This is a genomic window from Streptomyces sp. NBC_00887, from assembly GCF_045207585.1.
In genome coordinates, this window is the sequence record NZ_CP108788.1 from 2,174,173 (window position 1) to 2,289,515 (window position 115,343).

Annotated in this window: 95 protein-coding genes (2 of these 95 only partly in view); 53 read left to right on the plus strand and 42 right to left on the minus strand. The window is 70.3% G+C overall.

From position 1 onward, the window contains the following. Positions 1 to 1,222 carry the 3' portion of a hypothetical protein gene (locus OG844_RS09920; protein ID WP_406389523.1) on the plus strand. 248 nt of this gene lie to the left of the window's left edge, so the window shows 1,222 of its 1,470 coding nt (coding positions 249-1,470); its start codon lies beyond the left edge, outside the window; its stop codon occupies positions 1,220 to 1,222. Between the two features lie 73 nt (positions 1,223 to 1,295). Here OG844_RS09920 and OG844_RS09925 read toward each other — a convergent pair whose 3' ends face one another. Further along, entirely contained in the window at positions 1,296 to 1,652 is a 357-nt protein-coding gene (locus OG844_RS09925; protein ID WP_056784314.1) for an iron-sulfur cluster assembly accessory protein, read from the minus strand. Positions 1,653 to 1,882: 230 nt separating this feature from the next. Here OG844_RS09925 and nadA point away from each other — a divergent pair, with 230 nt between their 5' ends. Next, positions 1,883 to 3,070, plus strand: a complete 1,188-nt coding sequence (gene nadA / locus OG844_RS09930) for a quinolinate synthase NadA (protein ID WP_383173422.1) — start codon at positions 1,883 to 1,885, stop codon at positions 3,068 to 3,070. A gap of 142 nt (positions 3,071 to 3,212) precedes the next feature. On the opposite strand, the gene OG844_RS09935 is transcribed toward nadA, so the two are convergent. The 5 genes from OG844_RS09935 to OG844_RS09955 all read right to left on the minus strand — a co-directional run bounded on the left by OG844_RS09935 (position 3,213) and on the right by OG844_RS09955 (position 9,795). After that, entirely contained in the window at positions 3,213 to 6,368 is a 3,156-nt protein-coding gene (locus tag OG844_RS09935) for an efflux RND transporter permease subunit (protein WP_406389524.1), read from the minus strand. Between the two features lie 176 nt (positions 6,369 to 6,544). Then, positions 6,545 to 7,237 (minus strand): response regulator, encoded by a 693-nt coding sequence (locus OG844_RS09940; RefSeq protein WP_406389525.1) that lies wholly within the window; start codon positions 7,235 to 7,237, stop codon positions 6,545 to 6,547. Then, entirely contained in the window at positions 7,234 to 8,520 is a 1,287-nt protein-coding gene (locus tag OG844_RS09945) for a histidine kinase (protein ID WP_406389526.1), read from the minus strand. The genes OG844_RS09940 and OG844_RS09945 overlap by 4 nt, the downstream gene beginning before the upstream one ends. A 203-nt stretch (positions 8,521 to 8,723) precedes the next feature. Beyond that, a complete protein-coding gene (gene pspAA / locus OG844_RS09950) occupies positions 8,724 to 9,002 on the minus strand; it encodes a PspA-associated protein PspAA (protein WP_406389527.1) in 279 nt (92 codons plus the stop codon). Positions 9,003 to 9,012: 10 nt separating this feature from the next. Next, complete coding sequence (locus OG844_RS09955) at positions 9,013 to 9,795, minus strand: PspA/IM30 family protein (RefSeq protein ID WP_351173641.1); 783 nt, start codon at positions 9,793 to 9,795, stop codon at positions 9,013 to 9,015. Positions 9,796 to 10,091: 296 nt separating this feature from the next. Here OG844_RS09955 and OG844_RS09960 point away from each other — a divergent pair, with 296 nt between their 5' ends. The 3 genes from OG844_RS09960 to OG844_RS09970 all read left to right on the plus strand — a co-directional run bounded on the left by OG844_RS09960 (position 10,092) and on the right by OG844_RS09970 (position 12,656). Continuing rightward, on the plus strand, positions 10,092 to 10,691 hold the full coding sequence (locus OG844_RS09960) for a DUF3043 domain-containing protein (RefSeq protein WP_383173436.1): 600 nt from the start codon (positions 10,092 to 10,094) through the stop codon (positions 10,689 to 10,691). Between the two features lie 59 nt (positions 10,692 to 10,750). Beyond that, positions 10,751 to 11,485 (plus strand): class I SAM-dependent methyltransferase, encoded by a 735-nt coding sequence (locus OG844_RS09965; RefSeq protein ID WP_406396068.1) that lies wholly within the window; start codon positions 10,751 to 10,753, stop codon positions 11,483 to 11,485. 97 nt (positions 11,486 to 11,582) lie between these two features. Further along, positions 11,583 to 12,656: a S1C family serine protease gene (locus OG844_RS09970; protein WP_406389528.1), complete on the plus strand. Its 1,074-nt coding sequence runs from the start codon at positions 11,583 to 11,585 to the stop codon at positions 12,654 to 12,656. A gap of 73 nt (positions 12,657 to 12,729) precedes the next feature. Here the strand turns inward: OG844_RS09970 and OG844_RS09975 are convergent, their stop codons facing one another. Further along, complete coding sequence (locus tag OG844_RS09975) at positions 12,730 to 12,933, minus strand: hypothetical protein (RefSeq protein ID WP_327119322.1); 204 nt, start codon at positions 12,931 to 12,933, stop codon at positions 12,730 to 12,732. Between the two features lie 87 nt (positions 12,934 to 13,020). Between OG844_RS09975 and OG844_RS09980 the strand changes: the two genes are divergently transcribed. Together OG844_RS09980 and cobT are read left to right on the plus strand one after the other, a co-directional pair. Further along, on the plus strand, positions 13,021 to 14,223 hold the full coding sequence (locus OG844_RS09980; RefSeq protein WP_406389529.1) for a bifunctional adenosylcobinamide kinase/adenosylcobinamide-phosphate guanylyltransferase: 1,203 nt from the start codon (positions 13,021 to 13,023) through the stop codon (positions 14,221 to 14,223). A gap of 136 nt (positions 14,224 to 14,359) precedes the next feature. Beyond that, positions 14,360 to 15,490: a nicotinate-nucleotide--dimethylbenzimidazole phosphoribosyltransferase gene (gene cobT / locus OG844_RS09985; RefSeq protein WP_406389530.1), complete on the plus strand. Its 1,131-nt coding sequence runs from the start codon at positions 14,360 to 14,362 to the stop codon at positions 15,488 to 15,490. Between the two features lie 3 nt (positions 15,491 to 15,493). Here the strand turns inward: cobT and OG844_RS09990 are convergent, their stop codons facing one another. Next, positions 15,494 to 16,261: a hypothetical protein gene (locus tag OG844_RS09990; protein WP_406389531.1), complete on the minus strand. Its 768-nt coding sequence runs from the start codon at positions 16,259 to 16,261 to the stop codon at positions 15,494 to 15,496. Positions 16,262 to 16,348: 87 nt separating this feature from the next. Between OG844_RS09990 and cobS the strand changes: the two genes are divergently transcribed. Further along, entirely contained in the window at positions 16,349 to 17,128 is a 780-nt protein-coding gene (gene cobS, locus OG844_RS09995; RefSeq protein WP_406389532.1) for an adenosylcobinamide-GDP ribazoletransferase, read from the plus strand. 6 nt (positions 17,129 to 17,134) lie between these two features. On the opposite strand, the gene OG844_RS10000 is transcribed toward cobS, so the two are convergent. Then, complete coding sequence (locus OG844_RS10000; RefSeq protein WP_406396070.1) at positions 17,135 to 17,950, minus strand: endo alpha-1,4 polygalactosaminidase; 816 nt, start codon at positions 17,948 to 17,950, stop codon at positions 17,135 to 17,137. A gap of 238 nt (positions 17,951 to 18,188) precedes the next feature. Here OG844_RS10000 and OG844_RS10005 point away from each other — a divergent pair, with 238 nt between their 5' ends. The 7 genes from OG844_RS10005 to OG844_RS10035 all read left to right on the plus strand — a co-directional run bounded on the left by OG844_RS10005 (position 18,189) and on the right by OG844_RS10035 (position 28,677). Further along, positions 18,189 to 19,730 carry a leucyl aminopeptidase gene (locus OG844_RS10005; protein WP_406389533.1) on the plus strand — a complete coding sequence of 514 codons (1,542 nt, stop codon included), beginning with the start codon at positions 18,189 to 18,191 and terminating at the stop codon, positions 19,728 to 19,730. Between the two features lie 325 nt (positions 19,731 to 20,055). Next, positions 20,056 to 21,444 (plus strand): dihydrolipoyl dehydrogenase, encoded by a 1,389-nt coding sequence (lpdA, locus tag OG844_RS10010; RefSeq protein ID WP_406389534.1) that lies wholly within the window; start codon positions 20,056 to 20,058, stop codon positions 21,442 to 21,444. A gap of 59 nt (positions 21,445 to 21,503) precedes the next feature. Next, on the plus strand, positions 21,504 to 23,315 hold the full coding sequence (gene sucB, locus OG844_RS10015) for a 2-oxoglutarate dehydrogenase, E2 component, dihydrolipoamide succinyltransferase (RefSeq protein WP_406389535.1): 1,812 nt from the start codon (positions 21,504 to 21,506) through the stop codon (positions 23,313 to 23,315). 148 nt (positions 23,316 to 23,463) lie between these two features. Further along, the gene (locus OG844_RS10020) at positions 23,464 to 24,087 is read left to right on the plus strand and encodes a GntR family transcriptional regulator (protein WP_329211843.1); all 624 of its coding nucleotides are present in this window, start codon (positions 23,464 to 23,466) and stop codon (positions 24,085 to 24,087) included. A gap of 290 nt (positions 24,088 to 24,377) precedes the next feature. Beyond that, positions 24,378 to 27,047 carry a pyruvate dehydrogenase (acetyl-transferring), homodimeric type gene (gene aceE / locus OG844_RS10025; protein ID WP_406389536.1) on the plus strand — a complete coding sequence of 890 codons (2,670 nt, stop codon included), beginning with the start codon at positions 24,378 to 24,380 and terminating at the stop codon, positions 27,045 to 27,047. A 78-nt stretch (positions 27,048 to 27,125) separates the two neighbouring features. Further along, complete coding sequence (locus tag OG844_RS10030) at positions 27,126 to 28,094, plus strand: helix-turn-helix transcriptional regulator (RefSeq protein ID WP_406389537.1); 969 nt, start codon at positions 27,126 to 27,128, stop codon at positions 28,092 to 28,094. A 61-nt stretch (positions 28,095 to 28,155) separates the two neighbouring features. Further along, positions 28,156 to 28,677: a DUF4240 domain-containing protein gene (locus tag OG844_RS10035; RefSeq protein WP_406389538.1), complete on the plus strand. Its 522-nt coding sequence runs from the start codon at positions 28,156 to 28,158 to the stop codon at positions 28,675 to 28,677. Between the two features lie 17 nt (positions 28,678 to 28,694). Here OG844_RS10035 and OG844_RS10040 read toward each other — a convergent pair whose 3' ends face one another. Continuing rightward, positions 28,695 to 29,222, minus strand: a complete 528-nt coding sequence (locus OG844_RS10040) for a GNAT family N-acetyltransferase (protein ID WP_406389539.1) — start codon at positions 29,220 to 29,222, stop codon at positions 28,695 to 28,697. Positions 29,223 to 29,284: 62 nt separating this feature from the next. On the opposite strand from OG844_RS10040, the gene OG844_RS10045 reads away from it, so the two are divergent. Both OG844_RS10045 and OG844_RS10050 read left to right on the plus strand, forming a co-directional pair. After that, complete coding sequence (locus tag OG844_RS10045; protein ID WP_406389540.1) at positions 29,285 to 30,184, plus strand: TIGR01777 family oxidoreductase; 900 nt, start codon at positions 29,285 to 29,287, stop codon at positions 30,182 to 30,184. A 278-nt stretch (positions 30,185 to 30,462) separates the two neighbouring features. After that, positions 30,463 to 31,776: an NAD(P)/FAD-dependent oxidoreductase gene (locus tag OG844_RS10050; RefSeq protein ID WP_406389541.1), complete on the plus strand. Its 1,314-nt coding sequence runs from the start codon at positions 30,463 to 30,465 to the stop codon at positions 31,774 to 31,776. A gap of 6 nt (positions 31,777 to 31,782) precedes the next feature. On the opposite strand, the gene OG844_RS10055 is transcribed toward OG844_RS10050, so the two are convergent. Further along, positions 31,783 to 33,456 (minus strand): regulator, encoded by a 1,674-nt coding sequence (locus OG844_RS10055; RefSeq protein ID WP_406389542.1) that lies wholly within the window; start codon positions 33,454 to 33,456, stop codon positions 31,783 to 31,785. 278 nt (positions 33,457 to 33,734) lie between these two features. Here OG844_RS10055 and lipB point away from each other — a divergent pair, with 278 nt between their 5' ends. The 4 genes from lipB (at position 33,735) to OG844_RS10075 (ending at position 36,871) form a co-directional block, all read left to right on the plus strand. Next, entirely contained in the window at positions 33,735 to 34,553 is an 819-nt protein-coding gene (gene lipB, locus OG844_RS10060; RefSeq protein ID WP_406389543.1) for a lipoyl(octanoyl) transferase LipB, read from the plus strand. A gap of 122 nt (positions 34,554 to 34,675) precedes the next feature. Next, entirely contained in the window at positions 34,676 to 35,629 is a 954-nt protein-coding gene (gene lipA / locus OG844_RS10065; protein ID WP_406389544.1) for a lipoyl synthase, read from the plus strand. Between the two features lie 300 nt (positions 35,630 to 35,929). Next, the gene (locus OG844_RS10070; RefSeq protein WP_329211826.1) at positions 35,930 to 36,130 is read left to right on the plus strand and encodes a hypothetical protein; all 201 of its coding nucleotides are present in this window, start codon (positions 35,930 to 35,932) and stop codon (positions 36,128 to 36,130) included. Positions 36,131 to 36,160: 30 nt separating this feature from the next. Further along, the gene (locus tag OG844_RS10075; RefSeq protein ID WP_406389545.1) at positions 36,161 to 36,871 is read left to right on the plus strand and encodes a DUF4191 domain-containing protein; all 711 of its coding nucleotides are present in this window, start codon (positions 36,161 to 36,163) and stop codon (positions 36,869 to 36,871) included. An 83-nt stretch (positions 36,872 to 36,954) separates the two neighbouring features. Here the strand turns inward: OG844_RS10075 and OG844_RS10080 are convergent, their stop codons facing one another. Further along, positions 36,955 to 37,422, minus strand: a complete 468-nt coding sequence (locus OG844_RS10080; protein WP_384609859.1) for an RDD family protein — start codon at positions 37,420 to 37,422, stop codon at positions 36,955 to 36,957. A 223-nt stretch (positions 37,423 to 37,645) separates the two neighbouring features. On the opposite strand from OG844_RS10080, the gene glnA reads away from it, so the two are divergent. Then, positions 37,646 to 39,055, plus strand: a complete 1,410-nt coding sequence (glnA, locus tag OG844_RS10085) for a type I glutamate--ammonia ligase (RefSeq protein ID WP_351173582.1) — start codon at positions 37,646 to 37,648, stop codon at positions 39,053 to 39,055. A gap of 881 nt (positions 39,056 to 39,936) precedes the next feature. After that, a complete protein-coding gene (locus OG844_RS10090) occupies positions 39,937 to 40,437 on the plus strand; it encodes a hypothetical protein (RefSeq protein ID WP_406389546.1) in 501 nt (166 codons plus the stop codon). Positions 40,438 to 40,784: 347 nt separating this feature from the next. Here the strand turns inward: OG844_RS10090 and OG844_RS10095 are convergent, their stop codons facing one another. The 5 genes from OG844_RS10095 to OG844_RS10115 all read right to left on the minus strand — a co-directional run bounded on the left by OG844_RS10095 (position 40,785) and on the right by OG844_RS10115 (position 45,656). After that, positions 40,785 to 42,593: a choline/carnitine O-acyltransferase gene (locus tag OG844_RS10095; protein ID WP_406389547.1), complete on the minus strand. Its 1,809-nt coding sequence runs from the start codon at positions 42,591 to 42,593 to the stop codon at positions 40,785 to 40,787. A gap of 39 nt (positions 42,594 to 42,632) precedes the next feature. Then, the gene (locus OG844_RS10100) at positions 42,633 to 43,433 is read right to left on the minus strand and encodes a class I SAM-dependent methyltransferase (RefSeq protein WP_406389548.1); all 801 of its coding nucleotides are present in this window, start codon (positions 43,431 to 43,433) and stop codon (positions 42,633 to 42,635) included. Positions 43,434 to 43,491: 58 nt separating this feature from the next. Continuing rightward, positions 43,492 to 44,355 carry an arpA protein gene (locus tag OG844_RS10105; protein WP_406389549.1) on the minus strand — a complete coding sequence of 288 codons (864 nt, stop codon included), beginning with the start codon at positions 44,353 to 44,355 and terminating at the stop codon, positions 43,492 to 43,494. A gap of 106 nt (positions 44,356 to 44,461) precedes the next feature. Next, positions 44,462 to 45,268, minus strand: a complete 807-nt coding sequence (locus tag OG844_RS10110) for a hypothetical protein (RefSeq protein ID WP_406389550.1) — start codon at positions 45,266 to 45,268, stop codon at positions 44,462 to 44,464. A gap of 118 nt (positions 45,269 to 45,386) precedes the next feature. Then, complete coding sequence (locus OG844_RS10115) at positions 45,387 to 45,656, minus strand: hypothetical protein (RefSeq protein ID WP_351176071.1); 270 nt, start codon at positions 45,654 to 45,656, stop codon at positions 45,387 to 45,389. Between the two features lie 119 nt (positions 45,657 to 45,775). Between OG844_RS10115 and OG844_RS10120 the strand changes: the two genes are divergently transcribed. Continuing rightward, positions 45,776 to 46,135, plus strand: a complete 360-nt coding sequence (locus OG844_RS10120; RefSeq protein ID WP_406389551.1) for an arsenate reductase family protein — start codon at positions 45,776 to 45,778, stop codon at positions 46,133 to 46,135. 38 nt (positions 46,136 to 46,173) lie between these two features. After that, the gene (locus OG844_RS10125) at positions 46,174 to 47,118 is read left to right on the plus strand and encodes a hypothetical protein (protein WP_406389552.1); all 945 of its coding nucleotides are present in this window, start codon (positions 46,174 to 46,176) and stop codon (positions 47,116 to 47,118) included. Between the two features lie 5 nt (positions 47,119 to 47,123). On the opposite strand, the gene OG844_RS10130 is transcribed toward OG844_RS10125, so the two are convergent. After that, the gene (locus OG844_RS10130) at positions 47,124 to 47,621 is read right to left on the minus strand and encodes a carboxymuconolactone decarboxylase family protein (protein ID WP_406389553.1); all 498 of its coding nucleotides are present in this window, start codon (positions 47,619 to 47,621) and stop codon (positions 47,124 to 47,126) included. Positions 47,622 to 47,668: 47 nt separating this feature from the next. On the opposite strand from OG844_RS10130, the gene OG844_RS10135 reads away from it, so the two are divergent. After that, the gene (locus tag OG844_RS10135; protein ID WP_406389554.1) at positions 47,669 to 49,078 is read left to right on the plus strand and encodes a PLP-dependent aminotransferase family protein; all 1,410 of its coding nucleotides are present in this window, start codon (positions 47,669 to 47,671) and stop codon (positions 49,076 to 49,078) included. Positions 49,079 to 49,188: 110 nt separating this feature from the next. Continuing rightward, the gene (locus tag OG844_RS10140; protein ID WP_406389555.1) at positions 49,189 to 49,875 is read left to right on the plus strand and encodes a hypothetical protein; all 687 of its coding nucleotides are present in this window, start codon (positions 49,189 to 49,191) and stop codon (positions 49,873 to 49,875) included. Positions 49,876 to 49,893: 18 nt separating this feature from the next. Here the strand turns inward: OG844_RS10140 and OG844_RS10145 are convergent, their stop codons facing one another. Next, positions 49,894 to 50,916, minus strand: a complete 1,023-nt coding sequence (locus OG844_RS10145) for a Gfo/Idh/MocA family protein (protein ID WP_406389556.1) — start codon at positions 50,914 to 50,916, stop codon at positions 49,894 to 49,896. Between the two features lie 227 nt (positions 50,917 to 51,143). On the opposite strand from OG844_RS10145, the gene glnII reads away from it, so the two are divergent. The 3 genes from glnII (at position 51,144) to OG844_RS10160 (ending at position 54,097) form a co-directional block, all read left to right on the plus strand. Further along, positions 51,144 to 52,163 carry a glutamine synthetase gene (gene glnII, locus OG844_RS10150; protein ID WP_329211796.1) on the plus strand — a complete coding sequence of 340 codons (1,020 nt, stop codon included), beginning with the start codon at positions 51,144 to 51,146 and terminating at the stop codon, positions 52,161 to 52,163. Positions 52,164 to 52,250: 87 nt separating this feature from the next. After that, entirely contained in the window at positions 52,251 to 53,162 is a 912-nt protein-coding gene (locus tag OG844_RS10155; protein WP_406389557.1) for a DUF6891 domain-containing protein, read from the plus strand. Positions 53,163 to 53,467: 305 nt separating this feature from the next. Continuing rightward, entirely contained in the window at positions 53,468 to 54,097 is a 630-nt protein-coding gene (locus tag OG844_RS10160; RefSeq protein WP_406389558.1) for a winged helix-turn-helix domain-containing protein, read from the plus strand. A 51-nt stretch (positions 54,098 to 54,148) separates the two neighbouring features. On the opposite strand, the gene OG844_RS10165 is transcribed toward OG844_RS10160, so the two are convergent. Next, positions 54,149 to 56,278 carry an MMPL family transporter gene (locus tag OG844_RS10165; protein WP_406389559.1) on the minus strand — a complete coding sequence of 710 codons (2,130 nt, stop codon included), beginning with the start codon at positions 56,276 to 56,278 and terminating at the stop codon, positions 54,149 to 54,151. A 231-nt stretch (positions 56,279 to 56,509) separates the two neighbouring features. Between OG844_RS10165 and OG844_RS10170 the strand changes: the two genes are divergently transcribed. Together OG844_RS10170 and OG844_RS10175 are read left to right on the plus strand one after the other, a co-directional pair. Continuing rightward, positions 56,510 to 57,778, plus strand: coding sequence for a sensor histidine kinase (locus tag OG844_RS10170; protein ID WP_406389560.1), 1,269 nt, complete (start codon positions 56,510 to 56,512; stop codon positions 57,776 to 57,778). Beyond that, positions 57,763 to 58,410, plus strand: a complete 648-nt coding sequence (locus OG844_RS10175; protein WP_351176050.1) for a response regulator transcription factor — start codon at positions 57,763 to 57,765, stop codon at positions 58,408 to 58,410. Before OG844_RS10170 ends, OG844_RS10175 begins: the two co-directional genes overlap by 16 nt. 54 nt (positions 58,411 to 58,464) lie before the next feature. Here the strand turns inward: OG844_RS10175 and OG844_RS10180 are convergent, their stop codons facing one another. Further along, on the minus strand, positions 58,465 to 58,947 hold the full coding sequence (locus OG844_RS10180) for a MarR family winged helix-turn-helix transcriptional regulator (RefSeq protein ID WP_406389561.1): 483 nt from the start codon (positions 58,945 to 58,947) through the stop codon (positions 58,465 to 58,467). Positions 58,948 to 59,016: 69 nt separating this feature from the next. Here OG844_RS10180 and OG844_RS10185 point away from each other — a divergent pair, with 69 nt between their 5' ends. Then, complete coding sequence (locus OG844_RS10185; RefSeq protein ID WP_406389562.1) at positions 59,017 to 59,571, plus strand: carboxymuconolactone decarboxylase family protein; 555 nt, start codon at positions 59,017 to 59,019, stop codon at positions 59,569 to 59,571. 137 nt (positions 59,572 to 59,708) lie between these two features. Next, the gene (locus tag OG844_RS10190) at positions 59,709 to 61,253 is read left to right on the plus strand and encodes a DUF1996 domain-containing protein (protein ID WP_406389563.1); all 1,545 of its coding nucleotides are present in this window, start codon (positions 59,709 to 59,711) and stop codon (positions 61,251 to 61,253) included. A 60-nt stretch (positions 61,254 to 61,313) separates the two neighbouring features. Here the strand turns inward: OG844_RS10190 and OG844_RS10195 are convergent, their stop codons facing one another. Next, the gene (locus tag OG844_RS10195) at positions 61,314 to 61,796 is read right to left on the minus strand and encodes a hypothetical protein (protein ID WP_406389564.1); all 483 of its coding nucleotides are present in this window, start codon (positions 61,794 to 61,796) and stop codon (positions 61,314 to 61,316) included. A gap of 146 nt (positions 61,797 to 61,942) precedes the next feature. Here OG844_RS10195 and OG844_RS10200 point away from each other — a divergent pair, with 146 nt between their 5' ends. Both OG844_RS10200 and OG844_RS10205 read left to right on the plus strand, forming a co-directional pair. Further along, on the plus strand, positions 61,943 to 63,901 hold the full coding sequence (locus OG844_RS10200) for a hypothetical protein (RefSeq protein WP_406389565.1): 1,959 nt from the start codon (positions 61,943 to 61,945) through the stop codon (positions 63,899 to 63,901). A 34-nt stretch (positions 63,902 to 63,935) separates the two neighbouring features. Next, complete coding sequence (locus OG844_RS10205; RefSeq protein ID WP_406389566.1) at positions 63,936 to 64,658, plus strand: TetR/AcrR family transcriptional regulator; 723 nt, start codon at positions 63,936 to 63,938, stop codon at positions 64,656 to 64,658. A gap of 234 nt (positions 64,659 to 64,892) precedes the next feature. On the opposite strand, the gene OG844_RS10210 is transcribed toward OG844_RS10205, so the two are convergent. The 5 genes from OG844_RS10210 to OG844_RS10230 all read right to left on the minus strand — a co-directional run bounded on the left by OG844_RS10210 (position 64,893) and on the right by OG844_RS10230 (position 74,743). Next, positions 64,893 to 65,243 (minus strand): 5-carboxymethyl-2-hydroxymuconate Delta-isomerase, encoded by a 351-nt coding sequence (locus tag OG844_RS10210; RefSeq protein WP_406389567.1) that lies wholly within the window; start codon positions 65,241 to 65,243, stop codon positions 64,893 to 64,895. A 189-nt stretch (positions 65,244 to 65,432) separates the two neighbouring features. Beyond that, complete coding sequence (gene pulA, locus OG844_RS10215; protein ID WP_406389568.1) at positions 65,433 to 70,745, minus strand: pullulanase-type alpha-1,6-glucosidase; 5,313 nt, start codon at positions 70,743 to 70,745, stop codon at positions 65,433 to 65,435. Positions 70,746 to 70,842: 97 nt separating this feature from the next. Further along, complete coding sequence (locus OG844_RS10220; RefSeq protein WP_406389569.1) at positions 70,843 to 72,570, minus strand: carbohydrate-binding module family 20 domain-containing protein; 1,728 nt, start codon at positions 72,568 to 72,570, stop codon at positions 70,843 to 70,845. A gap of 425 nt (positions 72,571 to 72,995) precedes the next feature. Beyond that, positions 72,996 to 73,757, minus strand: coding sequence for a hypothetical protein (locus OG844_RS10225; RefSeq protein ID WP_406389570.1), 762 nt, complete (start codon positions 73,755 to 73,757; stop codon positions 72,996 to 72,998). A gap of 47 nt (positions 73,758 to 73,804) precedes the next feature. Beyond that, on the minus strand, positions 73,805 to 74,743 hold the full coding sequence (locus OG844_RS10230; RefSeq protein WP_406389571.1) for a LysR family transcriptional regulator: 939 nt from the start codon (positions 74,741 to 74,743) through the stop codon (positions 73,805 to 73,807). 70 nt (positions 74,744 to 74,813) lie between these two features. Between OG844_RS10230 and OG844_RS10235 the strand changes: the two genes are divergently transcribed. Beyond that, positions 74,814 to 75,755, plus strand: coding sequence for an NAD-dependent epimerase/dehydratase family protein (locus tag OG844_RS10235; RefSeq protein ID WP_406389572.1), 942 nt, complete (start codon positions 74,814 to 74,816; stop codon positions 75,753 to 75,755). A gap of 13 nt (positions 75,756 to 75,768) precedes the next feature. Further along, positions 75,769 to 76,653 (plus strand): aldo/keto reductase, encoded by an 885-nt coding sequence (locus tag OG844_RS10240; RefSeq protein ID WP_406389573.1) that lies wholly within the window; start codon positions 75,769 to 75,771, stop codon positions 76,651 to 76,653. Between the two features lie 69 nt (positions 76,654 to 76,722). Here the strand turns inward: OG844_RS10240 and OG844_RS10245 are convergent, their stop codons facing one another. From OG844_RS10245 to OG844_RS10265, 5 genes are all read right to left on the minus strand, one after another. Beyond that, positions 76,723 to 77,781 carry a LacI family DNA-binding transcriptional regulator gene (locus tag OG844_RS10245; RefSeq protein WP_406389574.1) on the minus strand — a complete coding sequence of 353 codons (1,059 nt, stop codon included), beginning with the start codon at positions 77,779 to 77,781 and terminating at the stop codon, positions 76,723 to 76,725. After that, complete coding sequence (locus tag OG844_RS10250; protein ID WP_406389575.1) at positions 77,766 to 79,442, minus strand: glycoside hydrolase family 13 protein; 1,677 nt, start codon at positions 79,440 to 79,442, stop codon at positions 77,766 to 77,768. The genes OG844_RS10245 and OG844_RS10250 overlap by 16 nt, the downstream gene beginning before the upstream one ends. A 96-nt stretch (positions 79,443 to 79,538) precedes the next feature. Continuing rightward, positions 79,539 to 80,417 carry a sugar ABC transporter permease gene (locus OG844_RS10255; protein WP_406389576.1) on the minus strand — a complete coding sequence of 293 codons (879 nt, stop codon included), beginning with the start codon at positions 80,415 to 80,417 and terminating at the stop codon, positions 79,539 to 79,541. After that, a complete protein-coding gene (locus OG844_RS10260) occupies positions 80,414 to 81,430 on the minus strand; it encodes a sugar ABC transporter permease (RefSeq protein ID WP_329211756.1) in 1,017 nt (338 codons plus the stop codon). Before OG844_RS10260 ends, OG844_RS10255 begins: the two co-directional genes overlap by 4 nt. A gap of 21 nt (positions 81,431 to 81,451) precedes the next feature. Beyond that, on the minus strand, positions 81,452 to 82,723 hold the full coding sequence (locus OG844_RS10265) for an extracellular solute-binding protein (RefSeq protein ID WP_406389577.1): 1,272 nt from the start codon (positions 82,721 to 82,723) through the stop codon (positions 81,452 to 81,454). Between the two features lie 358 nt (positions 82,724 to 83,081). Between OG844_RS10265 and OG844_RS10270 the strand changes: the two genes are divergently transcribed. Both OG844_RS10270 and OG844_RS10275 read left to right on the plus strand, forming a co-directional pair. After that, positions 83,082 to 84,125, plus strand: coding sequence for a LacI family DNA-binding transcriptional regulator (locus tag OG844_RS10270; protein WP_406389578.1), 1,044 nt, complete (start codon positions 83,082 to 83,084; stop codon positions 84,123 to 84,125). A gap of 76 nt (positions 84,126 to 84,201) precedes the next feature. Beyond that, a complete protein-coding gene (locus tag OG844_RS10275; RefSeq protein WP_406389579.1) occupies positions 84,202 to 85,194 on the plus strand; it encodes a phosphatase PAP2 family protein in 993 nt (330 codons plus the stop codon). Positions 85,195 to 85,279: 85 nt separating this feature from the next. Here OG844_RS10275 and OG844_RS10280 read toward each other — a convergent pair whose 3' ends face one another. Beyond that, entirely contained in the window at positions 85,280 to 88,273 is a 2,994-nt protein-coding gene (locus tag OG844_RS10280) for a bifunctional [glutamine synthetase] adenylyltransferase/[glutamine synthetase]-adenylyl-L-tyrosine phosphorylase (RefSeq protein ID WP_406389580.1), read from the minus strand. Positions 88,274 to 88,417: 144 nt separating this feature from the next. Between OG844_RS10280 and OG844_RS10285 the strand changes: the two genes are divergently transcribed. Beyond that, entirely contained in the window at positions 88,418 to 88,939 is a 522-nt protein-coding gene (locus OG844_RS10285) for a pyridoxamine 5'-phosphate oxidase family protein (RefSeq protein WP_406389581.1), read from the plus strand. 56 nt (positions 88,940 to 88,995) lie between these two features. On the opposite strand, the gene OG844_RS10290 is transcribed toward OG844_RS10285, so the two are convergent. Together OG844_RS10290 and OG844_RS10295 are read right to left on the minus strand one after the other, a co-directional pair. Beyond that, complete coding sequence (locus OG844_RS10290) at positions 88,996 to 89,814, minus strand: putative protein N(5)-glutamine methyltransferase (RefSeq protein WP_406389582.1); 819 nt, start codon at positions 89,812 to 89,814, stop codon at positions 88,996 to 88,998. Positions 89,815 to 90,183: 369 nt separating this feature from the next. Then, positions 90,184 to 91,389, minus strand: coding sequence for a septum formation family protein (locus OG844_RS10295; protein ID WP_406389583.1), 1,206 nt, complete (start codon positions 91,387 to 91,389; stop codon positions 90,184 to 90,186). A 416-nt stretch (positions 91,390 to 91,805) separates the two neighbouring features. On the opposite strand from OG844_RS10295, the gene OG844_RS10300 reads away from it, so the two are divergent. Continuing rightward, a complete protein-coding gene (locus tag OG844_RS10300) occupies positions 91,806 to 91,991 on the plus strand; it encodes a cellulose binding domain-containing protein (RefSeq protein ID WP_406389584.1) in 186 nt (61 codons plus the stop codon). Positions 91,992 to 92,065: 74 nt separating this feature from the next. On the opposite strand, the gene OG844_RS10305 is transcribed toward OG844_RS10300, so the two are convergent. Both OG844_RS10305 and OG844_RS10310 read right to left on the minus strand, forming a co-directional pair. Then, positions 92,066 to 92,916, minus strand: a protein-coding gene (locus tag OG844_RS10305; protein WP_406387540.1) for an IS5 family transposase whose coding sequence is annotated in 2 segments (ribosomal slippage) — positions 92,066 to 92,565 and positions 92,565 to 92,916 — 852 coding nt in all. Because the reading frame shifts where the segments join, the coding sequence is not laid out codon by codon here. Positions 92,917 to 93,321: 405 nt separating this feature from the next. Beyond that, positions 93,322 to 93,828 carry a carboxymuconolactone decarboxylase family protein gene (locus OG844_RS10310; RefSeq protein WP_406389585.1) on the minus strand — a complete coding sequence of 169 codons (507 nt, stop codon included), beginning with the start codon at positions 93,826 to 93,828 and terminating at the stop codon, positions 93,322 to 93,324. Between the two features lie 462 nt (positions 93,829 to 94,290). On the opposite strand from OG844_RS10310, the gene OG844_RS10315 reads away from it, so the two are divergent. The 4 genes from OG844_RS10315 (at position 94,291) to OG844_RS10330 (ending at position 100,359) form a co-directional block, all read left to right on the plus strand. Continuing rightward, complete coding sequence (locus tag OG844_RS10315) at positions 94,291 to 95,502, plus strand: hypothetical protein (RefSeq protein ID WP_406389586.1); 1,212 nt, start codon at positions 94,291 to 94,293, stop codon at positions 95,500 to 95,502. An 899-nt stretch (positions 95,503 to 96,401) separates the two neighbouring features. Beyond that, a complete protein-coding gene (locus tag OG844_RS10320) occupies positions 96,402 to 98,432 on the plus strand; it encodes a transglycosylase domain-containing protein (protein WP_406389587.1) in 2,031 nt (676 codons plus the stop codon). 134 nt (positions 98,433 to 98,566) lie between these two features. Further along, entirely contained in the window at positions 98,567 to 99,841 is a 1,275-nt protein-coding gene (locus tag OG844_RS10325; protein ID WP_406396071.1) for a hypothetical protein, read from the plus strand. Between the two features lie 206 nt (positions 99,842 to 100,047). Continuing rightward, positions 100,048 to 100,359 carry an NIPSNAP family protein gene (locus OG844_RS10330; RefSeq protein ID WP_406389588.1) on the plus strand — a complete coding sequence of 104 codons (312 nt, stop codon included), beginning with the start codon at positions 100,048 to 100,050 and terminating at the stop codon, positions 100,357 to 100,359. A gap of 165 nt (positions 100,360 to 100,524) precedes the next feature. Here the strand turns inward: OG844_RS10330 and OG844_RS10335 are convergent, their stop codons facing one another. Both OG844_RS10335 and OG844_RS10340 read right to left on the minus strand, forming a co-directional pair. After that, a complete protein-coding gene (locus OG844_RS10335) occupies positions 100,525 to 100,689 on the minus strand; it encodes a hypothetical protein (protein WP_406389589.1) in 165 nt (54 codons plus the stop codon). Between the two features lie 656 nt (positions 100,690 to 101,345). Further along, on the minus strand, positions 101,346 to 102,050 hold the full coding sequence (locus tag OG844_RS10340; RefSeq protein WP_406389590.1) for a DUF4386 domain-containing protein: 705 nt from the start codon (positions 102,048 to 102,050) through the stop codon (positions 101,346 to 101,348). 118 nt (positions 102,051 to 102,168) lie between these two features. On the opposite strand from OG844_RS10340, the gene OG844_RS10345 reads away from it, so the two are divergent. Next, positions 102,169 to 102,852, plus strand: a complete 684-nt coding sequence (locus OG844_RS10345; protein WP_406389591.1) for a TetR/AcrR family transcriptional regulator C-terminal domain-containing protein — start codon at positions 102,169 to 102,171, stop codon at positions 102,850 to 102,852. Between the two features lie 192 nt (positions 102,853 to 103,044). Here OG844_RS10345 and OG844_RS10350 read toward each other — a convergent pair whose 3' ends face one another. Continuing rightward, complete coding sequence (locus OG844_RS10350) at positions 103,045 to 104,004, minus strand: LysR family transcriptional regulator (protein ID WP_406389592.1); 960 nt, start codon at positions 104,002 to 104,004, stop codon at positions 103,045 to 103,047. A 134-nt stretch (positions 104,005 to 104,138) separates the two neighbouring features. Here OG844_RS10350 and OG844_RS10355 point away from each other — a divergent pair, with 134 nt between their 5' ends. Together OG844_RS10355 and OG844_RS10360 are read left to right on the plus strand one after the other, a co-directional pair. Continuing rightward, positions 104,139 to 107,645: a M28 family peptidase gene (locus OG844_RS10355; protein ID WP_406389593.1), complete on the plus strand. Its 3,507-nt coding sequence runs from the start codon at positions 104,139 to 104,141 to the stop codon at positions 107,643 to 107,645. Between the two features lie 290 nt (positions 107,646 to 107,935). Next, complete coding sequence (locus OG844_RS10360; protein WP_406389594.1) at positions 107,936 to 109,624, plus strand: hydrogenase maturation protein; 1,689 nt, start codon at positions 107,936 to 107,938, stop codon at positions 109,622 to 109,624. A gap of 19 nt (positions 109,625 to 109,643) precedes the next feature. Here OG844_RS10360 and hypB read toward each other — a convergent pair whose 3' ends face one another. After that, the gene (gene hypB / locus OG844_RS10365) at positions 109,644 to 110,441 is read right to left on the minus strand and encodes a hydrogenase nickel incorporation protein HypB (RefSeq protein ID WP_406389595.1); all 798 of its coding nucleotides are present in this window, start codon (positions 110,439 to 110,441) and stop codon (positions 109,644 to 109,646) included. Between the two features lie 2 nt (positions 110,442 to 110,443). Then, the gene (locus tag OG844_RS10370; RefSeq protein WP_406389596.1) at positions 110,444 to 110,773 is read right to left on the minus strand and encodes a hydrogenase maturation nickel metallochaperone HypA; all 330 of its coding nucleotides are present in this window, start codon (positions 110,771 to 110,773) and stop codon (positions 110,444 to 110,446) included. Between the two features lie 258 nt (positions 110,774 to 111,031). On the opposite strand from OG844_RS10370, the gene OG844_RS10375 reads away from it, so the two are divergent. The 4 genes in view from OG844_RS10375 to OG844_RS10390 are tightly spaced (at most 45 nt apart) and all read left to right on the plus strand, a layout consistent with a single transcriptional unit that may run on beyond the window. Continuing rightward, on the plus strand, positions 111,032 to 112,087 hold the full coding sequence (locus OG844_RS10375) for a hydrogenase expression protein HypE (protein WP_406389597.1): 1,056 nt from the start codon (positions 111,032 to 111,034) through the stop codon (positions 112,085 to 112,087). Between the two features lie 45 nt (positions 112,088 to 112,132). Next, positions 112,133 to 113,926 (plus strand): nickel-dependent hydrogenase large subunit, encoded by a 1,794-nt coding sequence (locus OG844_RS10380; protein ID WP_406389598.1) that lies wholly within the window; start codon positions 112,133 to 112,135, stop codon positions 113,924 to 113,926. Next, positions 113,926 to 114,873: a NifU family protein gene (locus OG844_RS10385; RefSeq protein ID WP_406389599.1), complete on the plus strand. Its 948-nt coding sequence runs from the start codon at positions 113,926 to 113,928 to the stop codon at positions 114,871 to 114,873. The genes OG844_RS10380 and OG844_RS10385 overlap by 1 nt, the downstream gene beginning before the upstream one ends. Then, positions 114,870 to 115,343 carry the 5' portion of a DUF5947 family protein gene (locus OG844_RS10390; protein ID WP_406389600.1) on the plus strand. It continues 177 nt past the right edge of the window, so only the first 474 of its 651 coding nucleotides appear in the window; the start codon lies at positions 114,870 to 114,872; its stop codon lies beyond the right edge, outside the window. The genes OG844_RS10385 and OG844_RS10390 overlap by 4 nt, the downstream gene beginning before the upstream one ends.

Consider the following 115,343-nt stretch of genomic DNA (forward strand, 5'->3'; position numbering starts at 1 on the left):
GCCCGATCCCCATGGCGGCGGGACCGTCTACCGCGCCTCAGGAGACCTGCCCGACGGCCCCGGCAAGGCAGCCGTCCACCGTGCGACGGGGACGGTGACCTCGGCCGAGGTGGCGCGCCTGGCGAAGGCACTCGGGGTGCAGGGAACGCCGCGTGCCGAAGGCACCTCCTGGAAGGTGGGCGTCGACGGGGACGGGTCGGGACCGATCCTGCGGGTCACCGAGCAGGCTCCGGGCACCTGGACCTTCGCCCGGAACGGCCCCGCCGGCCCTGACGCGTGCGAGTCGGTCACGGTCTGCTCGAAGGACACGGCACCGGGGCCCGGCGCCGGCTCGCCGGTGAGCGAGAAGGCCGCCAAGGCCGCGGCTGTTCCGGTGCTCAAGGCCGGGGGGCAGGACGATGCCGCACTCGACGCGCGCCAGGTGATGGGCTCCGTACGGGTGGTGAATGCCGATCCGGTGGTCGGCGGGCTGCCGACCTACGGCTGGTCCACCGGTATCCAGGTGGGCGCCGGGGGCGAGGTCGTCGGCGGCAGCGGGCAGGTGAAGGGCCTGGCGAAGGGCGACACCTACCCGGTGATCGGTGCGGACGAGGCGCTGAAGCAGCTGAACGCGGAGAGCCGGCAGAACACGAAGCCGTCCGTCGGCGGCTGCGCGACGCCCGTACCGCTGGAGGGCGACCCGTCCTCGGCCGAGACCGGCTGCGCTTCGCGGAGCGGGGCGCCGGTGGCCACCACCGTGACGGTCGACAAGGCTGTTCTGGGACTCGCGGCGCAGTACGTGGACGGGGAGCAGACGCTCGTCCCGTCGTGGATCTTCTCCGTACGGCCCGAGGGGGGCGGCCCGGGAAGCACCGTCACCCAGGTCGCCGTGGACCCGGACCACCTGGCGAAGAAGAACGGCACGGAGCCGGCGCCCGAGCCGACGAAGGACCCGGGGACGGACCCGGGTGACGCGACCGGCAGCGGGCGCCAGATCATCTCGTACAGCGCCGACGGGCGGAAGCTGGACGTGACGTTCTGGGGCGGCGTCTGCAGTACGTACGCGGCACACGCCAAGGAGAGCGGGTCCACGGTCCGGGTGACGGTCACGGAGTCGAAGCCGGAGCCCGGGAAGGCCTGCATCATGATCGCCAAGGAACTGACCCGGACGGTGACGCTGGACGCACCGCTCGACGGCCGGAAGGTGCTCGACGCGTCGGGCGCGACGGTGCCGCGCGGCTGACCGCCGCACCGCACGCGGACGACAGCGGCGGCGCTCCCGGACTCCGGGAGCGCCGCCGCTGTCGTCATCAGGCTCAGCTGAAGGAGTCACCGCAGGCACAGGAGCCCGTGGCGTTCGGGTTGTCGATCGTGAAGCCCTGCTTCTCGATCGTGTCCACGAAGTCGACCGAGGCGCCGCCCAGGTACGGGGCGCTCATCCGGTCGGTGACAACCTTGACGCCGCCGAAGTCCTTCACTACGTCGCCGTCGAGCGAGCGCTCGTCGAAGAAGAGCTGGTAACGCAGGCCGGAGCAACCTCCGGGCTGAACGGCGACGCGCAGAGCGAGGTCGTCACGGCCCTCCTGCTCCAGCAGGGTCCTGACCTTGTCTGCGGCGGCGTCGGACAGGAGGATGCCGTCGCTCACGGTGGTGGTCTCGTCCGATACGGACATCTGCTTCTCTCCCGGGTTGTACGGAGTGCTTGCCGACGGTCCAACCATCGGGGCCTCGGATTCATTCCGGGCCGGGCGCTTGTCTGTTCCCTTCATGCTCGCACACCGCACCCTCGGCGGGATGCGTCACATCGACGCTATCGGCATCGTCAATCTGACGTGAACCGGTTATGATAGATAGCGTCAATTAGACGAAAAGGCTTGTTCGCAGAGTTCGCAGAAAAGAAAGGGTGCGTGTCGTGACCACCGCCCAGCCCCTGGATGTCCAGCCGACACCCCTCGCCCTGCTGCTGCTCGGCCGCGAGGCCGACCCGAGGAGTGAGCGCGGCGTCGAATGCCCCGGCGACCTGCCCTCCCCGTCCGACCCGGACCTCGTGGAGCGTGCTCGCGCAGCCAAGGAGAAGCTCGGGGACAAGGTCTTCGTCCTCGGACACCACTACCAGCGCGACGAGGTCATCCAGTTCGCGGACGTCACCGGCGACTCGTTCAAGCTCGCCCGGGACGCGGCGGCGCGGCCCGAGGCGGAGTACATCGTCTTCTGCGGCGTGCACTTCATGGCGGAGTCCGCGGACATCCTGACCGGTGACGACCAGAAGGTCGTCCTGCCGGACCTGGCCGCAGGCTGCTCGATGGCCGACATGGCCACCGCGGAGCAGGTCGCCGAGTGCTGGGACGTGCTGACGGAGGCGGGTGTCGCCGACCAGGTCGTGCCGGTCTCGTACATGAACTCCTCCGCCGACATCAAGGCCTTCACCGGCCGGCACGGCGGGACGATCTGCACCTCCTCCAACGCGAAGCGGGCGCTCGAGTGGGCCTTCGAGCAGGGTGAGAAGGTGCTCTTCCTGCCGGACCAGCACCTGGGGCGCAACACGGCCGTGCGGGACATGGGGATGACCCTGGAGGACTGCGTCCTCTACAACCCGCACAAGCCGAACGGCGGCCTCACCGCCGAGGAGCTGCGGAACGCGAAGATGATCCTGTGGCGCGGGCACTGCTCGGTGCACGGGCGCTTCTCGGTCGAGTCCGTCAACGACGTGCGGGAGCGGATCCCGGGTGTCAACGTGCTGGTCCACCCGGAGTGCAAGAACGAGGTCGTGGCGGCCGCGGACTACGTGGGCTCGACGGAGTACATCATCAAGGCCCTGGAGGCGGCCCCGGCCGGTTCGAAGTGGGCCATCGGTACGGAGCTGAACCTGGTGCGCCGCCTGGCGAACCGTTTCGCCGCGGAGGACAAGGAGATCGTCTTCCTCGACAAGACGGTGTGCTTCTGCTCGACGATGAACCGGATCGACCTGCCGCACCTGGTGTGGACGCTGGAGTCGCTGGCCGAGGGGAACCTCGTCAACCGGATCCAGGTCGACCCTGAGACGGAGAAGTACGCGAAGCTGGCGCTGGAGCGGATGCTGGCGCTGCCGTAGGGGGTGGCGGGGGCGGACCCGGCCGCGGCGGGAACGCCTGCCGACCCGGCCGCGCGGCCGTCACCCCGCATCACCCGACACAGGAAGGCCCCCGACGCCGTTGTGCGGCGTCGGGGGCCTTCCTGTGTCGCTACGAGGGCCGTCAGGCCTTCGCGGGCTCCGGCTCGTCGGAGGTGACGTCCTCCGGCGTCCCGGAGGCCGTGACGCCCGCCTTCGCCTCGCGCTTGGCCGCCTTCTTCTTGGCGCGGCGCTCCTTGCGGAGCTCGACCATCGCGTACAGCGTCGGCACCAGGAGCAGCGTCAGCAGCGTGGAGGTGATCAGACCGCCGATCACCACGACCGCCAGCGGCTGGGAGATGAACCCGCCCTCACCGGTGACGCCGAGCGCCATCGGGAGCAGGGCGAAGATCGTCGCCAGTGCCGTCATCAGGATCGGGCGCAGACGGTGGCGGCCGCCCTCGACGACTGCCTCGACGACGCCCATCCCCTGCGACCGGTACTGGTTGATCAGGTCGATCAGCACGATCGCGTTCGTCACCACGATGCCGATCAGCATCAGCATGCCGATCATCGCCGGGACGCCCATCGGCGTGCCGGTGATGACGAGGAGGCCGATGGCACCGGTCGCCGCGAACGGGATGGAGACCAGCAGGATCAGCGGCTGGATGAGCGACCGGAAGGTGGCCACCAGCAGCATGAAGACGATCGCGATGGCCGCCAGCATGGCGAGGCCCAGCTTCATGAACGCGTCTTCCTGGTCCTGGGAGACGCCGCCGATGGATGCGGTGGCGCCGTCCGGGAGGTCCAGGGCGTTGATCTTCGTCTGGAGCGAGGCGCTGACCGCGCCCGTGTTGTCGCCGGTCGGCTTGGCGGTGATCGTCGCCGCGCGCTGTCCGTCGATCCGGGTCATCGTGACCGGGCCGGGAACCAGCTTCACGTCGGCGATCCGGCCGAGCTCGACCGGGCCGAGCTTCAGGGCCTTCAGCTCGGCCATGGTGGTGGCCGGGCTGGACGACTTCACGATGACGTCACGCTCGGTGTCGTCCATGATCGCCTTGCCGGACGGGGTGCCGCGCACCGCACCGGCGACCGCCGCGCCGAGCGTGGCCTCGCTGAATCCGGCGTCCGCGGCCTTGTCGTTGGCCTTGACCGAGATGCGCGGAACGCTCTGCGCCAGGTCGCTCTGGACGTCGGTGACGTCGTCGAGCTTCGCGACCTCGGTCCGCACCGCTTCGGAGGCCTTCTTCAGGATGTCCGCGTCCGCGGCCTTCACCACGACGCTCAGGTCCTGGCTGCCGAAGCCGTCACCCGCGGCGATCGTCGTGTCGCCGATGCCGTCGAGCTTGCCGAGGGCCTCGTCGATCCGGTCCTGGGTGGCGTCGAAGTCCGCAGAGTTCTTCAGGGTGACCTGGTAGGAGGCCTGGTTGGCTCCCGTACCGCCGCCGAAGGCCGCCATCCAGCCGGAGGAGCCGACGGTGACCTGGTAGGCCTTGACGCCGTCGTCGGCCGCCAGGACCTTCTCGACCTTCTGCGCGGCGGCGTCGGCCGCCTCCAGGCTGGTGCCGGGGGTCAGCTCCTGCTTGATGGAGAGGACCTCCTGCTCACCCTGGTCGAAGAAGTTGGTCTTCAGCAGGGGCGCCATTCCGAAGGTGCCGAACAGCACCACGAAGGCGATGACGATGCTGGTGATACGGCGCCGTGTCGCGAAGCGCAGCACGGGGACGTAGAGCCGCTGGAGCCGGCTCGCGGCTTCCTTCTCCTCGGCCTTGCGGCGCGCCTCGTCCGGGTTCTCGGCGGTGCCCCTGGGGGCGCGCAGGAACCAGTACGAGAGGACCGGGACCACGGTCAGCGAGACCAGCAGGGAGGCGAGCAGGGCCGCGGTGACGGTCAGGGAGAACGAGCCGAAGAGCTGCCCCACCATGCCGCCCACCAGACCGATGGGCAGGAAGACCGCGACGGTGGTGAGCGTGGAGGAGGTGACCGCGCCGGCCACTTCCTTGACCGCGGTGATGATCGCCGAATGGCGCTCCTCGCCGTAGCCGAGGTGCCGCTTGATGTTCTCCAGGACCACGATCGAGTCGTCGACGACCCGGCCGATCGCGATCGTGAGGGCGCCGAGCGTGAGCATGTTCAGCGAGAGGTCGCGGGTCCAGAGCACGATCAGCGCGAGGACCACGGACAGCGGGATGGAGACCGCGGTGACCAGGGTCGAGCGGATCGACGCGAGGAAGACCAGGATCACGATGACCGCGAAGAGCAGTCCGAGCGCGCCCTCGGTGGTCAGGCCGGAGATCGCCTTGGAGACGGCCGGTCCCTGGTCCGAGACGACGGTCAGTTCCGCGCCGGAACCGAGGTCCTTGCGCAGGTCGGGGAGCTTGTCCTGGACGGCGTCCGAGATGGCGACGGCGCTGCCGTCCTTGTCCATCGTGGCCATCACGGCGAGGCTCGGCTTGCCGTTCGTACGGGTGATGGAGACCGCGGTGGAGGGCTCCTGCTTCACCGTGGCGATGTCGCCGACGCGGACCGGCTTCCCGGGCTTGCCGGTGGCGGGGTTCTGCGCGGAGACCTTCAGGTCCTCGATCTGCTTCAGCGACGTGAAGGAGCCGCCGACCTGGATCGTGCGGCTCTTGCCCGCCTCGGCGAAGGAACCGGCCGGGACCGTGGCACCGCCGGCCTGGAGGGCCTGGGCCAGCGAGCCGGCGTTCAGACCGGCGGCGGCGAGCTTCCTGTCGTCGGGGACGACGGAGACCTGGAGTTCCTGGACGCCGTCGACCGCGACCTGGCCGACGCCGTCGATGTCCTCGATGGCCGGGACGACCGTGCGGTCCAGCTGGTCGGCGAGCGCCTGCTGGTCCTTGTCGGACGTGACGGCGAGGACGACGGTCGGGATGTCGTCCGTCGACCCGGCGATGACCTGCGGGTCGACGTCCTCGGGCAGCTGGATGCGGGCACGGTTCACGGCCTGCTGGATGTCCGCGACGAGCTGCTTGGTGCCTTCGTCGCCGAAGTCGAAGCTCGCCATGATGACGGCGTTGCCCTCGCTGGCGGTCGAGGTGATGCCCTCGACGCCGTCGACGGCCTTGATGGCGTTCTCGAGGGGTTCTACGACCTGCTTCTCGACCACATCGGGGGACGCACCCTGGTAGGGGGCCAGCACCGACACCATCGGGAGTTCGATGGTGGGCAGCAGCTGCTGCTTGAGCTGCGGGATCGCGATCGCTCCGAAAACGAGCGCGACGATCGAGATCAGCCCGATAAGGGCCCGTTGCGCGAGGCTGAATCTGGACAGCCAGGACATGGGTGGGTCTCTCTTCTGTGGCTTACGCGGCAGATGGGCGGCTGCTCGGGGAGCAGAAAGGGGGACACAGCCCGCCCGTCTATACGATCGCCGATCCCGGGGAAGGATTCGTCGCCCCCCGGGTTGCATTCTTATGTCGCGCATACCGCAGGTGGAGTACGCCGGATCTCCACCCGTCACTCCGCCCTGGGACGCACCAGGCCCGATTCGTACGCAATAACAACCAATTGGGCCCGGTCCCGGGCGCCCAGCTTCGCCATGGCCCTGTTCACATGGGTCTTCACCGTGAGCGGGCTGACCGCGAGCCGCTCGGCGATCTCGTCGTTGGAGTGCCCGCCCGCGACCAGGACGAGCACCTCGCGCTCCCGCACCGTGAGCGCGCCGAGCCGCTCGGCGTACGCCGCGGCGTCCGGGCCCTCGCCCGCGCTGCCGCCCTGGGCGAGGAAGGTGGCGATGAGTCCCTTGGTCGCTGCCGGGGAGAGCAACGCCTCCCCGGCAGCGGCGATGCGGATGGCGTTGAGCAGCTCGTCCGGTTCGGCGCCCTTGCCGAGAAAGCCGGACGCACCCGCGCGCAGGGACTGCACCACGTACTCGTCCACCTCGAAGGTGGTCAGCATGACGACCCGTACACCCGCGAGATCCGGATCGGCGCTGATCATCCGGGTGGCGGCGAGCCCGTCGGTGCCGGGCATCCGGATGTCCATCAGCACCACGTCGGCGCGGGTCGAGCGGGCCAGTTCCACCGCCTGGGCGCCGTCCGCGGCCTCACCGACGACCTGCATGTCGGGCTCCGAGTCGACCAGCACCCGGAACGCGCTGCGCAGCAGCGCCTGGTCGTCGGCGAGCAGCACCTTGATCGGTGTCGTCATGGGCGTCCCCCCGTGCTGTCCGCCGTGCCCGGCCTCTCCGGCTCACCCGTGCGCGTCATGACGGGCAGGATCGCATGGACGCGGAATCCGCCGCCGTAACGGGGGCCCGCGGTGAGGGTGCCGCCGAGTGCGGTGACACGTTCGCGCATGCCGATGAGGCCGTGGCCGCCGCCGTCGCGCTCCCCGTACGGGTCCGTTCCGCCGTCCCCGGTCCCCGGCACGCCCCTGCCGTTGTCCAGCACCGTGATCTCCGCGGTGCTCCCGACCCGTACGACGCTCACCTCGGCCTTCGCGTCGGCACCCGCGTGCTTGCGCACGTTGGTGAGCGCCTCCTGGATGACCCGGTACGCCGCGAGGTCGACGGCCGCGGGCAACGGGCTGTCCCGGTCGGTGCAGGCCACCTCGACGGGGAGTCCCGCGTTGCGGAAGGTGTCGACGAGCTCGCCGAGGACCGCGAGGCCGGGTGCCGGCTCGGTGGGCGCCGCGGGGTCGCCGGACTGGCGCAGCAGGCCGACCGTGGTCCTGAGCTCGCCCAGTGCGGAGCGGCTGGCCTCACGGACATGGGCGAGCGCTTCCTTGGCCTGGTCCGGGCGCTTGTCCATGACGTGGGCGGCCACTCCGGCCTGGACGTTGACCAGGGCGATGTGGTGGGCGACGACGTCGTGCAGGTCCCGGGCGATCCGCAGCCGCTCCTCGGCGACCCGCCGGCGGGCCTCCTCCTCGCGGGTGCGCTCGGCGCGCTCGGCGCGTTCCCTGATCGCGTCGATGAACGCGCGTCTGCTGCGGACGGCGTCGCCGGCGGCCGCGGCCATGCCGGTCCAGGCGAAGACGCCGAGGTTCTCCTGGCTGTACCAGGGCGTCGAACCGACCACCATCGCCGCCACGGTCAGCACCGCCATCGTCAGCAGTCCGACCCGCCAGGTGGTGGGGCGGTCGGTGCGGGACGCGACGGTGAAGAGCGCGATGACCGCGCTCATCACCACGGGGGCGGGCGGGTCCATGAGGATGAACTCGGCGGTGGACAGCAGCCCGGTCACGGCGAGTACCGCCATGGGGTCGCGCCGCCGCAGCACGAGTGCCCCGGCGCCGAGGACCATGAGGAGCACGCTCGACGGTTCGGGGGTGCGGATGCCGAAGATCGGCCCGTGCCCCGGGTTCGGCTCCGCGAAGGACGCACAGATCATGCAGGCGAGCACGGCCAGGGCAAGCGCCGCGTCGAATGCCAGAGGATGGCCGCGCAGCCAGCGTCGGGCGCGCACGAACCCGGTTCCGAGGGTGGTCACGTCAAGCTACGGTACGGCGTGTCGCGCACTTTCCCGTCCCTGCGTGCGGATCCGACCACAGAACCGCCCCCGTGCCACTGTGCCCCGCGCCGGTGGGACCGGGCGGGGCACAGTGCGGGAGTGTGGAGTGAAGCGCTCGGGCCCTTCGTCCGGACCGTGCCGGGCCTCGCGGGCCCGGCGTGCTCCGAACGGAAGGCCCCAGGTCAGCCGGGGATCAGCCCGTCGTCGCTGAGCATGGCGCGCACTTCTTCGAGGGTCGCGTCAGGAGACGGCAGGATCAGCTCGGACGGCTCCAGGGAGTCGTCCGGCAGCGGCGAGCCGAGCTCGCGCACCTTGTCGAGGAGCGCGTGAAGAGTGCTGCGAAAGCCGGGGCCGTCGCCGCTCTCCATCTCTGCGAGCAGTACGTCGTCGAGCTTGTTCAGCTCGGCGACATGACTGTCGGCCAGTGCTACCTGGCCCTCCCCCATGATCCGTACGATCATGACGCCGCCCTTACTGCTTGTCGAACTTGTGCGGGGACTGCTGCGACTGCGGTGCCGAGTCCTGCGCACCGCCTTCGATGGCCTGCTGGGAAGAGGAGGAGCCGCCGGCCAGTTCGGCCTTCATGCGCTGCAGCTCCAGCTCTACATCCGTACCACCGGAGATCCGGTCCAGCTCGGCGGCGATGTCGTCCTTCGCCGTCCCTGTCGGGTCGTCCAGGGCACCGGAGGCCAGCAGCTCGTCGATGGCCCCGGCGCGCGCCTGCAGCTGCTGGGTCTTGTCCTCGGCCCGCTGGATCGCGAGGCCGACGTCACCCATCTCCTCGGAGATGCCGGAGAAGGCCTCACCGATCCGGGTCTGTGCCTGGGCCGCGGTGTAGGTGGCCTTGATCGTCTCCTTCTTCGTACGGAAGGCGTCGACCTTGGCCTGCAGTCGCTGGGCCGCGAGAGTGAGCTTCTCCTCCTCACCCTGCAGCGTCTGGTGCTGCGTCTCCAGGTCCGTGACCTGCTGCTGGAGGGCGGCGCGCCGGGACAGCGCCTCGCGGGCCAGGTCCTCGCGGCCGAGCGCGAGCGCCTTGCGGCCCTGGTCCTCCAGCTTCGACGACTGTCCCTGCAGCTGATTCAGCTGCAGCTCCAGCCGCTTGCGCGAGGTCGCCACATCGGCGACACCGCGGCGTACCTTCTGAAGCAGCTCCAGCTGCTTCTGGTACGAGTAATCGAGGGTCTCGCGCGGATCCTCGGCCCGGTCAAGGGCCTTGTTTGCCTTCGCGCGGAAGATCATTCCCATACGCTTCATGACACCGCTCATGGGCTTCGCGCGCCCCCTTCTGACGGACTGAGCTCCAGCACTCCAACAGAACCCACAGTACGGGCCCTGCCTCTATTACCGCACTGTTCGGGTACGGATGTGCTCCTACCCAAGAACGACTGCCACCTGCGACCACTCCCGCCCAGGGAGTAGAGGAACATCAGGGAAACCGGTGGCGACGTCCGTTCTGCCCCTGTCGGGACACCTTTCAGGACGCAGGCCGTTGCCGGATCGTTCCCGCCCGGTCCTGACTTGCCCGGACCGACCCCGTACCCTTGGGTTTTGTGTTCCGTAGCCGTTCCAAGGAAGAGAAGGCCCCCACCGACAAGGTGACGGCGGACCTCTCCAAGCAGCCCCGCGACCCTCAGGCTCCCAAGGGTCGCCCCACCCCTAAGCGCAACGAGGCCCAGACGCAGCGCCGACGTGCTTCGAGCGGCACGCCGACCGATCGCAAGGAGGCCACGAAGCGACAGCGCGAAGCGCGCCGCGCGGACCTGGCCAAGCAGCGTGAGGCGCTCGCGTCGGGTGACGAGCGTTATCTCCCCGCACGTGACAAGGGGCCCGTGCGGCGCTTCGTCCGTGACTTCGTGGACTCACGCTTCTGCATCGCGGAGTACTTCCTCCCGCTCGCAGTGGTCATCCTGATCCTCAGCGTGATCCAGATCCAGAACATCCAGAACATCTCGCTGCTGCTCTGGCTCGGCGTGATCGTGCTGATCGTGGTCGACTCCATCGGCCTCGCGTTCCGGCTCAAGAAGCAGCTCGCCGAGCGCTTCCCGGACACTCCCAAGCGCGGCGCCGTGGCCTACGGCCTGATGCGTACGCTCCAGATGCGCCGACTGCGGCTTCCGAAGCCGCAGGTCAAGCGGGGAGAGCGGCCCTGAGCACGGAGACCTCCGGCTTCACGGGGGTCTCTTCCCAATGGCTGGACGGGCTCGGCGGACTGCGCAACACGGTCCGCCAGGAGCTCGTCGCCCGGCAGCTGGACGAGCAGATAGCCGCGCGCTTCCCCGTGGGGAGGCGGCTGCGGGTGCTGGATGTCGGCATGGGCCAGGGCACGCAGGCGCTGCGGCTGGCCCGGGCCGGGCACTCGGTGACCGGTCTGGAGTCCGACGGCGAGATGCTCCGGACCGCCCGGGATGCCCTCGCGGGCGAGCCCGAGGGTATCCGGGAACGGGTGCGCCTCATCGAGGGCGACGGCCGCGACACCGGGGTGCACTTCCTGCCCGGCAGCTTCGACGTGGTGCTCTGCCACGGCGTCCTGATGTACGTCCCCGAGCCTGATCCGATGCTGGCGGGCCTGGCCCGGATGCTGGCGCCCGGCGGGCTCCTCTCGCTGCTCGTGCGGAACGCGGACGCGCTGGCGATGCGGCCCGGGACGGCGGGGGACTTCGGCGGGGCTCTCGCGGCATTCGACACCGATACGTACACCAACCGGCTCGGCCTCCTCGTGCGGGCAGACCGGCTCGACGCCCTGACGTCCACGCTCGCCGGGATCGCCGCGCCGCTGCACGCCTGGTACGGCGTGCGGGTCTTCACCGACAACGTGAGCAACGACGACGAGCTGCCCGACGCCCAGGAGCTGGAGCGGGTGCTGGCCGCGGAGGACCGGGCGGGGCGGACCGATCCGTACCGCAGGGTGGCGGCGCTGCTCCACCTGTGCGGGGTGCGCGGCTGAGGGCTGTCCCTCGAGGAGCTCGGCGGGCCACCGGTCCGTACGTCTGATCGGCCCATCAGCACATGCCCTGTCCTGGGCCCCTGGCGATACTCCGGGCATGGACGCATCCCTCTCACGCGGCCGGGGCCGCCGCCTGCTGCTGCCCCTGACCGCCGGTGCCTGCGCGATCGCCCTGGCGGGTGGCTGCTCCGGCGCGGGTTCCTCCCCGGCCGGCGCCCCGGTACAGCAGGGCACGGTGGCCCGGGCCCCGGGTGATCTCGAGAGCCAGTACCAGGACGTCATCAGGGATGTGCTGCCCTCGGTCGTGCAGATCGGCGCCGGGGACAGTCTCGGCTCCGGCATCGTCTACGACGACAAGGGCCACATCGTCACGAACGCGCACGTCGTGGGAAGCGCGAAGACCTTCGACGTCACCGTCGCCACCGGGGAGAAGGGGCTCAAGGCCTCCCTGGTCTCCTCCTATCCGGAGCAGGACCTGGCGGTCGTCAGACTGACCGACATCCCCGGCGGGCTGAAGGCGGCGAATTTCGGCGAAGCCGAAGAGGTCGAGGTGGGGCAGATCGTGCTGGCGATGGGCTCGCCGCTCGGCCTGTCCAGCAGCGTCACCCAGGGCATCGTCTCCGCTTTGGGCCGGACCGTCAGCGAGAGCAGCTCGGGCGGTGGCACCGGGGCGACGCTCGCCGACATGGTGCAGACCTCGGCGGCGATCAACCCGGGCAACAGCGGCGGGGCGCTGGTGAACCTCGACAGCGAGGTGATCGGCATCCCGACGCTCGCGGCGGCGGATCCGCAGCTGGGCGGCAGCGCGGCACCCGGGATCGGATTCGCGATCCCGGTGTCCATGGTGCGGACGGTCGCGGACCAGATCATCAAGTCCGGCAAGGTCACGGACTCGGGCCGGGCGGCGCTGAACATCACGGGCCGCACCGTCGTCGACGACGACTACCAGCCGGCCGGTGTGGCCGTCGTCAGCCTGCAGGAGGGCGGGGCCGCGGAGAAGGCGGGCCTGCGCACCGGAGACGTCATCACCGCGATCGACGACACCCCGATCACGACGATCACATCGCTGTCGGAGGCCCTGGCGGGCGAGAAGCCGGGCGCGCGGGTCACGGTGACGTACTCGCGCGGCGATTCGAAGGAGACGGTCGAGGCCACACTGGGCGAGATCTGAGCCGATGCCCTGGCACCCGGCCCGGCACCCTGGCGGGTGGCGGGCCGGATCTCGATCGCGGGGCGGGAAGGCCCTAGTCGGCCTGGAGGCTCATCGGGCCGTAGATCTTCGTCGCGTCCTCGAACAGGGACACCTGGTCGGCACCGCCCTCCAGGAGCTCCTTCCAGAACTCACCGATCCATGACTCCGCATCGCCCTGGGTCGTGAACTCCTCCGGCTGCAGAGCCGGCTCCGTCTCCGTACCGTCGGACTTCTCGAACCGCCACGTCCACGCCATGTCCGCCTCCTGGGTCACGTTGCTGCCCGAAGCCTAGTACGTGGCCCGGGCGCGCAGGTGAAGCATGGACGCGGGAGGATCAGGAGCGTGGAACTGACTCTGCTCGGCACCGGAGCCCCCGACGGGCTGCCGCGGCCCGACTGTCCCTGCGCCGCCTGCGCGTCCGCCCGTGGGGCGCGGGCGCGGGCCGCGACCTCGCTGCTGGTCGACGACGCGCTGCTGCTCGACCTCACTCCGGGCGCCGTGTTCGCCGCGGCCCGCGCGGGCCGTTCGCTCACCGGCGTACGCCAGGTGCTGCTCACCCACCCGCACGACGGGCCCGCCGTGGAACTGCCCGCCTCGCTTCCGTCCGCGGGGCGCGTACCGGACGGCCAGGAGCTGACGCTGATCAGCGGGCACCGGGTGCGGGCGGTGTCGATGGACGCTCCGGGCACCGGGTACGAGGTGACGTCGCCGGAAGGCGAACGGCTGCTCTACCTGCCGCCGGGGGCCGCACCCGCCGGTCTGGCCGACCGGGTGGCGGAGCCGTACGACATGGTCGTCGCCGATGTGGTCGCGCGGCCCGACGCCGTGGCCCGGCTGCGGGCCGTGGAGGCGATCGGGCCCACCACCGAGGTCGTCGCCGTCCACCTGGACCACGACGCACCGCCCGGCGACGAGCTGCACCGCAGGCTCGCGGCCGCGGGGGCCCGGGCCGTGCCGGACGGGACGACGCTGAGGGTGGGCGAGTACCACGCGGTGCCCGAGATGCCCCGGCGCACGCTGGTGACGGGTGGCGCACGGTCGGGGAAGTCGCTGGAGGCCGAGCAGCGCCTGGAGACGTTCCCCGAGGTGGTGTACGTGGCAACGGGCGGCCGGCGGAACGGCGACGCGGAATGGGCGGCCCGGATCGGGCTGCACCGCGAGCGCAGGCCCGCCGCGTGGCGCACCGAGGAGACCTGCGAGCTGGTGGCTCTGCTGGAGGCGGACGGCCCGCCGCTGCTGATCGACTGTCTGTCGCTGTGGCTGACCGACGCGATGGACCGGGTGGGGGCGTGGGACGACGCCCGGTGGGCGGACGGTGGCGAGGAGGCACTGCGGGAACGGGTCGCGGAACTGGTCCGGGCCGTGCGCGGGACGCGCCGTACGGTCGTCGCCGTGACCAATGAGACCGGCTCCGGTGTGGTCCCCGCGACGGCGTCCGGGCGGCGTTTCCGGGACGAACTGGGCCGTCTGAACGCCGCGTTCGCCGACGAGTGCGAGCACGTGCTGCTGGTGGTGGCGGGGCGGGCGCTGGTGCTGCGGGGCTGAGCCGCGGGCCGGGGCAGGGCCCGGCCTCGGGCGGGTGCGCGGGCCGGGGGCGCGGAAGGCTGCCGGGTACTGTTCCGCACAGGAGCCCTCCGCCGGGTTCCTGCCCACCATGTGACGACCCGCGAGGCAGACCCCCGTGAATCTGGACGACTTCTCCGACCTCATCGAACGCCCCGACGGCGGCGTACGGCGCGACGCCGAGGAACGCCGGGAGCGGCTGACCGTCCCGCCCGGCGCTCTCGGCCGGCTGGACGAGCTGGGTGAGTGGCTGTCGGCCGCCCAGCAGTCCGTACCGGTCAGGCCCGTGGACCAGCCGCGTGTGGTGCTGTTCGCCGGTGATCACGGGGTGGCGGAGCTGGGGGTGTCCGGCCGGGCGCCCGGCACCGCGCACGAGCTGGTGCGGGCCACGCTGGACGGTGCGAGCCCGGTCGCGGTGCTGGCCCGCCGCTTCGCCGTCCCCGTACGGATCGTGGACGCGGGTCTCGACTGCGACCCCGCGCTGCTGCCCGAGGCGGTCGTACGGGACCGGGTGCGGCGCGGCAGCGGCCGCATCGACGTCGAGGACGCGCTGACGGCCGAGGAGGCCGAGCAGGCCGTTCGCCTCGGCATGCGGATCGCCGACGAGGAGGCCGACTCCGGCACCGATCTGGTGGTGCTCGGTGATCTGAGCGTCGGCGGTACGACGGCGGCCTCGACCCTGATCGCCGCCCTGTGCGGCACGGACGCCTCCGTGGTGACCGGGCGCGGCGGTACGGGCATCGACGATCTGGCGTGGATGCGCAAGTGCGCCGCGATCCGGGACGCGTTGCGCCGGGCCCGGCCCGTTCTCGGTGATCAGCTGGAGCTGCTGGCCGCGGTGGGCGGCGCGGATCTGGCGGCGATGACCGGTTTCCTGCTGCAGAGCGCGGTGCGCCGGATGCCCGTGGTGCTGGACGGGGTCGTCTCGGCGGCCTGCGCACTCGTGGCCCAGCGGGCGGCCTTCAGGGCGCCGGACTGGTGGCTGGCGGGGCAGGTGAGCGGTGAGCCGGCGCAGATGAAGGCGCTGGACCGGATGGCGCTGACGCCGCTGCTCGATCACGGGGTGACCGTGGGCGGGGGCAGCGGGGCGCTGCTCGCGCTGCCGCTCGTCCAGGCCGCGGCGGCGCTGGCAGCGGAGCTGCCCGAACGGGCGGAGGAGCCTGCGGAGAAGCCTGCGGACGAGACCGCCGAGGACACCGCGGAGGAAGCCGCCGGGGGCGGCGAGCCCGCGGGGACCACCACCGCCTGAACCTCAGTCTCCCCTACCGGGCCCCGGCAGCGGTGTCCGGTCGGGGGCCCCGCCGATCAGGTCCTGGAACCTGCGGCGCGGCCCCGCCCAGCGCACATCGTGGTGGTACGCCCTCAGCACCGCCCTCGCGCGCGCCCGGTGCCGCTTGCGGTAGAAGCGTCTGGCCCACGGAGAGGCCGGCCTGGCCAGCCGGATCGCGGCGAACAGCGCGATGAACGGGACGAGGGTGCCGAGCACGGCCATGCGGGCCTTGCCCTTGAACAGGGCGATCAGCACGAAGCCGAAGTTGACGGCGTACGTGAGGACGACGCCCAGTCTGTTCTGCTGCTGATCGCCGCTCAGTTCGTCCACCCCCAGCGGCGAGAACCCGGCGAGGACGAGCACGACGAGCGATGCGGTGAGGACGACGACCTCCACGCTCTGACGGCCCTCCTCGGTCCAGTACACGTCGTCGAGGTGCATGATCAACGCGAACTCGTCGAGTACCAGGCCGGCCCCCACCCCGAAGACGACCGCCCAGATCCCGGCGGCGACACCGTGCTGCCCTGAGGCGACCGCGCCGAAGCCGCCGACCACCGAGAGGACGACGCCCGGCACCACATGGTGGATGTGCACGCCGCCGGGCGTGATGTTGCGGAACGGCCCCTTCCCGGCCCTGATCATCCGGGTGACGAAACGGGTGATGGCGAAGGTGAGCACGAAGGAGCCAAGCGCGAGCAGCAGCGGAAGCTTGCCCGGCTCGACGATGTTCTGGTGAAGCCAGTGACCCATGCCACCCACTCCCGATGATCCGCTTATGCGGCTTCCGGTCTGTTTTGCCCAATCTAGCGCCGCGCCGCACCGGCTAGCCTGCGCGCGGTGACCTCCCTGAACAGCCACGGCCTGCGTTTCGCCTTCGGCACCCTGACCGTGCTCCCCGTCCGTGTCTCCCGCTGGGACCGCGAGGCCGCCCGCGCCGGCATGCTCTGCGCCCCGCTCGCCGGACTCGTCGTGGGACTGCTCGCGGCCGTGCCCGGGGTGCTGTTCCTGCTCGCCGGATCGGGTCCCCTGCCGGCGGCGGTCGCCTCCGCCGCCGTGCCCGCCGCCCTGACCCGAGGCCTGCATCTGGACGGGCTCGCGGACACCGCCGACGGGCTCGGCAGCGCCAGGCCGGCCGAGGACGCACTACGGATCATGAAGCAGTCCGACATTGGTCCGTTCGGTGTCATCACCCTGCTGTTCGTCCTGCTGGCACAGGTCGCGGTGCTCTTCGAGCTGTACGGACAGGGCTGGGCCCACGGCGCGCTGGGCGCGGCCGTCGCCGCGGTCACCGCCCGGCTCGCGCTCACTCTGGCCGCGCGCCGGGGCGTTCCGCCCGCCCGTCCCGAGGGCCTGGGCGCGGCGGTGGCAGGCACGGTGGCGCCCCGTACCGCACTGGCCGTCGCCGTCGTGGTGGTGGCGGGCTGCGCGGGGGCCGGTGCGCTCCTCGGGGTGTACGGGGCGGTGCACCACTCCGTCGCGGCGCTGGCCGGTCTCGGGGCAGCGCAGCTGATGCTGCGCCACTGTGTGCGGCGCTTCGGCGGGGTGACGGGCGATGTGTTCGGCGCCCTGGAGGAAACCGCGGTCACCGTCACCCTGGTGGCGCTCGTCCTCGGCTGAGGGCTCTCAGCAGGTCCGGCGCCAGACCCCGAGTGCGTACTTCTTGAGCAGCGAGCTCAGTCGGAGCTTGCGGGACCCGGGACAGAAGTCCGCCACCGGCACTTCGTACTCCGCGTGAAAGACGGCCTTGCCCGCCTCGATGAACGGTGTCAGGGTCCCGCATTCGTCGTACTGCGCGCACTGTTCGTTGACCGCGAAGTCGAATTCGTCCACCAGCTGGGGGATCTGGGGCAGGTCGTTCTTCAGGCCGACGGCGAGGTGGTGGCGGTGGGCGAGGCGGGCGATCAGCCGGTTGTAGCGCAGCTGGTCGTCCGCGGTGAGCGGGAAGCCCGTGGCGTTGAGGTAGCCGTCCATGTTGTCCGGCTCCACCGCGTCGAAGCCCTTCTTCGCGCACATGGCGATCCGGGCCTCCATCAGCGGCTCCAGGATGTCGGTGCGGCGGATGTCGAGCCACCACTCCCCCTCCCAGCCGTTGCTCTTCCCGCGTACGGAGGCGGGGAACTTCCCGGCGTCCGGACGGAAGTCCTCCCACGCGCCGGTGGAGAGGTAGCAGATGACCTTGCGGCCCTTGCGGTGCAGCTCGGCCACCGTCCTCGCGTCCTGGTCGAACCCGTCGATGTCGTAGACGGGCGCGTCCACGCTCGCGTCCACCCTGCCGGAGAGCTGCCACTGCCAGTCCACGCCCGGTTCCGGCTGCCAGCGCGGTACGGCCTTCGGCCGCCCGGGGCCCGCCGGCTCCGCGGTTGGGGCGCAGCCGGCCAGTACGGCCGACAGCACCAGCAGCGCGCAGGCCGCCGGCCATCGTGTCCTCGCGCCCCGCATGTCGTACCCCTCGCTCACCTGCCCAGTTCAACGACCCTATCCCCGTGGTCCGTTCCGTCGTACGGGGCCTGCCGGCCCGGGCGGCGTACGGCCGGACGGCCCCGCCCCTGTGAGCCGGAAGCAAAGGCGCGCGTAGGCTCGTTCCCGGCGCATTGCGGCGGCATCTACGATGCGCCGGGCACGGTCGGCCCACCCCCTCGACCGGTACTCAACTCAACGGAAGCGAGAATTCACCACCGTGACTGCTCTCACTCTCAGCACCGCAGGTGCGGCGACGCTGCGCGCCGACGCACTCGTCGTCGGCATCGCCAAGGGCGCCAAGGGTCCGGTCGTCGCACCGGGCGCCGAGGCCGTGGACAAGGCGTTCGACGGAAAGCTCGCCACCGTCCTGGAGACCCTGGGCGCCGCCGGTGCCGAGGGCGAAGTGACCAAGCTTCCCGCACCGTCCGGTCTCAAGGTCCCCGTTGTCGTCGCGGTCGGGCTCGGCCCGGTCCCGGAGAAGGACGGCGCGTACGACGCGGAGGCACTGCGCCGCGCCGCCGGCAGCGCGGCCCGTGCGCTGAACGGTTCGAAGAAGGCCGGTTTCGCACTGCCGACGGAGTCCACCGAGGACGCCGAGGCCATCGCCGAGGGCGCCCTGCTCGGCGCGTACTCCTTCACCGCCTACCAGGGCGGCGAGAACAAGCTCGCCCCCAAGGGCAAGAAGGACAACGGCCCGAAGCTGCCGCTCGCCGAGGTCGTCCTGCTCGGCACCAAGCCGCGCGACAAGGCGTTCAAGGCCGCCGCCGAGCGCGCCACCGCGGTCGTCGAGGAGATCAACCGCGCCCGCGACCTGATCAACACCCCGCCGAACGACCTGTACCCCGAGTCCTTCGCCGCGGTCGCCACCGCCGCCGGCAAGGAGCACGGCATCAAGGTCCAGGTCCTCGACGAGAAGGCTCTCGTCAAGGGCGGCTTCGGCGGCCTGCTGGGCGTCGGCCAGGGCTCGACGCACGGCCCCCGCCTCGTCCGGCTCGGCTACACCCACCCGAAGGCGGAGAAGACCCTCGCCCTGGTCGGCAAGGGCATCACCTACGACTCGGGCGGCATCTCGCTCAAGCCGGCCGGCCACAACGAGACGATGAAGTGCGACATGAGCGGCGCCGCCGCCGTGTTCGCCGCCGTCGTCGCGGCCTCCCGTCTCGGCCTCCAGGTCAATGTCACCGGCTGGCTGGCCCTCGCCGAGAACATGCCGTCGGGCAACGCCACCCGCCCGGGCGACGTGCTGCACATGTACAGCGGCAAGACCGTCGAGGTCCTCAACACCGACGCCGAGGGCCGGCTCGTCCTCGCCGACGCGCTGACCCGCGCCTCGGAGGAGAACCCCGACGCGATCGTCGACGTGGCGACCCTGACGGGCGCGATGGTCCTCGCCCTGGGCAACCGCACCTTCGGCGTGATGGCCAACGACGACGCCTTCCGTACCGCCATCCACGAGATCGCCGAGGAGGTCGGCGAGGCGTCCTGGCCGATGCCGCTCCCCGCCGACCTGCGCAAGGGCATGGACTCCCCGACGGCCGACATCGCCAACATGGGCGAGCGGATGGGCGGCGGCCTGGTGGCCGGTCTGTTCCTGCAGGAGTTCGTGGGCGAGGGCATCGCCTGGGCCCACCTGGACATCGCGGGACCCGCCTTCCACGAGGGCGCGCCGTACGGCTACACGCCCAAGGGCGGCACCGGGTCCGCGGTCCGCACCCTGGTCAAGCTGGCGGAGCGCACGGCCGCCGGCGATCTCGGCTGAGTTCCACGGATTCGCTCGCGCCGTTCGCGCGCAGCGATACGGCCCCGGGCATACGTCCGGGGCCGTACATGTTCACCTCAGTGGCTCTGACCGGCCTCTTTCCGAAACTTTGTACGTATCGTCAACGGTCCGAGGCGGACCTCCGTCCGTCTCGGACCAGGGGCCCGCGTCCCGCCCGCCCTCAACAAGTGCGAAGATGGGTTCTCGGCAGGACAGGGCCCCCACCACAGGGCCGAACAACACAAGCGGCCGAACACCAGCCGACCGGCCGGTCACACCCCAGCGAGGGGCCCGGCGTACGGCGCACATGCATGGAGGACGTGACGTGGCGAACGACGCCAGCACCGTTTTCGACCTAGTGATCCTCGGCGGTGGTAGCGGCGGGTACGCCGCGGCCCTGCGCGGAGCGCAGCTGGGCCTGGACGTCGCACTGATCGAGAAGGGCAAGGTCGGCGGCACCTGCCTGCACAACGGCTGCATTCCCACCAAGGCGCTGCTGCACGCCGGAGAGATCGCCGACCAGGCCCGCGAGGCCGGTCAGTTCGGTGTCAAGGCCACCTTCGAGGGCATCGACATCGCGGCCGTCCACGCGTACAAGGACGAGGTGATCTCGGGTCTGTACAAGGGCCTGCAGGGTCTCATCGCCTCGCGCAAGGTGCACTACATCGAGGGTGAGGGCCGCCTCTCGTCGCCCACCTCGGTGGATGTCGACGGCAAGCGCATCCAGGGCCGCCACGTCGTGCTCGCGACCGGCTCCGTGCCGAAGTCGCTGCCCGGCCTGGAGATCGACGGCAACCGCATCATCTCCTCGGACCACGCGCTGAAGCTGGACCGTGTCCCGAAGTCCGCCATCGTCCTGGGCGGCGGCGTCATCGGCGTCGAGTTCGCCTCGGCGTGGAAGTCCTTCGGCACCGAGGTCACCATCGTCGAGGGCCTGAAGCACCTGGTCCCCGTCGAGGACGAGAACAGCTCGAAGCTCCTTGAGCGCGCGTTCCGCAAGCGCGGCATCAAGTTCAACCTCGGCACCTTCTTCGACAAGGCCGAGTACACGCAGGACGGCGTGCGTGTCACCCTCGCCGACGGCAAGACCTTCGAGGCGGAGGTGCTGCTGGTCGCGATCGGCCGCGGCCCGGTGTCGCAGGGTCTGGGCTACGAGGAGGCCGGCGTCGCGATGGACCGCGGCTACGTCCTCGTCGACGAGTACATGCAGACCAACGTCCCCACGATCTCGGCCGTGGGCGACCTCGCCCCGACGCTCCAGCTCGCCCACGTCGGCTTCGCCGAGGGCATCCTGGTGGCGGAGCGGCTGGCCGGTCTCAAGACCGTGCCGATCGACTACGACGGCGTGCCGAAGGTGACGTACTGCCACCCCGAGGTCGCCTCCGTCGGCATCTCCGAGGCCAAGGCCAAGGAGATCTACGGTGCGGACAAGGTCGTCGCCCTCAAGTACAACCTCGCGGGCAACGGCAAGAGCAAGATCCTGAAGACCGCGGGCGAGATCAAGCTCGTCCAGGTCAAGGACGGTGCCGTGGTCGGCGTCCACATGGTCGGTGACCGTATGGGCGAGCAGGTCGGCGAAGCCCAGCTGATCTACAACTGGGAGGCGCTGCCGGCCGAGGTCGCGCAGCTCATCCACGCCCACCCGACGCAGAACGAAGCGATGGGCGAGGCGCACCTGGCCCTGGCCGGCAAGCCTCTCCACTCCCACGACTGATCCAGTCCCGGGCGCGACGACCGACCACTTCCGCACTTTCGTAAGGAGCAACTGAAACCATGTCGGTTTCCGTAACCCTTCCGGCGCTCGGCGAGAGCGTCACCGAGGGCACTGTCACCCGTTGGCTGAAGGCCGAGGGCGAGCACGTCGAGGCCGACGAGCCGTTGCTCGAGGTCTCGACCGACAAGGTCGACACCGAGATCCCGGCCCCCGTATCCGGTGTCCTGGCGTCCATCAAGGTCGCCGAGGACGAGACCGTCGAGGTCGGCGCCGAGCTGGCCGTCATCGACGACGGCTCGGGCGCGCCCGCGGCGGCTCCGGCCGCCGAGCCCGCGGCTGCCCCGGCCCCCGCCGCCGCCGAGGCCCCGGCGCCCGTCGCCGAGGCCCCCGCCGCTCCGGCCCCCGCGGCAGCTCCGGCTGCGGCCGGTGGCGCCGAAGGTACCGACGTCACCCTCCCCGCGCTCGGTGAGAGCGTCACCGAGGGCACGGTCACCCGCTGGCTGAAGGAGGTCGGCGAGGAGGTCACGGAGGACGAGCCCCTGCTCGAGGTCTCCACGGACAAGGTCGACACCGAGATCCCCGCCCCGGTCTCCGGTGTGCTGCTGGAGATCGTGGTCGCCGAGGACGAGACCGCCGAGGTCGGCGCGAAGCTCGCCGTCATCGGTGCTCCGGGTGCCGCCCCGGCCGCTGCTCCCGCAGAGGCCGCTCCGGCTCCCGCCGCCGCTCCGGCTCCCGCCGCCGCTCCGGCCCCCGCCGCTCCGGTCGCGGCCCCGGCCGCTCCGGCCCCCGCCGCTCCCGCGCCTGCCGCTCCGGCAGCCCCGGCTCCGGCTCCGGAGGCGCCCGCCGCTCCGGTCGCGGCCCCGGCCGCTCCGGCGCCCGCGGCCGCCGCTCCGGCACCCGTCACCCCGGCACCGGTCGCTCCGGCCGCGCCTTCCGGTGACGACGGCGCGTACGTCACGCCGCTGGTCCGCAAGCTCGCCGCCGAGAACGGCGTCGACCTGGGCACGGTGAAGGGCACCGGCGTCGGTGGCCGTATCCGCAAGCAGGACGTCGTCGCCGCCGCGGAGGCCGCCAGGGCCGCCGCTGCCGCTCCGGCTCCGGTCGCAGCCGCCCCGGCGGCGAAGGCCGCGCCGAAGCTCGAGGCGTCCCCGCTGCGCGGTCAGACGGTCAAGATGACCCGCATGCGCAAGGTCATCGGCGACAACATGATGAAGGCGCTGCACTCGCAGGCCCAGCTGACCTCGGTCCTCGAGGTCGACATCACCAAGCTGATGAAGCTGCGCAACCGGGCGAAGGAGTCCTTCGCCGCCCGTGAGGGCGTCAAGCTGTCCCCGATGCCGTTCTTCGTGAAGGCGGCGGCCCAGGCGCTGAAGGCCCACCCGGTCGTCAACGCCCGGATCAACGAGGACGAGGGCACCATCACGTACTTCGACTCGGAGAACATCGGCATCGCCGTGGACGCCGAGAAGGGTCTGATGACCCCGGTCATCAAGGGTGCGGGCGACCTGAACATCGCCGGTATCGCGAAGAAGACCGCCGAGCTGGCCGGCAAGGCACGCGGTGGCGGCCTCACCCCGGACGACATGTCCGGTGCGACCTTCACCGTCAGCAACACCGGTTCGCGCGGTGCGCTGTTCGACACGGTCATCGTGCCGCCGAACCAGGCAGCCATCCTGGGCATCGGTGCCACCGTCAAGCGTCCGGCGGTCATCGAGACCGCCGAGGGCACCGTCATCGGTGTCCGCGACATGACGTACCTCTCGCTCTCCTACGACCACCGTCTGGTGGACGGCGCGGACGCCGCCCGTTACCTGACGACGGTCAAGGCGATCCTCGAAGCGGGCGAGTTCGAGGTCGAGCTCGGCCTCTGAGGCACGCGGTTGTAACCAGCCTCACCAGCGGCGCCCCCGTCCGGAACACTCCCGGGCGGGGGCGCCGCCGTATTGTCTAGACACCACCGGTCGCCCCTGGCGGCCGTGTTGGTGTAGGCAGCACCGGTTTGCCCCTAAGGAGCCCGTCATGACCCCGCCCGTCGTCCACTCGCTGCGCGAGCAGATCCGCGAGCACATCGTGGACGGGATCGTCAGCGGGCGCTGGAAGCCGGGCGAGCGAATCGTGGAGCGCCGTATCGCGACCGAGCTGGAGGTCAGTCAGACGCCCGTGCGCGAGGCGCTGCGCGAGCTGGAGACCCTGCGGCTGATCGAGTCGGCCCCCAACAAGGGCGTACGCGTGCGGAATCTGACCGCGGCCGATCTGGAGGAGAGCTATCCCGTACGGGCCGGGCTCGAGCAGATCGCCGCGGAGCTGGCGGCTCCGGCACTCGGCGAGGACTGCTCGGCGCTGACCCCGCACGTGGCGGCCCTGTACGAGGCGGACCGGCTGGCCGACGGCGAGGCGCAGGTGCGGCACACGGTTGCCTTCCACCGGGAGATGGTGCGGGCCGCGGGGAACGCCGTCCTGCTGCACACCTGGGAGGGGCTGGGCATCGAGGTGTTCACGGCCCTGTCGATCCGCTGGCTCGGCACGGTGCAGAAGTCGTACGCGGAGGAGCACGAGGCTCTCATCGACGCGTTCCTGCGGCGGGACCCGCGGATCGCCGTGCTCGTGAAGGAGCATGTCCTGGGGTGCGCGCCGCGAGCGTGAACCCGGTGCGCACCCCCGGCGTGAGCCCGCGCGAAGGCGTGCACCCATCTGCGGCACCGAGCGCTCGACTGTGCAGCTCAGAGCCCGTTTCACCCTAAAAATCCCGTCACTCCGTGCCCCATTTCGAGGCACCCCATGCCACTTTCTTCAGATCGAGAAGTTTTGCCTTTCATCCTTTGATCGATCATCGATCGGCGACTTACAGTTCAGTCGCGGGCCCACCGGCCCCATCGCCCTGTCCTGCCAGCCAGGGCCTTCTCCACCCCCCTCCACTCCGGAAGGCGGCGATCATGACCGACCCCGTAGCAAAACATCCGAGCGAGCTCGACCAGCTCCCGGACCGCGACCCCGAGGAGACCGCCGAATGGGCGGCCTCCCTGGACGCCGTCACCAAGGCCGCGGGCCCGCACCGCGCCGCATACCTGATGCGTCGTTCGCTCCAGCACGCGGAGGGCGCCGGTATCGCGCTGCCCAAGCTGCTGGAGACCGATTACGTCAACACCATCCCCACCTCCGCGGAGCCCGCCTTCGACGGCGACCTGGAGATGGAATCGAGGATCACCGCCTGGAACCGCTGGAACGCGGCTGCGATGGTCACCCGCGGCGCCCGGTTCGGCGTGGGCGGCCACATAGCCACGTTCGCCTCGGCAGCCTGGCTGTACGAGACCGGCTTCAACCACTTCTTCCGCGGCAAGGAGGGGGACGGCTCCGGCGACCAGCTCTACATCCAGGGCCACGCCTCCCCCGGTATCTACGCCCGCGCCTTCCTCGACGGCCGGATCAGCGAGCAGCAGCTCGACAACTTCCGCCAGGAGTCGGGCGGCGAGGGCCTGCCGTCCTACCCGCACCCGCGGCGGCTGCCCTGGCTGTGGGAGTTCCCCACCGTGTCGATGGGCCTCGGCCCGCTCTCGGCCATCTACCAGGCGCGCTTCAACCGCTACCTGGCCAACCGCAACATCAAGGACACGTCGAACTCGCACGTCTGGGCCTTCCTGGGCGACGGCGAGATGGACGAGCCCGAGTCGACCGCTGCCCTCGCCCTCGCGGCCCGTGAGCAGCTCGACAACCTGACCTTCGTCATCAACTGCAACCTGCAGCGCCTCGACGGCCCGGTCCGCGCCAACTTCCGCGTGGTCCAGGAGCTGGAGGGCGCGTTCCGCGGAGCCGGCTGGAACGTCATCAAGACGCTCTGGGGCAACGCCTGGGACGAGCTGTTCCAGCTGGACACCACGGGCGCCCTGATCCGTCGCCTCCGCGAGGTTCCGGACGCGCAGTTCCAGACGTACGCGACCCGCGACGTGGCCTACATCCGCGAGCACTTCTTCGGCACCGAGCCCGCGCTCGCCGAGCTGGCGAAGCTGCTGAGCGACGCCAAGATCGCCGAATGCTTCTACAGCTCCCGCGGCGGCCACGAGGCCCGCAAGGTGTACGCGGCCTACCGCGCCGCGGTGGAGCACAAGGGCGCGCCGACCGTGATCCTGGCCCAGACGGTCAAGGGCTACACGCTCGGCAAGGGCTTCGAGTCCAAGAACGCCAACCACCAGATGAAGAAGCTGTCGACGGACGAGTTCAAGAGCATGCGCGAGCTGCTCGGCCTCCCGATCCCGGACAGCGCCTTCGAGGACGGGCTGGTCCCCTACGGCCACCCGGGCGCCGACTCCCCCGAGGTCCGCTACCTCCAGGAGCGCCGTGCCGCCCTCGGTGGTCCGGCCCCCGCCCGCCGGGTGCACGCCGTGGCTCTGCCGCAGCCGGAGGAGCGTGCCTTCAAGGCCCTGTACAAGGGGTCCGGCAAGCAGGAGATGGCCACCACCATGGCGTTCGTCCGCCTGGTGAAGGACCTGATGCGCGACAAGGAGACCGGCAGGCGCTGGGTGCCGATCGTCCCGGACGAGGCCCGCACCTTCGGCATGGAGTCGCTGTTCCCGTCGGCCGGCATCTACTCGCCGCTGGGCCAGACGTACGACCCGGTCGACCGCGACCAGCTGATGTACTACAAGGAAGCCAAGGACGGTCAGATCCTCAACGAGGGGATCACCGAGGCCGGCGCCATGGCCGACTTCATCGCCGCCGCCACGTCGTACGCGACGCACGGCGAGACGATGATCCCGTTCTACATCTTCTACTCGATGTTCGGCTGGCAGCGCACCGGCGACCAGATGTGGCAGCTCGCCGACCAGCTCGGCAAGGGCTTCATCGTCGGCGCCACGGCGGGCCGTACGACGCTGACGGGCGAGGGCCTGCAGCACGCGGACGGCCACTCGCACCTGATCGCGTCCACGAACCCGGCGTCGCTCAACTACGACCCGGCGTTCGCGTACGAGGTCGCGGTGATCGTCAAGGACGGTCTGCGGAGGATGTACGGCCCCGAGGCCGAGAACGTCTTCTACTACCTGACGGTCTACAACGAGCCGAAGCAGCAGCCCGCGATGCCGGAAGGCGTCGAGGAGGGCATCGTCAAGGGCCTGTACCGCTTCAAGGAGGGCACGCCCACCACGGCGGACGCGCCCCGCGTGCAGCTCCTCGGCTCCGGTACGGCGATCCACTGGGTGCTCAAGGCCCAGGAACTCCTGTCCGCCGACTGGGGTGTCACGGCCGACGTCTGGTCCGCCACCTCATGGGGCGAGCTGCGCCGCGACGCGCTGGAGGCCGACGAGGCGCTGCTCCGCGGTGAGCAGCAGGTGCCGTACGTGACCCAGGTGCTCTCCGGTGCGCCGGGCCCGGTCCTCGCGGTGAGCGACTGGATGCGCGCGGTACCGGACTCGATCAGCCAGTGGGTCGAGCAGGACTGGTCCTCGCTGGGCACGGACGGCTTCGGCCTCTCCGACACCCGCGACGCGGCCCGCCGCCACTTCGGTGTGGACGCGCAGTCGATCGTGGTCGCGGCCCTGGCCCAGCTGGCCCGCCGCGGCGAGGTCCCGGCCTCGACGATCAAGGAGGCCCGGGAGCGGTACGGGCTGTAGGCAGCACGAGGGCGGGGCAGGTGCCGGGCAGGTCCGGCACCTGCCCCGCAGTCGTCGTGCGGCGCCCACAATGGCTTCATGCGTGCTGCCCGGCTCATCAAGATGGTTCTGCTCCTGCAGTCCCGGCCCTCCATGACCGCTGCCGAGCTGGGACAGGAACTGGAGGTCTCGGAGCGCACCGTGACCAGGGACGCCCAGGCCCTGTCCGAGGCGGGCGTGCCCGTGTACGCGGACCGGGGGCGGGCGGGCGGGTACCGGCTCGTCGGCGGTTACCGGACCCGGCTCACCGGCCTGGCCCGTCACGAGGCCGAGGCGCTCTTCCTGTCCGGACTGCCCTCGGCCCTGCGTGAGATGGGGCTCGACGACGCCGCGTCCGCAGCCCGGCTGAAGGTCTCGGCCGCCCTGCTCCCCTCGCTCCGGGACGCCTCGCAGAGCGCCGCCCAGCGCTTCCACCTCGATGCCCCCGGCTGGTACCACGAGCCGGTCACCCCCGAGCTGCTGCCCGCCGTCGCTGAGGCGGTCTGGGACGACCGCGTGGTCCGGGCGCGCTACCGCCGCGGCCCCGCGGGCGAGGTGGATCGGGAGATGTCCCCGTACGGGCTCGTCCTGAAGGCCGGGGTCTGGTACCTCTGCGCCCGGGTGGCGGACGACTTCCGGGTGTACCGGATCGACCGGTTCACCGCGGTCGCCGTGTCGGCTACCCGGTTCGAACGGGACGAGGACTTCGATCTGCCCCGGTTCTGGGAGGAGCGCGCCGCACAGTTCGCCCGGTCGATCCTGCGTACCGAGGTGACGGTACGGCTGTCCGAGGCGGGGGTGCGCCGACTGCCGTACGCCGTGGACAGGGCCGCTGCGGAGGAGGCGCTGGCCGCGGCCGCTCCGCCGGACGCGGAGGGCCGGCGCACGCTCACGCTGCCGGTCGAGTCCGAGGATGTCGCGTACGGCCAGCTGCTCTCCCTCGGGCCGGAGTTGGAGGTCCTGGCACCCGCCGCCCTGCGCGAACGTGTTGCCGATGCCGCCGAACGCATGCGCGACCTCTACGGTTGAAGGCTTCATTTCGGTGTCTCCGCGTGCGTCGCCCGCCGCCAAGGCCGATGCTGGACCAGTGATGGACGAGACGGAGTTCTGGGAGATCATCGACAACACCCGCGAGGCCGCCGACGGCGACCCCGAGGACCATGCCGACCTGCTCGTCGAACGGCTGGTGCGGCTCGATCCCGACTCCGTGCTGGATTTCGCCAGGCACTTCGAGGCCCGCTACAACCGCGCGTACCGCTGGGACCTGTGGGGCGCGGCCGCCGTGCTGCTCGGCGGGGCGAGCGACGACGCGTTCGACTTCTTCAGGTGCTGGCTGATCGGGCAGGGCCGGGAGGTCTTCGAGGGCGCGGTGCACGAACCCGACAGCCTCGCCGAGCTGCTCGACGACTTCGACGACGAGCTCGACGGCGACGGCGAGGACCTCGGCTATGCAGCCGACGAGGCGTACGAGCAGCTCACGGGCGTGGTCGCGCCGGACCTGGGCCTGCCGCCGCAGGCCACCGAGCCCGCCGGCACGCCCGTCGACTTCGAGGACGACACGGCGCTGGCGGAACGGCTCCCCGCGCTCTGGAGCCGCTTCGGCCCGACCTGAACTCGCCCGATCTGAACTCAGGAGAGCAGCGAACGGCCCATCAGGACGTCGTCGGCGTACCGCCCGTTCAGGAAGAACTCCCCGGGCAGTACGCCTTCGACGGCGAAGCCCTCCGATGCGTACAGCTTCCGCGCAGGGGTGTTGTGCCCGAGCACGCGCAGGGTGAGCCGCCCCGCTCCCTGCCGCCGCGCCTCCGCGTACGAGGCGCGCAGCAGCTCCCGCGCGACACCGTGGCCCCGCGCCCACTCGGCCACGGCGAGGCCCTGTATCTGGCGCACGTGCGCGTTGCAGGCCAGCGGCGTCGCCGGAGCGAGCCGGATGTACCCGGCGATGTGCTCCTCGCCCGCGTCGGAGAGAGCCGCGGCCACCAGGAACTCCCCCGGCCTGTGCCGCTCGTCGAAGAACGGCTCGTAAGGGGGCCGTGGTCTGGGCTGCACGGCGTGCAGCGTCGACCAGGTGGCACGGTCGAGCTCTCCGAGCGCGCGCTCGTCCGCCTGTACGGCGGGGCGGACGGGCAGGAGGGAGTGGAACCGCGGCTCGGACATGCGGGCCACTGTGCCACGCCGTGTTCCGCGTGAGCGAGGGTCCATGGGGCAGGATGGAGGCCATGCAGCGCTCCCGTATCGCCGTCACAGGATCGACCGGCCTCATCGGAGCGGCGCTCGTGCGCTCGCTGCGGGCCGACGGGCACGAGGTGGTGCGCCTGGTACGCCGCCCCGCCGCCACCGGCGACGAGGTGGAATGGGACCCGAAGCGGCAGTACGTGGACGTGGCGGGCCTCGTCGGATGTGACGCGGTCGTCCACCTCGCGGGGGCCGGGGTCGGCGACCACCGGTGGACCCCGGCGTACAAGCGGGAGATCCGGGACAGCCGCGTCCTGGGCACGGCGGCGATCGCCGAGGCCGTCGCCTCGCTCGACGAACCGCCGAAGGTCCTGCTGTGCGGGTCCGCCATCGGCTACTACGGGGACACCGGGGACCGTGCGGTCGACGAGAGCGCGCCGCCCGGCAAGGGCTTCCTGCCGTCGGTGTGCGTGGAGTGGGAGGAGGCCACGGCCCCTGCCGAGGAAGCGGGCGTACGGACGGTGCACGCCCGGACCGGTCTGGTCGTCGCCCGGGAGGGCGGGGCCTGGGGCCGTCTCTTTCCGCTGTTCAGGGCGGGGCTCGGCGGACGGCTCGGGAACGGGCGGCAGTACTGGAGCTTCATCGCCCTGCACGACCACGTCGCGGCGATGCGGCACATCCTGGACACCGAGTCGCTGTCCGGCCCGGTGAACCTGACCGGGCCCTCCCCGGCCACCAACGGCCAGGTGACGGCCGCGATGGGGCGGGTGCTGCGCCGCCCGACCCTGTTCACCGCCCCGGCGCCCGCGCTGCGCGTCGCTCTCGGGGAGTTCGCCGAGGACGTACTGGGCAGCCAGCGGGTGCTACCCGGCCAACTTCTCGACTCGGGTTTCTCGTTCGCCTTCCCCGGAATCGACGCCGCCGTCCGCGCGGCGCTGCGCTGAACCCGCCCGCCCGGCCGTGCGGCCGGGCCGCCCTTCCCGCACAGCGGCGCAGCTCAGCGGTCGCGGCCGGCCTCCTCGGCGCCTCCGGCAGGCCGGGCAGGCCGCCGCTGCGGCACCGCCCGCCGGGGGTCCGTGCGACCCCGTGCACCGGTGCCCCCAGGCGCGCGCGACTGCGCCTGCACCAGCCATCCATCTAGCCTCGACCCGAACTCCGGCATTCCGGGGGCCTGTTGGGGGCAAGAGCCTCCCACCAGTCGCGCCGACTCGGGGAGGGGTACGTGTTTACGGCACACACGGCACACCACGCGGATGTGGTCATCATCGGGGCCGGGATCGCCGGCCTGTCAGCGGCTCATCAACTGACCAGCGCAGGAGTGAACGTCAGCGTCCTGGAGGCCGCTCCGCACATCGGCGGCCGGATGGTCACCCACGATGTGGACGGGTTCCGGCTCGACCACATCGGTCCACTGCTCAGCTCCGCCTACCCGGAGCTGAGCACCACCCCGGGGCTCGACGGCCTGGTGCTGCGGGACTTCAGCCCCGGGGTGCTCGTCCACAGCGGAGGCCGCCGGTACCGCGCCGGTGACGTACGGAGCGCAAGGGGCGCACTCAAAGCGGTGCGCACCCGATCGAGCGCCCCCCTGGCGCCCCTGGGCGGGGCGATCGAACAAGCCCGGCTGGGTTCCTGGCTCGGCCGCCTCGCCGCCGCACCGGCGGCCCGGATCCTGGCCAGGCCGGACCGGACCGCACGCGCGGCCCTGTCTGCGCGTGGTCTCTCCCCGCGGATGGTCAGCGGTTTCCTGCACCCCCTGCTCACCGCGCTGCTCAACGACCCCGCGCTCACCACATCGAGCCGCTGCGCCGAGCTCGCACTGCGCAGCTACGCGCGCGGCAGGCTCTGCGTGCCGTCGGGCGGTTCCGCGGAACTGCCCCGGCTGCTGGCGGCCGCCCTGCCACCCGGCACCGTACGCACCGGCGTGCATGTCACGGCCGCCGACATCACGTCCGTACGCACCAAGGAGCACGGCGAACTGGGCTGTCGCTCCCTGCTGCTGGCCACCGGAGCGGGCGCGGCCGCGGAGTTGCTGCCCGGTCTGCGGATGCCGGCCTTCCAACCGGTGACGGTGCTTCACCACACCGCACCCGCACCCCCGCCGACGGGAGCGCACCTGCTGCTGGACGCGGACCGCTCGGGTCCGGTCGCGCACACCGCCGTGATGAGCGAGGTCGACCCGTCGCGCGCGCCGCACGGCCGGACGCTGATCACCTCCACGGTTCTCGGTCCCCCGCCACCGGACCTCGACCGCACGGTCCGCGAGCACCTCGCCGCGCTGTACGGCACGCCCACGCACGACTGGGAACTCCTGGCGGCCCATCACGACCCGGAGGCGGTGCCCGCGATGCCGCCCCCGCACGATCTGCGCCGGCCGGTCCGGGTCCTGGCCGGCCTGTACGTGTGCGGCGACCACCGCGACACGAGCACGGTCCAGGGCGCCCTGCACTCGGGGCACCGTGCGGCCTCGGCGATCCTCGCGGACCTGGGCGTGCGGGAGGAACCCGGTGGCGGGGCCGCGCTGCCCGCCGCCGCGTAGGCCGGCTCAGCCGAGCGCGGCGACCCGGTCGCGGTAGCCCCGCACGGCTACCGCGTCCCGGTACGGCTCGAGTCGGCGCTCGAAGTCCCGCACGTACTCCGTGGCGCGCACCGACCGCATCTCCGAAGCCTGCTGGGCCGCCTCCGCGCCCAGCAGGCAGGCCTGGTCCAGCTCGCCGAGTCCGAGCCGTGCGGAGGCGAGCACCACACGGCAGAACAGCCTGCTGCGGGCGTACGCCGGAGCGCGCAGTTGGAGCGACCGCTCGGCGTGCTGCACGGCGACCCGGTACTGCTGCAGATCGCGATGGCAGTGGCCGAACTCGTCGGCGAGCTGCGCCTCGTCGAAGTAGCGGGCCCAGTGCGGCACGTCGTCCCCGGGGCGCTCGGACTGCAGGGCCCGTTCCGCGCGTACGAGTGCGGCGATGCACGCCCGGGTCTCGCCGAGCACCCCGTGTCCGCGCGCCTCGACCGCGTGCAGCAGTGCCATGACCACGGGCGGCGCCGAGGACCCGATCCCCTGCTGGGCGACCCGGGCGAGCTGCACCGCTTCCCTGCCGTGCCCGAGGTACACCGCCTGCCGGCTCATCGTGATCAGGACGAACGAGCCGTACCCCCGGTCACCGGCCGCCTGCGCGAGCCGCAGCGCCTGGACGAAGTAGCGCTGGGCGAGGCCGTGCGCGGCGATGTCGTACGAGGTCCAGCCCGCCAGCCGGGTCAGATCGGCCGCCGCGGAGAACAGCTGCCTGCCGACGGCCTCGCCGTAGCTTCCCCGGAGCATGGGCTCGGCCTCGTGCTCCAGGTACCTGACGAGGGCCTGCCGGGCGTGACCGCCGCCGTAGGCGTTGTCCAGGGTGCGGAAGAGCTCACCGACCGACCGCAGGGCCGCGACGTCGCCGTTGCCGACCCGCTGGCCGGGGCCGCGGTCGGTCTGCCGCTGACGGGGCACGCCGAGGGGCGGCTGTGCCGGGGCGGGCGGGCGGGCCGAACCGGGACCCCGGTTGCCGGCCCGGCCGCCGTGGGCAGACGCCCCATGTGTGCCCCCGGGGCCGTGATGCGCGTGGGCGCCGCCGGAGGCGTGGAAGGCGTTCGACGTGCGGACGGCGCTCGTGTCGCCGGGTGTGCGCGGGGCGGGCAGGCCCGCCATGCCGTGCGCCGGAGCTCCGTTCGCAGTGCTCGCAGGGCCGGCACCGCCCGCGCCGCGGGAAGCCGCCGCCGTCGCCGGTTCTCCGTGTCCGACCCATTCGTCGGCCCGCCCGATCAGCCAGTCCCGGCTGGGCACGACGAGTCCGGCCGGGGTGAACGCGATCTTGCGCAGCTCCGCATGGCTGCCGGAGTCCTTCCGCCACAGCCCGCTGACGATGTCGACGGCCTCGGCGGGCGTGGCCGCGAACTCCAGCCCGGCATAGACGGGGGCGCACGCGTCCAGCCCCAGGTCCTGCGCGGAGAGCCGGCGCCCCAGCCGCCGGGTGAAGACCTCCGCGATCAGGGCGGGGGTGGTTCCCCTCGGTTGCTGGCCACGCAGCCAGCGGGTCACCGAGGTCTTGTCGTACCGCAGATCGAGGCCGTGTTCGAGGCCAAGCTGATCCACCCTGCGGGCCAGACCCGCATGGGAGAATCCGGCTTCCGCGATGAGCGCAGCGAGCCGCCTGTTGGGGGTGCGCTGCGGAGGTCGTTCCGACATCAGCTGTACGGTCTCCTGCCTTCGGGGCCGGGCGGGGAGCCCTTATGGAACGGCGCGAATTTAGCTGTCCCGGCAGCCGCCCCAACGACCTTCGCTCCACATTCATCCGATCGTGTGAGGATTGTGGACATCGCTGACGGGACGGCCTGGAGCGAACCTGCCGGACGTCCGTCCCCCGAGCGGTCGTACAGTGGCTCAGGGCGCATATCAGTGCATGGTGCCGTGGTCCCGGGGACACCCCCCCGGCCTCCCGACACCCGAATAGGGAGGCACCCGAAGTGAGTGAGCTGCGGTTCGTCCGTCTGGGATTCGGCGAGGAAGCGGTCGACTACCAGGAGGCCTGGCAGAAGCAGCGGGAGGTGCACGCGGCCCGGTTCGAGGACTCCGTACCCGACACCTGCCTGCTCCTCGAGCACCCGCCCGTCTACACGGCGGGGCGGCGCACGACCGACAGCGAGCGCCCCCTGGACGGCACCCCTGTCATCGATGTGGACCGCGGCGGGAAGATCACCTGGCACGGTCCGGGCCAGCTCGTCGGCTATCCCATCCAGAAGCTGCCGCGGCCGGTCGACGTCGTCGCCCATGTGCGACGGCTGGAGGACGCCCTGATCCGTACGGCCGCCGACTTCGGCGTGGAGACCTCCCGGGTCGAGGGCCGCAGTGGTGTCTGGGTCCTCGGCGACCCGGTCGAGGAGCGCCCCGCGCTCGGCGGACTGTCCCTGGACTTCGACCCCCGCCTGCACGACGAGGAGTTCGACGCCCGGCTGAACGGCCCCGAGTACGCGCCGTCCAACGCCGGCCAGCGCCGCGAGGACCGCAAGTTGGCCGCGATCGGCATCCGGGTCGCCAAGGGTGTGACCATGCACGGCTTCGCGCTGAACGTGAACCCGGACAACACGTGGTTCGACAGGATCGTGCCGTGCGGCATCCGGGACGCGGGCGTGACCTCGCTCTCGTACGAGCTGGGCCGGGAGGTCACGATCGCGGAGGTACTGCCGGTCGCCGAGGGGCACCTCAGGGACATCCTGGAGAACGCGGAGCTCGCGCCCCGCACCGTCGGGGCCGCCGCCTCGGGGACCGCGGCCGCCCCCGCCTGACCACGGGGCCGGGAATAGGCCCTGTCGGCCACAGGTTGGGCAGACGTAAGGCCGTTCTAACCACGGGCGTACCCTGGTGTTCGCCGAAGAATCCAATGCAGCGAAAGCAAAGGGGTGCCGGAGTGTCCGGTGTCGCACCCGACGGGCGCAAGATGCTGCGCCTGGAGGTCCGAAACAGCCAGACCCCCATCGAGCGCAAGCCGGAGTGGATCAAAACCCGGGCGAAGATGGGCCCCGAGTACACGAAGATGCAGAAGCTCGTGAAGAGCGAGGGTCTGCACACCGTGTGCCAGGAAGCCGGCTGTCCGAACATCTACGAATGCTGGGAAGACCGCGAGGCGACCTTCCTCATCGGCGGCGACCAGTGCACCCGGCGCTGCGACTTCTGCCAGATCGACACGGGCAGGCCCGAGGCCCTGGACCGCGACGAGCCCCGCCGTGTGGGCGAGTCCGTGGTCACGATGGACCTGAACTACGCCACGATCACCGGCGTCGCACGTGACGACCTGGAGGACGGCGGCGCCTGGCTGTACGCGGAGACCGTGCGCCAGATCCACGCCCAGACCGCCGAGCGGGCGACCGGCGCCACCAAGGTGGAGCTGCTGATCCCCGACTTCAACGCGGTTCCCGAGCAGCTCGCCGAGGTCTTCTCCTCGCGCCCCGAGGTGCTCGCGCACAACGTCGAGACGGTGCGGCGGATCTTCAAGCGGATCCGCCCCGGTTTCCGTTACGAGCGCTCCCTGGAGGTCATCACCCGGGCCCGTGAGGCCGGTCTGGTGACCAAGTCCAACCTGATCCTCGGCATGGGCGAGACCCGCGAGGAAGTCAGTGAGGCGCTCCAGGACCTGCACGACGCGGGTTGCGAGCTCATCACGATTACGCAGTACCTGCGGCCCACCCCGCGGCACCACCCGGTCGAGCGCTGGGTGAAGCCGCAGGAGTTCGTCGAGCTGAAGGACGAGGCCGACGCGATCGGCTACTCCGGCGTGATGTCGGGGCCGCTGGTGCGCTCCTCGTACCGCGCGGGCCGTCTCTTCAAGCAGGCGATGGAGGCCCGGGGCGCGACCGTCGCGTGAGCGACCGTGGCCGCCCAGGCCGTGTGAATCCGCGCACAAGAAGCTACTGAACAGTAATGGCTGATTCGACGCGGCCCGTACGCTCCCCGCAGGTCCGGGGCCCGTATGGGCCGCGTCGGCGTGCGCGGCGCCGAAATCTGGGTTTCATTGGTGTTTGACCGACCGGTCATGCACTGGTAACACCAAGCAGTGACCCTAGGTACACATACAGCGGCAGCCCCCGAGGCCGCCGCAGTCACTGCTTCCCGCTACCCAGTGCGCGCCGGGTGCGCGCATCCGCTCCGAGGGGGAACGACCACGATGCACGCCGCGCCGGTACGAGCCAACGCGATCCCGTCCGTCACCACCGCACTCCGCGCCGTCGAGTCGCTGCTGATGAGCAGCGGCCAGCGCACCGCCCGCCGGAACGCCTGGACGGCGGTCCTCGAAGACCGCCGCAGGGCCAAGGACCGGGTCGAGGCACAGCATGTACTGGAGGCTGTGGCCGACCGCCGTTCCTAGGCCGGTCCGGGGCCACGTAAACTTCAATACATGGCGAGGAAGGCAAACACCACTGAAGGCGCGGACAGCGCCGAGAACGCGGGGCGGCTCAAGCAGATCGCCCTGACCTACAAGATGACCAGGCGGACCGACCCCAAGATCGGTCTTGTCGTCGCGGGTGTGGGAATCGTCACCTTCGGTGTCCTCCTCGCGATCGGCTTCTTGATCGATCACCCGGTCTACGCGGGCATCCTGGGCTTCGTACTGGCCCTCCTCGCAATGGCGATCATCTTCGGACGACGTGCCGAGCGCGCGGCCTTCGGGCAGATGGAGGGACAGCCGGGCGCTGCGGCGGCCGTGCTGGACCGTGTCGGCCGCGGCTGGAGCACGACTCCGGCGGTCGCGATGAACCGCAGTCAGGACGTCGTCCACCGTGCCGTCGGCAAGGCGGGCATCGTTCTGGTCGCCGAGGGCAACCCGAACCGGGTGAAGAGCCTGCTGGCTGCGGAGAAGAGGAAGATGGCCCGGATCGTGGTGGACGTGCCGGTGCACGACATCATCGTCGGCGACGGCGAGGGCCAGGTGCCGCTCAAGAAGGTGCGCACCAAGATGCTGAAGCTCCCGCGGGTGCTGACGGGCGCGCAGGTCACCGCTGCCAACGACCGGCTGCGGGCCATGGGCGACCTGATGAGCAACATGCCGCTGCCGAAGGGCCCGATGCCGAAGGGCATGCGGATGCCGCGCGGCGGAAAGATGCGCTGACGTACTTCGTACGGAACGAGGGCGGCCCCGGACGTGATCGTCCGGGGCCGCCCTCGTTGCTCCGGCGCTCTCGGGCCCCCGCCTCAGATGCGCACCTGGACGGCACGGGCCAGCCGGTCGTGGAGACCGCGGCTGTCGCGGTCCCAGACCAGGGCGGGGATGACCAGGAGCAGCAGTACGGTCCGGACGATCACCCGCCCGGTGCCGAGCCGACCGCCGCCCTCGGCGACGACCCGCAGGCCCAGGATGCGCTTGCCCGGGGTGGAACCGATGGTTCCGACCGTCAGCAGGCTCAGTACGAGGAAGACGGCCAGCGCCCAGTTCCCGGCCGCCTGTTGGTCACCTTGAGCGAGCAGCCCGTATGCGATCACCATGCACACGGTCCAGTCGATGAAGAGTGCCCCGAAGCGCCGGCCGAGCGGGGCCACGGCCCCCGGGCCCTCCTGGGGCAGACCGAGGCGCTCGCCCCGGTAACCGAAGTCGGCGCCCATCTCCTCGGCCGCCGCGCGTGGCCCCGAGAGCCACGATCCGATTGCTTGCCTGTTGTCCACCCGTCCACGGTACTGCGCCCGTGTTTGCACCTGGCCGGGCGGGGCACTGATAAACGTCGCTGAGGTGCCGCTGCCGCCCGGCCTGGTTAACTTGGGCGAAACAAATGGGTCATGCTTGAGAAATCCTGCCTGCCTATGGTCGGGTCCAGCGTGTGCCACCGCACTGGCCGCACGAAAGAGCTGCAACCCCGCCCTTCTCCGGGTCGGGAGTAGGAGGAGTTGGATGTTCCAGAACGCCGACGACGTGAAGAAGTACATCGCCGACGAAGACGTCAAGTTCATCGACGTCCGGTTCTGCGACCTGCCCGGTGTGATGCAGCACTTCACCATCCCGGCGGCGGTCTTCGACCCGAACGAGGAGCTTGCGTTCGACGGCTCGTCGATCCGCGGTTTCCAGGCCATCCACGAGTCCGACATGGCGCTCCGCGCGGACATCTCGACCGCCCGCGTCGACCCGTTCCGCCGCGACAAGACCGTCAACATCAACTTCTTCATCCACGACCCGATCACGGGCGAGCAGTACAGCCGTGACCCGCGGAACGTGGCCAAGAAGGCCGAGGCCTACCTCGCCTCGACCGGCGTCGCCGACACCGCGTACTTCGGTCCCGAGGCCGAGTTCTACGTCTTCGACAACGTCCGCTTCCAGACGTCGGCGAACGAGAGCTTCTACCACATCGACTCCGAGGCCGGAGCCTGGAACACCGGGTCCGAGGACAACAACCGCGGCTACAAGGTCCGCTACAAGGGCGGCTACTTCCCGACCCCGCCGGTCGACCACTTCGCCGACCTGCGTGCCGAGATCTCCCTGGAGCTGGACAAGAACGGCCTCCAGGTCGAGCGCCAGCACCACGAGGTCGGCACCGCCGGCCAGGCGGAGATCAACTACAAGTTCAACACGCTGCTCGCCGCGGCCGACGACCTGATGCTCTTCAAGTACATCGTGAAGAACGTCTCCTGGCGCAACGGCAAGACCGCGACCTTCATGCCGAAGCCGATCTTCGGTGACAACGGCTCGGGCATGCACGTCCACCAGTCGCTGTGGCAGGGCGGCACGCCGCTCTTCTACGACGAGCAGGGTTACGCCGGCCTGTCGGACATGGCCCGCTACTACATCGGCGGCATCCTGAAGCACGCCCCGTCGCTGCTGGCCTTCACCAACCCGACGGTGAACTCCTACCACCGCCTGGTCCCGGGCTTCGAGGCCCCGGTCAACATGGTGTACTCGCAGCGCAACCGCTCCGCCGCGATGCGTATCCCGATCACGGGCTCCAACCCGAAGGCCAAGCGCGTCGAGTTCCGCGCCCCGGACCCGTCCTCGAACCCGTACCTGGCGTTCTCGGCCCTGCTGATGGCCGGCCTGGACGGTGTGAAGAACAAGATCGAGCCCCCGGAGCCGATCGACAAGGACCTGTACGAGCTGGCCCCCGAGGAGCACGCGGGCGTCCAGCAGGTCCCGACCTCGCTCCCGGCGGTCCTCGACGCCCTCGAGGCGGACCACGACTACCTCCAGGCCGGCGGCGTCTTCACGCCCGACCTGATCGAGACGTGGATCGACTACAAGCGCACGAACGAGATCGCCCCGATCCAGCTGCGCCCGCACCCGCACGAGTTCGAGCTGTACTTCGACATCTAGGAAGGCCACAGGTCAGAGTGGGTTTCCACTCGCCTGGGCCGTCTGTGGGCCGTCGGCCGTGTTCTTCCCCTCTCGGAAGACACGGCCGACGGCCTTTTCTGCGGTCGGCATCTGAGGTCCTATTTCGACCAGCCGTTGGAGCTGTCGCGGTACCTGGCTGCGGAGCGTCCGGTGGCGGATGGTGAGCTGTCGCAGGAGCAGCCGGGGAAATCTTGTCGGCATTGGTGCAGGCAATGGTGGCTGGTCCACCGGCGCCGCCGCAGGCAGCCCCATCGGTGGTCGTCTCCTCGTCGCCGGGACAGCAGGGCACCTGAGGTTTGCGGGTTGTTGCCATAGATGCCAAGGAGCGAACCGCCAAGCGGGTTTCAGCCCGGTCGCCAGGCCTCCCCTGCCGGGGGGAGCGTCCACAGCGTCCGCCGGTCTCTCCCCTGAGAGTCGTCTTGACCTGCGGTGATGCTCTTAGGAGGTGGGGTCTTGCGGACGCTGGCGGACGCTATACATTTTGTTTAGCGTCCGCAGTATCTGCGCAGGTCAAAGGTGACGCGAATACGGATGCGGACGCTGTCTTCTCTCAACTCTCTAGTAAGAGGGGCGGTGAGAGCCAAGCGGAATGACAGCCCGCCCCTGAAATGCCTCGGAGAACTCCCCGTGAGGGACGGGGCCGGGCATCCTCAAGCACCCATGCCCTTGCTGCTCGGTCGTGGCTACGGACGGCATTTCAGCAGGGGGCGCTTTCGCGGGAGCAGGCACCGCGTCGGGAGCGTTGCTCAAGACCTGTGGATCGGTGTAGGGGGACGCGCGAAGGGCGTATCTTCCCGAGTGATCCTGTGACGGTCATCGAGTAGGCCGACGTTGGCGCGTCGGTCGGGAAGGCACGCCGCGTGACCGACCAGCCCTTCGACGAGGAGCCCCCCGAGCACCTCCGCTACCGCAGCTACCTGCAGGATCTGGAAGATGTCTCGGAGGCGGACGAGGCCACCCTGGTGGCCACCGTCCTGCACGATCCGCACGTATCGATGGCGGAGGCCGCAGTCAACCGCCACCTCGAGCGTCGGGTCGCCCACCTGCTGACCGACCCGGCGTTCACCGCTTGGGCCCACACCTTCGCGACCGTAATCGGGGACCGCCCCTTCCTCGCCCGTCGGCTGCGCGAGTGGACCCTGCTCAGAGCAGTCGCGCTGGATGAGCCATGGACCGCAGAGGAGCTCACCACCGCATCCGACTGGTTCCAACGCACGGCCACGTTCGTACTCGTCGTCACCTCACATGAGGCCCTCAGCCTGCTCGCCGAACGGGGACGAACCCGCCGCGTCCGGAACGCAGCGAGCCGCCGACTGCAAGATTTGGATCAACGCCAATCCGACACGATCCACAAGTCTTGACGATTCCTCCGCGTCGGTCCTGCACAAGCAAGAGGAGTACCACCCCCGCCGGGACGTGCTCCTCTTGTTGTTCGACGGGTGCAGCGTCGCGGGAAGAGACCATCCCTCCGGCAGGTCTGGATATCGCTCGTCGTGGCGACCGAGGTCCTGCCGCTGCTCGTCAACGCGTGCTCGGCGGAGTGCGTCGGTGCGCTGCCGGCTCCGGCGGAGGGCTACGTCACCACGCCGCACCGCGGCGGGCCGGATGCCGGCCGGCCGTCGACGCACTGCTTAGGGCCCGGTGAAGGCCCGCCGGGGTGGGCGGGCGGCGGGCTGAGCCGCAACGGCCGCTCGCCGCCCGCCCGTTGTCAGCCCGCCAGCAGCTCGCGCAGTTCCGCGACCGCCTCGCGGAGGCGGTCCGCGAAGGCGTGCATCTGGGCGGCCACGGGGAGCGGGGTGCTCAGGTAGAGGTTGAAGCGGTCGGGCAGCAGGACGTAGGCGATGCCGATGCACTTGCTGCTCGTGGAGCCGAAGCCGAAGTACTGGATGTTCTCCGACGGGGCCGAGCTGGTGCTGAGGTAGTCGTCCCGCATCGTGAGCCAGCCCGGTGAGCGGTACAGGGCGGGCTGTTCGGTGATCCCGAGCTCGGCGCCGCGGCGGCGCTGGATGAGTTCCAGCTCCCACAGGTGCTGCTCGGGGGCGTCCCCGACCTGGCATTCCTTCGCACGGGTCACATGGGCGGTCGCGGCGGCGCGGAACGCGGCGCGGCGGGTGTCGCGGTCCGCCGCCGGGTCGTCCATCGCGGCGACGAAGGCCGGCATCTCGGGGGTGACGACGCGCATCGCCTCGGTGCGGCCGTGGCGGAACTGGCGGGTCGCGATCGACTCGTAGGTGGCTCCGAGATGCCCCTTGGCGCGCTGGTGGGCCAGCTGGTAGGCGGCCTGGACGAACGCGTCCGGTGACACGCCGAGCGCCTTGGCCGCGGTGCTGCCGAAGTCGGCGAAGGAGACCGTGCTGGTGGCGGTGGCGGCGCCGTACGCGGCGAACGACTCGGCGGCGGAACGCACCTGGGCCCTCTGGGTGTCGTCCAGCTCGAACGCGAGGGGCTGCGGGACCGGTTGTCCCTGCGCGCGGGCGCCGGACCGGCCGGCGTGCTCCTCGGGCGGGGTGCTGAGCAGCGCGTCGGTGAAGCTGAGGATGGTCGTCCCGTCGAGCTCGCAGTGCTCCACGTTGATTCCGGCCCGGCCGTCGGTGTAGACGACAAAGGAGACGGCCTTGTCGAACCAGCGGTTGCCCCGGTCCCCGTACAGCAGTTCGTCGCAGGTGGCCTTCGTGTCCTCGGGTGCGAAGTCCTCCAGACAGACGCAGAACAGCGCGGTCTCGATGACGTCCAGGGTCTCGGCGTTGCGGGGGTGGGCGAGGAGGGTGTCCCGGGCCGCCGCCCATTCCGCGCGCGCCATGCTGGTGAGGTGGCCGGCCCGGTCCGCCTCGTCCGTGTGCACGTCGGCCTTGGTCACGGCGCGCAGTCCGGCTTCGATCTCGTCGAGGCTGTGCGGGGTGCCGTCCTCACCGAGTACGTCCAGCCGGAACATGCTGCCCCGGAAGAACACGACGATGTGCCGGGCCGTGGAGGGGCCGGGCGCGCTGTCGCTGTACGGGGCGCGGACGGTGTCCAGTGGGACGCCGGGAATACGGGTCGTCGAGAACAGGTACTTGTTCTGCACCATCGACTGCGGCACTCCGCGCTGCTCCACCGGCGCGATGAGGCCCTCGTCCAGCTGCCGCTTGTAGTTGAGCGCCCCGGCGACGAGTCCGGCCGCCCGGTCGAGCTGCCCCTGGCCGGTGTCCTGGAACAGGAAGAAGAAGTTGGCGTTGAGCGCGATCCGGTCCCGGCGGCCGAGGTAGCGGTACGGCCAGAAGGTGTCGAGCCAGCTGTGCACACCCTCCGTGCCGTCGTACTCCTCCAAGGCCGCGTGCAGGACCCGGCCGGGTCCGTCGGGCCGCAGGAAGGCGGCGACCTCGGCCTCGGTGGCCGCCCGCTCCTCGGCGGTCAGGAGCGGTGCGCTCCAGGCGAGGAACCTTTCGCAGCTCGCTTCGAGCGTGGGCAGCGGCACACGCGGAAGGTCGCCCTCCCTGGCGAAGGTGGCGCTGACCGCGACTTCCTGGCTGACGTTCAATTCGGCTCTGCTTTCGGTTGGTGGGAAGGGTGGCGGGTGTCAGTTGGGGCGCGAGAGGTAGAGCTGTGCGTACATCCAGCCTTCCTCCTCCAGGCCCCGCGCATCCACTCCGGCCGCCGCCATGCTGTCCAGCACGCGTGTTTGTTCCTGCGGGTCGGCGAACTTCCTCTGCTTGAAGACGTCGTCGACCCGGACGGTGCGGTATCCGAGCCCGGCCAGGGCGTCCTCGACCGGGTCGAAGGGGAACATCCGCAGGACGAAGTGCGCCATCCAGGGGCGCCGTTCGCCCTGCGCCCGCACGACGCGGGTGAGGGTCCGCTCGGTGACGTAGCCGATGCAGCCCGTCGAGATCACGATGTCCGTCCCGGCGAGCCGGGCATGCTGCTCCGGTGTGGGGTCGTCCCTCTCCAGGTCGGCGTGGACCGTTTCGTCGAGGAATCCGGCAGCGCGGGCGTAGGCGAGTGCGCTGGTGGAGGCGTCCAGGCCGGTGAAGCGGAGGCCGTGGGCGGGGCTGCGGGAGCGGGAGAGGTCACGGTCGCGTGCCAGGAGCTCCTCGTGGGACATCCCGGCGGCGTCGCCGTAGCGCGTGTACAGCTCGTCCATCGTCGCGTCGTACTTCAGCAGGGCGGCGTTGATCCCGTAGGAGCAGCCGATGTCCAGGACGGTCGGGACGGACACCTCCTCGGCCTCCCGGTACTCCTTGATGAGCTTCTCGAAGTAGGGCTTGGCCTGTTGGGGGACGCAGTAGCCGAGGGGGCGGAGCACCTGGAAGTACGTGCGCGGGTCGGGCGCGGTGTAGATGTGGTCGAGCGAGACTTTTCCGTTCGCGTCGAAACGCAAGGGGTTACTCCTCCGTGGATCGCGGGGCGGGGCAGGAACGGTCTGCGCGGACCGCCCGCTAGTCCAGCAGCTTGTCTCCCCGTACGGCCCGGCCTTCGGCGGCCAGGTGCGCGGGCAGGACGCGGCCGAAGAGCTGCCGGGTGCGTGCCACGCTCCCGATGACGCCGGGGTGCTCGCTGTAGGCGAAGATCGCGGAGTGGCGTGCCACGTCGCCCCGTACGGGGCTGACGCGGTGCAGTGAGTAGCGGCCCTTGAAGAGCTGCAGGTCGCCCGGCCGCAGGGGCAGTCGGTCGCCCTCGGTGCGGCCGTCCAGTACGTCGCGGACGGCGTCGAAGTGCTCGTCCTCGGCGGTCCTGATGTTCGGGCAGTACTCGAAGTCACCGCCGGACCGGGCCTGCTGGGTCAGCATGCTCACCGTGTACTCGTTGGTGTCGAAGTGCCACGGGTGCTCCATGCCCGGCCGTACGACGTTGAGGACGAGCCCGGAGAGCGGGTCGGCGAGCTCGTGCAGCCCCGGCAGTCCGAAGCAGTCGGCCACGAAGCGCTGGAACACCTCGTGCGTGTAGAGCCGGCTGATGAGGGCGCCCTCGGGGACGCGGTCGCGCGCGACGAACGCGTTGCCCCGTCGGAAGGTGCGGCGGCCGGGGTGGTCCTCGGGCAGGTCCGCGTCCACGGAGATGTTGTAGACGTTGACGGTCTCGACGTCGAAGTACGCCTGGGATGCGATGGCCGCGCACTCCTGGCGCAGCACGTCGTGGAGCGACGGGCGGATGAAGTCCGGCAGTACGGTGCAGCCGACCGTGGCCAGTTCGTGCCGGGCCCTGTCGATCACCGCCCGCCCCTCGACGCTTCCGGGGTCGGACAGGGGGTAGCGGTCCGTGTCGACCACCTGGTCGAGCGTGATGGCTTGCAGAGTGCTCAATTCGACCCTCTCCACGCGCGCGTCGATAACTCAACTGGGGAGTAACAGAGTTGAAGTTCCCACAGTGCCGTCATGTTGTCTGTGACACGCCACACCTTGACGCCCGTCAGCCGAGATCGATCACCGGGCGGACATGGAAGTCCTCGAACATGTCCTCTCCCCCAGGCCCGTTGAGGAAGTCCGCCAGGGACGGGTTGTGGTTGGCGGTTGCCAGCGGCAGCCACTCCAGGAAGGTGCCGTAACCCCCGCAGACCGCTTCCCCGCCGTCCCCGCCGTATACGGACCCGGGGTCGGATGTCATCTCCGCCGTGTCGTAGACGTCGAAGGCGATACGCAGACCGAAGGCGTTGGGCCGGTGCTGCGGTCCTGGGCCGCTGCCGTACGGCAGCGTGTCCGACGGACAGTCGTTCCCCCAGCGGAACAGCGTCCGCGCGCCCGCCCCGCAGGCGTGCTCCCACTCGTCGGGAGCCGGCAGCCGCAGACCGCGCCCGGCGAGCAGCGCCGGTACCAGGCCCGGGAGTTCGGAGAGCTTCCCGGGCTCCACCGCCATCAGCACGGTGGGCAGCGTGACGGTGCGCCGCGGCGTCATCACGCGCGCCAGGTGGGCCCGTGGGTCCTCGTCGAAGCCGAAGCCGCCGTCGAGGCTCTCCTCCCGGTACGAGACGAGCTGCTCGGGCATCGGCTGCCAGGTGTCCGGATCGAAGCCGACGGTCACCCGGCCCCCGGGTATCAACGCGTATTCCTCACCCGCCCGTTCGACGACGGCGCGGTGCAGGACACCACCGAGGTGCGGGGTGCCGTCCAGCCGGACGAGCCGGCCGTCCACCCGGCGGGCGGCTTCCCCGGCGTAGCGCGTGGCCGCGTCCCGGTCCAGGGCGCGCCAGTGGTCGAAGGTCAGGTCGACGAGTGACATGGCGTGCAGTCTGGCACTGCCTTCCCCCTCACCCGTCTCCCCCTCTCTCGCTCTCTCGCTCTCTCGCAGAAGGGGACATGCCTGTGCCCCCGGTCTCCCGGGGGCACAGGTGCCGGTGTCAGCGGCCGTAGCGGATCAGGGCGCGGACCATGCGGCAGGTGGTGTCGGACGGCGGGTGGATGGCGAGGCGTTCGGCTGTCGCACGGATCCTGTCGTTGTCGGCGCTCGACGGCTGGTAGACGCCCGTGTCGAGCAGGGCTATCGCCAGGCGCATGGCCTTGAGGCGGCGATTGTGGGAGACGTACCACTCGCGGGGCCTGCCCGCGGGGAGCGGCTTCTTCCGCAGCGGCTTGTTCAGCGGCTCGGTCGTGACTGTGGCGACGGCCATCGGCAACCTCCTGGCACAGTGGTGGAACCCTCACGAACTCCCTCCATTTTACTGCCCGCCACTGACAATCGCCCCTGGCCAGAGGCCTTTTCGAGGATCCCTCCCGTACCCTTGGCCCCATGGAGATCTGGATCAACCCCGCCTGTTCCAAGTGCCGCAGCGCAGTCGATCTGCTCGACGCCGAGGGCGCCGACTACACCGTCCGGCGCTACCTGGAGGACGTGCCCTCCCCCGACGAGATCCGGGCGGTCCTCGACCGGCTCGGGCTGGAGCCGTGGGACATCACCCGGACCCAGGAGGCCGTGGCGAAGGAGCTCGGGCTCAAGGAGTGGCCGAAGGAGGCCGGTTCGCGCGAGCGGTGGATCGAGGCGCTGGCGGAGCACCCGAAGCTGATCCAGCGGCCGATCATCACCGCCGACGACGGGACCGCCGTGGTGGCGCGGTCGGAGGACGCCGTACGGGACGCGCTCGGGCGGTGACTCGGGCGGTGAGCGGACGCGTCCCGGGCACTCCCGGCATGAATGTCTGTACCGGCTTCGTCGTCAGCGGCACCGTGGACGGCGCGGACGCCACCTCCACCCCGGACGAGGTCACCGCGCTCCTCGGGAACGGGTACGCGGAGACCTGCCGCAAGGGCCTGTTGCTGCGGTCCTACAGCCTCGCCGAGTTCGCCTGGCAACGGGAGTCGCCGAAGGCACCGTGGCTGGGGCTCCATGTTATGGTCCAGGCCCACCGGCTCGAAGTGCCCCTGCTCGTCGATGACCTGGCGGCAGCACTGGACCGGCTGGGGTTCCCGCTCGTCGAGGTGGCCCCGGACGGGCTGGGGTGCCGGCGCTTCGTACGTGAGGACAGCGGGGTCGGGTTGCTGGTCGACGGGGAGGACGGGGCGGTACTCAAGCTCTCGGCGCCGGCATGGTTCGGGCCGGGGCCCCGGAGCGAGCGGGCCCGCTGGTCGTCGGAGACCCTCCGGAACCGGGTGGCGCATCTGGCGGGGCTCGACCAGGACGAGCGGGAGCGGTGGGCCGTGCGGCGTCGTCCGGAGGAGCCGCAGGAGCGCGCGGCCTGGTGGTGGTTCCTGTGGTTGGCCTCCGGCCGGAGGGACGCCGGGGGCACGGACGAGGAGCGGGCCCGCCGGGCCGGGCTCGGGCTCTGGCTGCTCCGGGAGTGCGAGGCGGCCGGGGCCGTCGGCCGCGTGGAGGCCCTTCTCCGGATGGCCCGGTCCGGGCTGCTGCCGCCGGACGAGACGGTACGCACCTGCCTTGACGGCATCCGGGTGTCCCGGGCCGGCGTGGCGACCCGGGACACCACGGCGTACTCGCGCGAGAACATCACGGTGATCAACCTCTCCCAGGAGGCCAAGCGCCTCTCGCTCGCCACCCGTGAGCACCTGCCCCACGTCCGCGACCCGGAACTGCGGGCCGAGGCGCAGGCCTGGCTGGAGCTCAGGGCACGACTGATGTAGCCGGATCAGCGTTCGTCCGTGCCCGCGCGCTTGGCCGTGGCGAGGGCGATGCGGTTCCAGGTGTTGATCGTGAGGATCAGGGCCAGGAGCCGGGCCAGTTCCTGCTCCTCGAAGTGCGTGGCGGCGCGCTCGTACACCGCGTCGGGCACTCCGGCGTCCGCGACGCGGGTGACCGCGTCCGTGAGGGCGAGGGCCGCCTGCTCCTTCGCCGTGAAGAAGTGCTCCGCCTCCTGCCACACGGCGACCATGTGCAGCCGCTCCTCGCTCTCGCCCGCCTTGCGGGCGTCGCAGGTGTGCATGTGGAGGCAGTACGCGCAGTGGTTGAGGTGCGAGGAGCGGATCTGGACCAGCTCCACCAGGGTCGGGTCCAGGCCCTCGCGGGCCGCCGCGTCGAGGCCGATCACGGCGCGGAACACCTTGGGGGCGGCCTTTGCGAAATTGAGCCGGACGGTGGAGGCGGTGGGGGAGGCGTCGGTGGCGGGCTTGATCTCCGTGGTCGTCATGGGTACGAATCTAGGAGGTTCGGTGACTGGTTACGAGGTGCATTTCGGTGACGGATTCCTGGGTCAATTCTGCGGAGATCCTGGGCAGCGATCTGCCGCTCGAGCTGTCGGGCACCGGCAACCGGCGGGCCGTTCTGATGCGGGCACTGCGCGAGGCGATCCGGAACGGGCGGCTGGCCCCGGGGACCCGGCTGCCGCCGTACCGTTCGCTCGCCGTGGATCTCGGGCTGGCCCGCAACACCGTGGCCGACGCCTACGCCGAACTCGTCGCCGAGGGCTGGCTCGCCGCCCGCCAGGGTTCGGGGACCAGGGTCGCCGAGAGGGCCGCGCCCCTCACCCGGACGTACCGGCAGCGCACCCGCGAGCGGCCCGCCCGGCCGGTCCACGATCTCGTCCAGGGGAGGCCGGACCCCTCGGTCTTCCCGCGGACCGCCTGGCTGGCCTCCGCCCGTCGGGCACTGGACCGCGCCCCGCACGACGCCTTCGGGCCCGGTGATCCGCACGGGCGGCCCGAGCTGCGCGAGGCCCTGACCGCCTATCTCGCCCGGGTGCGCGGCGTGCGGACCTCGCCCGAGCGGATCGTGCTCTGTTCGGGCGCCGCCCACGGGCTGCGGCTGCTGGCGGACGTGGTGGGCGGGCCGTGGGCGGTCGAGGCCTACGGGCTGCCGTTCCATCGTGAGCTGCTGGCCGGTCACGGGGTCCGGACCCGACCGGTCACCGTCGACGAACACGGTGCGCGGATCGGGGAGTTGGGGCGGAGGGAGCGGGCGGTACTGCTCACCCCGGCGCACCAGTTCCCGACCGGCGGTCCGCTGCATCCGGAGCGCCGTGCCGCCGCGGTCGACTGGGCGCGGGCGACCGGCGGCCTGGTCGTGGAGGACGACTACGACGGGGAGTTCCGCTACGACCGGCAGCCGGTGGGCGCGGTGCAGGGACTCGATCCCGAGCATGTGGTGCTACTCGGGTCCGTGAGCAAGAGCCTCTCCCCCACGCTGCGGATCGGCTGGATGGTGCTGCCCGAACGTCTGGTGGACGGTGTACTCACGGCGAAGGGTGAGCGGGAGCAGTGGTCGAGCGCCACGGAGCAGCTGACGCTCGCGGACTTCGTCGAGTCGGGTTCGTACGACCGGCAGGTGCGCCGGATGCGCCAGCGCCACCGGCGGCGTCGCGATCAGCTGGTGGCGGCTCTGGAGCGGCGCGCCCCGCAGGTACGGGTGTCCGGGATCGCCGCGGGACTGCACGCCGTGCTGGAACTGCCGCGCGGCACGGAGCGTTCGGTGGTGCGGGCCGCGGCCTGGCAGGGGCTGGCGGTGGACGGGCTCTCCTCGTACCTGCACCCGGCCGCCGTCGGCGCGGCGGCACGGCGGGACGGCCTGGTCGTGGGCTATGCGACACCGCCGGAGCACGCGTACGAGGAGGCGCTCGCCGCGCTGTGCCGGGCACTGCCCCCGGAGTGATACCGGGACGGCCGTTGAAACGAAGGGGCCGGTTACCCGTACGTAGGGACACACACGCACCGCACCGGCCGGAGTGCAGTTCGCGCCCCGGCCGAGGACAGGAGCCCTACGTGTCACGCAAGAAGACCATCGGCCGGAAGAAGAAGCTCGCCCTGCTCGCCGGGGCCGTCGCGCTCGCCGGAGGGACCGCGGCCGTGCTGGCCGGGACCAGTCAGGCGTCGCAGTCGCCCTCGGCGGACGCCTCGTCGGTCGTCTGTACGGGGCTGGCCACGGCCCTGAGCAACAACGAGCAGTTCATCGCCGGTCAGCGGGCGAATCCGGACGCCCTGTCGGAGGCCCGGATCGAGAACCGGGAGGCGGTCCTCGCGCAGATCCGGCGCCAGCAGGCAGCCTCGGGATGCGGGGGCGAGGCCGCTCCGCCCGCCGCTCCCCCGGCGGAGCCCCCTGCCGCCTCGCAGCCCGGGGAGGCGCCGGCCGGGGAAGCGCCGGAGGCTCCGGCCGGAGAACCGACGGACGCCGCGCCGCCCGGCGGCGGGGACCAGGCGGCCGGGGAGGTCGTCTGTGCCGGGTCCACCGTGACGCTCTCGGGCGAGGGTGGCGCCCCTGCCGCGTCCAGCAGCCAGTTCCCCGTCGGCACCGAGCTCAAGGTGACCAACCTCGACAACGACAAGGCGACGACCGTGCAGGTCACCTCCGTGTCGGGCAGCTGCGCGCTGCTCAACAACGCCGCGTTCGAGCAGGTCCGCGAGCCCGGCAAGTTCCTGATCCGCAACGCCCGCATCGAGCGCGTGGGCTGAGCGAGGAGGTGCCCGGGCTCAGGAGCGCGCGGGCACCGGCCCCAGTCGCGCTTCGGCCTGCGCGGGCACCGGCCCCAGTCCCGCTTCGGCCTGCGCGGGCACCGGCCCCAGTCCCGCTTCGGCCTGCGCGAGCAGCTCCGTGATCCGCAGCCCGAACCGTACGTCGCAGGGGTGCGCCACTCCCGTACGCGCCGCCTCCGCCAGTGCGTCCACGGCCGCCCGGAACCCACCGAGCGCGTCGTCGAACCCCGGAGGCAGGGCGGCCGTTCCGTGCTCGCCCCTGAACTCGACGTCCGTCCCCACCGCACCCACCGGTGCGTCCAGTGCGAGCGTCACCGTGCTGGACGCACCGGAGGTGTGCCGGAGCAGCAGGTGCGTGGTGTCGGCCGGTCCGCGTGCTGCCACGAGTTCCGTCACCTCCCCCAGCACCGGGATCAGCACCGAGAGGGCGTGCGGGCCGACGTCCCACAGGGCGCCCTTCTCGCGGCGCCAGACCGAGGCGGCGAACTCGTTGTTCGTCCCCGGGGCGTAGAGCGCACCGATCCACTGGGCCCGGGCCGTGAACCAGCCGCCCGCGGCGGACTGTTCGGCGATCCACCGGGCGGTTCCGGTGGCGAACCGGAGGGTGCAGAAGACCACCGAGGCGACCTGGGCCCGCTCCGCGGCCTCGGCGACCTCGCGCGCGCCCGCCACGGTCGTGGCGACCGGCTTGTCCATCAGCAGGTGGCAGCCGGCGGCCGCGGCGCGCGCCGCCAGGGGGGCCTGGATGTCGGGCGGTACGGCGAAGGCGACCGCGTCGCTCACGGCCAGGAGCGCGTCGATGCCCTCGTCGCCGGTGAACGCCTCGGTGCCGTGGGCGGCGGCGAGCGCCTCCGCCGCCTCGGACCGGCGGCCCCAGACGCCGCTCAGTACGACGCCGGGGTGTTCGGCGAGGGCGGGGGCATGGGTCATGCGGGCCCAGGGGCCCGCGCCGACGAGGCCGATCCGCATCGGGGTGCCCGGGGCGGGGCGGGGCGGTGTGGACGCAGATGGTGTGGTCATGCAGCCAGTGTGCCCGGCCCCTCCTGCGGCGCGGACCGGGGCCTTCCTGGGGCGTGGACCGTATCCAGTGCGCCGTACGGTGAGACGCCTCAGGGCCCGGGGCACCTGCTGCAGGGCATTCACAGGAAACCTCGGTAACACGTGGTTCACATTCGGGCAACGGACGGGAAATCGCGCCTTGCCAAGCTGCGCACCATAGACCGCAGCACCCGCAAAGGATGGCGTCCGTGACGTTCAAGGCTGAGTACATCTGGATCGACGGCACCGAGCCGACCGCCAAGCTTCGTTCCAAGACGAAGATCATGACCGATGGCGCGGAGCTGCCCATCTGGGGCTTCGACGGCTCGAGCACCAACCAGGCCGAGGGGCACGCCTCCGACCGGGTTCTGAAGCCGGTCTTCTCGTGTCCGGACCCGATCCGCGGCGGTGACGACGTACTCGTCCTGTGCGAGGTCTTCAACATCGACATGACGCCGCACGAGTCGAACACCCGCGCCGAGCTGCGCCCGGTCGCCGAGCAGTTCGCGGGCCAGGAGCCGATCTTCGGCATCGAGCAGGAGTACACGTTCTTCGACGGTCACCGTCCGCTCGGCTTCCCCGAGGGCGGTTTCCCGGCGGCTCAGGGCGGCTACTACTGCGGTGTCGGCTCGGACGAGATCTTCGGCCGCGACATCGTCGAGAAGCACCTCGACAACTGCCTGAAGGCGGGCCTCGCGATCTCCGGCATCAACGCCGAGGTCATGCCGGGCCAGTGGGAGTTCCAGGTCGGTCCGGTCTCTCCGCTGGAGGTCTCCGACCACCTGTGGATCGCCCGCTGGCTGCTGTACCGCACCGCCGAGGACTTCAACGTCTCCGCCACCCTCGACCCGAAGCCGGTCAAGGGCGACTGGAACGGCGCGGGCGCGCACACCAACTTCTCCACGAAGGCGATGCGCGAGGGCTACGAGGCGATCATCACCGCCGCCGAGTCGCTCGGTGAGGGCTCGAAGCCGATGGACCACGTCAAGAACTACGGCGCGGGCATCGACGACCGTCTGACCGGCCTGCACGAGACCGCCCCGTGGAACGAGTACAGCTACGGCGTCTCCAACCGCGGCGCCTCGGTGCGTATCCCGTGGCAGGTCGAGCAGGACCAGAAGGGCTACATCGAGGACCGTCGTCCGAACGCGAACGTCGACCCGTACGTCGTCACGCGGCTGATCGTCGACACCTGCTGCACCGCGCTGGAGAAGGCCGACCAGGTCTGATCCGCACGGCATGGTTCCACCGGCGAGGGCGCCCACCGACTGCGGTGGGCGCCCTCGCTGTCGGTGCTGTGTGCCAGAGTTCCGCCCATGCTCGACATCGCGGTGGAGACCGAGAACCAGCAGAGGCACCTGCGCGTCACCGAACAGGCCCTGAGCGCCCTGGTGCACCGGATCGGCGGGGAGTGCGACCGTTTCCTGGTGGTGCAGCGTGTTCCCGACCTGCCGGGCTTCTTCGTGCAGACGTGGCACGAGGAGGGCGGGAGCTACCGGCTGGAGTGCCGCGCCGGCAACGCCGCGAGTCATGTCGGGATCGACCTCGAATCGCCGGACGAGGTGGCCGGGGTGATGGCCCGGTGGGCGCGCCAGGAGCCGGACTGGGATGCCGGGATCGGCTGGGAGAGCGCCGGCATGCCTCCGGAGGAAGAGGTGCCCGAGCCTGCCCCGGAGATACGGGAGCAGTTGGAGGAGCGGATCCGGCTGTCGCTGCGGGGCGGATACGGCACCGTGAAGTCGCTGACCGAGACGGCCGAGGACCACCTGGTCAAGGACGGCGTCCGGCCGGTCACCATGGCGCAGGCGCGCAAGATCGTGGAGCGGTTGTGGCTGGAGCGGGTGGAGGAGCAGACGGGGTGGACGGATGTGACCGGCGCGGACCGCGTCGAGCGCGCCTTCGCCGCGCTGGACGGACGCGGGATCACCGCACGGGAGAACTTCACCTGTTGCCGTTCCTGCGGGACGGGGGAGATCCACTCGGAGGGGAGTGAGGACGCCCGCGGTTTCGTCTTCTTCCACTCCCAGGGCACGGATGCCGTCGCCGAGGGCCATGGACTCGCGCTGTACTACGGGGGCTTCGACGGCTCGGCGGCGACCACCGCGGCGGTGGGCCGTGAGGTCGCCGAGTCCCTGCGCGCGTCGGGGCTCCCGGTGGAGTGGGACGGTTCGCCGGACTCGTCGATCCTGGTGCCCGTCAAGGACTGGCGCAAGCGCCTCGTGGGCTGAGGTGCCGGTGGGGCGGAAGTCGCAGGTGAGGAAGGTAACTCGGCGGGACCGTATCGACGGGTGAGAGGGCTCTGCTACACAGCCGCAATCTCTGCTTCAATGGGGGCATGGCCAGCTTCCAGTACACCTCGTCGGGTCGCAGCGACCTCGAGCCGTTCTGGCCCTCTCGTCAGCATCATGACTTCGACCGGGTGTGTTGCCGCGCGTGGAACGCGCAGGCCCTCTAAAGCCGCTCACCCCGGTCTTCGGCCCGCGCGCACGACGTACGTCCCTCGACGACTCCTCGCGCGAAAGAGCTGACCCTCATGGCGAACACTCGTACCCTCTCCACCGCTTCGGCTGCCACCGCGGCCTCCGCGGTGTCCGCTGCGGCCACCACCACCGCCCGCAACACCCTCTCCCCCAACCGACACCGGCTGCGTGCCGTCGACCGTGACGAAGTCGTGGAGCTCGCCGATGTCGCCGGTTTCCTGCCGCCGGGCGCGACCTGGCTGCCCGCTCCGCAGCACACGCTTCCGGCACTGCCCGGCCGGCCGCCGATGATCGGCTACCTGGTGCTCGTCCCCGCGGACCAGCAGCCGGCGCTCGCCGGGGCCGTCGCCTCCTCCCAGCAGCGGCAGTTCGTGCCGGAGCCGGTCTCCGAGGCTCCGGCCGGCGGGCCCGTCCGGATCGACTCCACCCGGCGCACCGCGGCCGTGGACGGGGTGACCCTCGACCTCACGTACCTCGAATTCGAGCTGCTGGCGCACCTGGTGGCGCATCCGCACCGGGTGCACACCCGCGATCAGCTCGTGACGACGGTCTGGGGTTACGGGCACGTGGGCGACGGGCGCACCGTCGATGTCCATGTCGCACGGCTGCGCCGCAAGCTGGGTGCCGAGCACCGCCGTTCGATCCAGACCGTCCGGCGCGTGGGCTACAAGTACGCACCCTGACGGACAGGAGGGAGGCCCCGGGTTCCGGGGCCTCCCTCCTGTCCTTTTCGGTCAGCCGGGCGCTCCCGCCGTCACCTGGCCGGCGGCGGACTCGGCGGGCTCGCTGTGCTCCAGGCTCGGCAGCCGGGAGAGCCCGCGCGGAACCCGCCAGTTCCGCTCGCCCAGCAGCAGCATGACCGAGGGCAGCAGGACCATCCGTACGACTGTGGCGTCCAGCAGTACCGCGACGGCGAGGCCCACGCCCATCTGCTGCATGTCCTGCATGGACAGGGTTCCGAAGACGGCGAAGACGGCCACCATGATCGCCGCGGCGCCCGTCACCGCTCCCGCGGTGCGCCGGATGCCCATGTCGATCGAGGCGCGGGTGTCCAGCCCGCTGTCACGGGCTTCACGGATCCGTGAGACGACGAACACGTGGTAGTCCATCGAGAGGCCGAACAGGACCACCAGGACGAACAGCGGCATCCAGGACTCGATCGCGCCGACACCCTCCGAGCCGATCAGTTCGGCGCCCCAGCCGTGCTGGAAGACGGCGGTCATGACCCCGTAGGCGGCGCCGACGGAGAGCAGGTTCAGCAGGATCGACGTCACCGCGATGACGTAGCTGCGGAAGCAGAAGAGCATCAGGAGGAAGGTGACGGCGGTGATGAAGGCGAAGACCGGGACGATGCCGCGCTTCAGCTGGTCGTTGAAGTCGGCGGATGAGGCCACCTCACCGGTGACGTAGGCCTCGGCACCCGTCCCGTCGAAGGCTTCCGGCACCCGCCGGTCGCGCAGTTCGGCCAGGTCGTCCTTGCCGCCGGGCAGCGGGACCTCGATCTCCGCGACGTTCTGCGCCGCGTGAACGGTCACCCGGTCGAAGGACGCGAGTGCGGTACGGACCTCGGGTGCGCCGATGTCGTCGGCCCTGACGACGACGAGGGCGGGGGCGGGGCCGCCCGGGAAGCTGTCGGAGATGCGCCCGTAGTCGATCGCCAGCTGTGAGTCCGAGCCGAACTGCTCCTCCAGGCCGAGCTGTTCGGTCTTCATGCCGACTGCGGGCGCGGCCAGGGCGAGCAGGACGAGGACCGCCGCCACGGCGAAGACCTTCGGCGCGGCCAGGACGGGCCCCAGCACCCTGCCCGCGATGCCGCCGCTCGCCTTCGCGCCCCGCCTGCCGCCCCGGTTGAGGAGCGGTACCCGTCCTGCGTCGATCCGGTCGCCGAGCCAGGACAGCAGCGCGGGCAGCACGGTCACGGAGCCGAGCATCGCGATGAACACGACGATGATCGTGGCGAGCGCGAAGCCCTTGAACAGCAGCAGGCCGGACAGGAACATGCCGGCCATCGCGACCATGACGGTCAGCCCGGAGACGAGGACGGCCCGCCCGCTGGTGGCGGCGGCGATGCGCAGCGCGGTCTCGGCGTCGCGTCCCGCGGCCCGCTCGTCGCGTTCGCGCCGCAGGTAGAAGAGGCAGTAGTCGACGCCGACGGCGAAACCCATCAGGAACATCACGGAGTACGTGGTCTGGAAGAGGTGCAGCTGGTGACTGGCGAGCGACAGCAGCCCGAACGCGGCCATGCAGGCGGTCAGCGCGAGGCCGACCGGCAGCAGCGCGGCCACGACGGCACCGAAGGCGACCAGCAGGATGCCCAACGCCAGGGGTACGGCGGTGAACTCGGCCTTGCGGAAGTCCTCGGACAGCAGATCGCCGAGCCACTTCCCCGCACTGGCCTCGCCGAACTGGTGGACCGCGACATCGCTGTGGCGCTCACGTACACCGGACACCGCGTCCAGTACCGGCTGCACCCGGTCGGCGGAGGACGCCGCGTCGCCCTTCATCTCGAAGGTGATCAGCGCGTCCTTCCCGTCCTTCGAGGGGACCGGAGCCGCGAGGTTCCGGACCTCTCCGGTCGCGCTCAGAGCGGCGGAGATCTCACCGGCCGCCGTGCGCCAGTCACCGGCACCGGCCGCGGACACCATGACCAGCTCCCCGGCAGGGTGGCCGAGACCCGCGTCGTCGAGGATCCGCTCGGCCCGGGCGGAGTCGCCGGCACCGTTCTCCGACTCGGACATCTCGACCATGCCGGACGCACCACCGATCCCGGCGGCGAGCACGACGAAGAGCAACCAGCCGAGAACGGCCGTCTTACGGTGGTGTGCGCTCCACACACCGATGCTTGCCGCGAGGTTGCGCCTCATGCGGTATCGCCCCCAGAAACAGCGTCGGACAGGATGCATCCGAATCTAGGAACACGAGGTCCGCCGCCCCAGCCGCCGAAGCCCCCACTCGTGGAGCCGTAGGACCAGGTGGTGAGGGTGGTGCTGGGTACACCCCCACCGGGTGGTGGAACGGCTGACGGTCCTCACGGGATGCGGGCGAGACTGGTGTGCGAACGGGATCCGACCGGGCCCCGGCGAGGGGAGAGCACGATGTACGCGTCACGCAGCCGGATCAGGGGCTCGATGCTTGCGGCCGGGCGGTCGTTCGTCCTGGGGTTCGCAGCGACGGCCGGGTCGATCACGCTCTTCGTGCTGTCGGTGCTCTCCATCGCCTTCGTCCTGCTGGGCATCGGGCTGATCACCACCCCGTATGTGCTGCATCTGGTGCGCAGGCACGCCAACCAGCGCCGGCTCCTCGCGGTGACCTGGTCCGACGTCCGCATCCCGGTCCCCTACCGGCGGTTCCCGCCGGACCTGCGCTCCGGCTTCACCGGACAGGTCGAGCGGACCCTGTTCATGCTGAAGGACCCGGCGACCTGGCGGGACCTGCGGTGGCTGCTGGTCGACATGACAGCCGGCTACGTGCTGCTGGCCGTGTCCTTCGCGCTGATGGTCTACCCGGTGGAGGGCCTCGTCCTGGCGGCGGGCCTGTGGCGGGTGTTCGAGGACAGCACGTACTGGTACGGATTCGTGCCGGTCAGCAGCCAGGCGACGGGGCTGGCGGCCGCGGCGCTGGGCATCGCGATCTTCCACCTCGGCCTGTGGGCGAGCCGGCCGCTGCTGCGTCTGCACTTCGTCCTCGCCCGGTCGGTGCTGGCGCCCACGCACGAGCAGGAGATGGCTCTGCGGATCGACCGGCTCACCGAGACCCGGCACGAGGCCGTGGACACGGCCGCGTCCGAACTGCGGCGCATCGAGCGGGACCTGCACGACGGGGCGCAGGCCAGGCTGGTCGCCATGGGCATGAATCTGGGCACCATCGAGGCACTCGTCGAGAAGGACCCGGCGCAGGCGAAGAAGCTGCTGGCGATGGCCCGCGCGTCCTCCGCGGAGGCCCTCACGGAGCTGCGCGATCTCGTACGGGGCATCCACCCGCCGGTCCTCGCCGAACGAGGGCTCGGGGACGCGGTGAAGGCCCTGGCCCTGCGGCTGCCCGTCGAGTCCGAGGTGAACGTGGAGCTCGTGGGGCGGGCCGAGGCTCCCGTCGAGTCCGCCGCGTACTTCGCGGTCAGCGAGGCCCTCACCAACGCGGTGAAGCACTCGGGCGCCGAACGCATCTGGGTGGACATGCACCACGCCGAGGGAATGTTGCGGATCTCCGTCACGGACAGCGGCAGGGGCGGCGCGGCGGTCGGAACCGGCTCGGGACTGAGCGGAATCGAACGCCGACTGGGTACATTCGACGGCGTACTGGCCGTCAGCAGCCCTGCGGGCGGCCCCACCATGGTGACCATGGAGATCCCTTGCGCGTTGTCCTAGCCGAAGATCTCTTCCTGCTCCGCGACGGCCTGGTGCGCATGCTCGAGGCCTACGACTTCGAGATCGCGGCAGCCGTGGAGACCGGGCCCGAACTGAGCAGGGCCCTGGCCGAGTTGGAGCCGGACGTCGCCGTCGTCGATGTCCGGCTCCCGCCGTCGCACACGGACGAGGGCCTGCAGTGCGCGCTGGCCGCCCGCCGCAGTCGGCCGGGCCTGCCGGTCCTGGTGCTGTCGCAGCACGTGGAGCAGTTGTACGCGCGGGAGTTGCTGGCCGACGGCAACGGCGGCATCGGCTACCTCCTGAAGGACCGGGTCTTCGACGCGGACCAGTTCATCGACGCGGTCCGCCGGGTGGCGGCGGGCGGCACGGCGATGGATCCGCAGGTCATCTCGCAGCTGTTGTCGCGGCGGTCCCAGGACAAGCCGATCGGCGGGCTCACTCCCCGGGAGCGCGAGGTCATGGAGCTGATGGCGCAGGGCCGTTCGAACGCGGCGATCGCGGGGCAGATGGTGATCACGGAGCGGGCGGTGGCCAAGCACACCTCGAACATCTTCGGAAAGCTCGGCCTGCCGCCGTCGGACGACGACAACCGCCGGGTTCTCGCGGTGCTCGCCTATCTGGACCGCGGCTGACCCCGCCCCGCGACCGCGCGAACCGACCGCGCGAACCGACCTGCCGCCGGCTGCTCAGCCCGCGAACCACCTCTCCGCGTCCAGCCGGAACGCGTTCGCCGGTGCCATGGTGCGCAGGTCGGCCTCCAGCGCCCGCACCCGCTCGGCGCCCAGCGCCCGGACCCACTCGGCGCGGAGCCGGTCGAATCCCTCGGCGGACCTGGCCAGCATGTCGATGCCGCGCGCGGTGAGCCTGACCAGCTTGCGCCGGCCGTCCTCGGGATCGTCGACCCGTTCCACGTATCCGAGGCCCTCCAGCTTCTCGACGGTCTTGCCCGCGGCCTGCTTGGAGACCCCCAGCCGCCGGCCGATCTCGCTGGCGCTCGCCCCGTCGCGCCCGACTGCCTGGAGTGCGAAGCCGTAGGCGGGACGTACGTCCGGGTGTCCGTGCGCGGCCAGCCCGTGGTGCAACTCGTCGATGATCGAACGGAATCCGGCGAACAGCAATATCGGCAGTTCGAAACCGGCTCCCGCCCTCTCCTCCTCCGGCTCAGCCATTGCGCACTTCGACAACCTGGTTTACCTTTTCGTCAATCACATTGTCGAGTTTACCGCGAGAGGACCGCCATGCCCGTACCCTCGTTCCCCGACCACACCCTCCACTCCGCACCGCCCGCCGCCCGGCGCACGATGGAGGCCGTGGCGAAGAAGCAGGGAGGCCACCTCCCGTCCGCCGTCGCCCGACTCGCCACCTCGCCGGAGCTGCTCGACGGTTTCCTCCAGGCGAGCGCGACCTTCGAGGCGAGCACGCTGGATCCGCTGGCGCGCGAGGTCGTCGTCATGACGATGGCAACCCGCAACGCGTGCCACATCTGCGTGGCCATGCACACGGCGAGGCTCACAGCACTCGACGCCGCCCCGGAACTCATCACGGCCCTGCGCGCCGCCGAGCCGCAGACCCTGCCGGACGAACGACTGGAAGGCGTACGCCGGTTCACCCTCGCCGTCCTCGCGACGGCCGGCGCGGTCGGCGAGGACGCGCTGCAGGACTTCCTGTCGCTGGGCCACACCCCCCGCAATGCCCTGGAAGTGGTCCTCGGCATCGGCGCCTACACGATGTCGACGCTGGCCAACCGGATGACGGGAGCACCGGTGGATGACCGATTGGCCGCCTTCGCCTGAGAGTCGAGTATGGACCGTTCCGGGTGTTCGGGTCGATTTGGGCATGGAGATTCCCACGAATTCCACAGTGTTCTGAACGGGCCGGGTGCCCGCTCCGTATGGGACGTCACGCTTCTCCCTCGAAGCAGAGGAGTTCCATGGGACGCACATCGCGCAAGAAACGTTCGACACTCGCCAACCGGGCGATTGTCGCTTCGGTCGCTCTCGTTCTGGGCGGAGGTGGGTTGGTCGCCGTCAATGTCTACGCAAGCGCGGGAGAAGGGTCGTGGGGCTCACCCCCCGACCGCACCCGGAACGCCGGCCGGCAGATGTCCACCATCGACTGCCCCGACGCGGGAATCGCCCTCCCCGACGTGCCCGAACAGGCACGCCCGGAGGTCGACCGCGAACTCGCGGCAATGGATACACAGATCACTGACGCCTACAGGCAATTCGCGGACCGGAAGGAGCAGATCGCACAGGACCCGAACCTTGCCGAGAATTCGGTGCTCGGCCCGCTGAAGAACAAGCGGGCAGCCAGTCTCGACCGGATCGGCATCGCCATCGAACGCAATGCGGCGCAGCGGCCGCAGGGTCTGAACGGCCTCGCGCCGTGCAGTCTGCGCGCCGATGACGACGACGACCAGGGCGGCGGCCAGGGGGGCGAGGACGGCGCGGACCAGGGTCAGGACGGCGGCCAGGACGGCGGCCAGGACCAGGGCGGCGGCGACCAGGGAGCCGATCAAGGGGCCGACCAGGGTCAGGACGGTGGCCAGGACGGCGGCGACGACCAGGGCGGGGACGGCGGCCAGCAAGGGAATGGCCCCGAAGCCTCCGACTTTGTCGACATCCAGTCCATCGAGCCCAATGTCGACAGGCCCCGAAACCGCCGGGGCGCCTCCCGCGGTACGTTCACCACCGACTGCGGTCGGAACGAGAACGGCAAATTCAACCCTGACAACGTCATTGCCGCACCCGGAGTGAGCAACGGTGCTCACCACATGCACGATTACGTCGGAAATCAGGCCACGGATGCCTTCTCCAGCGATGACGATCTGGCCGGCGGTGAATCGACCTGCCGTAATCAGGGCGACAAATCCACGTACTACTGGCCGGTCCTGCGCCTGCAGAACGGACAGGACGAGAACGACGTGGGCGCCGACGGCGGCGGCAAGGACCAGAACATCGGAGAGATTCAGACCCCGTCGCAGGTCACGCTGAAATTCGTGGGTTCCCCGGCCGGGAAGGTCACGGCAATGCCGCGCTTCCTGCGGATCATCACCGGTGACGCCAAGGCATTCGTCAACGGCGACGCCAACGCCAACGCGTCCTGGAGCTGCACCGGATTCGAGGACAGGCAGCTCAAGGACAAGTATCCGATCTGCCCGGAAGGCAGTCAGGTGGTGCGTTCCTTCGCCTTCCAGAGCTGCTGGGACGGCCAGAACACCGACAGTGCGAACCACCGCACCCACGTGGCGTTCGCCCAGGACGACGGGCGGTGCCCGAACGGCTTCCGGGCCATTCCGCAACTGGTGCAGCGCATCGTGTACGACGTGCCGCCGGGCCCCGGCTTCGCCGTCGACTCCTTCCCGGAGCAGCTGCACAAGCCCGTCACCGATCACGGTGACTTCATCAACGTGTTCGACGACCAGCTGATGAAGAAGGTGGTGAGCTGCGTCAACGGCGGGCGCAAGTGCCGCTGACGCGGCCCTGACGCCCCCGTTCCCCCACACGCAGCGGCACCTCCCCCCGTTCCTGCGCGGTCAGCTCCCGTGGTGACCGGAGTGCCCGCCCTCGCTCCCCCCATTGCCACTGCTCCCCGAGTGGTGAGGCGAGGCGGTCTCCACAGTCCCCCCGAGCCGGCCGCGCAGTGCTGCGACCACCTCCGCGTCACCGACCGCGACCCACCTGCGGCCGACCAGGTACGAACCGCCGTAGTCGTTGGCCTCGTTGATCCACTCCCGCTGGCCGCGGTCGGTGGCGAAGGTGGCCAGCACATAACGCCCGTCACCGGTGGTGCAGTTGGCCTGCCGGATCTCCTGGGCGTCGGTCTGCAGGTTCGGCTCGCAGCGCGCCTTCGTCGCCAGCTGCTCCAACGTCCCGGTCGCGGTCGGCGGCACGGCAGGCTTGTCGTCGCCGTCCGCTCCCTCGCCGCAGGCGGCAAGCAGGGCAAGCCCCGCAAGTACGGCCGCTGCGGCCCGGGGGCCCCGGCCTCGTCCTCGTCGCCACTCAAGCTGCTTCACCATCCGGCCATCGTGCCCCGGTGTCCCCTCCCGGTGCGGCGGAACTACGGATTGCGGCCAAGGGCTCAACTGCGTGCGACGGCCGGCCGGGGCGTGCGCCCCCGGGCGTACCGGAGTGACCATCGCACCATTCGCTCGTTCTGCTGAATGTGCCCCCACTACGAGCAGTACCGTCGTCCGCCGGCCGCCCCTGCGCGGAACAGGCCGATACGGATCGGGCCGAGGCCGCACTCGTCGAGCACTACGCGCGGCTGGTCAGGATCGGATATCTCGTGCTGCCGCCCTCGTTCGGCCGCAACCGCCGGGTACTGACGGCACACTGGCTCGCCCAGCGCTCCCTGCCCCGGTCACGCAGCGCGCCGCCTGAGGCGGCTCTTCCGGGGCCGCGCCATGCTGCCGGAGCCGACTCGGCCGAGCGGGGTTACGCATATCTGCGGCTCCGGGTGGTGCGCTCCGCGCTGGAGGCGGGACAGCCGCTGCGGCGGTTCGCCCGGCCCCGGCGCGTGCAGCTGCCGCCCCTGCTGCCGCAGGCGTGGGGACTGCGGCTCTTCCCGCACTCCTGCGGTGCCGAGGAACTGGCCCTGGAGCAGTCCCTGGCCGAGGTCTCGGGACCCTGCCGGGCCGCCCATGTGCTGCGCGGCCTCGAAGGGCTCGCGGACGCGGAGGTGTGCCGGGTCCTCGGTGCGGCGGGGGTCGCCGACCCCCCGGCCGCCCTGCTGGAGGCGGACAGGCTCGCGGGGTCCCCCGCACTGCTCGCCTCGCCCGAGTTCGACCCGTGCTCCCTGCAGGCCCGTCCGACGGATCTGCCGCGCCGCCGACGGCGCGGGCGGGCCGTCGCGGCCGGGCTCGGCGCGCTGCTGGTGTGCGGGACGCTGCTGCTGATGCCGGGCGACGGCCTGGGCCCGGGCTCCGCCTCCGCGCCGCCCCACACCCGTGGCGCCGCCGCCGAACAGGCTCTGGATCCGGCCGCTGTGCGGCGGGTGCCCGCCGGGTTCTGGCGGAGCTCGGCCCGCAGGGACTTCACGGCCTGGCCGGCCCGGGGCGACCGGACCGATGACACCCGGCTGCTGGGCCGCGCCCTCGCCACCTGGGCGCGCCCGGGCCGTGCGGTGGCCTCGTCGGCGACACCCGGGACACCTGTCGGCCCGCCCATGGGCCCCCCGCAACTCCTGTACGCGGGCGAGGTCGACGCGGCGGCGGTGGTGTTGTTCCACGACGGGCTGCGGATCGTGCGTTACGCCGAGCCGCGCAACGCCGATCCGGCCGGGGGTGCCGCGCTCGACTTCGCCCGGGTGGACGGCGCCGACTCGGTGACCGCGGGCGCCCTCGTCGTGCAGCGCCGCAAGGGCCGGATCCGCTATCTGACGGCGCCCTGGGTGCGTGAGGCCGCCGTACGGGATCTGCTCGCGCCGCACGGCGCCGCGCGGCCCCTGCGCCGCGACCGGCACGGGGTGACGGCTGCGCTGACCGGCCCCGCGGCCTCGGCGGGCTGCCACTCCTGGGACGCCCTGGAGGTGCGGGAGGGCACAGCGGTCCGGTTGTTGTCGGATCTCGGCGAGCTGACACCGGTCCGCCTCACCTCGGGTGCGCCGTCGGCCCCGCACGATGTGTCGGGCCGGTCCGAACGGGAGAGCTGGGCGCGCACCGCCTGTCTGCTGCCGGCCGTGCGCTCGCGCGGGGTCCGGTCGGTGAACTCCTGGCCGTACGCGAAACAGCCGCTGCCCGAGGGCGAGGGGGCCGCCCTGTGGCTCTGCACCCGGGCGGAGACCTGGCGGGGCACGGGCAGCAGGGTGCTGGCCCAGTTCCAGGCGCCGCCCGGGCCTTCGGGCGGAACCGGTACGCCGGGCGCGGTCGCGGCGCGATCCGAGGACTCCCCCGACTGCGGAGTGCGCCGACCGCAGGTTCTCGCGGGCGTGCTGTGGAAGTCGGACGGCGGGCGCTGGTACGTACTCGCGGCCGGTTCCCGGCAGTTCGCGTCCCTGTCCGCGACGGGCGGGGTCAGGGGCCGGGCGGACGGGCGTCTGCTGGCTGTGCGGGCCCGGGCGGGCGACCGGGCGCGGCTCGACGGGGTGTTGACGGACGGCAGCCGGGTGAGGGCCCTGCGCTGAGCGGGCGTGGTCCGGCCCCCGTTAGGCTGTGGGTATGACGACCGGAGTGCGGCGCAGGATGGGCGTCGACGAGCGCAGGCAGCAGTTGATCGGCGTCGCGCTGGAGTTGTTCAGCCACCGCTCCCCCGACGACGTGTCGATCGACGAGATCGCGGCTGCGGCCGGCATCTCGCGTCCGCTCGTCTACCACTACTTCCCCGGCAAGCAGAGCCTGTACGAGGCGGCGCTGGGGCGTGCCGCCGACGAGTTGGCCGGCCGTTTCCTGGAGGCGCACGAAGGGCCCCTGGGGGCAAGGCTGCTGCGGGTGATGGGCCGGTTCTTCGACTTCGTCGAGGAGCACGGGCCGGGCTTCGCCGCGCTGATGCGGGGCGGCCCGGCAGGCGGCTCGTCGACGGCCGACGTCCTGATCGACGGGGTGCGGCAGGCGGCGTACGAGCAGATCATCGCCCACCTCGGCGTCAAGGTCCCGCCCGCCCGGCTCGAGCTCGTGGTGCGGTCCTGGGTGTCGCTGGCCGAGTCGACGGCCCTGCTCTGGCTGGACGGGCGGCGCATTCCGCGTGCCGAACTGGAGTTGCAGCTGGTGCACGACTTCGCGGCACTGGCCGCGGTGAGCGCCGCGTACGACCAGGAGATGGCGGGCATCATGCTGCGGGTGTTCGCGCAGGAGCCGGCGGACGGCCCCTTCGGAGATCTCCTGACGCGTCTCTCCGTCCTGGCGCCCGCCGCACCCGCCGTCCCGCCGCAGCGGCAGCCCTAGGGTCTTTCGTTCGGATCAGGCCGGATCAGGGAGCGGGGTCCGGTGCGTGCCGCCGCAAGGCGGAGGAGGGAGCCCACGCGATGGGGTCTCCCCTGCTCGAGCGAAGCCGAGAGCTCGGGGAGGTCGGCGACCGACGACAACGCCGGAGGGGGTCCCCCCTGGCCCTTAAGGCCTTGGGGGAGCGTGCACCGGACCCCGCGAGCCCGGCATGATCCGAACGAAAGGCCTTAGGCCCTAACCCTTGCGGTAGGACGCATCCAGGTCCCGGACCTCTGCCGAGACGTGGACGGTGAGGCCGTCGACGGGCTTCAGGTGTCCGGCCAGCAGCTCCAGAACGGCTTCCGTCAGCTGTGCCTTGATCTCGGGGGTGCGGCCGGGCAGCATCGCGATCGAGACGTTCACGATGGTGTCGCCCGTCGCGGCGTCGCCGACGACGGAGTCCTCGGCCCGGCGGAACCGGGTCTTGCAGGCGGCAACCTTGGTGGACACGGTCTCGGCGACGAGCGGGTGCAGAGCCAGCGCGAAGCCGCGGCGGTCGAAGGTGTCGTCGAGCTCGGCGGAGTAGTCGACGGTGATCTGCGGCATCAAGCGCTCCTGATTGCGAGTGCGGGCGTGTACGCATACATGTACAGCGTGCACGGACGTGTACGCCTTCAGCTTCGCGTGATCGGGCCATCCGCACAAGGGAATCCCCGTGGAACGGGACCGGCCGGCCTCCTGCTCCGCGCCGATGGGGGCGCGGAGCCGGAGACCGGCCAGGGGGAAGCGGGGGCGTCAGCGCTGGGAGAACACGGCGACCGTGCGTCCCGGGACGGTGAAGCTGCCCGACTTCCCTTCGTACGAGGACTTCTTGACCTCGGCGTCCGCGCCCGCCGCCTGGACGTGGTGCAGCGCGTACGCCTTGCCGGCCAGCTCGGGGATGTCCTGGCTCTGCGTACCCGGGGTGGCGTTCATGACGACGAGCAGCTTGCCCAGGCGCATCGTGATCACCCCGGGTGTCTCGTCCTTCCCGGAGAGCGGGAAGGACAGAGCGCCCTGTACCTGTTCGGTGGTGGCGAGGTCGAACTCCTTCTCGGTGGTGCGGATGGTGAGCAGGTCCTGGTACGCGGCGGAGGCGCCGGTGATCTGTGCGCACCCGGGGGTGAGCGCGGAAGCGGTCAGCAGCGGCTTCCCGTAGGCCCACTTGTCCTTGTTGTCGGCGGCGGGCGGAAGTCCGCGGCCGAAGCCGTTGCCCTCGCGGCAGTCCCAGTGCAGCGCGTTGAACCAGTCGCCGCTGTCGTACGAGTTGCGGTCGAGCGACTTGGAGCGCAGCAGGTCGGTGCCGGCCTGGGAGAGCGACGGGCCCTGCGAGAGTGCGGCGGTCGCCATCGCGAGGACCTGCATGCGGGCCCGGTCGGCGGCCGGGGTGTCCGCGGGGAGCTTGAAGGCGAGGGCGTCGTACAGCGACTCGTTGTCGTGGGCGTCGGCGTAGGCGAGCGCGTCGCCGGGCACCGCCGCGTATCCGGCGGGGGCCCCGTTGTAGTCGACGGCCGAGCCCTTGACCGTGCGGCCCTGGGTGTCGGTGAAGGTGTAGTCGGCGAGGTTGCCGGTCAGGCCGACCTTGATCAGGTCCTGGTAGTGGAGCAGCCGGGCCTTCTGCTCGGCTTCGGTGCCGTTGGCGGGTGAGGTGTTGGGGTCGGTGTAGAGGCCGGAGGCGAAGCCCTGGACACGGGGGTCCTCGTCGAAGGGGCCGCCGCCGCGAACGGCGTCGCGGGCCCGGTCGGAGAAGGTGGCGATGCCGGTGCCGGCCATGTTCTTCTGCGTGGCCTGGACGAAGCGGGCGTCATCGGCGATCTCGCCGAAGTTCCAGCCCTCGCCGTACAGGATGATCTTCTTCCCGTCGACACCGTCCTCGGCGACGGTCAGCTCGTCGAGTGCCTTGCGGACCGCGAGGATGTTGGCCTTCGGGTGGTGTCCCATGAGGTCGAAGCGGAAGCCGTCGACCTTGTACTCCTTGGCCCACGTGACGATCGAGTCGACGACGAGCTTGCCCATCATCGTGTTCTCGGGCGCGGTGTTGGCGCAGCACGTCGAGGTGGCGACGGTGCCGTCCTCCAGGAGCCGCTGGTAGTAGCCGGGCACGATCCGGTCGAGTACGGACTTGTCGTCCTGGCCGGAGGCGACGGTGTGGTTGTAGACGACGTCCATGACGGTCCGAAGGCCGGCGCCGTTGAGCCCCTGCACCATCTGCCGGAACTCGACGGTGCGCTTCGTACCGTCGGGGTCGGAGGCGTAACTGCCCTCGGGGACCGTGTAGTGCAGCGGGTCGTAGCCCCAGTTGAAGCCGTCCTTGGCCGCGGCCTTCGCCACGCAGGCCTGCTGCTCCTCGGAGTCGGGGGCGTACACGGACAGGTCGCAGGCGGGCTTGTCCTCGTCGGACTTCTTCTCCGGGATGGTCCCGATGTCGAAGGCGGGCAGCAGGTGGACGTAGCCGGTGCCGGAGTCCGCGAGTTCCTTGAGGTGCTTCATCCCGTCGGAGCGGGTGTCGGTGAAGGCCAGGTACTCGCCGGGGTGCTTCGACGTCCCGTCCGCGATCGAGAAGTCGCGGATGTGCAGTTCCTGGATCTGGGCGTCGCGCAGCGGGGCCGCGGCGGGCTTCCTCAGGCCGGACCAGCCGCTCGGGGCCAGCTTCGGGTCGTCGAGGTCGACGACGAGGCTGCGGGCGGAGTCGGCGGTCAGAGCGGTGGAGTAGGGGTCGGTGACCTTGTTGGTGACCATCTTCTGGACGGTGGGCGCCCAGACGTCCACGGCGTACCGGTAGGGCTTGCCGTTCCAGCTCCTGTTCCCGGTGACCGACCAGACGCCGGTGCGGTCGTCGCGCCGCATCGGGACGCTCTTGCCGTCGAGTTCGAGCGAGACCTTGACTGCGGTGGGTGCCCAGACGGAGAGCGTGGGGCTGCCCTTGCGGAACACCGGGCCGAGGTCGGCACCACTGGCGGCGTTCCCGTACAGGCCGTCCAGGATTCCGGCGGTCTGCACCCCGGTGGCGGCGAGCAGGGCACCGTTGGCGGCGCGCTGGGTGGCGACGAGCTGGCCGCGCAGGGACTCCCGGACCCGGTCCCGGTCGCGGACGTCGACGGTGAAGGCCGGGTAGTCCCTGAGGTGCGGGTACTTCGCCTTCTGCGCGTCGGTGAGCTCGGCGGAGTTGAGCCGGAGCCACTGGCCCTCGTCGGTCAGGGCGCCGTCGACGACGGAGATCCCGCCGTTCTTCGCGTACACGAGCTGCTGACTGGTGGCGTCGGTGGCCTTCACCTTCCAGACGACGGTGTCCGCGTCGATCCACTGGGCCTCGGCCTTGGTGAGGTCGGGCGTGGGCGCGCCACCGGTCTGGGGCAGCAGGTAGCCGGGCTTCCCGCCGAGCATCCAGACCTCGTGTCCGTACGAGGCGATGTCCAGGGACTGGTCGCTGGGGAGATCCTTCTCGTCGCCCTTGTGGAGGATGTAGCTGAGCGAGGTGGCACCGTCGGTGAGCGGCACCTCGTAGGTGGCTCCGTAGGCGTCGGTCTTCACGGGCAGCAGGGGCTTGGCCCAGTCCGTGGGCGCGGCGGCCCCGGTCCAGGTGTGCAGGCCCCAGCCGTCGTAGTTGCCGTCGGCGCGATGGTAGTGCAGGACGGCCTTGGAGGTGTCCTGCGGCGGGTTGGCTCCGTCGGGCGCCTCGGTGGCCTGCCCGTCCTTGCCCTGCTCGACCCAGACCTGGCCGGTCTTCGCGAGGTCGACGGTGCGCTCGGGCCCGTCGGCGGTGCCGGCCTTCTCGACCGTGTACGGGACCGACGATGTGCCCTCGGCGAGGTCGATCCAGGCGAAGGCGCCGTAGGCGTCGCGTCCGATGAAGTCGGCGGTGCTGTCGCCGGACTTCAGCTGCCATCCCTCGTAGTCGCCGTCCGCGCGCTTGTAGTGGACGACGACCTGGTCGCGCTCGACGGCGACCGGCTTGGGCGCGGGCGGTGCCTGTCCGGCGGTCGTCGTGGCGAGGGCGCTCGCGGTGCGGCCGGCGCGGTCGACGACCACGGCCTTGTAGCGCAGCGGGGTCCCGGCCTCGACCGAGTCGTCCAGGTGCTGGGTGACCTTGTACGGCGCGTGGTCGGCGGAGCCGAGGGTGCGCCACTTCCCGTTGCCGGTCTGTGCGGCGAACACGACCCGGTTGAGCCTGCCGCCGTCCACGTCCGCGGTGATCTCGACGGTGCCGGTGGCTCCGGCGGCCGGGGCCTTCAGGGTGAGTGAGGGCTTGGTGGCCGGGGCGCCCACCGGCTTGTCGGCGCGGAGCACGATGCTGGAGAGCGCGGGAACCGTGACGCTGATCGTCTTGTCGCTGCCGCTGCGGACCGTTGCGGAACCGCCGTACAGCGTACGGAAGTTCATGCCGGCCGACCCGGTGGCGAGCTCGACGGTCTTCGCCTCGCCACCGTTGTTGGTGGCGACGACGTACTCGTACGGCCGCTTGGTGTCGGTACGCGAGAACGCGTACACGGACCCTTCCGCGTACCGCTCGGTCTGGGTTCCGTCACGCAGCGCCGGGTGTTCCCGGGTGAGCTCGGACAGGGCCGCTATGGACCGGTAGATCGGGTGCCGGGTGTCGTACGCGGCGGAGGCGTGCGTGCGGTCGGTGCCCAGCTGGTCGTCGTCGAGGTAGTCGGCGGTCTTCGAGGCGAAGAGCGTCTGGCGGGCGTCCTTGTCGCCGCCCGCTCCGGTGAAGCCCTGCTCGTCGCCGTAGTAGATCACCGGGTTGCCGCGGCCGAGGAACATCAGTTCGTTGGCGAGGCGCGCGCGGTCGAGGAGTTCGGCGTCGGAGGCCTTCGGGTTGTCCTGCTTCAGGAAGGTGCCGATCCGGCCCATGTCGTGGTTGCCGAGGAACGTCACCTGCTCGTAGGCGTTGGCCTTGTCCGTGGTGTAGCGGTAGTCGTCTCCGTAGACCGCGGCGAGCTTCGAGGCGGGGGCACCCTGGGAGGCGTACTGGCGGGCGGCTTCCTGGAAGGGGAAGTCGAGCGTCGAGTCGAGCCGGCCCCTGGTGACGTAGGGCGAGGTGATGGCGGTGTCGGCGGAGTAGACCTCGCCGAACATGAAGAAGTCGTCACGGCCGTGCTTCGCCGCGTAGTCGTCGAGGGCGGTGGCCCACTGGGTCCAGAAGTCGAGGTCGACGTGCTTGACGGTGTCGATGCGGAAGCCGTCGATGTCGAAGTCGCGGACCCACTTCTCGTAGATCTTCTCCATGCCGGACACGACCTCGGGGCGCTCGGTCCACAGGTCGTCGAGGCCGGAGAAGTCGCCGTACTCGGTGGACTCGCCCGCGTAGGTCGAATCGCCCCGGTTGTGGTACATCGTGGTGTCGTTGAGCCAGGACGGGACCTTCTTGCCGGTGTTCGCCGGCGTGTACGGGAAGGAGTCCTCGTCGGTCTTCGCGACGCCCTGGGTGTCGTCGAAGGGGCGGCCGTCCTCGTCGAGGTACGGGAAGGCGCCCTTGGGCTTGTAGCCGTACTTCTTCTCGGCGTAGTCGACGGTGTCGGCGGTGTGGTTGGTGATGACGTCGAAGAAGACCTTGATGCCCTTGCCGTGGGCCTTGTCGATGAGCTTCGTCAGGTCGGCGTTGGTGCCGAAGTGCGGGTCGACCTGGGTGAAGTCGGTGATCCAGTAGCCGTGGTAGCCGGCCGAGGCGTTGTCGCCGGTGCCCTGGACGGGGCGGTTCTTGAAGATCGGGGCGAGCCAGATGGCGGTGGTGCCGAGGCCCTTGATGTAGTCGAGCCTGTCGGCGAGCCCCTTGAGGTCGCCGCCCTGGTAGAAGCCCTTGTCCGCGGGGTCGTAGCCGGTCTCCAGCCGTGAGCCGGTCAGCCCGCCGCGGTCGTTGGAGGTGTCGCCGTTGGCGAACCGGTCGGGCATCACGAAGTAGAACTGCTCACGGGTCAGGTCGTGCCTGGCCGGCTCCTTGGCGAGCGCGGCGTCCGAGGGCGGGGCCGGGGGTCTGGGTGCGGCGGCTGCGGTGGCCGCCGGTACGACGGGCAGCAGCGCCGCGCACAGTGCGGCAACGGCCCCCCGCCGGAGGGTGGTTCGGGACACGGGCGGGTTCTCCTCGACTTTCAGGGGTGGGTCCTGGTGGAGCTGGTGCGGGCCGGGGACGCACCGCCGCGCGTCCCCGGCCCGCCGAGCGGTGAAGTCAGCTGCGCCAGACGTCGGCGGTCAGCGTGACCTTGCCGGAGGCCGGCACGGTGGCGGTGCGGTTCGCGCCGCTCTCCCAGGTGACGTTGCCGCTCGCGTCCTTGCGGAGGTACTTGTACTCGAACGCCGTGCCTGCGGGCAGGCTGACGTCGAGCTTCCAGACGGGGTACGTCGCCGGGTCGAGCTTGAGCGCGCTTGCCGGGGCCCAGCTGCCGAGGGCGGCCTGGCTGCCGGTGACGTAGATGTTCTGGCCGAGCTGGGTGGTGGCGTTGACGCCGAAGGAGGCGCCGGACTGGCCGGTACCGGGGTCCGGGTCGGTCGTACCGCCACCGGCGCACGTACGGGCGTTGACGTGCAGAGCGATCGCCGTGTTGGAGCCGAGGGTGGCGGTGAACTGCCCCGAGCCGTTGACGGTGACGCCGTTGCCGGACTGGACGTCGCAGTAGTCGCCGGCGGGCAGCGACGTCTGGAACGTGCGGCTCAGCGAGGAGCCCTCGTGGTTGATCGCGACGTACGCCTTGGCGCCCCGTCCGAAGGCGATCTGGTCGCCGCCGTTGTCCCACCAGTTGGAGACGGCCTGGCCGCGGGCGGCGTTGCGGAAGCCGACCATGGAGGAGATCTCGCGCCAGTCGTGCTGGCACTTCCAGCCGCCGCTGTAGCAGGCGGTCACCTGGCCGCCGTTGGGCGGGCCCGCGTCCTTGTCGGACCACTCGTAGCCGGAGTGGACGTCCGGGGAGCCGTAGGGGTAGGCGAGCATGAAGACGTTGGCCAGGGTGTAGTTGGCGCCGTCCTTGTAGTTGAGGGTGTCGCCGCCGCGCTCGGTGTCGTGGTTGTCGACGAAGACGGCGGACCTGCCGGACTGCATGAAGCCCCAGCCCTCGCCGAAGTTCTTCAGGTTGGCGAGGTTCTCGTTGTTGAAGACCTGCTTGAGGCTGCGGCCGTAGCGGAACTCCTGGACGTCACCGCTGCCGAGGTACTCGGAGGGCGACACGGCCTCGCCCGCTCCGTAGATCGCCTCGTGCTTCCAGTAGACGCCCGTGTTGCTCAGCCGGGACTTGATGTGGGAGAGGTCGCCGGCCGGTATGTGCTTGGCGGCGTCGATGCGGAAGCCGTCGACGCCGAGGGAGAGCAGGTCGTTGAGGTACGTCGCGATCCGGCCGCGCACGTAGTCCTCGCCGGTGTCCAGATCGGCCAGGCCGACCAGTTCGCAGTTCTGGACGTTGCCCCGGTCGCCGTAGTTGTTGATCTGCGATAGGCAGTCGTTCATGTCGCCGGCCGAGTAGGTGCCCGGGTAGTCGTACTTGCTGTAGGAGGAGCCGCCCGTGCCGGTGCCCGAACCGGCCGACATGTGGTTGATGACGGAGTCGGCGATGACCTTGACGCCCGCGCCGTGACAGGTGCTGACCATGTTGGCGAAGGCCGTACGGTCACCGAGCCGTCCGGCGATCCTGTAGCTGACCGGCTGGTACGAGGTCCACCACTGGGCGCCCTGGATGTGCTCCTGGGGCGGCGAGACCTGGACGAAGCCGTAGCCGGCCGGACCCAGGCTGTCCGTACAGGCCTTGGCCACGGAGTTGAACTTCCACTCGAACATCACTGCGGTGACGTCCTTGTCGCCGGGCGGCGCGGCCTGGGCGGTACCTGCGGCGCCGAGCCCGGTGGGGATGACGAGAACGGCAGCACCTGTGACCAGGGCGAGCGTGGCAGACAGTGGTCTGCGTGCCATGTCTTTCCTCCTGCGGTGGGGGAAATGCGGGGATGGCGGAGCAGCCTCACATGGCAACGCGCCGTGCCCTAAAGGCTCATGAAGGTTCTTGCAGCAAGAATGCAAAACCTGCGTGCGAGCAGACGGTACGAGCCTGACCTGGCCGGGTCAACCCCCTGGACATGGCGCGATTACATCCTGCTCACATCCGCGAAATCTTGGAGATTTCTTCCTGCAAGGTCTTTCGCAAGATATTGCGGGACTGTTAAATTCATCCCGACTCCGGCCCGGTCGGCCGGGGGTCCTGGTACGCCGGGCCCCACGCGCCCGGCCGGCCGGGCCGGTCACGCCGTGGAGAGGCCCCGACATCGCTTCCCCGCCGGCCCATCCCGGGCCGATGCCGGGGCCTCTCCCGTGCGGAACCGCCCGTTCACCGGCCGCCCGGATCAGTAGGTGTACCCCGGCCAGTGCGGGTCCTCCCAGCGGGCGGGCCCGGGAAGGCCGAGCAACCGTACCCAGTGGTGCATCTCTTCGGGAGCGCCCTGCGAGCTGAGACGTGCGGGGGCACGGTCGGCCAGCCAGTTGCTCAGCTCAATGATCCTCTTCTCGTCGTGATCCCAGGCGTACCAAGGGAGTTTGCCTCCCAGCAGGTCGAACTCCCACTGATCCACGGCTTCCACCAGCCGCCGGTCCGCCGTGGGACGGTTCTCCCTGTCCCATACGGCCAGCCAGGGAGTCACCGTGCCCGAGGCCTCGGCGCACAGGGCGAAGACGTCGTGCGCCGGAACGACGGTGTCGGGCGCCGTGAGGCTGTCGGCCCACCATGCGTGCAGGAATTCCCGGACGGCAGCGGCCTGATCTCCAGGCCATCGCTGCCACCTGCCGCGCCCGAAGGACTGCCCGACGTCCCCCATGTCGAAGATCGGCTCCACCTGGCCACCGACGAGAGCTGTCGCGAACTGAGGCAGGATGCGGCGCAGGACAGCCCCGTGATCGCGCCAGTCGATCGCCTGCCACGTGCGCCGCAGCAGGTCCGGGTCGAGTACCACGTCCGGTGTCTTGAGCCGGGCGAGGTCTTCGGCGCTGCCCCAGTGGCACTCGCAGTTGTCCTCGTCCGGGGCGGCCGTCATCCCCCGGAAGGTTCCGGTGAGGCCGTGCAGCGCGGCATCGAGGCGGAGTCGTGCCGGTGTCCGGTCGGTAGGGGTCATGGGCTGTCGCCTTCGTGACTCCGGAAGGTCGCACCGACCGAAGATCGCTACGTTACAGGCCGTCGGCACAACTCGTCGGTGCCCTGGTGATGCCTCACCTGCTCGCGGAGGGCCTCGATGAACGTCGCGACGTGTGGGTGGTCGCGGCGGCGGCCGAGCGTGGCCACGCCGATGTGCCGGGCCGGAGCCGGTGGCGTGATCGGGACGGCGCGCACACCCGGCACCGTCGGGACGAGCGCGATGGAGGGGATGAGGGAGATTCCCATTCCCGCGGCGACGAGCGACCGGGCGAAGAAGTAGTCGGTCGTGGTGCCGCGCACTTCCGGTTCGAAACCCGCCCGCTGGGCGTAACGGCGCAGGTACGCCTCGGTCTTGAGGCAGCCGAGAACCCAGGGCTCCGCTGCCAGTTCGGCGATGTCGAGCGACTGGTGGTCGGCGAGTCGATGCCCCTCCGGCATGACGACGTGCAGGGGATCATCCAGGATCGGGGTCCAGTGCAGGCTGGAACCCGTACCCGTCCCCACGGGCAGCGGCCCGTCGAAGTGGTAGGCGAGTGCGACGTCGACGGCGCCTTGGCGGACAAGGGGCAAGGTGTCTTCGGGCTCGCCCTCCCTGACGTGGAGCAGCGTGTACGGATGGGTTGCTGTGAGCCGGGGAAGAGCGCCGGGCAGCAAGTGCCTGCCGCCGCTGGTGAAGGTGGCGACGGTGAGCTGTACGCGGCCGGTACCGAGCCGCTCGACCTGCTGTTTCGCCTGTTCGAGCTCGGCTGCCACGGACTCGGCCGCCCCGACCATGATCTGGCCGGCCCGAGTGAGGGTCACCCCACGCGTGCTGCGTGTCACGACCTGGGCACCGAGGCTGCGCTCCAACGCCGCGACGTGCTGGGAGACGGCGGAAGGGGTGAGGCGGAGCGCCACGGCTGCCCTGTTGAAACTGCCGTGGTCAGCCACCGCACGCAGGACGCGGAGCCGCTGCACATCGATCAACAGTTTTCCTTAATACGTCATCAGGAGGTCAGCACTTCTGCTGATGACGATAGGTCTCCAGGATGGGGGCATGCAAAGGATCTGCGTCATCGGCGGAAGCCGGTACTTCGGAAAGCTCCTGGCCGAGCGCCTGCGGTCGGCCGGCCATCAGGTCACTGTGATCAATCGCGGCTCCACCCGGCCGCCTGTCGGCGTCGAGCACCTCGTCGTCGACCGCGACGACGAGGCCGCTCTCGGAGCCGCGCTCGGCTCGCGCACCTTCGACGCGGTCGTCGATCAGGTCTGCTACACCCCGGTGCAGGCCGCGATCGCCGCCCGGGTCTTCGCCGGCCGTACCCGTCGCTACGTGATGACGTCCACGATCGAGGTCTACGACCCGGCGACCGCCGCGCTGCCGGCCGTGCCGGCGAGAACCCCGGTGCCGGAGGAGAACGTGGACCCGAACACCTGGCTGGTGGCCATGGACCTGCCCTGGCAGGACGAGGCGTACCTGGAGACGCACTACGCCGAGGGCAAGCGCCAGGCGGAGGCCGTCCTCTCCCGGGACGGCGGCTTCGCGTTCGCCTCCGTGCGCAGCGCTCATGTACTCGGCGGCGGTGCGCGGGAGTTCACCGGGCGGCTGGCGCACTACACCGAGCGGGTCCGCCGGGGCGAAGAGATCGCTGTGCACGCGAACGCGCAGCCGACGGTGTTCATCCACTACCGGGAGCTGGCGGACCTGCTGCTGTGGGCGACCACCGCCGCCGACTTCACGGGTCCGGTCAACGCCTGCTCCGACGGCCTGCTCGACGTGCGTGAACTGGCTGCGGTCGTCGCCGCGCAGACCGGCCGGGAGCCCGTCTACCGGACCGCCCCGGCGGGCGGGACGGCTTCGCCGTTCTCCGTCGACCGCCACTACGCGATGAGCAACACCCGTGCGAAGCGGCTGGGCTTCACCTTCTCCGCCGTCTCCGACTGGCTGCCCGGCGCCGTCGCGGAGACCGTCAGCACGTCCGCCACCCCCGCCGCGTAGGGAACCGCCCACCATGAAGTACCGCAGCATCGCCGGCACCGCCGTCAGCGCCATCGGTCTGGGCGCCATGCCGCTGTCCATCGAGAACCGCCCGGAGGAGTCTCGGGCGATCGCCACCGTCCACGCCGCGCTGGACTCCGGAGTCACGCTCATCGACACCGCCGACAGCTACCACTGGCACGCCGGCGAGGTGGGCCACAACGAGCTCCTCGTCGCCCGGGCCCTGGCCCGCTACGGCGGCGACACGTCCGGCGTCCTGATCGCCACCAAGGGCGGCCGCGGCCGGCCCGGCGACGGCAGCTGGACCGCCGACGCCACCCCCGCCCACCTCAAGCGCGCCGCCGAAGCCTCCGCCGAGCGCCTGGGGGTCGAGGCCATCGGCCTGTACCAACTGCACAAGCCGGACCCGGCCGTACCCTGGGAGGAGTCCGTCGGCGCCCTGCGCGAACTGCTCGACGCCGGCACCATCCGTGCCGCCGGCATCTCGAACGTGACCACCCGCCAGATCCGCCGGGCGCATCAGATCCTCGGCGACGGACTCGTCTCGGTACAGAACCGGTATTCGCCTGCCGTCCGTGACACCGAGCCCGAACTGCGCCTGAGCGCCCGGCTGGGCCTGGCGTTCCTGCCCTGGAGCCCTCTCGGTGGCATCTCCCGCAGTTCCCTGGACGGCCCCTCGGGCCCGACCTCCGCCGGCACCGCTTTCCAGCGCATCGCGGCCGAGCGCGGCGTGAGCCCGCAGCAGATCGCCCTGGCCTGGCTGTTGAGCCGATCCCCGACGGTGGTCCCGGTGCCGGGAGCCAGCCGCCCGGCCTCCGTCAGGGACTCGGCGCGGGCCCCGGATCTCGAGCTGGGCCCGGAGGAGCTGACGCAGCTCGCGGACGCGCTGCCGGGCTGAACCGGCGCTCCGACCTGGCACGGGAAAGGCCGGGTCCCCCCTCCGGACCCGGCCCCGCTTCCCGCTCGTTCAGACGACCGGCACCGCCGCGGTGGACCCGCGCACCACGAGCTCCGGCTGGAACACGTACTCCGTGCGCTGCACGGGACTTCCGGCGATCTCCTCCAGCAGTGCCCCCACGGCCGCGGCGGCCATCGCCTGCACCGGCTGGCGCACCGTGGTCAGCGGCGGGTCGGTGAACGCGATCAGCTGCGAGTCGTCGAAGCCGACGACGGAGACGTCGCGCGGGACGTCCAGTCCCCTGCCCCGGGCTGCCCTGACCACGCCCAGTGCCATCAGGTCGCTGCCGCAGACGATGCCGGTGCAGCCCCGGTCGAGCAGGGCGCCCGCGGCGACCTGGCCGCCCTCGACGCTGAACAGCGTCGAGCACACCATGAGTTCGGCCTCGCTCCGGTCCATGCCCAGCACGGAGACGGCCGCGTCGACGAACCCGTCGCGCTTGCGCCGGGAGGGCACGTAGCGCAGCGGTCCGATCGCCAGGCCGACCTTCCGGTGCCCGAGTTCGGCGAGGTGCCCGACGGCCATCCGTACGGCGGCCGTGTCGTCGGGCGAGACGAACGGGGCGCTGATGCGCTCGTTGTAGCCGTTGATCAGCACGAACGGCACGCCGCGGTCGCTGAGCGCGGCGTACCGTGCCGGGTCCGCCGACGTGTCGGCGTGCAGCCCGGAGAGGAAGACGATCCCGCCGACGCCACGCTCGACGAGCTGTTCGACCAGCTCGTCCTCGGTGGCGCCGCCGGGCAGTTGGGTGCAGAGCACGGGCGTGTAGCCGTGCCCGGCGAGGACCTGCTCCACGGACTGCGCGAACGCCGGGAAGATCGGGTTGGTGAGCTCGGGGGTCACCAACCCGATCAGCCCTGCGCTGCGCTGCCGCAGCCGTACGGGGCGTTCGTAGCCGAGGATGTCGAGGGCCGCGAGCACCCGCTGACGCGTGGTGTCCGCGACGCCCGGCTTCCCGTTGAGCACCCTGCTGACGGTCGCCTCGCTGACCGCGGCCTGACCGGCGATGTCGGAGAGCCGCAGCGCCGGTCCGGTCCTGGGTGCGGGGACGGTCACACCGTCCACCACACCGCGGTGTCCGCGGGCAGTTCCACCGTGTCGCCGTCGACGGCGACCGGGGCGCTGGCGAGCAGCAGCGTGCCGGGGGCCGTCAGCCGTACCGGGGCGCCCGTGGTGTTGACCGTGCAGACGAAGCCGGAGCGGCCCAGCGCGAGCACGCCCTCGGGGGCGTCCAGCCAGTCCACGTCCGTGCCGGCGCCGAGCCCGGGCTGCTCGCGGCGGGCGGCGATCGCGGCGCGGTACAGCTCCAGCGTGGAGCCCTCCACACCGGTCTGCGCCTCGACGGAGAGCTCGCCCCACCCGGTGGGCTGCGGCAGCCAGCTGCTGCCGTCGCCGAAGCCGTACGAGCTGCCTCCGCGGGTCCACGGGATCGGCACCCGGCATCCGTCGCGGAAGCCGTCCTGGCCCTCCGCGCGGAAGAACGACGGGTCCTGGCGCGCCTCGTCGGGCAGGTCGGTGACGTCCGGCAGGCCGAGCTCCTCGCCCTGGTAGACGTACGCGGAGCCGGGCAGCGCCAGCATCAGCAGCGTCGCGGCGCGGGCCCTGCGCAGCCCCGTGACGGGGTCACCGGGCGTACGGATCTGGGTGCCCAGGCCCGGCGGGTTGGCGAAGCGGGTGACGTGGCGGGTGACGTCGTGGTTGGAGAGCACCCAGGTGGTGGGGGCGCCCACCGGACGCATCGCGTCGAGCGAGGAGTCGATGACCTTGCGCAGTTCCGCTGCGTCCCAGGCGGTCGACAGGTACTGGAAGTTGAAGGCCTGGTGCATCTCGTCGGGGCGCACGTAGTTGGCGGTGCGCTCGACGGTGGGGGTCCATGCCTCGGCGACGGCGATCCGCTCGCCGGGGTACTCGTCGAGGATGGTGCGCCAGCTGCGGTAGATCTCGTGCACACCGTCCTGGTCGAAGAACGGCATGACATCGTTGCCCAGCAACTTGAGCTGATCGTGCGTGCCGAGGTCGGGCAGTCCCTCGGCCTTGACGAGGCCGTGGGCGACGTCGACGCGGAAGCCGTCGACGCCCATGTCGAGCCAGAAGCGCAGGATCGAGCGGAACTCGTCGGCGACGGCCGGGTGCTCCCAGTTGAAGTCGGGCTGCTCGGGCGCGAAGAGGTGCAGGTACCACTCGCCGGGGGTGCCGTCCGGGTCGGTGGTCCGGGTCCAGGCGGGTCCTCCGAAGATGGACTCCCAGTCGTTGGGCGGGAGTTCGCCGTCGGCACCCTTGCCCGCACGGAAGTGGTAGCGCTCGCGCAGGGCGGATCCGGGGCCCTCGGCGATGGCGCGCTTGAACCACTCGTGCTGGTCGGACGAGTGGTTGGGAACCAGGTCGACGATGATGCGCAGGCCCAGGCCGTGGGCCTCGCGGATCAGCGCGTCGGCGTCCAGGAGCGAGCCGAACATCGGGTCGATGGCCCGGTAGTCGGCCACGTCGTAGCCCGCGTCGGCCTGCGGTGAAGCGTAGAAGGGGCTGAGCCAGACGGCGTCGACACCGAGGTCCCTGAGGTACGGGAGCCGTGCGGTGATGCCCGCGAGATCGCCCATGCCGTCGCCGTTGCCGTCGGCGAAGCTCCGTGGATAGACCTGGTAGATCACCGCGTCCTGCCACCAGCCGGTGCGGTGGCCCGGGGCGTCGTCGGACGTGCCGGTGGAGGGGGCAGCGAGGTGCTGGGTCATGTCGTCCCTGGGGTGTCTGGGTGGGGGCGGCGCCGGGACCGGGTCGGGGAGCCGGCGCCGCCGTGACGTTGCGTGCGGTCGTGCGGACTGGGCGCGTCAGCCCTTGACGGCTCCGGCGGACATGCCGGTGACGAGGTGCTTCTGCGCGAAGAGGAAGACCAGCGCGGCCGGGATGGCGATGAGCACGGACGCCGCGGTCATCGGGCCCCACTGGGCTCCGTACTGGTTGACGAACTTCTGCAGTCCGCCCGCGAGTGTGAGGTTCTCGTCGCCGACCATGAAGGCGGAGGCGTACGCCACTTCGCCCCAGGCGGTGATGAAGGAGTAGAAGGCGGTGACGGCGAGGCCGGGCTTGGCGAGCGGCAGGATCAGCCGCCAGAACGTGCCGAACGGGGTGAGGCCGTCGACCTGCCCCGACTCGTCGATCTCGTGCGGGATCGTGTCGAAGAAGCCCTTCATCATCCAGGCGCAGAACGGCACCGAGATGGTGAGGTAGGTGATGACGAGTCCGGCCGGCTGGTTGAGCAGACCGATGCCCGCCATGATGTTGTAGATCGGCACGATCAGGACGGCGACCGGGAACATCTGGGTGATCAGCAGTGTCCACATCAGCCCGCGCTTGCCGGGGAAGCGGAAGCGGCTGACGGCGTACCCGGTGGTGGCGGAGACGAAGACACCGATGACCGTGGAGAGCCCCGCGACGACCACGGAGTTGCCGAACCAGCTCAGGAACTCGGTGTCCTTGATCAGGTTCGTGTAGTTCTCGAACGTCGTCTCTTTGAAGAAGTCCGTCGTCGTGGCGAACTTGGCGGGCTTCAGCGAGGTCAGCAGGACCCACAGCACCGGGAAGACCGCGATCACGGACGCGACGATCAGGGTGACGTGCAGGGCCACGGACGCGGCCGGGGAGCGGTCGCCGCGCTTCCTGGGCTTGCGGGCGGCGTGCCGGGCGGAGGTTTCCGTGTAAGTGGTCACCAGTTGTCTCCCTGCGTGCGGAGCACTCGCCGGTACACCATGGCGAAGAGCATCAGGAGTACGAGGATCAGCACGCCCCAGGTGGAGGACTGCGCGAAATCGCGCGGGCTGATCTCGAAGGAGAATTTGTAGGCCTGGGTGACCAGGATCTGGGTGGCTTCACCGGGTCCGCCGCGGGTCAGCAGGAAGATCACCGGGAACATGTTGAAGGTCCAGATGGTGGAGAGCAGGATCACCGTGGTGGACACCGGGCGCAGGCCGGGGAGCGTGATGTGCCGGAAGCGCTGCCAGGCGGTGGCACCGTCCATCTCGGCGGCTTCGTACTGCTCCGAGGGTATGGACTGCAGTCCGCCGAGCAGGGCGACCATCATGAACGGCACGCCGAGCCAGACGTTGACGGCGATGACGGAGAACTTGGCCCAGGTGGGGTCGTTGAGCCACGGTATGCCGTCGATGCCGCCGCCGCCGAGGATCTTGTTGAGCAGCCCGCGGTCCTCGTTGTAGAGGAAGCGCCAGGCGAAGACCGAGACGAAGCCGGGAATGGCCCAGGGCAGGATCAGGGCCATGCGGTAGGCGGAGCGCCCCGCGATACGGCGGTTGAGGATGTTGGCGAGGCCCATGCCGAGGCAGAACGTGATGCCTACGCAGGAGACCGTCCACACCAGCGTCCAGCCGAGCGTGCCGAGGAACTGGGTACCCGTCAGAGCGTCGACGTAGTTGTCCACGCCCACGAACTTGTAGGTGGCGGGCAGTTCGTTGACACCGATGGACCGTGCGACGTTGCGCTCGTTCGCGTCGGTCAGCGACAGCCAGATGCCGCGACCCAGCGGATAGCCGATGATCACGCCGATGACGATCACAACGGGGGCGACCATGGTCCAGGCGTACCAGTGGACCGACATGGCCCGCCGGAGCCTGCTCGGTGGCGGGGGGTTACCAGTACCGCGGCTCCGGCCGCGGGCGACAGTGTCGCCCGCGGCCTTCGCCACCGACTGGCTGGTGTGGACAGCCATCAGTCGGCCTGCCTTCCTGAGTTACTTCCAGCCCTTGAGGAGCTTGCGGTAGGAGTCGCCGGTCGTGGACGCGGCCTTCTCCGGCGTGGTCTGGCCGGTGAGGACCTTGGTGTACTCGGTGACGAGCGGCGCGAAGAGGCTGCCGGTCTCCGGGATCCACGGGCGCTCGACGGCGGTCTCGACGACGGGCTTGAAGAAGCCGACGATCTCGCTGTCCACGGCCTCCTGCTTGGAGTACACCGAGGTGCGGGTCGGGAGCAGGTTCAGCTCACCGGCGGTCTGCGCCTGGGTCTCCACCGAGGTCATGTACTCGACGAAGGCGTAGGAGGCGTCGAGGTTCTTGGAGCCCGCGTAGACGGCGAGGTTGTGGCCGCCCTGCGGGGCGCCCTGCGAGGCCGAACCGGCCGGCACCGGGGAGATGCCCAGGTTGGCCTTGTCGGCGAACTCCTTGCCGGTCAGCGTGTCGGCGACGGCCCACGGGCCGTTGATCATCATCGCGACCTTGCCGTCCTTGAACGACGACTGCATGTTCTCCCAGCCGTCGGTGGCGTCGGTCTTCGCGGCACCGGAGTCGACGAGGTCCTTGACGGTCTCGAACGCCTTGACACCCTCGGGCTTGTCCACCGTGACGGACTTGCTGGAGGCGTCGACCAGGTCGCCGCCCTCGCCGTACAGGAAGGAGAGGAACCAGTACGCGTCGTCGCCGCGCAGGTAGAGGCCGGTCTTGCCGGTCTTCTCCTTGATCGTCTTGGAGACGGTCTTGAGGTCCGCGATGCTCGCGGGGACCTCGACACCGGCCTCCGCGAAGATCTTCTTGTTGTAGAAGATGCCCATGGAGTCGATGACCTGCGGGACCGCGTACGTCTTGTCCTTGTACTTGGTCGACGCGGCGGCCTGCTCGAGGAAGTCCTTCTCGTTCTTCAGCGCCGCGGTGCCGTCCAGCGGGGCGAGGTAACCGAGGTCGGCGAACTCGGGGGTCCAGGCGACCTCGGAGCGGATGACGTCGGGAGCACCGGCGCCGGCCTGCGCCGCGTTCTTGAACTTGTTCTGTGCCTCACCGAAGGGCACGTTGACGTACTTGACGTCAACCTTCGGGTGCTTCTTCTCGAAACCCTCGGCAATCTTCTTGAAGACCTTGTCCTCGCTGCCGACCGTCGAGGTGTCCCACCAGGTCACCGTGCCGGAGAGCTCGCCCGAGCTCTTGCTGCCGCCGGTCTCGTCGTCACTGCCACAGGCGGTTGCCGCAAGCGCCAGGGCCGCGACCAGGGCGGTGGCCGTTATGCCACGTCGCATCTGAACTCCTTCAACTGCCGTACCGCTCCGTCGCGGCGCCGGGTCGACGTGAACGTAACAAGGATGAAAGACGACCGAAAGACTTTGCGGAAGATTTCTGCAAGCTCCGACGATCGTTACATTGGCGTGTCCGCAAGGTTGCCGTCAAGCCTCTTGACGGGAGCCTCGCATCCCTGCCCACACCAGGCCAGGGCCCGTCTCCACGCGGTACGACGATCCGACTGCGAGCAGCCGACGGCGCCCGCAAGGCCTTGCAAGATGTTGCTGCGGAGACACCCACGGGCCCGGGCTCCCGGGCCGGGTCGTCCGAATACTGCGCATGGTGGGCAATACGACACGCGCCCGGTACAGTCCCCTCATGACCGCACGGCTTGCCGATATCGCAACTCAGGCGGGGGTCAGCGAAGCTACGGTCAGCCGCGTACTGAACGGCAAGCCCGGTGTTGCAGCGACCACCCGTGAATCAGTCCTCGCGGCGCTCGACGTCCTCGGGTACGAACGCCCCGTCCGGCTGCGCAGGCGCAGCGCGGGCCTCGTCGGCCTGATCACGCCCGAGCTCGAGAACCCGATCTTCCCGGCGCTGGCCCAGGTGATCGGCCAGGCGCTGACCCGGCAGGGCTACACCCCGGTGCTGGCGACCCAGACGCCCGGCGGCTCCACCGAGGACGAGCTCACCGAGATGCTCGTCGACCGCGGCGTCTCGGGCATCATCTTCGTCTCCGGTCTGCACGCCGACACCTCGGCCGATATGCAGCGCTACGAACAACTGCGGGCCCAGGGTGTTCCCTTCGTCCTGGTCAACGGCTTCTCGCCCAAGGTGCAGGCGCCCTTCATCTCCCCCGACGACCGCGCCGCGATGCGGCTCGCGGTGACGCACCTGGTGTCGCTGGGGCATCAGCGCATCGGTCTCGCGGTCGGCCCGAAGCGCTTCGTTCCCGTTCTCCGCAAGATCGAGGGATTTCACGCCACGATGCGGGAGCAGCTCGACCTCACCGCGGAAGCGGTGGAGGAGCTCATACAGCACTCTCTGTACACGCTGGAGGGTGGTCAGGCGGCCGCCTCGGCGCTGATGGAGCGCGGTTGCACCGCGGTGGTGTGCGCGAGCGACATGATGGCGCTCGGCGCGATCAGGGCCGCCCGCCGGATGTCGCGGGAAGTGCCGCGCGACCTTTCGGTGGTCGGCTACGACGACTCGCCCCTCATAGCGTTCACCGATCCGCCGCTGACCACGATCCGCCAGCCCGTGACAGCGATGGGTCAGGCGGCGGTGCGTACGCTGCTGGAGGAGATCGGCGGTACGCCGGCCCCGCACAGCGAGTTCGTCTTCATGCCTGAGCTGGTCGTTCGCGGCTCGACGGCTTCGGGGCCCGGCCCCGCCCCAGGATCCCACCCTCGTCGTTGAGGTGCAGAATGTGCGACCGGAACCCGACCGGAGGATCATCGGGCAGAGGGAGACGTATCTGGCAGACTCTGCGCCTATGGGTGATTCGCACGTGACCACACAGGAAGACCGCATGGCGGCCAACCCCTCACCCATCGTTGACGAGGTGGCGGCCACCGGATCGACACAGGTCGTCGGCCGGACGCGATCGTGGTCCTTGCGTTCGCTGCGGTCCCCGCGCCGCCCCCGCCTCTGGTTCGAGATCCTGCTGATCGCGGTCAGTTACTGGCTCTACTCGCTGGTCCGCAACGCCGTACCCGAGCAGCAGGCCGCGGCCCTGCGCAACGCCGACTGGATCTGGTCCCTCGAGCACACGGTGGGGCTCGCCTTCGAGGAGACGGTCAACCGGGCCGTCAATTCGGTGACATGGCTGATCGTGTCGATGAACTACTACTACGCGACGCTGCACTTCGTCGTGACCGTCGGTGTGCTGATCTGGCTGTTCCGCCGTCATCCCGGCCGCTATGCGGCATCCCGGCTGATCCTCTTCTCGACGACGGCCGTCGCCCTGCTCGGCTACTACCTCTTCCCGCTGGCACCTCCGCGTCTGATGAGCGGCGGGGGCTTCATCGACACGGTGATGCTGCACCAGACCTGGGGTTCGATGGCTTCGGGCAACTTCAAGCACATGTCGAACCAGTACGCGGCGATGCCTTCGATGCACATCGGGTGGTCGCTGTGGTGCGGTCTGACCATCTGCGCACTGGCGACCGCCCCGTGGGCGCGGATCCTGGGCCTGCTCTACCCGGTGGCGACGCTGGTCGTGATCGTGGCGACGGCGAACCACTTCTGGCTGGACGCGGTGGGCGGCATGGCCTGCCTGACGTTCGGCTACGCGATCTCGTACGCCTGGTACGGGCGGCTGCCGCACCGGCTGCCACGGCGGCCGGCGACCGCGGGGGGCCGTGGGCGCGTGCGCTCGCTGCGGCCGGTCCTGGCACGCCGCACCCGCACCCGCACCGACGTGCCGCACCCGTCCGCCCAGCCGAGCCCGGCCCCTGCCCACTCGGCCCCACGGAACTCCGGCTGACCCCCTCCCGGGACTCCCACCGGACCCCGCTCCTCGATCTCCCCCAGACTTCGTCCGGGGGGACCCCCAAGGGGCTTGATCTGCCTCACCCCGCCCCGTAGAACCGCTCCTCCACCACCGCCCGCGCCCGCCGCGTGATCCGCCGGTAGTCCTCCAGCATGTCCCCGACGTGCCCCGGCTCGTACCCCAGGTACCGCCCGACCGCCGTCAGTTCCCGCGGGTTCGAGGGGAACGTGTCGCCCGGCCGCCCCCGTACCAGCATCACCGCGTTGCGCACCCGTGTGGCCAGCACCCACGCCTCGTCCAGCGTCTGCGCCTCCTCCACCGGGATCAGCTCCGCCGCGCACGCCGCGGCCAGTGCCTCGCGCGTACGCGTCGTCCGCAGTCCCGGCTCCACCCAGCCGTGCTGCATCTGCAGCAGCTGCACCGTCCACTCGACGTCGCTCAGCCCGCCACGGCCCAGCTTCATGTGGAGCGTCGGGTCGGCGCCCCGCGGTATCCGTTCGGACTCCATGCGCGCCTTGAGCCGCCGGATCTCGCGGACGGCGTCCTCACCCAGCCCCTCGGCGGGGTAGCGCAACGGATCGACCAGGTCGATGAACGCGCGCCCCAGCTCCTCGTCCCCCGCCATGGGCTCGGCGCGCAGCAGGGCCTGGCTCTCCCAGACGAGCGACCAGCGGCGGTAGTAGACCTCGTACGACTTCAGGGTGCGGACCAGCGGGCCGCTCTTGCCCTCGGGGCGCAGGTCGGCGTCGATGATCAGCGGCGGGTCGGCGGTCGGCAGCTGCAGCAGCCTGCGCATCTCCGTGATGACGGTGTTCGCGGCCCGGGCGGCCTCCTCGTCGCTCACGCCCTCCCGCGGAGCGTGCACGAACAGGACGTCCGCGTCGGAGCCGTAGCTCAGCTCGTGCCCGCCGAAGCGGCCCATGCCGATGACCGCGAAGCGGGTCGGCAGGGTGTCGCCCCACTGCTCGCGCACGGCGGCGCGCAGGGCACCCGAGATCGTGGCGGCGTTCAGATCGGTGACCGCGGGGCCGACCTGGTCGACGAGCGCGCCCGGGTCCTGTTCCGCGGGGTTCTCCTCGGTGCCGTACGAACCGATCAGGTCGGCGGCCGTCGTGCGGAAGAGCTCCCGGCGCCGCACCCCGCGCGCCACCGCGACCGCCGCCTCGGCGCCCGCCGCTCGGCCCACGGCGGCCAGCACCTCCTGCTCCAGATGGTCACGGGTGCGCGGCTTCAGCCCCTCCGGGTCGCCGAGGATGGCGACGGCCTCCGGGGCTCGCATCAGCAGGTCGGGGGCGAGACGGCCGGCGGACAGGACCCGGGCGAGGTTCTCCGCCGCCGCGCCTTCGTCCCGCAGGAGCCGCAGGTACCAGGGGGTCTTGCCGAGCGCGTCGGACACCTGCCGGAAGCCGAGGAGCCCCGCGTCCGGATCGGCGGAGTCCGCGAACCAGCCGAGCAGGACCGGCAGCAGCGTGCGCTGGATGGCGGCCTTGCGGGACACCCCGGACGACAGGGTCTCCAGATGTCGCAGCGCAGCCGCCGGATCGGCGTATCCGAGGGCTTCCAGCCGGACGACGGCGGCCTTCGCGCTGAGCCGGGTCTCGCCGGGCGCCAGCTGGGCGACGGCGTCCAGCAGCGGCCGGTAGAAGATCTTCTCGTGCAGGCGCCGCACCACCGAGGCGTGCCGCCGCCACGCCTTGTTGAGTTCGGCGACGGGATCCGTGCGCAGCCCCAGGGAGCGTCCGAGCCGCCGCAGGTCCGATTCGTCCTCGGGGACCAGGTGCGTGCGGCGCAGCTTGTAGAGCTGGATGCGGTGCTCCATGGCGCGCAGGAAGCGGTACGCCTCGTCCAGCTGCGCCGCGTCCGCCCGCCCGACGTATCCGCCGTCGGCGAGCGCCCGCAGGGCGGCCAGGGTGGAGCCCGCGTGCAGGGTGGCGTCGCTGCGCCCGTGGACCAGCTGGAGCAGCTGTACGGCGAACTCGACGTCCCGCAGCCCGCCGGGCCCGAGCTTGAGCTCACGGTCGACCCGGTCGACGGGGATGTTGTCGACGACGCGACGGCGCATCTTCTGTACGTCCCCGACGAAGTTCTCCCGGTCGGCGGCCTGCCACACCAGCGGGGACACCGCCTCGACGTACTCCGCGCCGAGCGCGGGGTCACCGGCGACCGGCCGGGCCTTCAGCAGGGCCTGGAACTCCCAGGTCTTGGCCCAGCGCTGGTAGTAGGCGAGGTGCGAGCTCAGGGTCCGCACCAGCGGCCCGTTGCGGCCCTCGGGGCGGAGATTGGCGTCGACCGGCCAGATGGTGCCTTCGACGGTGGTGTCGGCGCAGATCCGCATCATGTGGGCGGCGAGGCGGGTGGCGGCCTGCATGGCCCCGTTCTCCTCCTCTCCGTCCACCGGCTCCCCCACGAAGATCACATCGACGTCGGAGACGTAGTTCAGCTCGTGCCCGCCGCACTTGCCCATCGCGATGACGGCGAGCCGGCACCGGGCCGCGTCGACGGGGGCGGCGGTACGGGCGATGGCGAGCGCGGCGCGCAGGGTGGCCGTCGCCAGGTCGGCCAGCTCGGCGGCGACCTGGGCGAGGTCGGTGGTGCCGCACACGTCGCGGGCCGCAATCGACAGCAGGGAACGGCGGTAGGCGACGCGCAACGAGTCCGGGTCGACAGCGTCGGCGAGCATGCGTTCGAATTCGGCGACGCCGGGGTGCAGATCTATGGCCTCGTACGTGACGAGCACCTGCCAGTCGCGGGGGTACCGCGCCAAGTGGTCCCCGAGGGCCTCGGAGGCGCCGAGCACGCCGAGGAGCCGGTCCCGCAGCGGCTTCGCGGTGACGAGCGTGTCCAGCAGGACCTGTCGTTCGTCCGCCTCTTCCGCCTCGACGAGCCGCACGAGGCTGTGCAGCGCCAGGTCGGGGTCGGACGTGGCACCGAGTGCGTCGAAGAGGACGGGATCGGACCGTACGGAGGAGAGCTCGGGCAGTTCCAGGAGCCGTTCGGCTGCGGACGGATCGGTGAAACCGTGCCGCAGCAGTCGGGTGAAATTACTGCTCCTGCGCCCAGGCACCGTCGTCATCCCGTGTTCTCCTGCCCGCGGACGCACACGTGTCCGCTCTTCGAGCCTAGCTGTGCGCCGATGAATTCGGAGCGGGAGCGGAGTCCGTACTTCGCAGGCACGATGAACGGAACGATCACGCCGAAGGCTCTCAGGAGGCCCGTCATGCCGGACGAGAACGCCACCCCGGACACCGCCCTGGACTCCCGGTACAGCGGCGAGAACGCCACCGCCCGCCCGTGGCCCGAAGCGGTCGCCCTCCTGACGGACGCCGAGCTGTACTGGCTCTCCACGGTCCGCCCCGACGGCCGCCCTCACGTCACTCCGCTGATCGGGGTCTGGTCGGACGGGGCCCTGCACTTCTGCACGGGCGCGGCGGAGCGCAAGGCGCAGAATCTGGCCGCCAATCCGGAGGTCGTCCTGACCACCGGCGCCAACACGCTCGACGAGGGCTTCGACGTGGTGGTCGAGGGCCGGGCCGACCGGGTGACGGACGAGAAGCGCCTGATCGCGCTGGCCGAGGCCTGGGAGACGAAGTACGGCGCCGACTGGCACTTCGGCGTCACCGACGGCATGTTCTCCAACGGCGCCGGCGGCCGTGCGGAGGTCTTCGCGGTGACCCCCCGCACGGCCTTCGGCTTCGCCAAGGGCGACCCGTACGGCCAGACCCGCTGGCGCTTCGCCTGACTGCCCGGCGCTTCCCCCACCGCGCGGGAACGCGCGGGGCGGGCCCCGGCCACCGGCTACGCGGGGCGGGCCCCGGCCACCGGCTGGACGGGGCGGGTCCCGATCACCACCGTGGCGTACAGCTCCTCCGAGACGACCACGCGCGCCCTCAACCCGCTGCCGCCCACCGTCTCCGCGGCTCGCCCCGCCTGCCGCTCGCTCGTCTCCACGAGGAGGCTGCCGCCGGGCGCCAGCCAGTCCGGTGCCGCGGCGACCACGCGCCGCATGACGTCGAGGCCGTCCCCGCCACCGTCGAGCGCCACGCGCGGCTCATGTATGCGCGCCTCGGCCGGCAGCAGTTCGACGTCATCGGTGGGCACGTACGGCACGTTGGCGAGCAGAACGTCGACGCGCCCGCGCAGCGAACCGGGCAACGGCTCGAAGAGGTCGCCCTCGTAGACCTGTCCGAGCTCACCGACATTGCGCCGCGCGCACCGCACGGCGGCGGGTTCCACATCCGTGGCGTGCAGTTCGATGTTCGGCAGTGCCGCCGCCAGCGCCGTACCCAGCGCCCCTGAACCGCAGCAGAGGTCGACGACGACGGCCGGCTTCCGCCCGGCGAGTGCCACGGCCTGGCGGACGAGGAACTCGGTACGGCGGCGGGGCACGAAGACCCCGGGGTCCACGGCGACGCGCAGTCCGCAGAACTCGGCCCAGCCGAGCACGTGTTCAAGCGGCAGACCGGCGACGCGGCGTTCGACCATGGCGGCGAGTTCCGCCGGACCGGCGGCGGTGGAGAGAAGGAGCTCGGTCTCGTCCTCGGCGAAGACACAGCCGGCGGCACGGAGCGTGGTGACGATCGAGGAGACGGTCTGCGGTGAAGCGAATTCCTGCATGCGGAGGAGCCTTTCGGGAAAACCGATGGGCGCTCCGCGATCGCTTATGCCGTGTCGGGCACGCGACGGCGAGTGGTGAGCACCCAGCCTGCTGAAGCGGTAATGGGTCTCACCTCCTGGGTCGGTCCCGGTCTCGGGACGGGTCACATTACCCGAGTCGGGCCGTTCAGCACACGCCCTGCTCCCGGGGCGGTGCGTACCGGGCGTGTGCCCGCAAGCCCGGCGGAAGTCGTCGATGGAGGCGCCTGCGGACGATCACCGCAGGCGCCGGCCACCGTGGTCACAGGAACGTCGTCGGCCGACGGCACCAGGGCGCGGCAGAAGCGCAGTTGGATGCCTCTGCGGCCGACCGTCGGCACGGTCGGTACGTCACCGGGTCTCGACGTAGCAGGTGACCACCGGATCGGTACCTACGCCCCACCTGGCCTCACCGGGCCAGGTGTACCAGAAGTGGCCCTTCTCGGTTCCCTCCCGGGTCCAGGCGGCGGGCGCCGACCTGTACGCGTCCCGGCACGCGTCGCCGGCCATCCGCTTCGCCTTCTTGTTGCCCGGGTACGCGGCGTCGAAGCGTGCGTGGGCGAAGACGCGGGCCTCGTGGGGCTGTGCGCAGGGGACGGACACCACCACGTCGAGGGTGCGGGTGCCCGTGGTGAGATCGGCGCATCCGCCCTTCTTCACCTCACCGATCGCTGTGACGGCCCCCTTGGCGTCGAGCGTCCGCTCCGACGCTGCCGGCATGACCGGCGCGGACTTCCCGAAACCGCTCACCTTCAGAACGGCGCGCAAGCCGGTCACCCCGTCCAGTGCGCTGTCCTTCTTGTCGAGCAGGGCCGAGAAGTCCGCCTCCGCCCCTGTGATGCGCCCCTTGGCGTCCGTGGACAGGGTGAGCGCCACAGGCGTTTCCGTACCGTTCGGATCGATGTCGGCGGTGAGTTCGGAACCCAGGTCCTTGGGGAACAGGCGCAGGGCGTTGAATGCGGTGAGTCTCGCGAGGTAGGTGCGGCCGCCCTTCTTGGCCGCCGGCGATTCCTTCACCTTCTGGGCCCCGCTGAGAATCTCCAGCAGTGTGCCACCGAACGCGGACTCGGTTCCCCGCAGCGAGTCGACCGCGGCGCCGGTACCGAACGCGTCGAAGGAACCCTCGTAACGCAGCCAGTAGCCGGCCTCGCCCGCACGCAGCCGGATGGTGTCCGGCTCGACCGCCACCCGGGTGAGCGCGGGGGAACGGTCCTCCCCCAGCCGGACGCCCAGCAGCACGTCCTGGGCCTCGTCCGGCAGGCCCTCGGCGAGCGCCCAGTCGATCGAACCGACGGCCCGGCCGCCCGGGAAGTCGAGCCGCCCCGAGGTCTTCTGCACCGTGTCACCCGACGGAGAGGTGAAGGTCAGGGTCTGGGTGAAGCTCGCGGTACGCGCTGCCTGGGTCGCGAGCAGCGCCTGGCGGGGCTGCTGCTCGACCGGCACGCCGAAGACCGGGTGGGCGGGCTTGTCGTCCGCAGAGCCGCCGGCACAGGCGGTCATCAGCAGGGTGGCCGACAGGACGGCGGCGCACAGCGGGATGAGGTGTCTTCTGATCACGTCGGTTCGACCATGAAACCGCCTGCGCGGTTGCCCTCCGCGGGGTAACGGAACGATCACCCGCCCCCGGCTACTGCCGCTTCCGCGACTCGAAAGTTTCGCTTGGAATTACCAAAGTGACCGAAAGCCCCTGTTGCGCCAGGCTCCCGACGGCGGTTCGTGTGACCGTCTTTCACCTGTGCGTCCCGGTTTGGCAAACACGCTGCGTACCCAGAAGCATGCGAGAACGGCCAACAACAGGTGCCTCACGTCCACCCGCTGTCTCGCCCTGACCCCCTCCCTGAGCTCGGGAGCGCTCCCACACCTGGTGCCGCGTCCGCCCGGCCCCGCACCGGGAGTCCTCGCGCTGCCGTCCCGGTCACGGCACTCCCGGCGGTCCCCCGCCAGACCTAATCCGCATCCGCACTCCGCACCCGATGACCCTGGCCGTCGGCCAGTCGATCAGCAGCCTCTGGAACGCAGTGAACACCGGGACCAGCGGGTCCGTCACGGTACGGAACGCCCCGTGGTCGGCCACCACCGCTCCCAACGGCACGACCACGTTCGGCTTCACCGCCACCGGCAGCCCCACCACCGCACCCGGCAACCTCACCTGCGCCTGAGAGGACTTCGGGCCGACGGCGCGAAACCGTCGGCCCGGAACCGATGTCTGGGCCTAGGGCCTGTCTTCAAAGGGTCATATCCACATCAGGAGTGACGCGATAGTGAGTGCCGCTTCGTAGGATTCGCGGGTTTTGTCGTAACGGGTGGCGATGGCCCGGTACTGCTTTAACGCATTGAAGCAGCGCTCGACGACGTTGCGCTGCTTGTAGCGCTCCTTGTCGAACGCGGGCGGCCTGCCGCCGTTGCTGCCTCGACGGCGGCGGTTCTCCTGCTGGTCCGACCGTTCAGGGATGGTGTGCGGGATACCGCGTTTCCGCAGGTAGTTACGTATGCCTCGGCTGCTGTATCCCTTGTCACCCAGGAGATGATCAGGCCGGTTGCGCGGTCGACCTGGGCCTGGACGGCAGACCCTGATCTGCGCAAGGATCTGCTCGAACTGCGTGCAGTCGTTGATGTTGCCGCCTGTGACGACAAAGCCGAGCGGACGGCCGCGGCCGTCGCAGGCGAGGTGAATCTTGGTCGTCAGTCCGCCACGGGATCGTCCGAGGGCGTGAGCGTGTGCCGTTTCTGCGGGACCTGCCCCTTTTTACGGGCGCCGGCCGCGTGCTGATGAGCGCGGGCGATCGTGGAGTCCACCGATACCAGCCAGTCAACGTCCCCAGCCGCATCCTTCTGAGCCTGAACGGCCTCAAGCATCCGCGTGAACGTGCCATCGAGCGCCCACCTGCGGAAACGTGTGTACAACGTCCGCCAGGACCCATACCTCTCCGGCACATCACGCCAGGCCGAACCAGTCCGCAGCTTCCACACGATCCCGTTCAGCACCACCCGGTCGTCCCGCCGGGGCCGCCCCGTGCCCGTCCGCGGAAGCAGCCCCGACAGAACGTCCCACTCGTCGTCCGAGAGCTCATGCCGCCGCACCATGCGTCACATGATGCCCCATCAACAGCCTTTGAAGACAGGCCCTAGCGGAACGAAGCCCGAGCTGGCCGGAAATCTGATCCCGGCTGTCCCCGTTGGTCCACGAGCACATCAACTGCCACGGGGCCCCTGTCCGATCGTCCGCAGCCACGGCCACGGGAGACCCTGCGGGCACTGCGGGACCCGAAAGCCACCGAGGAACAGAATGCATGCGGCCTTGGTGCTGCCCTCGCCTGGGAGAGGCAGCACCAAGGCCGCATATACGGGAACCTGGCCGGTGGGCTGCAGGTCAGGTGTGGTGCTGGACGAGAAGGCCGACGCCTCTACGTTCTCCAGGCGCCGACCAGTCGGCCACGCCGCACGCCGGTCCGTCCGGGGCTCGGACGTCGGGCTCTGCGACGGTCGGTCTCAAGCCCACGGATCGGTGAACGACCGTCCGGGCACCGGCTTGGCGATGAGCGCTACGGGGATGAAGAAGTTGACCTGGCCGATCACGAACATCAGCGTGGCGAACGCCTTGGACTCATAGTGGGCGGCTGCCTGTGCATACAGTTCGTCGGAGACCCTCTCGCCGCCTGCGGACGGCTGCAGCACGGCTTCCACAAGTGCCAGCGCGGCACGCTCGGCACCATTGAAGTACGGCGAATCCTGCCAGGACGCCACCGACGTGATCCTCTCCTCCGACTCCCCCGCCTTGCGCAGGAAGCCCGTATGGAGAACGGTCAGGTAGGTGCTGCCGACGATCTGCCCAGCACGCAGTTGGACGAGCATGATCGTGGAGCGCGGTACCGAACCGTTGCCGGTGACCTTGAACAGCGCCGCCGACACCTCCGCCAACTCGCGGACGAGTTCCGCGGGGTCCTCGGGCATCCGCGGAACCATGGGGACCTCCGCCGTGATCTCACGTGTTTCCATCGTCGTTTCCTCCATATCGGGGGTGGCCGGCGCGCTCGTTGCACGGGCCGGTTGACGTCCGTCACTGCATTGACGGATGGCAACGCGAGAATGTGACAGATGAGGTCCGCCGCCGATGCCTGCGAGAACGAATTTCTGGCGCAGCGCTTCGAGGAGCACCGTTCACATCTGCGGGCGGGATCCCGCAGCACCCCACCCCTCATGGATCAAAGCGTCGAGGGGCACTTGCGAACGTCGAGGGGCCCTTGCCCTCCGGAGACCGGTGATTTGCGTGATGCCCTCTTGCACGGTTCCCGCTCTAATCGCCAAGGACCGTTCGGGAGGCGCCGTCCGGCCGTCCGGAACGAACACCTCTCGCGCACATGCCCGCCACGACGAAGCGCCGAAGCGGACGACCGGCGCAGCCTGGAAAGGACATCGGACATGTCTCACCTCAGCCGGCGCCTGCGAGCATTGGGCGCAGTGGCCGCCAGCACGATGGCCGTGGTCGCCACCGGCGCCTCCACGACCCCGGCTTTCGCAGTCGCCTCCGTGTACAGCGAAAGCTTCCCCAACGGACTCGGCACGTTCACCGCCTCCGGTTCCGTCAGCACCGGCACGTACGGTGCCCGGTTGAGCGGGTCGCTGCGCTCCGACCCGACCCTGACGTCCGCGTCCGTCGACCTCACCGGATACAGCGACGTGAGGGTGTCGTACACTCGCGCCGCTTCAGGTCTGGACCACGGTGAGTCCTTCAACGCAGCCTATTCGGTGGACGGCGGCGCCTACACCGCGCTGGAGTCGGCGCGCACCGCCACGGGCAGCGTCTCCTTCCCGCTTCCTGCCTCGGTCGCGAACCGCACGCTGCGGCTGCGGTTCTCCCTGGACGCCAACAGTGCCCTGGAGACCCTCACGGTCGACGACGTGCTCGTCGAGGCCGAGGCCGGAGGGGGCCCGACCGACCCCCCTCCCGGTTCCCTGCCTCCCGTGACGGACGTGACGGCGCCGGGGCCGTACGCGGTGACCGTCGACAGCACCGCGGGACCCGGAAACGACGGGTGGCTCGTGTACCCGACGAACGCGGGCCAGAACGGTGTGAACCACCCGATTCTCGTCTGGGGCCCAGGAGCGGGGTCAGACCCCGCGGACTACGAGGACATGCTGCGGCAGTGGGCGTCGCACGGCTTCGTCGTCTACAGCGAGGTCTCCTCCAGCAGCGGCGCCTACATGGTCGATGCCCTCGACTGGTTGGAGGACCAGAACGCCGCCTCCAGCAGCCCGCTGTACCAGGACCTCGACACCTCCGAGGTGGCCTTCGGGGGCCACTCGCGCGGGTCGATCGGTACGTTCGACGTAGCCGACGAGCCGCGGCTCGAGACCACGATCCACGTGGCCGGCGGCTCCTTCGACGGGAACGGCCCGGCCGGTCTGCGCAATCCGGCTCTCTACGTAGGCGGCGACGAGGACTTCGCCACCGCGAACATGGAGAGTGACTACGCCAACACCGCCGTACCGGTGTGGTTCAACGTTCTCAACGACACCGACCACATACTGGCCACCCGCAACGGCCAGCACATCATCACCGCCTGGTTGCGCTGGCACCTCGCCGACGAGGAGTTCCGGCGCACGGAGGACTTCCTGAGCCCCGCCTGCACGTTCTGCGGCCTCGGCGACGTCCAGCACAAGAACTGGTGACCCTGAGGTGAGCGGTCGCTGCCGCCCCGCTGCTCGGCAACGGCGGCGAGACGGTAGCGACCGGGCGGGACGGCGGGTGTTCGGGTAGACCTCACGGCGCAACCCCGCACAACCCGCCATCCGCCATCCGCCATCCGCCATCCGCCCGAGGGCACGCCGTGGGCGTGGAGTTCTTCCACTTCCACGGCGACTCGCTCTGAACGGGATCCTGGGCCGCCGTCGCGGCAGCCATGCCTCGTCTGCTGAAAACCGCACCTGCCAGAAGTCGCCACGGCTGAGCACGAGGTCCGCCGGTGCCCGTCCTGCTCTCGCCGGTGAACCCTCACCATGCTCACGCACCCTTGCCTGGCCGTCGTCCGCGCGGATGCGCCCACACCGGACGGCCCCGGAGCGCGTGCGTCCGTCCGCGCCCTGGCCGGGTAGGCCGCGGCCGCGCGCCTGATGAGTGACTTCCGAGAAGGAACAGCCACAGAGGCCTGTTATCTTTACGTGACTTTCGACGCGACTCTCGGTCAAGCTTTGGCCTAGGGATGTGCCGGATTCGTGGGGATGGGTCATGTGCCTCCATCTTCCGAGTGGTTCCGTCCGATCAGCTGCCCCATGGGCTGAACCCGAGGATGCGCATGACCTGTAGTCCCACGGAGAGCTTTTCCGCCTTACGTCCCGTCAGCAGCCGGGAGTCGGGCGTAGGGAAGCCCCGTTGTTCCGACAACCGGGCCTGCCGGCACGGTGATTCCGACACGCCTGCGACTCCTTGGCCAGCCGCGTGCGGTGACGCCCTCCAGGAGCCCCCGGACGGGCGGCCACGAAGACCGGGACAGACGAGCGCATGACCACTTCACACGTAAGGGCGCGGCCGCGGTGTGCGAGCCGGGCCAGGACTTTCATGGCTGGGCGGTATGACGAAGCGTCACACATTAGGTTCGATTGTTCGTGTCGTGCGAAAGGCACCGCTGTCCGGAGGGGGAGGCCGCAGAAAGGAGTGCGGGCCGCGCTCGCGACTGAGTCTGCGGCCGGACTATCCGCGGGCCGGTCGGCACCGATGGCGGAGATGGGTGCCCTCGTGGCGGCTCTCTCTCGCGTCGTTCCTCATCTGCACAGCCGCACTCACGACCGTGGTGGGCGTCGCCTACGCCCGTACGGACCTGCCTGAGGACCTCAACTCGTTCGCCACCCAGCAGGACACCGTCTACTACTGGGCCGACGGCTCCCCCATGGCCCGTACCGGCTGGGTGAGTCGCCAGGAGATGCCCCTGTCGAAGATTCCCGAGTCTGTCCGGTGGGCCGTACTGGCGGCTGAGAACGCCAACTTCTATTCGGACCACGGCATTTCGACCAAAGGGATCACCCGGGCACTGTGGCGCACTGTGGGCGAGGGCGACACCCAGGGCGGATCCACCATCACCCAGCAGTACGTCAAGAACGTCTATCTCTCGCAGGACCAGTCCTTCTCACGCAAGTTCACCGAGATGCTCCTCGCAGTCAAGCTGGACCGCCGACTGAGTAAGGACACCATCCTCGAGGGGTACCTGAACACCAGCTGGTTCGGGCGTGGCACCTACGGTCTGCAACGCGCCTCGCAGGCGTATTACGGCAAGGAGGTCACCCAGCTCAATGCAAGTGAGGGTGCTTTCCTCGCCTCCCTGCTCAAGGGGGCCTCGCTCTATGATCCTGCCGTCGACCCCGACAACCGGCAACGCGCCATCAAGCGCTGGAGCTGGACGCTGGACCGTATGGTGAGGATCGGCAGGCTGAGTCCGGCCGAGCGGGCTCGGTACACCACGTTTCCCGAGCCCAAGGAACCCCCCAGGCCGAACAACGCGGGCGGGCAGGACGGTTATCTCGTCGCGCTCGCCGAGTCGTACGCCAAGCGCGCGGGGCGCATCCCCGACTCCCGGTTCGATCTGGGTGGTTACCAGATCTACACGACGTTCGAGAAGCAGCGGACGGCAGCACTCACCACGGCCGTGCAGCAAGCCCGCGAAAGGCTCGATCCCCGGAGCCGCAAGGCCGACCGGAACACCCGCTTCGGAGCCGCCTCGGTCTCTCCGGACGGACGGATACTCGCCGTCCACGGCGGACCGGACTTCCAGAAGCAGGCTTTCAACGAATCCAACGCGAGTACCGTGCCCGCCGGATCGGCCTTCACCCCGTTCGTCTACGCCGCCGGCCTCGAGTACGGGGTATCGCACCAGCGCGGTGCTCCTCGCACCCCCCTCGCACCCTCGACCCCCTACGACGGCGACGACGGCCTTCCGGTCACAACGCCGGAAGGCCCCTACTGGGACCGCTCGGGCAGGATGGTCAAAGGCCACAACGAGGGCGATCGCTCCTACGGCCGCATCGGCCTCCACGACGCCCTGGCCCGGGGCGTGGACGCACCCTTTCTCCAGCTAGGCATGGACGTGGGCCTGGACCGGGTCCGCCGCATCGCCGAGGGCTCCGGGCTGCTCGCGTCCAGCTTCGGGCCCCCCGTCCCCGCGTTCTCCATGGGCAACTCCACTCCCAGCGCCATACGCATGGCCAACGCCTACGGGACGTTCGCGGCTCACGGTTCGCACACCACTCCGTATTCGGTGGCCAAGGTCACCCGCAACGGCGAGTCGGTCCCGCTGACCCGTCCGAAGGTCAGCCGCGCCATGAGACCCGCCGTGGCCGACGAGATCACCGCCTCCCTCGCCCGAAGCGGGACGAGCGCCGACACCTTTGCAGCGCCGTCCTCCGGGAGAGCCGGAACGACACAGGACCAGACGGCGCACTGGTACGTCGGCTACACGCCCGAGGCGTCCACCGCCGTCGTCACGTACCGGATGAACCTGACAAAGAGCCTCGCACCGCTACCACTCAAAGGGCTCGGAGGCGACCCGGCGGCCGGCAGGGACTTTCCGGCCCGGATCTGGACCAGCTACATGAAGGCCGTATCCAAGTGACCGAACGAGACCAGGGCCGGCGGGCCACCGGCCGAGACCAGGGCCGGCGGGACACCGGACAACACGACAACCGCCGCGGAGCACCACGCACGACGTTGGCCGAACGCGCCGCGATACTCGCCGACCGGACCGGCATGAACCGAATACCCGTCCGGATCCGCGCCCGTCCCGGTGCCACCGCAGGACTGGTGGCCTGCCTCGCCACGTCGCTCTGCGCGGCCCTCGTGCTGGTGCCCTCCGGCGGTGCATCCGACGACGCGACGCCCCGCCAGGCCACCAGGACCGCTGCTGAGCCGAAGCCTCCCGCCCGGCAGAAACGCGACGACGCGAAGAAGGCCGATACGGAGGACTGGGACGGAAAGGTCAGGATCCTGGGAGACGGCTCCACCTCCTACACCGGTCCCCAGCCCCGTCAGCTCAAGCCCGAGAGGCTCAAACCGGGTCAGAAGCCGCCCCAGTTCGTCGTCTTCTCGTGGGACGGCGCACTGGAGGGCGATGACCGGATGTTCTCCCGCTTCCGGCAGGTGGCGAAGGAGAGCGACGCCCACATGACGTTCTTCCTCACCGGCACCTACCTGCTCCCGGAAGAACGCAGCAGCCTGTACCGGCCGCCCCAGCACAAGGCCGGCGCCGCAGCGATCTCCTACCCCACACGCGAGCACATCCGCATGACGCTGGAGCAGCTCGGCGGGGCGTGGAAGGACGGCAACGAGATCGGGTCGCACTTCAACGGCCACTTCTGCGGGAAGAAGGGAGGCGGCGACTGGAGCACCGCGGAGTGGACCCAGGAGATCGACGCGTTCTACTCCTTCGTGCAGAACTGGAAGACCAACACCGGCTACCAGGACCTGGATCCCCTCCCGTTCGACCCGACCCGCGAGGTCGTCGGCGGGCGGGCACCCTGCCTGGAGGGCCAGGAGACGCTGCTCCCCGCCACCAAGGCTTTCGGATGGCGCTACGACGCGAGCTCGCCCGGCGACTTCCAGATCTGGCCTTCGAAGAAGGACGGCATCTGGAACCTCCCTCTGCAGATGCTCCCCTTCCCGGGCAAGGACTTCCAAGTCCTCTCCATGGACTTCAACTTCCTCTACAACCAGTCGGACGGCAGCACCGAGGGTGACCCTGCGCGGTACGGGCACTGGCGCGAGCAGGCCCGGGACGCCTACCTCGCCGGTTTCGAAAGGGTCCTGCACGGCAGCCGCGCGCCGATGTTCATCGGCAACCACTTCGAAGACTGGAACGGCGGGATCTACATGGACGCCGTCGAGGACGTGATGCGCAACATCTGCCCCCGCGAGGAGGTGCGGTGTGTGTCCTTCCGTGAACTGACCGACTGGCTCGACGCACAGGACCCCGACGTGCTCGCCCAGTGGCGAACCCTCGACCCGGCTCAGCCGCCCGGCTGGTAGCGCTGAGCAGACCCGCCCCGGGACCAAGTGCCCGGGGCGGGTGGCCTGGGGTCGGCTCCTCGACAGGCCCGTCTCTCGAACGGGGCGGCCCTGAGAGGCCGCCCGAATCGCCACTGTGGGTGCTTGGCCCCGCCCTTCCTCCGGGTGCGCGCCGACGGCACACGGGCCGACGTCGAGCCCGAACCGTCTCGCTGCATCATGTAGGCATGATCACCATTCATCTGAAGTACGAGATCGACGCCGACAAGCTTGAGGACTTCGAGGACTACGGGCGCCGCTGGGTCGGGCTCGTCAATCGTTTCGGCGGGACGCACCACGGCTACTTCCTGCCGAGTGAGAGCGACAGCGACATCGCCTACGCCCTCTTCTCGTTTCCCGGTCTCGCTGCGTACGAGCAGTACCGCACGGACAGCATGTCCGACCCGGAGTGCCAGGAGGCGTTTGAACTGGCTCGTCGCACGCGCTGCATCAAGCGGTATGAACGCCGCTTCCTCCGGCCACTCGACAGCGTGTCCTAGGGCAGGTGGAGGTGCGCGGTGTGACCGTGATGAGCTGTGCGCAGCGCGCCGATGACAGCGTTGGAGGCTGAATGTTTCGCCGATCGACGTCACGTTCTGGCGAAGGCGGCAGGGCATGAAGGACGCCCGTCACCCGGGTGGGTGGCGGGCGCCGGTGCTGCTCGGTCAGTGCGCGTGTTGCGGCGCGACGGCCCAGGCGTACGCCTCGGCGAGGGTCTTGAGGACACCGGAGGTCTGCTCGGGGCTATCGGCGTCCAGCTGGTCGGCAACCTCCTTGATCTTCGTGAGGATCGCTTCCTGCGCGTGCTCTTGGGGGGAGCGGGTGGTCATCGCGGCGCCTTTCGGAGTGGGGCGGCTGGGCTGTCTCCATCTTGCTGTTCGTCGCCGGCAACGGGTGCTGGGCGAGCGGCGTGTCTGGGATGGAGCGGGCTTGCGGCGGTGGTCGTGGCTGCCGAGCGGCAGGGGGCGCAGCCACAACGCCGGAGGCCTGCGATGCACCACAGGCTGGGCACCCGTCCACGGGTGGCGCGTCGGGCCGCTCGCGCATACGGACTGGTGGGTGCACTGCCCGGTCGAGGAGGTGGGCGAGTGCGCCGGTCATCGAGTCGGATCCTCGGTGGCGGATCGATTGACCCATCAGAGTGATCCCTTTACCAAGCGAAGTGACGCGGTATCAACCGTTTGGCAGAGCGCGCTCGGCGTGCAGGGCGCGTTCCGGTGGTACGCGGTCACCTGCCGGGCCATCACGAACGCGGGGGCCGGGCAACCCCCGGTCCACGAGGGCGAAAGCCACCGCACCGGCGCCCCTGTCCGGGTGGCCGGGTCGGCACTCCACGCAGTCAGGACGGCCTCGCCGGCCAGGCCTTCGCAGGAAACGGAACAACGCGGATGGCCGGTCACCGGAGGACATCCCGCTCGGAACGGTGCCGTCCGGACAGCGCCGGGGCCTCGCCCCGGACAGCACCGGGATCAGGCTCAGGTCGGTCTCACCGGTGGACACTTGCCGGATCAGCCACGTCTCCGTCTGCCCGGGACGCGGCGCCTGAGCCAGGCCCGAACCCCCTGACGATCAGCCACCCGGCCAGCCCCAGCTCCCAGGCGAACACCGGGAGCGCGGCAGCCGAGCCGGCCACGGAAAGCTGCGCGTAGGCCCCGAACATCACGGCGACGGCCGAGGCACAGATCAGCGGCCCACCGATCAGCCCGAGCACGGCGATGAAGCGCGGCACGAGCCGGGCGCGGTACGCCAGGTACGCCAGCACGGCGGTGTTGAGGCCGAGGGCGATATTGGGCCCGAGCAGGAACGTCCAGTCGTGCACGGTGGCCAGCGCGACGTCGGCGCCGGCGGCAGCCCCCGCGTCCCGCCGCAGGGTGACGAGCGCCAGGACGGCGACGATCCCGAGTGCGATAACGGCCGCCTCCAGCAGCCGTCCGAAGGCGTACCCGAGCGCGAGCCCCTCGCCGTGGCGCCGTAGGACCGGGAACAGCGCCGCCCCGGTACCGGCGACCGCTGCCACCAGCACCACCTCGCAGATCACCCCGAGCAGCGCCAGCGTGTCGGCGCCCTGCGGCAGTCGGCCGTCCGCCGCGCCCAGCAGGGGGCGGTACAGGACCGCGCCGGCTATCGCGGCGACCTCGGTCAGCAGGAACAGCGACCCGGCGGCCACCGCGGTTCTTCGGTCCGGACTCATCTTCTCGGTCCCCTAGCTCGCTAGTGGTGTACACCGTACACCTGGTGGCAACCATAGGTGTACGGCGTACACTCGTCAAGGAGAGGGCACTGTCGAGTAGGGAAGGGGCCGAACCGGAATGACCCGGCAGGAAGCCACGCACACGCAACGGATCCCCCTGAACAGGGATCGCGTTCTGCGCGCCGCCGTCGCGCTCGCCGACGCCACCGGCATCGACGCGCTCAGCATGCGCAGGCTCGCGCAGGACCTGGACGTCGTACCGATGGCCCTGTACAAGCACGTTGCCAACAAGGAGGAGTTGCTCGACGGTATGGCCGACGCCGTCGTCGGCGAGATCGATCCGCCGGCCACCGGCCCAGACTGGCAGCACGTGGTCCGCGGCCGGATCCTTTCAGCCCGCCGGGTCCTGCTGCGCCATCCCTGGGCGGCCCGGGTGATCGAGTCGCGGACCGGCCCCACCCCGGCCGTGCTGGCCTACCTGGACTCGATGGCCGGGACCTTCCGGGCGGGAGGGCTCTCCGCCGACCTCACGCACCACGTCATGCACGCGATGGGCAGCCGCCTGCTCGGCTTCAGCCAGGAACTGTTCGACACCTCGGGCCCTTCCGGTCCCCCGGACCCCGGGCTGGCGGCGCGCTACCCGCACATCGCGGAACTGGCAGCGACGGCCGCACACGACGGAGCCTCCACGGTCGGTGGCGGCTGCGACGACCAGTTCGAGTTCGAATTCGCCCTGGACCTCCTCCTGGGCGGCTTCGAAAGACTCCGCCGCCAGGGCTGGACGTCCGCGCGGAAGGCGTAGCAGGTGCGGGGGCCCTGTGCCGGTGGTTCAGGGAATCGGGGCGCCGACGGTCACTCGGTGGCCAGTTCCTGAGGACGTCTCCGGGAGATGGCTCCCTCAGCAGCTCTCGCGCTCGTGGATGCCATGGCCAGACCCGACGGGCGCTGACCGCACCGGTGAAGCCGCTCCGACGCTGCCACAGGATTGCGCGCCTCATTCGAGTGCCGGATGCAGCTCCGGGCGGGCGTCCCACCAGGTTCGGTGGAAGGGGTTGTTGTCCACATTGGCCAGGTACGCGCGGGCAGCCGCCCGGTAGAGGAGTTCCGCCTGCCCTGCCGAGACCGTCGAGCGTTTCCAGGCCAGGCGGATACGGCCGGTGATCGGCGTGCCGACGAGGGGTCGCAGGACGGTGCCCTGGGCGTACGGGGCCGTCGGCTGGCTGAGCGAGATCGCGCGGCCCGCGGCGATCAGCCCGTAGTGCATCTTGCGGTCGGTGATCCGGTAGCGCAGTGACGGTACGAACCCGGCCTTCGCGCAGGCCTCGACCAGCGCTTCGGGTCCGCCGTCGTCGTCTTCGACCAGGGTCATCCACGACTCGTCTGACAGGTCCGCGAGGTCGATGGACTCCCTGGCTGCGAGGGGGTGTTCGGCCGACATCCGGATGCAGAACGGTTCCTTGGGAATCAACGTCCTGCCCATCACCCCGACGGGGAGCGGGACTTCGTGCTCGTTGACCTCTCCGTACGCGACGGCGTCGTACTGCCCGGCTCCGAGCATACGGAGCAGTGCGGTCGCCGAGTGTTCGAGATCGACGGTGATCTCCTGCCCCGACATGGCCAGGTCCGTCTGCTCCAGCAATCCGTCGACCAGCACCAGCAGGATGCAGCCCAGCCGTAGCGGCCTGCCCGTGACGAACGCGCGCGACTCCGCTCCCAGCGCGTCCATCTCGTTGAGCACCCTGCGGGCCTTTCCCAGCACGAACTGGCCGAGCGACGTGGGCTCCACCCCGTGCCGGGTGCGCACGAAGAGCTCGCCGCCCGCCACCCGTTCGATCCGGCGCAGCTGCGCGGAGAGCGCGGGCTGTGACACCCCGAGGCGGCGCGCCGCGAGACCCAGGCTGCCCGCCTCCGCTATCCGGCAGACGGCTTGCAGATGCCTCAGTTCCAGCTGCATTTCAGCAGCGTACGCAGCGTGCCGCCGTCGCACCATAACTCGCGTCTTATGCCCGGCGGGATGTCCCTCAGCGGTCATGCTCACGCCCATACTCGGCGGCGACGAACCAGCCTCCCCCACGCTTTGGAGCCCCGATGAAACGAAGAACAGTGACGGCCGGCCTGACACTGGCCATGCTCGCCGGGCTGACAGGCACCTCGGTCGCCCAGCAGACAGAAGGCCCGGCGAGCACCGTCGACGCACGCACGACCCCGCTCTCGCGGGCGGTCGCCGCAGCGGACCGTGCCGTCGACAGCGGACTCGACTCCCTGGTGAACTCCTCGCAGGAACAGTACGAACGGCGCCTCGTCACCCCCTGGGTGAAGGGCCTCTACAGCGTCGCCTACGAGCGCAGCTATCGCGGTCTGCCGGTAGTCGGCGGCGACGCGGTCGTGCTGGCCGACGGCGACGGTGACGTACGCGCCCTGCAGTCGGCGTCCTCCACACGGATCGACGTGGCGACCGATCCGGTCGTCACCGCGAAGAAGGCCGAAACCGTCTCGCGGGCGAAGCTGGCGAAGGTCGACAAGGTCCGCAGCAGCCGACTGGTCGTCAGACTGGACGGGGGCAGGCAGACCCTGGCCTGGGAGACGGTCCTCTCCGGACGTACGAAGAAGGCGCCCAGCAGACTTCACGTCTTCGTGGACGCCCGCACCGGCAAGGTCATCGGAACACACGACGAGGTCGCCGCGGGCAGCGGCACCAGCAAGTGGAACGGTCCGGGACCCCTCACCATCGACACCACCAACTCCAGCGGGAGTTACAGCCTCCGCGACCCGAACCGGGCCGGGCTCAGCTGCGCGGACTACAGCACCGGCACCGTCTTCTCGAAATCGTCGGACTCCTGGGGCACGGGGAACCCCACATCCAAGGAGACCGGTTGCGTGGACCTCATGTTCGCCGCGCAGAAGCAGTGGGACATGCTCGGCCAGTGGCTCGGCCGCAACGGGGTCAACGGCAGTGGCCGCACCTTCCCCGCCAAGGTCGGCCTGCCCGAGATGAACGCCTACTGGGACGGCAATCAGGTCACCATCGGCCGCAACAGCGCCAACGAGTGGATCGCCGGAGCGGACGTGGTGGCCCACGAGTACGGGCACGCCATCGACACCACCACCCCGGGCGGCACCAGCGGTCAGGAGTCCGGACTCGGCGAGGGCACCGGAGACATCTTCGGCGCGCTGACCGAGGCGTACATGAACCAGCCCTCCCCGTACGACGTCCCCGACTACACCGTCGGCGAGGTGATCAACCTCCAGGGCCGAGGGCCGATCCGGAACATGTACAACCCTCCGGCCGTCAACAACGACCCGGCCTGCTACAGCTCCGCGATACCCGGCACCGAGGTGCATGCGGCGGCCGGACCGCTGAACCACTGGTTCTATCTGCTTGCCGAGGGCACGAACCCGGGCGGCGGGAAGCCGAACAGCACCACCTGCAACCAGACCACCCTGACCGGCGTCGGCATCCAGAACGCCGGAAAGATCTTCTACGGCGGGATGCTGCTCAAGACCAGCAGCATGTCCTACAAGAAGTACCGCACGGCGACTCTGAGTTCGGCCAAGTCGCTCGACCTCGCCACCTGCGGGCTCTTCCAGAAGACCAAGGCCGCGTGGGACGCGATCAGCGTGCCGGCCCAGGCCGGTGACCCGACCTGTACCCCGACCGGGCAGAACAGCGACTTCTCCCTGGCTCTGAACCCCTCGGCCGGCACCGTCCAGCAGGGCGGCTCGGTCACCACATCCGTGGTCACCAACACCACCACAGGCACAGCCCAGTCGGTGACACTCTCCGCCACCGGCCTGCCCTCCGGAGTGACCGCCTCCTTCAACCCGGCCACCGTCCAGTCCGGCCAGTCCTCGGTCCTCACCCTCTCCGCGGCCACCACCGCCGCGCCCGGCTCGTCCACCGTCGTCATCAAGGGGCAGGGCACCTCGCTCGCGCACACCGTCGACTACACGCTCAACGTCGGCGGAACACAGCCCGGCACCGACCCGCCGAACATCTCCGTCACCAACATCCAGGCGCACCTGGCGCAGTTCGGCACGATCGCCGCGCAGAACGGCGGCCACCGGCGGGCGGGCAGCGCGGGCTACACCCAGTCACTCGCCTATGTGAAGGGCAAGCTGCAGGCGGCCGGATACACGGTCACCGAGCAGAACTGCTCCACCTGCACCTACCCGTCCAACAACCTCATCGCCGACTGGCCCGGCGGCCCCGCCGACCAGACCGTGATGTTCGGCGCGCACCTCGACGGCGTGGCTGCGGGCCCCGGGATCAACGACAACGCCTCGGGCTCCGCGGCCCTGCTGGAGAACGCGCTCGTCCTCGCGCAGAAGAACCCGACCATGACGAAGCACGTGCGCTTCGCGTGGTGGACGGACGAGGAACAGGGCCTCAACGGCTCGGAGTTCTACGTCAACCAGCTCACCAGCGCCCAGCGCACAGCGATCAAGGGCTACTACAACTTCGACATGGTCGGCTCCACCAACGCCGGCTACTTCATCAACAACGTCAACTCCACCACCGCCGCCCCGCTCAAGGCCTACTGGACCTCTCTGAACCTCGCACCCGAGGAGAACGTCGAGGGCCAGGGACGCAGTGACGACGCGTCCTTCCAGGCAGCGGGCATCCCCACGTCCGGGTACGCGGCCGGTGCGAGTGCCCGCAAGACCTCGGCGCAGGCGGCCAAGTGGGGCGGCACGGCCACTGCCGCCTACGATCCCTGCTACCACAGCTCCTGCGACACGACGAACAACATCAACGCGACCGTCCTGGACCGCAGTGCGGACGGTGTCGCGTACGCCGTCTGGAAGCAGGCGGTCGGCAGCGACGTCCCGGCGCAGGACTTCTCCCTCGCCACCAGCCCTTCCTCCGGCAGCGCCGCACCGGGTGGCAGCGTCACCTCGACGGTGAACACCACCACCTTGAGCGGCAGCCCGCAGACCGTCGCTCTCTCGGTCTCCGGCGCGCCGAGCGGCGTGACCGCGACACTGAGCCCGTCCTCCGTACAGTCGGGCAACTCCTCGACCCTCTCCGTACAGATCGGGGCCGCCGCCCAGCAGGGCACCTACACCCTCACGGTCACCGGTTCCGGAACGGTGAGCCACAGCACCACCTACACGCTCACCGTCGGCGGGGGCGGCGGCACCTGCACCGCACGTCAGCTCGTCGTCAACGGTGGCTTCGAGAGCGGCACCAGTCCGTGGACCGCCACCTCGGGCGTCATCACCAACCAGGCGGGGCAGCCTTCGCACGGCGGGTCCTACAAGGCGTGGCTGAACGGGTGGGGAACCGCCCGCACGGACAGCGCCGCGCAGTCACTGACGATCCCGTCGGGCTGCGCCACTCACCGGTTGTCGTTCTATCTGCACATCGACACCGACGAGACCGAGAGCGTCGCCTACGACACCTTCACCGTGTCGGTCGGCGGCCGGACCCTGGCGACGCTGTCGAACCTGGACGCGAACACCGGATACGCACTGAAATCCTACGACGTCTCCGAGTTCGCCGGACAGACGGTCACGCTGAAGTTCAACGGCGTGGAGGACCAGTCCCTCCAGACCTCGTACGTCGTGGACGACGTCACCCTCCAGGTGAGCTGATCCGCGGCAATTCCGGATGACCGATGACCGGCGTCCGTCCTGGCCTCACGGCCCGGGCGGGCGCCGGTCCGCTCCGTGCGGAGCCCAGCCACGCGACCCCCTGCAACCGCAGAGCCTCCTGATGGGTGAGATCAGGTACTCGCCAAGGAGGCACCATGGGAGGGCGCTCACGGAAAGGGAGTCTCACTTTCGAGTGAATCTCGGCATTCTCAGGCCCGTTGGGTCCCGGTGCGTACGGATACACGTTCACGCTCGCTCCGAACGGACCCCAGCCACCGGGAGTGATCGCCATGCACATCCTGCTTCTCGCGAGCGCCTTCAACAGCCTCACCCAACGCGTGCAGGCCGAGCTCAGGGACCACGGCCACTCAGTGGCCGTGCGGCTCGTGCACGAGGACCAGGGCGGCTCCGTCCGGGATACCGTCCGCCAGGAGTGCCCGGACCTTATCCTGGCGCCCTATCTCAGGACCGCGATTCCCGAGGACGTGTGGTCGCTCCACACCTGTCTCATCGTCCATCCCGGGCCGGTCGGCGACCGCGGGCCCTCCTCCCTCGACTGGGCCCTCCACGAGGGCACGGACCGCTGGGGCGTCACCGTGCTGCAGGCGAACGCGGAGATGGACGCCGGCGACGTCTGGGCGTCCGTTCCCTGCGTGTTGCCCCAAGTGGGCAAGAGCGACCTGTACCGCAACGAGGTCTCGGACGCCGCCATGGCGGCGGTACTCCTGGCCGTCGAGCGCTTCGCTTCCGGGACCTACAGGCCCACGCCGCAGGACGCGGGAGCCGGCCCGCGCTGCCGACCGTTGTTCCGCCAGTCACTACGGCGCATCGACTGGCAGTCCGACTCCTCCTCGACGGTTGTTCGCAAACTCAGAGCGGCTGACTCCCAGCCCGGTGTGCTGGACGAAGTATGGGGCGATGAGTGGTTCCTGCACGGCGGGTATCCCGAGCCCCGGCTGAGCGGCCGCCCGGGGGAGATCGTGGCCACCCGTGACGGTGCCATCTGCCGGGCGACCATGGACGGCGGGGTGTGGATTCCCGAGCTGCGGCCCCGGCGGGTGCCGGGCGGTCCGGCCACCTTCAAGCTCCCCGCCACCGTGGCGCTGGCCGGGCGGTTGTCCGCCGTGCCTGCGCGGCCGGCTCCGCTGCACCGAAACAGCCACGAGGACACATGGGCCGAGATCGGATACCGGGAGGAGGCGGGGGCCGGCCTTCTGTCGTTCTCGTTCCGCGGTGGCGCAATGAGTACGGAGCAGTGTCGGCGGCTGCTGCGCGCGTACCGGTTCGCTTGTTCCCGGCCCACTTCGGTGCTGGTCGTCGGCGGCGGACGGGACTTCTTCTCCAACGGCATCCACCTCAACGTGATCGAGGCGGCAGCCGATCCGGGCGCCGAGTCCTGGGCCAACATCAACGCGATGGACGATCTGGTGGAAGCGGTGCTGACCACCACCGACCGGCTCGTTGTCTCCGCTGTGGCCGGAAACGCCGCGGCGGGCGGGGTGATGCTGGCCCTGGCCGCCGACGAGGTGTGGTGCAGGGCGGGCGCGGTGCTCAATCCGCACTACCGCCTGATGGGGCTGTACGGGTCGGAGTACTGGACGTACTCGCTGCCGCGGCGGGTGGGAGCGGCAGCGGCCGAGCGGCTCATGCAGGACGCGCTGCCGGTCAGCTCCGCGGCTGCCCACGGACTCGGGCTCGTCGACAGAGTGATCGCGTGTGCCCCCAGGACGTTCGACTCGGAGGTCGGCGCCCTGGCGGCCCGCCTGGCCGCGCTGCCCGCGACGCAGTCCCGTATCAACGCCAAGAAGGCGGAGCGGGACCGGGTCGACCTGGCACCGCACCGTGCGGCCGAACTCGACCGGATGCGGCGCATCTTCGAGGACCCGCACCACCCGTACCACGGGCTGCGCAGGGCGTTCGTACGCAAGGAAGGCCCCGCATCCGGCTCCGCGGACCGGCACCCACGCCCCCGGAGCTGACCGCGGACCGGCGCGACTGCTACCGCTGTTCGGCGAGCCAGTCGTACCACTGGGCCAGGCCCGCGCCGGTGGTCGCGGAGACCGTCAGCACGCGTACGGCCGGATTGACCGAGCGTGCGTGGCGAGCGCACTGCTCGACGTCGAAGTCGACGTAGGGCAGCAGATCGGCCTTGTTGATGAGGATCAGGTCGGCCGCTGCGAACATGTACGGATACTTCAGTGGCTTGTCGGTGCCCTCCGTGACCGAGATGATCACGACCTTGCTGCGCTCACCCAGATCGAACAGGGCGGGGCACACCAGATTCCCGACGTTCTCGACCATGAGGAGCGAGCCCGCCGCCGGGGACAGCGCCGTGAGGGCGTTCTGCATCATCTCCGCGTCGAGATGGCATCCCGCCCCGGTGTTGACCTGTACCACGGCGCAGCCCGTACTCCTGATCCGGTCGGCGTCGAGTCGGGTCTCCTGGTCGCCCTCGACGACGGCCACCGGCCGGCGTCCGCCCATATCGGTGATGGTGCGCTCCAGGAGCGTGGTCTTGCCTGCCCCGGGTGAGCTCATCATGTTCACGGCCGCGACCCCGCGGTCGGTCAGCCAGGCACGGTTGCGTTCGGCTACGAGGTCGTTCCTGGCCAGTACCTTCTGCTCGATGGTGACGGTCTCACCCGCGTCGTTCGACTGTGCACGCTCCCGCTCGTGCGGGTGCGGGTGCGGGTGCGGGTGGGTATGCGGATGCGGGTGGTCGGGGGCATCGTCCTCCCGCAGCAGCACGATCCTGGTTCCGCCGGACTCCTCGGAGCAGCCGCACGTAGCGCACATGTTCAGCCCACTTTCATGGAAACGATCTGCAGTTCCTGTCCCGATGTGATCTCCACATCCGCACTGCCGCAGGGGCACAGCAGAATCAGGTCGGCCAAGGTGAATTCGACGGTGCAGGTGCGACAGCGGCCTGTGCCGGGTGGCTGGTCGATCTCCAGCCGTGCCCCCTCGGCGGCCGTTCCCTCCGTGACCAGCCCGAAGCAGAAGCGCATCGCGTCGGGCACCACGGCGGTGAGCGCGCCCACGCGTACGCACACCGAGTGGACCGGACGCCCTGCGGCGCGTTCGCACACCGCGTCGACGACGCCCTGTGTGATGGCCAGCTCGTGCACCGCTGCCACCTCCTTCTGCGGGTCGCTCCGAATGTAGGGGCACAAGGTGGCCGCGAGGACGGCGGACCGGCCCGGTCACACGGCCGGATCACCCGACCGGCCCTCGACATGAGGTCGCTCGGTCCCCCGAATTGAGGCGCGCGACGGATGTGCCGTGTTGCCGGAATCATCGAATCGAGGCGTGATGGTAGCAATGTGCGTGAACCCATCCGTGGGGCGAACGGCCACTGGGCCGTCATCCTGAAAGGCGGCAGTGCGATGCCGACAGAGGAAGCGGTAAGGGCCGAGGACACCTTGATCCATGTTCTGTGGATCAACGCAGGGCTGAGCTGCGACGGAGATTCCGTTTCACTGACGGCCGCCACTCAGCCGAGCATCGAGGAGATCGCCCTGGGCGCCCTGCCCGGGCTTCCGAAGGTCGCTGTGCACTGGCCGCTCATCGATTTCGAGTGCGGCCCCAACGGCGGCGCCGACGACTTCCTCGAATGGTTCTTCAAGGCCGACCGCGGCGAGCTGGAACCGTTCGTCCTGGTGGTCGAGGGGTCTATTCCGAATGAGCGCCTGCACGATGACGGGTACTGGTGCGGTTTCGGCAACGACCCGGCCACCGGCCAGCCGATGACGACCAGCGAGTGGCTCGACCGGCTCGCCCCGAAGGCAACCGCGGTCGTCGCGGTGGGCACCTGCGCGACGTACGGCGGCATCCACGCCATGGCGGGCAACCCCACGGGCGCGATGGGGGTCCCCGACTACCTGGGGTGGGACTGGAAGTCCAAGGCCGGGATCCCGATCGTGTGCGTCCCCGGGTGCCCGATCCAGCCGGACAACCTGTCGGAGACGCTGACCTACCTGCTGTACATGGCCACGGGCCAGGCACCGATGATCCCGCTCGATGACGCGCTGCGACCGACGTGGCTGTTCGGGTCGACGGTCCACGAAGGCTGTGACCGGGCCGGCTACTACGAGCAGGCCGACTTCGCGACGGAGTACGGCTCACCGAAGTGCATCGTCAAGCTGGGCTGCTGGGGACCCACGGTCAAGTGCAATGTGCCCAAGCGAGGCTGGATGAACGGCATCGGGGGCTGCCCCAACGTCGGTGGCATCTGCATCGGCTGCACCATGCCCGGGTTCCCGGACAAGTTCATGCCGTTCATGGACGAACCTCCCGGCGGAAAGCTCTCGACCAACGCGGTCGGACTGTACGGGTCGACGATGCGGCGCCTGCGCAACATCACCACCCACACCCTGGACCGCGAACCGAAATGGCGTAAGCCCGGCCGCGAACTCAAGACCGGTGCCACACGCACCTGGTAATGGACCACGCAATCACCACAACGGACAGAAGGATGAGGCGGCGCAATGACCGCGACCCAGCACAAGGGTGCCGGAGGCGGCCGGGGCAAGGACGACCTGGTCGAAATGGCGTGGGATCCCATTACCCGGATCGTCGGCAGCCTGGGCATCTACACGAAGATCGACTTCAAGCAGAAGGTCGTCGCCGAATGCCACAGCACCAGTTCCATCTTCCGCGGCTATTCCGTCTTCATGAAGGGGAAGGACCCGCGGGACGCGCACTTCATCACCAGTAGAATCTGCGGAATCTGTGGTGACAACCACGCCACGTGTTCCTGTTACGCGCAGAACATGGCGTACGGGGTGAAGCCCCCGCACCTCGGTGAATGGATCGTGAATCTCGGCGAGGCCGCAGAGTACATGTTCGACCACAACATCTTCCAGGAGAACCTGGTCGGGGTCGACTACTGCGAGAAGATGGTCGCAGAGACCAATCCCGGTGTGCTGGAGCAGGCCAACCGGACCCCCTCCCCGCACGCCGACGCCCACGGGTACAAGACCATCGGCGACATCATGCGGTCGCTGAACCCGTTCACCGGCGAGTTCTACCGCGAGGCGCTCCAGGTCAGCCGGATGACCCGGGAGATGTTCTGCCTGATGGAAGGGCGGCACGTCCATCCCTCCACGCTCTATCCGGGCGGCGTCGGCACCGTGGCGACGATCCAGCTGATGACGGACTACATCACCCGGCTCCAGCGGTACGTCGAGTTCATGAAGAAGGTCGTGCCGATGCACGACGACCTCTTCGACTTCTTCTACGAGGCCCTGCCGGGGTACGAAATGGTCGGCAACCGGCGCATCCTGCTGGGCTGCTGGGGCTCCTTCCAGGACCCGGAGCACTGCAACTTCGAGTACAAGGACATGACCGACTGGGGCCGGAAGATGTACGTCACCCCGGGTGTCGTCGTCGACGGGAAGCTGGTCACCACCGATCTGGTCAAGATCAACCTCGGCATCCGGATCCTGCTCGGTTCGTCGTACTACAACGACTGGGATGAGCAGGAGACCTTCGTCTCCCACGACCCGCTCGGCAATCCGGTCGACCGCCGTCACCCGTGGAACCAGCACACCAATCCGCAGCCGCAGAAGCGGGATCTGGACGACAAGTACAGCTGGGTCATGTCACCGCGGTGGTTCGACGGCAAGGACTACCTGGCGCTGGACACCGGCGGCGGGCCGCTCGCGCGCCTGTGGACCACGGCGCTGGCCGGCTTGGTCGACATCGGCTACATCCAGGCCACCGGCCACAGCGTCAAGATCAACCTTCCCAAGACCGCCCTCAAGGGGCCGGTGGAGCTGGAGTGGCACGTCCCGCAGTGGAGCAACACCATCGAGCGCAACCGGGCGCGGAGCTACTTCCAGGCGTACGCGGCAGCCTGCGCTCTCCACTTCGCGGAGAAGGCTCTCGTGGAGATCCGGTCCGGGAACACCAAGACCTGGGAGAAGTTCGAGGTACCCGAGGAGGGTGTGGGCTGCGGGTTCACCGAGGCGGTGCGCGGTGTCCTCTCGCACCACATGGTGATCCGGGACGGCAAGATCGCCAACTACCACCCGTACCCGCCGACCCCGTGGAACGCGAGCCCTCGTGACACCTACGGCACGCCCGGTCCCTATGAGGACGCCGTGCAGGGGCAGCCGATCTTCGAGGAGAACGACCGGGAGCACTTCAAGGGCATCGACATCATGCGTACGGTGCGCAGTTTCGACCCCTGTCTGCCCTGCGGAGTGCACATGTACCTCGGCGAGGGCAAGAAGCTGGAACTCCTGCACTCCCCCACCCAGTCCGCGGGCAGCGAGTGATGGCGCACGAGGAGACACCGGTTACCCCCGACTGGCGGACGACCGGTGAACGCATCGACACACTGATCGCCGCGAGTGGCTCGGGCGGCGCGGTGGCCCGCGAGCGCAGCGAGGAACTGGTCCGCCTCGTCGCCGATTTCTACGGCGCCGGGCTGGAACGGCTGCTGGACCTGGTGCACGAGCAGGGGCGGCTGGACGACGGTGTCCTGGCCGCGCTCGCCGGTGACGAGCTGGTGTCCAGTGTCCTGCTGGTGCACGGGCTTCACCCGTACAGCGTGGAGACCCGGGTCGAGCAGGCGCTGGAGGGTGTGCGCCCGTATCTGGGGTCGCACGGCGGTGATGTGGAACTGCTCACCGTCACCGACGAGGGCACTGTCCGGTTGCGGCTGCTGGGAAGTTGCGACGGCTGCCCGTCCTCCTCGGTCACGCTGAAGCTGGCCGTGCAGGGTGCGGTGGAGGCGGCGGCTCCGGAGATCACCTCGATCGAGGTGGAGACTGCGGCCGACGAGGGGGCTGCCGGAGCGGCGGGGCCGCTGGTACCGGTGGACTCGCTGTTCGCCCGGCTGCACGCGGAGACCGGGGCACCCGGCGACGACGCCGCGTCGTGGGAAGTCGTGCCTGAGCTCTCGGGGCTGGCGTCGGGCGCGGTGGCCCGGGTCGGAGTCGGCAGGATGCCGGTCCTGGTGTGCCGGGTGGGCTCCGACCTCTTCGCCTTCGAGGACCGGTGCGCACGCTGTGAGCAGCCGATGGAGGGCGCCACACTTGCGCGGCGGCTGGGCGGCGCGACCGGCGACGCGGTCCTGCGCTGCGCCGGGTGCCGTGCGCACTACGACGTGCGGCGGGCCGGGGTCTGCCTCGACGGCGACGGCGTGCATCTGGCACCGCTGCCCCTGCTCTCCGACGGCGCCGCCGTCTCCGTGTCGGTGCCCGCGGTGGTGGCACCGTGATCGCGACCGCCCGTGCCGCCTCCCCGGCCGCCACGCTGCTGCGGCTCACACGCAACCGGCCGCAGCCGCCTGCCGGGGAGCGCTGCGAGATGTGTGCGGAACCGATCGGCGAGACCCATTCCCACGTGGTGAACCTCGACAGCCGCGCTCTGATGTGCGGGTGCCGGGCCTGCTTTCTGCTGTTCACCGACGAGAACGCCGAGTTGCGCTACCGGGCGGTTCCTGAGCGCTATCTGCGTTTCGCCGGACTGACCGTGGACGGGCGTGCCTGGGACGAGTTGCAGATCCCCGTGGGCCTCGCCTTCCTGTTCCGCAATTCCGTCCAGGACCGCATGGTCGCGTTCTACCCGGGCCCCGCCGGGGCCACCGAGTCGGAACTCCCGCTGGACGCCTGGGAGGCCGTCGTCGAGGCGAGCCCCGAGCTAGCCGTACTGCGCCCCGATGTCGAGGCCCTGCTCATCCGGCGCACC

What these genes read in the sequence shown, in the direction of transcription:
- OG844_RS09925 (WP_056784314.1), bottom strand. Translation starts at nt 1,652, where the DNA reads ATGTCCGTATCGGACGAGACCACCACCGTGAGCGACGGCATCCTCCTG.
- OG844_RS09935 (WP_406389524.1), bottom strand. Translation starts at nt 6,368, where the DNA reads ATGTCCTGGCTGTCCAGATTCAGCCTCGCGCAACGGGCCCTTATCGGG.
- OG844_RS09940 (WP_406389525.1), bottom strand. Translation starts at nt 7,237, where the DNA reads ATGACGACACCGATCAAGGTGCTGCTCGCCGACGACCAGGCGCTGCTG.
- pspAA (WP_406389527.1), bottom strand. Translation starts at nt 9,002, where the DNA reads ATGATCGTACGGATCATGGGGGAGGGCCAGGTAGCACTGGCCGACAGT.
- OG844_RS09955 (WP_351173641.1), bottom strand. Translation starts at nt 9,795, where the DNA reads ATGAAGCGTATGGGAATGATCTTCCGCGCGAAGGCAAACAAGGCCCTT.
- OG844_RS09970 (WP_406389528.1), top strand. Translation starts at nt 11,583, where the DNA reads ATGGACGCATCCCTCTCACGCGGCCGGGGCCGCCGCCTGCTGCTGCCC.
- OG844_RS09975 (WP_327119322.1), bottom strand. Translation starts at nt 12,933, where the DNA reads ATGGCGTGGACGTGGCGGTTCGAGAAGTCCGACGGTACGGAGACGGAG.
- OG844_RS09990 (WP_406389531.1), bottom strand. Translation starts at nt 16,261, where the DNA reads ATGGGTCACTGGCTTCACCAGAACATCGTCGAGCCGGGCAAGCTTCCG.
- OG844_RS10000 (WP_406396070.1), bottom strand. Translation starts at nt 17,950, where the DNA reads ATGCGGGGCGCGAGGACACGATGGCCGGCGGCCTGCGCGCTGCTGGTG.
- sucB (WP_406389535.1), top strand. Translation starts at nt 21,504, where the DNA reads ATGTCGGTTTCCGTAACCCTTCCGGCGCTCGGCGAGAGCGTCACCGAG.
- OG844_RS10020 (WP_329211843.1), top strand. Translation starts at nt 23,464, where the DNA reads ATGACCCCGCCCGTCGTCCACTCGCTGCGCGAGCAGATCCGCGAGCAC.
- aceE (WP_406389536.1), top strand. Translation starts at nt 24,378, where the DNA reads ATGACCGACCCCGTAGCAAAACATCCGAGCGAGCTCGACCAGCTCCCG.
- OG844_RS10030 (WP_406389537.1), top strand. Translation starts at nt 27,126, where the DNA reads ATGCGTGCTGCCCGGCTCATCAAGATGGTTCTGCTCCTGCAGTCCCGG.
- OG844_RS10035 (WP_406389538.1), top strand. Translation starts at nt 28,156, where the DNA reads ATGGACGAGACGGAGTTCTGGGAGATCATCGACAACACCCGCGAGGCC.
- OG844_RS10040 (WP_406389539.1), bottom strand. Translation starts at nt 29,222, where the DNA reads ATGTCCGAGCCGCGGTTCCACTCCCTCCTGCCCGTCCGCCCCGCCGTA.
- OG844_RS10045 (WP_406389540.1), top strand. Translation starts at nt 29,285, where the DNA reads ATGCAGCGCTCCCGTATCGCCGTCACAGGATCGACCGGCCTCATCGGA.
- OG844_RS10055 (WP_406389542.1), bottom strand. Translation starts at nt 33,456, where the DNA reads ATGTCGGAACGACCTCCGCAGCGCACCCCCAACAGGCGGCTCGCTGCG.
- OG844_RS10070 (WP_329211826.1), top strand. Translation starts at nt 35,930, where the DNA reads ATGCACGCCGCGCCGGTACGAGCCAACGCGATCCCGTCCGTCACCACC.
- OG844_RS10075 (WP_406389545.1), top strand. Translation starts at nt 36,161, where the DNA reads ATGGCGAGGAAGGCAAACACCACTGAAGGCGCGGACAGCGCCGAGAAC.
- glnA (WP_351173582.1), top strand. Translation starts at nt 37,646, where the DNA reads ATGTTCCAGAACGCCGACGACGTGAAGAAGTACATCGCCGACGAAGAC.
- OG844_RS10110 (WP_406389550.1), bottom strand. Translation starts at nt 45,268, where the DNA reads ATGTCACTCGTCGACCTGACCTTCGACCACTGGCGCGCCCTGGACCGG.
- OG844_RS10115 (WP_351176071.1), bottom strand. Translation starts at nt 45,656, where the DNA reads ATGGCCGTCGCCACAGTCACGACCGAGCCGCTGAACAAGCCGCTGCGG.
- OG844_RS10120 (WP_406389551.1), top strand. Translation starts at nt 45,776, where the DNA reads ATGGAGATCTGGATCAACCCCGCCTGTTCCAAGTGCCGCAGCGCAGTC.
- OG844_RS10125 (WP_406389552.1), top strand. Translation starts at nt 46,174, where the DNA reads ATGAATGTCTGTACCGGCTTCGTCGTCAGCGGCACCGTGGACGGCGCG.
- OG844_RS10130 (WP_406389553.1), bottom strand. Translation starts at nt 47,621, where the DNA reads ATGACGACCACGGAGATCAAGCCCGCCACCGACGCCTCCCCCACCGCC.
- OG844_RS10145 (WP_406389556.1), bottom strand. Translation starts at nt 50,916, where the DNA reads ATGACCACACCATCTGCGTCCACACCGCCCCGCCCCGCCCCGGGCACC.
- OG844_RS10155 (WP_406389557.1), top strand. Translation starts at nt 52,251, where the DNA reads ATGCTCGACATCGCGGTGGAGACCGAGAACCAGCAGAGGCACCTGCGC.
- OG844_RS10160 (WP_406389558.1), top strand. Translation starts at nt 53,468, where the DNA reads ATGGCGAACACTCGTACCCTCTCCACCGCTTCGGCTGCCACCGCGGCC.
- OG844_RS10165 (WP_406389559.1), bottom strand. Translation starts at nt 56,278, where the DNA reads ATGAGGCGCAACCTCGCGGCAAGCATCGGTGTGTGGAGCGCACACCAC.
- OG844_RS10170 (WP_406389560.1), top strand. Translation starts at nt 56,510, where the DNA reads ATGTACGCGTCACGCAGCCGGATCAGGGGCTCGATGCTTGCGGCCGGG.
- OG844_RS10180 (WP_406389561.1), bottom strand. Translation starts at nt 58,947, where the DNA reads ATGGCTGAGCCGGAGGAGGAGAGGGCGGGAGCCGGTTTCGAACTGCCG.
- OG844_RS10185 (WP_406389562.1), top strand. Translation starts at nt 59,017, where the DNA reads ATGCCCGTACCCTCGTTCCCCGACCACACCCTCCACTCCGCACCGCCC.
- OG844_RS10190 (WP_406389563.1), top strand. Translation starts at nt 59,709, where the DNA reads ATGGGACGCACATCGCGCAAGAAACGTTCGACACTCGCCAACCGGGCG.
- OG844_RS10195 (WP_406389564.1), bottom strand. Translation starts at nt 61,796, where the DNA reads ATGGTGAAGCAGCTTGAGTGGCGACGAGGACGAGGCCGGGGCCCCCGG.
- OG844_RS10205 (WP_406389566.1), top strand. Translation starts at nt 63,936, where the DNA reads ATGACGACCGGAGTGCGGCGCAGGATGGGCGTCGACGAGCGCAGGCAG.
- OG844_RS10210 (WP_406389567.1), bottom strand. Translation starts at nt 65,243, where the DNA reads ATGCCGCAGATCACCGTCGACTACTCCGCCGAGCTCGACGACACCTTC.
- OG844_RS10220 (WP_406389569.1), bottom strand. Translation starts at nt 72,570, where the DNA reads ATGGCACGCAGACCACTGTCTGCCACGCTCGCCCTGGTCACAGGTGCT.
- OG844_RS10225 (WP_406389570.1), bottom strand. Translation starts at nt 73,757, where the DNA reads ATGACCCCTACCGACCGGACACCGGCACGACTCCGCCTCGATGCCGCG.
- OG844_RS10235 (WP_406389572.1), top strand. Translation starts at nt 74,814, where the DNA reads ATGCAAAGGATCTGCGTCATCGGCGGAAGCCGGTACTTCGGAAAGCTC.
- OG844_RS10240 (WP_406389573.1), top strand. Translation starts at nt 75,769, where the DNA reads ATGAAGTACCGCAGCATCGCCGGCACCGCCGTCAGCGCCATCGGTCTG.
- OG844_RS10250 (WP_406389575.1), bottom strand. Translation starts at nt 79,442, where the DNA reads ATGACCCAGCACCTCGCTGCCCCCTCCACCGGCACGTCCGACGACGCC.
- OG844_RS10260 (WP_329211756.1), bottom strand. Translation starts at nt 81,430, where the DNA reads ATGGCTGTCCACACCAGCCAGTCGGTGGCGAAGGCCGCGGGCGACACT.
- OG844_RS10265 (WP_406389577.1), bottom strand. Translation starts at nt 82,723, where the DNA reads ATGCGACGTGGCATAACGGCCACCGCCCTGGTCGCGGCCCTGGCGCTT.
- OG844_RS10270 (WP_406389578.1), top strand. Translation starts at nt 83,082, where the DNA reads ATGACCGCACGGCTTGCCGATATCGCAACTCAGGCGGGGGTCAGCGAA.
- OG844_RS10275 (WP_406389579.1), top strand. Translation starts at nt 84,202, where the DNA reads ATGGGTGATTCGCACGTGACCACACAGGAAGACCGCATGGCGGCCAAC.
- OG844_RS10280 (WP_406389580.1), bottom strand. Translation starts at nt 88,273, where the DNA reads ATGACGACGGTGCCTGGGCGCAGGAGCAGTAATTTCACCCGACTGCTG.
- OG844_RS10285 (WP_406389581.1), top strand. Translation starts at nt 88,418, where the DNA reads ATGCCGGACGAGAACGCCACCCCGGACACCGCCCTGGACTCCCGGTAC.
- OG844_RS10290 (WP_406389582.1), bottom strand. Translation starts at nt 89,814, where the DNA reads ATGCAGGAATTCGCTTCACCGCAGACCGTCTCCTCGATCGTCACCACG.
- OG844_RS10300 (WP_406389584.1), top strand. Translation starts at nt 91,806, where the DNA reads ATGACCCTGGCCGTCGGCCAGTCGATCAGCAGCCTCTGGAACGCAGTG.
- OG844_RS10310 (WP_406389585.1), bottom strand. Translation starts at nt 93,828, where the DNA reads ATGGAAACACGTGAGATCACGGCGGAGGTCCCCATGGTTCCGCGGATG.
- OG844_RS10320 (WP_406389587.1), top strand. Translation starts at nt 96,402, where the DNA reads ATGACGAAGCGTCACACATTAGGTTCGATTGTTCGTGTCGTGCGAAAG.
- OG844_RS10325 (WP_406396071.1), top strand. Translation starts at nt 98,567, where the DNA reads ATGAACCGAATACCCGTCCGGATCCGCGCCCGTCCCGGTGCCACCGCA.
- OG844_RS10330 (WP_406389588.1), top strand. Translation starts at nt 100,048, where the DNA reads ATGATCACCATTCATCTGAAGTACGAGATCGACGCCGACAAGCTTGAG.
- OG844_RS10335 (WP_406389589.1), bottom strand. Translation starts at nt 100,689, where the DNA reads ATGACCACCCGCTCCCCCCAAGAGCACGCGCAGGAAGCGATCCTCACG.
- OG844_RS10340 (WP_406389590.1), bottom strand. Translation starts at nt 102,050, where the DNA reads ATGAGTCCGGACCGAAGAACCGCGGTGGCCGCCGGGTCGCTGTTCCTG.
- OG844_RS10345 (WP_406389591.1), top strand. Translation starts at nt 102,169, where the DNA reads ATGACCCGGCAGGAAGCCACGCACACGCAACGGATCCCCCTGAACAGG.
- OG844_RS10350 (WP_406389592.1), bottom strand. Translation starts at nt 104,004, where the DNA reads ATGCAGCTGGAACTGAGGCATCTGCAAGCCGTCTGCCGGATAGCGGAG.
- OG844_RS10355 (WP_406389593.1), top strand. Translation starts at nt 104,139, where the DNA reads ATGAAACGAAGAACAGTGACGGCCGGCCTGACACTGGCCATGCTCGCC.
- OG844_RS10360 (WP_406389594.1), top strand. Translation starts at nt 107,936, where the DNA reads ATGCACATCCTGCTTCTCGCGAGCGCCTTCAACAGCCTCACCCAACGC.
- hypB (WP_406389595.1), bottom strand. Translation starts at nt 110,441, where the DNA reads ATGTGCGCTACGTGCGGCTGCTCCGAGGAGTCCGGCGGAACCAGGATC.
- OG844_RS10375 (WP_406389597.1), top strand. Translation starts at nt 111,032, where the DNA reads ATGCCGACAGAGGAAGCGGTAAGGGCCGAGGACACCTTGATCCATGTT.
- OG844_RS10380 (WP_406389598.1), top strand. Translation starts at nt 112,133, where the DNA reads ATGACCGCGACCCAGCACAAGGGTGCCGGAGGCGGCCGGGGCAAGGAC.
- OG844_RS10385 (WP_406389599.1), top strand. Translation starts at nt 113,926, where the DNA reads ATGGCGCACGAGGAGACACCGGTTACCCCCGACTGGCGGACGACCGGT.